Source organism: Paenibacillus liaoningensis (assembly GCF_059609455.1).
On the sequence record NZ_JCAALU010000001.1, the window covers coordinates 230687 to 346029 of the forward strand.

A 115343-nucleotide genomic window follows, 5' to 3' on the forward strand; every position below is an offset into this window, starting at 1 on the left:
TCGGCTGGCGTTATGAACAATACGTAGAGAAGCTGAAAATCGTCGATGATCAGGCGATAAATATGAGAGATTATGAACCTTTCCGAGAGGGAACGAAGGCGGTATCGCTGCCAGAGCCGGCAACGCTCAAAATCCGCAGCAAGCTGCCGCATCTGGATGGCTCAACCGCCCTATATCCGATGTATGCGGCATTCGTTCAGGCGGTATATAAGCAAAAGGAGTATTCCTACTATGAGCAAGACAGCGAGGTTCAGGTGAACGGCACGGAGGATGCGTATAATCGTCTAATTGAAGGTGATGTCGATCTTATTTTTGCACCTGCACCGTCTAAGGATCAGGAAGCGCAGGCGAAAGCGGCGGGTGTGGAGCTTAAGCTGACGCCTATTGGCTATGAGGCATTTATCTTTTTCGTAAACAGCCGCAATGAGGTGCAGGACTTGACGCTGGAGCAGATTCAAGGCATTTACGCCGGAGAACTGACAAACTGGAAGCAGGTCGGGGGAGCGAATGAGAAAATTCGACCGTTCCAGCGCTCAGAGAACAGCGGCAGCCAGACGATGCTGCAAAAAATCATGAAGGATAAGCAGCTGATGGAGCCTGCGAAAGAGGATATAAATTCCGGAATGGGTGATATCATTAAACAAACCGCAAACTACCGCAATTATAAAAATGCGATCGGCTTTTCGTTCCTTTTCTACGCCACCGAAATGGTGCAGGAGCAGCAAATCCATTTGTTGAAAATAAACGGCGTGGAAGCGAACCGCGAGAATATTAGAAACGGTACATATCCGCTTACGGCGCCATTTTATGCGATTACCGCAGGCACTGACAACCCTAAAGTACAGCCGCTTGTTGACTGGATTTTATCGCCGCAGGGGCAATATTTGATTGAGAAAACGGGGTATACGCCGCTGAAGCCGTAATATGTATTTTGTAACGAACGGTCATTGCAAGGGCGTGTATGCGATCAAGAGCGAGCCAGATCCTGATCGGAATTAGCGTCAAACGCATTCCCACAACAACCAGGAATGAAACCCCTTATGGATGTGATCCTACGTGCCAAAAGGCAGCTTCATATTTTTGTTTCAGTGGCTTCCGCCCTGCGGAAGATAGACTTTGGTGGACACAGCAGCCGCTAATTCAACAGAATCGCGGGTTTAGGATATTACGCGGACACAGGAGCCGCTAATGCGCTGTCCATCACCATTTTGATGGGATTTTTAGAGCGATAACGGATTTCCTGTCCGCCTACTGCCTGAAATCGAATAAAAAGCCATAATAGCGGAATCTCTGTCCTTCAACAATAAAAGTGTGCGCCCCAAGCCCCGAGCCCAGCTATCAGCACGTCATTCAAAATGAAACCTGCTTAATCTTTAATGAAATTAACCTTCTAACCATCATGCTTTTTTATCCTTCATTCAGCCCTTCTTTACAGGAACATGCATCGAGGATTCCCGGACGATCAACCGATGCGGAATAATGGTGCTGGACTGGTGAATCGGCTCGTCTTGGATGAGGCGGACAAGCTTCTGCGAGGCGGTGTAGCCAAGCTGATAAGTGCCGATATCGGTGGAGCTGATCGGAGGCGTGGCAAGCTCTGAGAGGGCGATATTGTTAAAGCTTACGATGCAGATATCGTCTGGAACGGAATAGCCAAGCTCCGTTAATCCACGCAGAACACCGAAGGCGACTACATCATCAATGACGATGAGCGCGGTAGGGCGATCAGGCATTTCCATCAGAAAAGACATCGCTCGAAAACCGCTTTCCTGCAAAAACTCCCCCTCAACGACCCATTCCGAGTTCAGCTTCAGCCCAGCGTTAGCTAAAGCTTGGCGATACCCCTCCATTCGGTCGTAAGAAACGGTCAAATTCCGCGGTCCACTGACAAAGCCGATACGCTCATGGCCCTGCAAAATCAAATGCTGGGCCGCATCATAAGCCGCCTGCACATTATTGTTGTTGACCGTTAAAATATGCGGATTCGAATCGTCTGTACGCCCAATTAGCACGCTCGGAAATCGCTGCTCATTCAAATATTGAATAAGCGGATCTTTCACGCGGGCGGATAAAAGAATGACGCCATCAACCCGGCGCCCTAGGACGAGCCGGGATACGGTTTCAATTTCATCATGCTCGCCTGTGGCGGTGGTAAGCAGCATGTCATAGCCGGCTCTGGTGGAATGGGTCAGTATGCCCCGCAGTAGCTCCCCGAAGAAAAAGTCCTGGAACAGCTCCTCCGCAGGCCTTGGCAGCATAATAGCCAGTGTATTGGTTGTCTTGGAGACGAGGCTTTTAGCCATTGCATTCGGATGATAGCCCATTTCCGCCATAATGCGTTTTACTTTATCTGCGGTTTCTTTACTGATGCGAGGGTGCTTGGAGACGACTCTTGAAACGGTCGAAGGAGACACTCCTGCCGCTTTTGCAATATCTTTTATCGTTACCATCGTTTAATCGGGCTCCTGTCACTTGAACTATGCAATCGTTTGAACACTACAGTTACATGTTAATGCAAGCGCTATCGAAAAGTAAATACGCCTGCATCACAAAAGTGGAAAAATGATGAAATTATAAGCAAATGGAAGGAAAATGCAGTGAACAAGCGAAACAAATGGATAATTCCAGCAATTTGAGCTGTGCAAACGTTTTAACAAACCTTTGTCCATATTGTATGATGAATTCATTAATCAAGCGCTTACATCGCAATTATCGAATAGACTCAAGCTATTTTATTGATTTCAAGCTGCTTGAATACTTTTCGCACGATCATTTGTACAAACGTTTGCACAAAACAGAGGGAAACGTTTGAAGCATCGGTATCGGTAGGCGTGCAACAGAGGCAACACATTATGGAGGGGGATTTTTAATGATGAAAAAGTGGTTGGGAGTATTAATCGTCTGTGTGCTCGTATTTACTTTGGCGGCATGCGGCAATACGGGAAAAGGCAGCAATAATGCGATTACGCCGGAAGCTTCTTCGCCGCCTGCAGAGTCTGGTGGAAATAATGCGGTGACTGAGGAAGAAGGCGAGCTGCTGCCGGAGGATGGAGCAAGTCTCATCATCTGGGAAGGCAAATCCCAGCGCAATTTTGTAGAAGCGTTAGCGCAAGAGTTTACGGAGCAATACGGCGTTCCAGTCAAGCTGGAGGAGGTCGAAAATCCCGATCAGGTGACGAAGCTGACGACGGATGGGCCGGCAGGGCTGGGAGCGGACATCGTTGTATTCCCGCATGATCAGATCGGGCGCGCCGCTTCTGCGGGTCTCGTGCTGCCGAATGATTGGTTCGGAGAAGAAACGGCAAGCGAAAATGATCCCAATGCAGTAAGCGCGGTAACTTTTGAGGACATCCTATATGGCTATCCCCGTTCCGTTGAAACGTATGCGCTGCTTTACAACAAAAAGCTCGTTTCAACCCCTCCGAAAACGTTTGACGAGGTCATCGCTTTCAGCAAAACGTTTAATGATCCGAAAAAAAATAAATATACGATTATGTGGGAGCTTCAGCAATTTTATTATGATTATGCTTTCCTTGCTACTACGGGGGGATATATGTTCGGCAGTAATAATACAGATAAAGAGGACATTGGCCTAAACAATGAGGCGGCTGTCGAGGGCGCCAAGTTCCTTGCTTCGTTGAAAGAAAGCCTGCTGCCGCTCAATACAGGAGATATTACTTTTGATATAAAAAAGGGACTGTTCATCGAAGGCTCCTTGGCGATGGATATTAATGGACCATGGTCACTCGCGGATTACAAGGCGGCCGGAATGGATCTTGGCGTAGCGCCGCTGCCATCGATTGGCGGGAAGCCGATGAGCTCTTTCTCTGGCGTTCAAGGCTATTATGTAAACGCGTTTACGAAATATCCGAATGCGTCGAAGCTGTTTGCACGATTCCTGTCTACGAAAGAGTCGCAGCTTCGCAACTTTGAAATGAACGGCACGATTCCGGCAAATTTAGAAGCTGTTCAGGATCCTAAAATTCAAAACGATGAAATTACGAAAGCCTTCTATGAGCAATTTTCGCATTCTACGCCAATGCCAGCTATCCCGCAAATGGCAAGTGTATGGGGGCCGATTACAGCAGGCATCGCTGATATTTGGGACGGGGGAAAAGATGTGAAAGCGACTCTCGACAACTCGGTAGCGCAAATTAAAGATGCTATTGCCAATCAATAGAACGATAGCGACAGCTTGTTTTCACCCGCCGGAGGAGCAGCGGCGGGTGATTTTTAGTCGGAGGGAGGCCGGAGCGCAATGAAGCAGCATCGCACAATTGCTGTACTATTATCGATCGTGCTGCAAGGTTTAGGACAAATTTATAACCGGCAGTGGTTAAAGGGCATTCTTTTTATGCTGATAGAAGTGGCGGGCTTCATCTATATTGCTCCACGACTTGGTGGGGCGATCTGGGGCCTTGTTACATTAGGAGAGAAGACGCAGAAATTCGTAAAGGTTGGCAAAGTGGCGCAAATGGTCAAGGGCGACCACTCGATTTTTTTAATATTGGACGGGTTGATTATTTTATTTCTCGTATTTGTGCTGCTGGGCGTGTACGTGTGGAATATCGCGGATGCTTATCGCAATGGCAAGCTGCGGGATGAGAAGAAGGCTGTAAACACGTTCAGGCAATCGTATGAGCATGCTACGACCTTTTATTTTCCTTATTTTATGCTGGCGCTTCCGGCGCTGGGCGTCCTTTTTTTCACGATTATGCCTATCGTATTTACGGTCATGCTCGCTTTTACAAACTATTCTGCTCCTGATCATATTCCGCCGGCGAAGCTTGTCGATTGGGTAGGGTTCAAGACGTTTGTCGATCTTGTGAAAATGAAGTCATGGAGCCACACATTTGTTGGCGTGCTAATCTGGACGATTATTTGGGCCGTGCTGGCGACGGTTACGACTTATTTTGGCGGAATTCTCGTTGCTCTGTTAATCGAGCAGAAAGGTATTCGCTTCAGGAAGCTGTGGCGCACGATTTTTATTATTCCGTATGCGATTCCGCAGCTCATTTCCTTATTGGTGATGAAAAATTTGTTTAATGGCCAATTCGGGCCGATTAATCAATATTTAGGCTACTTTGGGCTTGGCGGACTGCCGTGGCTGACCGATCCTTTCTGGGCCAAGGTGACGGTCATTACCGTCAATATGTGGATTGGCATACCTGTCAGCATGGTGCTTATTCTGGGCATTTTGACTTCAATTCCGCGTGATTTATACGAGGCTGCTGATGTGGATGGGGCGTCGACGCTGCAAAAATTCCGCATTATTACGATGCCGTTTATTTTGTTTTCAACGATGCCGATTTTGATCATGCAGTTTGCAGGCAATATTAATAACTTTAATGTGATTTTCCTCCTGACGGGAGGCAATCCAGCGAAGGGTGATTATCAGTTTGCCGGGGCGACCGATCTGCTGATTACTTGGCTGTATAAGCTGACGCTCGATAACAATAAATATAATGTGGCTTCCGCCGTTGGCATTATTATCTTTTTAATCGTAGCTATTTTCTCGATCTGGAATTTCCGACGCTCGAAATCGTTCAAAGAGGAGGATATGATCCAATGAGAAAATGGAAAAATAACGTCCGTCTAACCTTGAGCTATGCGCTGCTGCTGTTGATCTCGGCAGTCGCAATTTATCCGGCGCTATGGGTCGTGTTGTCTTCGCTGCGTCCGGGGGGCTCGCTGTACAGTGAGCATTTTTGGCCCAGACAATTTACGCTTGTCCATTATGCGGAGCTGTTTACGAGCAAGGCTTATCTATATGGCACATGGTATTTGAATACGCTGAAAATTGCCGTCGTCACGATGATTTTATCGACGATACTCGTTACGCTCAGCATGTACGCCTTATCGCGCTTCCGCTTTCGCGGACGCAAGACAGCATTGACAGTTATGCTGGTGCTCGGGATGTTTCCGAGCTTTATGAGTCTCATTGCGATCTACATTATATTGCTGCAATTAAATTTGCTTGATACGCATATGGCGCTTATTCTCGTCTATTCGGCTGGGGCCGCGCTAGGCGGATTTATTGTAAAGGGCTTCTTTGATACGATTCCCCGCAGCTTGGATGAAGCGGCCAGAATCGATGGAGCATCGCATTTGCAGGTATTTGCGAAAATCATGCTGCCGCTGTCAAAGCCAATGCTCACCTACGTGGCGCTGACCTCGTTTACTGGCGTATGGGGCGACTTTATTTTCGCAAGGCTGGTGCTGCGTACGAAGGAAAACTGGACAGTGGCAGTGGGAATGTGGGATTTGGTCAATTCGCTGCAAAATAGCAATTTCACGATGTTCGCTGCTGGCTCCGTGCTGATTGCGATACCGATTACGCTGCTCTTCATCTTTCTCCAGCGGTTTCTCGTGCAGGGACTCACATCTGGCGCTTCGAAGGGGTAAGGCGATGGGGATTAAAGCCGATGATGGAAAGTACGCCAGCGTTAAAGAGGCATGTCTAGCTGCTCTTATTCTGTTGCCGCTGCTGTTGCTCGTTGCCGCTTGCAGCTCCGACTCTGGCTTCAGCTCCAGCCCCAGTTCTAGTTCTAGTTCTAGTGACAGCGACAGCCCCAGCCCCACGCCCAGCTCAGAAGTAGGCAGCTATGAAGTGGATGAACAGCCCTCCACTGTGTATTATGAAATATTCGTGCGGTCGTTCTATGATACGAATGGCGACGGCATTGGCGATCTGAACGGTGTAACCGCAAAGCTGGATTATTTGAAGCAGCTTGGCATAGGGGGGATTTGGCTTATGCCCATTCAGCCCTCGCCAAGCTATCATGGCTATGATGTGACAGACTATTATGCGATAAATCCCGATTATGGGACGATGGAGGATTTGCACAAGCTTCTGGAAGAGGCACATGAGCGAAATATTAAGGTCATTATGGATTTGGTCGTAAATCATACAAGCACGGAGCATCCGTGGTTTAAGGAAGCAGTGGCAGATGCTGCAAGCCCTTATCGCAGCTGGTATCATTTTGCTGAACAGGATGAGCGGGTGCAGTTGGACGGGGCCGTTGGGAGCAATCCTTGGCACGCTGCCGGGAGCGGCCGTTATTTGGGTGTTTTTTGGGAAGGGATGCCGGATTTGAATTTTGATGAGCCTGCCGTAAGGGACGAGATGATCCAGATTGGGCAGTTTTGGCTCGAGCAGGGCCTTGATGGCTTTCGGCTTGACGCAGCCAAACATATTTATGGCGATTTTGCTTCGACGGTTAACCGTGATGCTGTGAAAAATAACAACCAGCGCTGGTGGCAGCAATTTCGCAGCGGACTTGCGAAGGTGAACCCAGGCGTCTTTCTCATTGGCGAGGTATGGGATTCAGTGACGATTGTTGCGCCCTATTTGGATCGGGCATTTGATTCGGCTTTTAACTTTGACTTGGCGGGGAGCTTGCTGCGCGCAGCGAGTTATGAGAGTGACCCGGATGCTGCTTTTTCCCTGAATCGGGCCTATAAGCTGTATGGAGATGCCTCTGGAGGGGCGTTTGCTGATGCTCCTTTTCTGAGCAACCATGATCAAAATCGTGTGATGTCACTGTTGAACGGAAATGCAGCGCATGCCAAAACGGCGGCCGCTTTACTGCTGACACTGCCCGGCAATCCCTTCATTTATTATGGGGAAGAAATCGGCATGAAGGGCATGAAGCCAGATGAGCATATTCGCGAGCCGATGCTTTGGTACTCCGCATTAAGTGGCGGTGAAGGGCAAACGACATGGGAACGTTCCAGCTCAAATGCCAACCCGAATGCAATATCTGTGGAAGCGCAGCTCAACGACGAACAATCGCTGCTGGCGCATTATCAAATGCTGATTGGCTGGCGCAATGAGCTGCCGGCTCTGCGGGACGGCGGCATAGAGGAATATCGTCTTGATCCGCCATTGAGGCAGGTTAGCTCGTATATAAGGGCAACTGCTAAGGAACGGGTGCTCGTGCTTATTAACTTGTCCAATGAGCAGCAGATTGCCGAGCTGCATGAGCAGGAGCCGTTCGGCTTATTCGATAAGGTGATGCGCGCGAGCCATAAAGAGGTGGAGATTCAAGAAGGGCTCATAAGCTTGCCGCCATACAGTGTGATTATTGTAAAATGAGGCGACTGGAGTGGGGCTGAGTTTAAGGCAGCCTTGCTTGAAACGTAACCGCGCTTGAAGCGAAACTGTGAAAAAGGAGAAAGACAGGCGAGTTTGCTGCCTGTCTTTCTCCTTTTTAAGGTTAAAAATAAAGCTTACGCCTGCTGCTATTCGCCTGCTGCTATTACAGCTTTTGTTGCAGCAGCACCTCATAGCCATAAGCTGGCAGCTGCAGTGTGATACTGCTGGACTCTGCATATCGGGTTTGTTCGGTATGACGAAGCAGAGACACCCACTCATAACGCCCGCTTAGCGCTTGGGCGGCTTCTGTTGCTGTTGCTGTTGCTGCTTCTGCTGAGGCTCCTGCTGCAGGTAAATCGCCAATTATGCTCGTTATTCCGTTCACTGATGTGCTTTCTAACGTGCTGCTGGCCTTACTGCTCCTCGTGCTTTCCACTCTCAGATCTACGCTGCTTTCGTCTGCACTTGCGGCGACCTCCCGCGAAGCTTCCTCGACCGCATTATCGTCTAAGCGAATGATAACCTCAGCCGGTTCGGCTCCGGCATTCATCGCGATAACGATTCGCTCGTCGCCTGAACGGCGCTCATAAACGATGATGCGCCCTGTTTCATCGGCTTGGATGAAGCGAATGTCCGCACCGCGAAGAGCGGCATGGCTGCGCCGCAGAGCGATCGCTTGCTTAAAGAAATCAAGCAGCGCAGCGTTCTGTCCCTCTGATTCCCACACCATGCATTTGCGGCATTCGGGATCGCCGCCGCCATTTAAGCCGATTTCATCGCCATAATAAATGCACGGGACGCCGGGATAGGTCAGCTTGAACAGGGTGGCCAGCTTCATCGCGCCAAGCTCATCTCCGCAAACTGTCAATAGTCGTGGCGTATCGTGGCTGCCTAGCAAATTGAAAGCCGTCTCGGTTACCTGCTGCGGATAAGCGGCGAGCTGAGCGCCAAGCGCATTAGCGAAGGTGGAAGCATCCATTGTCTGATAAGCGAAAAAGTCGAGTACAGCATTCGTGAACGGGTAATTCATGACGGCGTCGAATTGATCGCCCTGCAGCCACATAATCGAATCATGCCAAATTTCACCGAGGATGTAGGCTTCGGGATTCGCTTTTTTCACAACGGCTCGGAACTCGCGCCAAAACTGATGATCCACTTCATTGGCGACATCGAGCCGCCAGCCGTCGATTCCGATTTCTTCAATCCAGTAGCGGGCGGCCTTAAACAAGTATTCCTTAACATCGGGATGCTCGGTATTGAGCTTTGGCATCAGCGGCTCGAAGGCGAACGTCTCGTAGGTCGGTATGCGGTCAACTACACGCAAAGGCCATTCCCGCACATGAAACCAATCGGCGTAAGGTGATTCCGCACCGCGCTCAAGCGCATCCACGAACGGTGGAAATGTTCTTCCGGAATGATTGAAGACCGCATCAAGCAGCACGCGTATGCCCCGCTGATGGCAGGCGTCCACCAGCTCCTTGAGCTTCTCATTCGTACCGAAATGCGCATCTACCTTCATATAATCCGCGGTATCGTATTTATGGTTAGTCGTAGCTTCAAATAAAGGATTGAAATAAATAGCGTTTATGCCAAGCTCGCCGAGGTAGTCCAGATGGTCAATGACCCCCTGAAGATCGCCTCCAAAAAAATTGCGTGGCGTCGGATCGCCGCCCCAAGCCTCGGTCGCTTTAGGATTCAAAGTCGCATCGCCGTTTGCGAACCGCTCGGGAAAAATTTGATAAAATACAGCATCCTTCACCCATGCAGGAGGGGCAAATACATCAATAGGGTTCATATACGGATAGTCAAAAAAGCTGTTCGAGTTTTCCGGCATCTCTCCATGAAAGCCTGTTTCCGTCAAAATAAGCTGCTCCAAGCCGCTAGTCAGCTGGAAGGCGTATCGCAGCCTGCGAAAAGGCGGTATTACCGCAGCTTCCCAATAGTCGAACAAGGCGTCGGAGGATAGCAGCGACATCTCAATCAGTTCCTGGGTTTCCTTCCAGGCATATTTGTCGCCAACGATGGCGTGGACTTGGTCCATATCGCCTTTTTTGGTGCGCAGGCGGATATGCAGCGTTTTTCCGTCGTAGGCATACGCCCAGTTTTGCTTTGGTCGATGATAAATAGCTTCCAATAACATCATTCCACTCTCCTCAAGTTTAATGGCTTAAACGAGCAAGAAGAACGCAAAAAAGGTACAACCCGCACCTTCTTAGCGAGGTTGTACCTTCTTCATAATCGATCCGTATTCGATCGTAATGTGTTGGGTAGCATTGCCTTTATCTTCAGCTTTGATTATACATCTAGAAGGGAAATGATGCCATCATTTGTTTTGGAAAAATGAGCTTAAGCATGGACCGAAGCGGCATGAGCCTGGGCTTCCAGGAAACGCTCGGCGTCGAGCGCCGCCATACAGCCGCTGCCAGCAGCAGTAATCGCTTGGCGATACTGGCGATCCTGTACATCGCCACAGGCGAATACGCCAGGGATGTTCGTCTCGGAAGTTCCGGGCTTCACAATAATGTAGCCTTGCTCATCGGTGTCGATTTGACCGCCAAGGAAGCCTGTGTTCGGCGTATGCCCGATCGTAATGAACACGCCGTCTGCCTCAATCAGCTCTTCTTCGCCTGTTTCATTGTTGCGGACTTTCAGGCCTTGAAGCCCGGTATCTCCGGCTGCCACCTCGAGCGGGGTGCGATCGAGGCTCCAGGAGATTTTGTCATTGTCGCGAGCGCGGTCTTGCATGATTTTCGAAGCGCGCAGCTCGGAGCGGCGGTTAACGACCGTTACTTCCGACGCGAAGCGAGTCAGGAACACCGATTCCTCCATGGCGGAGTCGCCGCCGCCGACAACGAGAATCTTTTTGCCGCGGAAAAAGAAACCATCGCAGGTTGCGCAAGTGCTGACGCCGCGTCCAATGTTCTCCTGCTCGCCGGGAATGCCGAGATATTTCGCCGAAGCGCCGGTTGAAATAATGACCGATTCAGCTTGCAGCTCGCCGATTCCTTCAACATCAAGCGTATAAGGGCGTTTGCTGAAATCAACGCTTTTTACAGAGCCTGTGCGGAACGTAGCGCCGAAGCGCTGCGCTTGCTTGCGCATATTGGACATCAGCTCGCTGCCGAGAATGCCGTCAGGGAAGCCGGGAAAGTTTTCGATTTCGGTCGTTGTCGTCAGTTGGCCGCCTGGCTGCCAGCCTTCAATAACGAGCGGCTCCATGTTGGCGCGAGCCAAATAAATAGCAGCGGTTAGTCCCGCAGGTCCAGTACCGATAATAATTGTTTTATGCATAAATGATTGCCTCCATTCGATAGCTTCTGATCATAAATTCTAGTTTAAAATTATTACAATTAACGGGTACTGTCAAACATGTTCATCTTAAATTCATCTATATGTATTATGGTAAAGGAAAGTCGAACAACAGGGGTGATCCGCATGCCGAAAATATTAGTCGTAGATGACGATCCAAACATTCGTGAGCTAGTCAGCATTTTGCTGCGCCGTGAAGGTTTTCAAATTATAGAAGCACAGGATGGACAAGATGCGCTGGAGCGGCTGGAGACGGTGCTGCCGGATTTGGCTGTTATTGATGTCATGATGCCGCGCATGGACGGCTGGACCTTATGCGAAACGCTGCGCGCCTCGTATGATATGCCGCTGCTGCTGCTGACCGCTAAAGGGGAAACGGCGAATAAGGTAAAAGGCTTCGGCCTCGGAGCCGATGATTATATGGTTAAGCCATTTGAGCCGCTGGAGCTTGCGGTGCGCATTAAGGCTTTGCTCAAGCGCTACCGCATCGCGGCTTCACAGACCGTGGAGCTGGGGCAGCTGATTCTCAATTTGAGTGAATTTCATGTCACGATGGCTGGCAAGCGGATAATGCTGCCGCCTAAAGAGTTTGAGCTGTTGTTCAAGCTGGCAAGCTACCCGGACAAAACGTTTTCAAGGGAACAGTTGATTGAGCAAATATGGGGCATGAACTATGAAGGGGATGAGCGGACGGTGGATGTGCATATCAAACGGCTGCGCGAGCGCTTTACCGAGGAAGAGGCGGGCATTCGGATCGTCACGATTCGCGGACTCGGCTATCGAATGGAGGAGCTTGAATGATTCGCAGCCTGTATGTTCGCGTGACCTGGACGTTTCTGGTCATAGTGGTCATCAGCATGGGCATCGCTTATTGGATGGCGGATCAAATTTTCACAAGGGATTTAAGCGGACAATTTCCGGCTCAGCTGGATCGCTCGATTGTGCGGATTGAGCAGCTGTATGCGGCTTCCTCGCCGAAATCCTTGAGCATATTCATCAAGCAGGTTGCCGATATGCAAAATTTAGCGATTGTAGCCGTTGGCCGTGGTGGCGAAATCATTGAGGCGGGCAAGACCAGTGCGGAAATCACACAGCTTCTAACCCCGGCAATTATCGAAAATGTTTTCGCTGGACAATTGCAAATGCTGTCCAGCGAGGAGGAGGGCGAAACCAGCCGGCCGTCGTCGCCTCCGGCTTTGGGGCGCAAAGCTGTGCTTGGCGAGAGTGATTGGGCGTTCTTCGTTCGGCCCGATCGCGTGCCGGAAATTCGCAGCTTTCAGCGCAACACCTACACCATATTGATCACCCTGCTGGTCGTCGGCTGTATTCTAATTCCGATTGCGGCCCGCTACTTGGTCAAGCCGCTGAAAATGATGACCGAAGCGACGAAGCGCATCGCCACCGGAGATTTTACTGTGCAGCTGCCTGTGCAGCGCCGGGATGAGCTCGGCAATTTGGCCGACAGCATCAATCGCATGACAGTAGGCTTGTCGCAGCTGGAGACGATGCGGCAGGATTTTGTATCCAACGTCTCCCACGAAATTCAATCGCCGCTGACTTCAATCGGCGGGTTCGCCGAGGTGCTGCGCAGCGAGCAGCTGACCGATGAGGAACGCGATCGCTACGTCGGCATTATTAAGCAGGAGAGCAGCCGCTTGTCCCGGCTGAGCGAGAATTTGCTTAAGCTGGCTTCGCTGGACTCGAAGCAGCATCCCTTTGAGCCGCGTGCGATCAGGCTGGACCGCCAGCTGCGCGACGTTGTGCTTTCATGCGAGCCGCAGTGGATGGCGAAGCGGCTCACGGTTGAGCTGCTGATGGAGGAGACGGTCATCGTCGCGGATGAAGATCAGCTGAGCCAGGTTTGGAACAATCTGCTGGCGAACAGCATGAAGTTTACGCCGGATAATGGGCACATCCGCATTACGCTGTCCGAGGAAAACGGCTGCGCAATCGTGCGTATTGCCGATAGCGGCAGCGGCATTTCCCCCGCTGATCAGGAGCGGGTATTCGAACGCTTCTATAAAGCGGATGCGGCGCGGGACCGGATGAAAGGCGGCAGCGGACTGGGGCTGTCGATTGTGAAGAAAATCGTCGATATTCACGAAGGTTTAATTGAAATCGAATCCAGCGTCTTAGCCGGCGGGAGCAAAGGGACACCATCCGGCACAACGATTCGGGTCATGCTGCCGCTTCATTCAGCACTGCTGCAAGCGGCTCCGACCGCCAGCGGTGAAAATGACGTTGGCTAGCTGGAAACAGGAGCCAAGACAAGGTATGATGAGGAGAGCTCTACACGAACAATTAGCGAAAGATGGAGGCGGCGACGTATGGGAAAAAAGGTACGCAAAGCGATTATCCCGGCAGGCGGACTTGGCACAAGGTTTTTGCCAGCAACGAAGGCGCAGCCTAAAGAAATGCTGCCGATAATAGATAAGCCAGCGATTCAATATATTGTAGAAGAAGCGGTGCAGTCGGGCATCGACAGCATCGTCATTGTGAGCGGCCGCCATAAACGGGCGATCGAGGATCATTTTGACAAGTCGGTTGAGCTTGAAGGAGAACTGGAGGAACGCGGCAACGAGGAAATGCTCAAAGTTGTGAAAGAAATTTCGCAGCTGGCTGACATTTATTATGTTCGCCAGAAGGAGCCGCTTGGTCTGGGACACGCGGTGCTGTGCGCGCAGCGTTTTATTGGCGACGAACCATTTGCGGTGCTGCTCGGAGATGACATTTTGACATCTGAGCCGCCGTGCCTGAAGCAAATGATCGATCGTTACGAGCAGTATTCTTCCTCCGTCGTGGCTCTTATGGAAGTGCCATGGAATCAGACGCACAAGTATGGCATTGCCGATATTCGGGACGAGGCGGGACATATCCGTGAGCTGATCGAGAAGCCGCTGCCTGGGCAGGCGCCGTCGAATTGGGCTGTTGTTGGGCGCTATGTGCTGGAGCCGGCTATTTTTGACCTCTTGTCTAAGGCCGAGCCAGGCAAAGGCGGGGAGATTCAATTAACGGACAGCCTGCAACGGCTGAACGAGCTGTCGCCGATTATTGGGCATCGCTTTACGGGCAAGCGCCATGATGTTGGAGATAAGCTGGGCTTTGTCCAGGCGACGATTGATTTTGCGCTGGAGCGCGAAGATTTGCGGGAAGACGTCCGCCGCTATGTGCTGGAGCGTCTGGCTGCCTATACGCATAGCTAGTCTGCATGAGGCGATGATGTATTTTTGTGTCAATTTAGTAAATTAATTTCCTGCTCATCTTTTTTTAAGGTTATTTTCATAAACCGGTTTTATAATAACACTACATTAAGTAGTTATAGCAAGGTGTGAGGCAGTCTTGGGAACAAGTGACATTCAGACAAAAGGGCTGGAGAGGTTTTTTGGCCCGCTGGAGGCAAGGATTATGACCATCCTGTGGTCGCAGCCTGATAGCTACATCAAGGATGTACAGCATAAGCTCGAACAGGACAAGCCATTAAATTTCAACACTGTTATGACCGTCATGAATCGGCTTGTAGACAAGGGGCTGCTCGTGAAATCATCAGGCAAGCCTTCGAAATATACGCCTGTGCATACGCAAGAGCAGTTTCTGAGCATTCAATCCAGGGAGCTTCTTGAAGATCTTGGCCCGCTCGTCGTCAACTATATGTTCGATGCGATGGAAGAGGTTGATGAGGAACTGCTGGATAAGCTGGAGCAAAAAATCAAATCGCTTAAAGAGGGCAGACGCCATGAGCTGGAGTCTTAGGTCGAAATGGATGTTTGGCTTGTGCCTGATGCTGATTGGGTTCACGCTGCTGCAAATGGGCATGTATGCGACGCATACGCTGTTCGGCTGGGAGAAGGCGGCGTTTAATGTATTTGAAATTTGCGAGAGCCTCATTAAGAGGTACAGCCTGCTGCTCCTTAGCTACATTATGAAGCTTGCCGTTTTTGGGACGTTCGTGCATCTGTTGTACGTTACGGTGAAGCATTGTCTCGGCGTACGGGCTGCAAACCGTAAAATGAGCATTTTAGAGCATGGCGGTTTAACGGAGGAACTGAATGCGCGGTATTTTGCAGGCAGCAAAGCGATCATGGTCGTTTCGCATCAAGAACCGATTGCGCTGACGCTTGGTTTTCTTCGTCCCAAAATCATTTTATCTACTGGGCTTCTCGGTCTGCTTGATAAGGAAGAGCTTGAGGCGGTCATCGAGCATGAGCACTTTCATTACCGAAATCGCGATCCGCTGATGATTTTGATTTTGCAGGTAGGCGCAACGGTGCTGTGGTACATGCCGATTCTTCGCTTTGGAGTCGAGCAGTACAAAACGACCCGTGAGCTGTTAGCCGACCAATTCGCATTGCAGCGCCAGGTGAGCGAGCATAGTCTTGGCAGCGCGCTGCTCAAGCTTGTGAAATACAGCCGTGGGGAACGGAGCAGCCGGACCTTTGTCCATGCTTCTTTCGCCGACCATTCGATTAATTATCGGTTAATGAGGCTGCTGAATCCCGAGTCGCAAGAGCTAAGCATGCGTTGTCCAGTGGTGGCATTGGTATTATCCATACTGACCTTCGGATCGATTTCCGTCATGTATCTTCCTATTATGCTGTAGAAGTTCAAGCTTGACGCCATACTAATCTTTCAAAATGCAAGCTTTATGCGAAGCGCATAGCTCCCTTCAGGGGAAGGCGCGCTTCGCCTTTATATAACTTACAACACTACACAATGTAGTTTTAAAAACAAAGGAGGATTTTACAATGAAGAAGAAAAATGTGGTTATTGGTGCTGTCGTTGCGGTTGTTTTGCTAGGTGGAGCAGGTGCATATGCCATGTATGATTCGTTTACGGGCAACAACAAGGAAATCAAAAGTGTTATTGGCACGGAAGCGGCCGCTACAAACAGTGCAGCAGGTACGACTAGCACAGGTTCTGGCTCTACTAATAGTGCAAGTGGTACGCAGACGGCTGCTGTTGGCGCTGTGGCGGATATAAACGGAGCATGGACCATTGATTCCACCTCCAATGTGTATTTCTCGGTTACGACTTCCCGTGAGACAGTTAACTTCGAAGTAAATGGTGTAACAGGCACTTGGAATGTAGATACGGCGGATGCGGCAGCTAATGCGGCGGATGCAAGCCTCGATATGAACGTACTAGATTCGGGCAATAGCCAGCGCGATGGGCATGTGAAGGGAGCGGATTTTCTCGATGTGACCAACTTCCCGAACTCCACGTTCAAGGCGACATCATTTGAGGCGCTGCCAACGGAAGTGAAGGACGGCGAAACGTTCCCGCTCATCATGACTGGCGACTTGACGATTAAAGGGATAACGAAGGAAGTTACTTTTACAGGACAAGCGGCATACAGCGACGGCAAGCTGAATGTGGAGAGCGAGACGGTCGTCACGTTTGAGGACTTCGGCATGCAGAATCCGCATAACGTCGTGATGGATACCGAAAATAACGTTACCGTGCAGCTGCGCCTTACTCTATCGCAAAATGCCTAACACGCGATTGGCGAGCCGCCAAGCGGTATCTTCTTTAAGCAAGAGCAGGGCTTAGGCCTTGCTCTTGCTTTTTTTATGGAGAAGGAAACGTAAACATATATCAATAAGGTAATTATCTTATTTTGGCTAATTCAAAAGGAATGTTATGATAGGCTAAAGCTGATGCGGGTGAAGCGAGCAGGCATGCTCGCCTAATTCAACCATAAGTTTATTAAGCTTATTAAATTTTTTAAATTTCCCATCATTTAAAAATGGAGATCATTTACTATTTCATATAGAATAGAGGGAAGGACGATTAAAGTTTGATTGCGTCAGGAGATGAGCACAGGTGCATTGCCAACATTGCGGAAATAAATACGAGCCTAGTGCCGTTTACTGCAGCAAATGCGGGAAACCGCTGCTTCAGGACGCGCAGGCAAATGAGCAGACGCAGGCCATTGTCATTCAAGAGCATGAATTATTCATTCGGGAGGCTAGCGCCTCATTAGTGCCAGAGCAAGCGCCAGTACGAAACAGAAGAACCCGTGCCGGAGCTGGGCGTAAGTTTATTATTGCGCTTGTGCCTGTTGTTGTGTTCATTTCGACCTCTGCCGGGGTATTTTCTTATTACATATATGAAAGCGATTTGAATGATCATGTCGCCGAATGGCACGAGCAAGCGAAGCAGAAAGCTTGGGGAGGCAAATATCACGAAGCGATGGTCCAGCTTGAGAAGGCAGCGAAGGTGCGTCCAGCCTACGGTGCTCTTCAGGATGATATGGATATTGTCAACGAGGCGGTTGCGATCGAAAATAAAATTAACCTCCTTGCCAGCGAACTGGACAATGGATCTTTGACGGAGGCTGGACCGCTAGTGAAGCAGCTGAATACGCTGCTTGCAGGCCGGGAGGAGCAGATTTTTTCTCCGCTGCGCGAGGCGTTTGCCGATTTAAATGTTAGAATGGTCGTTGTACAGGTGCAAAATGAGCTGGACCAAATAAATTCGCTGGATGCTTTGGCGGTGAAGCTTAATACCGTTAATGGTTTAGGCGGCGAAGAAGCGGTAGCTGTGCGCAAGCAGATTGTGGACAAAATCGCGATTGTATGCCAGCAGCAAACGAAGGAGCTGCTTCAGAAAAAAAGCTTCTCCGAGGCGATCGCCATGGTACAGAAGGGAATGGCCTATGCCCCGGAGGATACGAACTTGACGAAGCTGCTTGAAAGCATTCATGCGGAGAAGCAGGCTTTTGAGCAGGCGGAGCAGGAAAGAATTGAGCGTGCGATGCAGAAAGCGGCGGAAGAGGATTTGCTTAACCAAACGGCGGCCGTTGAAGTGGTGAAGGTGGATACGAGCTTTGATGAAACGGGCATCTTCAAAATCCATGCCTTGCTCAAAAATGCTGCCACTAGGCCGATTTATTCCGTTGAAATCCAATATTCGGTGCGCGGCAAGGATAAACAGATTTTAAAGAAGGGTACGTCTATCGCCATGCCTAACTATATAGAGCCTAACGAATCCTTTACTTTCGACGCAACTGTGGAAGGCATTGAAGAGACCGATGCTACTGTCGTCATCGATCATGTCACATGGTATTTGGACTAGGAGAAGATATTGATGAGAAAAGGAACTTGGCTTAGCCTTATAATGTCCGTTGCTTTTCTGCTTTTTGGAGCTGGAGCGGTCGTATTTATCCGTTCCGAAATTCCCAAGCAGCTCAGTGGCAAGCCGCTGCTTGCCGTGTCAGATACGCGCTCGGAGAAAACAGGCAAGCCGCTTAAAGACGTCATTTATGAAACGCAGAAGCTGGTCGTCATGATTGAAAGCGGCAATGGCAAGCAGGGATCAGGCTTTTTGTACAATAATCAAGGTGATTTGATCACCAATGCGCATGTCGTATCCGGCGTTCATAAGGTGAAAATCCACACGTCTGATGCACGGGAGCTTGATGGCGAAGTAATTGGCATCAGCACGGAGACGGATGTCGCGGTTGTCCGCGTCCCAGGACTGGTTGGCGAGAAGCCGCTTAAGATGGTTCGCAATAAAAAAGCGGAAATCGGCGATGAAGTGATGGCGATCGGCAGTCCGCTTGGTTTTCAAAATACAGTAACGACTGGCATCGTTAGCGGCTTGGGCCGTAATTTTACGATTGAACCGTATTCGTATAAGGATTTGTATCAAATTTCTGCGCCCATTGCGCCAGGAAACAGCGGTGGCCCTCTGGTCAGAAGAGAGACAGGCGAAGTGCTCGGCATTAATTCAGCAGGCATTGAGCAAGGTTCGATCGGGTTCAGCATTCCAATCGTCAATGTGCTGGCAACGGTGGAAGCCTGGTCGACGAAGCCGATGGAGGTGCTGCCTGAGCAGGAGGGCACGAATAGCACGGGCATGGCAAAGCAGGAAGCGACGATGAGTGAATATGCCAGCTACTTGGTTACTCATTTTTACGACAGCTTGAACAATGCCGATTATGTTTATGCCTATTCCTTGCTGGGCGGCAGCTGGAAAGAGGGTACAAGCTATGACGCATTTCGGGAAGGTTATATGCCAACGCGCAATGTCGTCATCGACGATATGCATGTCACGGTCAACAACGATCAGCAAGCGACTGTAACGGCGATTATTTCAGTAGATGAACGAGTAAGCGGCAAAAACAAGCTGAGCAAATATCAGGTGATTTACGAGGTCGGCTATGAGAACGATCAGCTCAAGCTGATAACCGGCAGAGGCAAGGTCATTGAGCAGGCCGCACATGAGAAAGAACAGCATTAACGCTTATTGCAGAGAAAGCCAGCATACCGAATGTGGGATGCTGGCTTTCTTATTTTAAAAGATGATATGTGAAAAATCTATTTGATAATTTGCTGGAGTCTAAATAAATTGAATATTCAGAAATATCTAAAATTAAAATCCGTATTCGACTTAAATTAATTTAAAATGGAATTAAGTAATTGGTATAATTGAAAACATATTTACAAAAAAAGATAAAAATGATAAAATATTAAAAGGATATCCTATAAGGGAAAATATTCAATATTGAATAAATAAAAGAGATAGGTGTGATTTCTGAATGAAACAAAAGTTACTTAGTGCAATGTTTGGTTTGATATTATTATGTGTATTAATTGCTCCTATTGCATCTGCAAACAGTAGTTCTTTTTCTTTTGATTTGACATTCCGAGTAGTAGACGGTGCGGCTAATGGTAAATATCACAAATTAAGTAAAGGTAATTTAAGTATTAGTGGGACAGTAACTCCTTATGATAATCCAAATGGAGCTCCTGCTAAAATAAACCAAATTTCTATTGCAGTATATAAAAAATCAGGTACTTATGTTGGAACTGCAAATGTTACTCCAGTTGCGAAGTTGAATACTTCAACATCTTTTAGTCAAAGTTTAGGTACTCAAAGCGCCGAAACTGAATATTATTTGTATATCTCCAGACTAGAAGATGATGGATGGGATCTTAGCGGACAAGGAACATTAGTGACGAATTAACCTTTTTGAAAATTACTAAAGGTGATGTAGATTCCTTTTAATGAATCTACATCACCTTTAGATTTTCATTTTCAAATTGTATTTTTTTGTATGAATAACCGAAAAGCATTGATATCTTTGGTTGATGTTATTAATTTAAATGTATTTTTAAAATTTTATATGTGGAGGGAAATAATGATTAATGAAAATAATATATATCTTAAAGTGATCGCAATATTGGTGTTAATTATTTCGCTTTTATATTTGAAATTCAATAAAAAATCCTCGTTTACTTATATGACTTTGTTTTTAATTTTCTACGTCTACATGATTAATGTTTTTAAATTGACGCTTCTGCCTATACCTATTGATCCGAGGGCTATTGCGGCAATGAAAGGAGAGACTGTTCAATTTTTTTATAATCTGAACTATATTCCTTTTAGAGCGTTTGATAAAAATATGCTGCTTAATATTATACTTTTAGTTCCCTATGGATTTTTTATTCGGTATTTGACTCGAAAAGGTAACATTTTTATTCACGCTATTTTTTGGGGGTTGTTTTTTGAAGCAGCACAAACATTGATTTCATTAGCAACAAATTTTAACTATAGGACGATAGATATTGATGATGCTATTGCGAACTTCTTAGGTGTTTTATTAGGTTACGCTATTCATCTTATATTTAGTGTAATCTCATATAAGGTTCTGAATAAAATTTCGAATAAAAATAGCTTTTTGGAGCATATTTTTCAGGTATCCAAATTAACATTACGGAAATGACACACTAAAGCTGGTTTTTTCGAAAATGGGAAGGGGTGCAGCCAGTAATCTTCTTGAACTGCTGCACAAAATAATCCGGATCTGGATAGCCGACGCCAGCAGCGATGTCGGCTATTTTGCTGCTTGTTGTGGCGAGCAGCAGCTGCGCCTTATCCACGCGAATTTGATGGACGTAATCGTTGAAATAAATACCGGTTGCCTTGCGGAACAATTGCCCGAGATAGAAGGGATGGAGATACGTTTTGCCGGCAATTTCCTTCATCGTCACCTGCTCCTGATAATGCAAGGCTACATACTCTTTGACAAAAGCGATAGGATCATCCGAAGACATCCCCATCCCCATCTCAATTCCTATCTCCGGTTCCGCAGTGCCGCCTGCGCTGGAGGCTGTGCTGGGCAAAGCCTTGAGCAGCCGTTTTTTCACCCGCAGCAGAGCGCCAATCAGCTGCTCCTCCTCCACTGGCTTCAAAATATAATCAACAGCGCCACAGATAAGCGCCGTCTTCACATACTCAAATTCGTCATAGCCGGATATGACAATAAAGCAGGTATCCATGCGCCCTGTTACTTCCTTCATAAGCTCAAGCCCTGTAATGCCGGGCAGGCGAATGTCGGTAATGACTAGCGCGGGCTGCTCGCGTTCGATTAATTCGAGCGCCTGCCGTCCATTTTCCGCATCCCCGCATACATTAAAGCCGTACTTTTCCCAAAAAATAATTCTTTTTAGCCCTTCACGCATCCGCGGCTCATCTTCAACGATCAACGTTTTCAACATCGACGATTCTCCTTTCACCTATAAATTCATCCTTAGCGAAGGCAGCGGGCATTTGCAGTTCAATCGTTGTGCCTTCCCCATAACGGGAATCGAGGCTAAAGCTGAACTCGCTCCCAAAATGCCACTTGAGCCGGTCATATACATTTTTCAGCCCCACATGCTTGCCCTGCTGATGCTGCACGCCGGATTGCTCCAGTCGGGCAAGCCAGTGTCTGAGCTTCTCCTCTTCCATGCCAATGCCATTGTCCGACACGCGAATGACTACGCGAGTGCTGTGAAGCTTAGCCGATACGGTAATGCTGCCGGGCTGCTCGGAATATTCAATGCCATGAATGCAGGCATTTTCAACGAGCGGAAGGATGCTCATTTTCGGCAGGGGCAGCTCCAGCACCTCCTCATCAATATCGAGCTGATAGGAGAGACGGTGGCCGAAGCGGAAATGCTGAATGTCCAAATAGTCGGTGACGAATGCCATCTCCTCTTGAAGCGGAATCATATCCTCGCCCCAGCTCAGCGATCGGCGAAAGCCGCGGCCGAGCAGCTTAATGACCGATGCCGTTTCCTCTTCACCTTTAATGACGCAATTCATTCGAATGGCATCAAGCGTATTAAACAAATAATGCGGATTAATTTGGCTTAGCAGAGCATTAAACTGCGCCTGCCTCCGGTCCAGCTCCGCCACGTACACATCTTGGATGAGGCCGTTGATCTGCTGCGTCATTCGGTTAAATTCCTCGGTCAGCTGCCCGATTTCATCGGATGCCGGTTTGGCCTTCAGCATTTCAAAGCGCTGGTTTTTCACCCGTTTAATGCCGCCGAGCAGCATGCCCAGCCTAAGATTGAGCGACCGGGCAATGAGCAAAATAATAATGCTCGGAAATAGCAGATTTGCGCACGTCAAATAAATAATAAATTTGCGCGAATCAAGCAGGCTTTGATTGACAACCTCATTAGGGTAGATGCCTACCATCTCCCAGCCTTTCAGATAATCGACGCCTTCAAACGCGCTGGCGATAATGGTTTTGCCCCGTTGAGCTTCTTCATGGATGAAAGCTGGCGGCTCTGCCTCCGACGAATAAATGACATCGCCCTGAGGATTCAGTAAATAAATTTCACCGGGAAACGAATGATCGAACAATGTGTTTTCCAAATAATGCGGCAAAATATCTACTCTGAGAATTTTATGGTAGCTGGAATAGGCTTTGTAAAAATCAAGCTCGCGAATCACGCTCAAATAAGGAGCGCCGCATTCGGCCGACCCTGCTCCCGCGCCTGTCTCCCCGCTGGCTGCTAACGAAGCAGCTGTTGCCCCAGTTTGCCTGCAAGTCGCGGTCGGCGTGTTCGTATAAAGCAGCCATTTTCGGCTTCGCGCCTGATCGGTAGTCGCTTGATACCAGCCCTCCTGCTTCGTCTGCAAGTCGATGAATTGCAGGAGGCCCGAGTGAATCAGACTGTCGTTGTCGGTAAACAAATACGCATTATAAAACTGCTTATTCAGTGGCACGAAGCGGTTAATCGAGTTGTTCAGCACCTCGCCATAGGCTGCAATAACTTCGCTTTCGCTCGCATAAGTGCGATCCAATGCGCTATAGAGGACGCCATCATTATAGATGACCGAGGAGAAGCTGATGACGCCCTCCAGCATTTTGCGAAAGTTATCCTTGTTTCTTTCAAGCGATTGCCGAAGGTCCTGGACCTTCTCCGTTCTGACATTGCCTGCGGTGATCGTATAGAAAAACGTATTCGTCAGCATGACCGGAATAAAAACAGCGGCAAAATATAAAATCATCAGCTTGTTTCGCAGCCGCAAGTCGTTCCAGCGGAAGAGACGGAGGTTTTGCATCATTTTCATCGCGTGCTGCTCCTTTGGCTAAAAACTAACAAAACCATTCTGTTAGTATAATAGTGTCATTTGAAAGCTAATTAAGCGTTTTCATTAGTAAAATTAACACTTATTTGTTGAAATAGCTACCCTAAATTAAGAGAATTTGGTAATTTACCAGCCCATAGCTGAAGCAATAGCTGTCAATCTCATTAGATTTGCGGGGTATGATGTTAAGGTTTTTCGGGTACCTGGGCAGCTTCCTGTTTGATACAGTTAATTTATATTAAAGGGAGGGTGGCAACGATCTTGAGTAAAAAAATAGCGCTTACATGGATCATGGGGGCATCTTTGGCCTTGTCGATGATAGTAGGAGGATGCAGCACGGAGAGTACGAATACGGCTGCTGGCACCAGCAAAAATAACAGCGGCGAGGAACTGACCACATTCAGCTATTTCATCTTTGATCCCGGCGACAATGTTCCCGAGCATACAAAAATTGGCGACATGATTGAACAGAAAACAGGAGTAAAGATCAAATATGAGCGGCTCGTCGGCGAGAAGGAGCAGAAGGTAGGGGTAATGATCGCCGGAGGCGATTACCCTGACCTCATCAATACGGATCAGACGGTTAAATTCGAGGATGCGAATGCGCTTATCCCGCTGGAGGATTTAATTGAGCAGCATGCCCCGAACATTAAGCGCATCTATGGTCCCTATTGGGAACGGCTGAAAACAGCAGATGGACATATTTATGCGCTGCCGCAGGTTGCGCCTACGGGGACGCCGATTAAGGGCATTAGCGCAGCCTTCTGGATACAGAAGGAAGTGCTCAAGGACGCAGGCTATCCGAAAATTACGACGTTTGACCAATACGTCGATGTTTTGCGCGCCTATTATAAAAAATACCCGCAAATCGATGGCGCGGATACGATTCCTTTTGAAATTTTGACCTATGACAACCGCAATTTCACGTTGACGACTGCGATGCAATTTTTGGCCGGCGGCCCTAACGATTCTCGGGCTATTGTTGACCCGGTGGCGAACAAGCTGGCCTTCTATCAGACGGACGAAAACATTACGAAGCGGTATTACGCCAAGCTGCATGAAATGTACCGGGAAGGCATGATCGATAAGGAAGCCTTTGTGATGAACTATGAGCAGTATTTGGCTAAGCTGTCCAGCGGCCGGGTGCTGGGGATGTTTGACCAGAAGTGGCAGTTCCAGACGGCGCTGGACTCCCTGAAGCAGCAGGGCAAGGCGAATCGGATGTTTGTGCCGCTCCAGCTTACCTTCGATGATACCATTCAGCCGGATTATTTGGATGTGCCTTCAATGAATTACAATATGGGCTTCTCGATTACGATAAACGCCAAGGACCCTGTAGCGGCGATCAAATATGCCGATTACATGGCAAGCGAAGAAGGGCAATTGCTGCGCAACTGGGGCGTGGCGGGCGAAGACTATACGGTCAGCGACACCGGGCGGTTTTATCGCAATCAGGAGCAGCGGGACTTTTTTGCCGATCCGAAAAACGGCTTGAAAACAACCGGCAACATCCTCTGGTACTGGCCAGGCTCTTCGGGCACGATGGCTGACGGCAACAGCTACCAGCAGTATCAGCAGCCGGAAGAGATTGCCGCCGGATATGATGAAATGGATAAGGAGCTGCTGAAGGCTTACGGCGCAACGACTTACGAGGAGCTGTTCGACGGCCCGAATCTGAACCGCAAATATTTCCCGCTCTGGAGCATCGAGCTGACGGAGACAAACAAAGTATTCAACCAGAAGCTTAACGATATTAATAAAAAATATCCACCGCAAATGGTCGTTGCCAAAAACGCCGATGACTTCGAAAAATATTGGAATGAATATGTCGCTGCCGTAGAGAAGCTGGACGTTCAAGGCTGGCTCGATGAGCTGACGACGAAGGTGAAGGACCGCCAAGAGAATTGGTAAGGAGCTCGCGGCGAGGAGGGAGAGAGAGCGTGCGATGTCTGTAACGGTTGAGCGAGTGAAAGAGCATGCCGGAATCAAAAAAAGTCGGGGCAAGTGGAGCAAGCTGCGCAGCCAGAAGGCGCTAATGGTCATGTCGATTCCTTTTGTGGTGTACGTCATTATTTTTGCATACTTGCCGCTGTATGGGTGGATGATGGCTTTTCAAAATTATAAGCTTGGCTCGGCGATGCTGGATAACGAATGGGTGGGGCTGGCCAACTTTCGCGAATTGTTTCAAGATGAGAACTTTATCCGCGTCATACGCAATACGCTCGCGATGAGCTTGATTAATCTTGTGTTCGGCTTCGTCAGCTCGATCGGTCTGGCGCTATTGCTCAATGAGGTGCGCAAAATCATGTTCAAGCGTATCGTCCAGACGGTCAGCTACCTGCCGCATTTTTTATCGTGGGTTGTGGCCGCGAACTTGATTATGAACGTGCTTTCCATAGATGGGGCTGTCAACAAACTGCTAGTGAGCCTGCATATTATTAAGGAGCCGATCATGTGGCTTTCCGAGCAGCATTATTTTTGGTGGATTATTGGCGCCTCAAATGTGTGGAAGGAGATCGGCTGGAGTGCCATTATTTATTTGGCAGCGATGACGACGATTGATCCTTCGCTCTATGAGGCGGCAAGCATCGATGGAGCGGGACGGTTTCGAAAAATAAGGCATATTACGCTGCCCGGCATTCGCAGCATCATCGTTATTCTGCTTATTATGAATATTGGGCATATTTTGGATGCGGGCTTTGAACAGCAATATTTGCTGCAAACACCAATGGTGGTGGATTATTCCGAGACGATCGATATATTTGTACTAAAATACGGCATTAATTTGTCGCGGTTCTCGTTTGCAACCGCCGCCGGCATTTTCAAGACGGTTATCAGCGTCGTGCTGCTGCTGGCCGCGAATCGCATGGCGAAGCGGATGGGGCAGGAGAGGCTGTTTTAATCGGAGAAAAAATGAGCTTTTTGCCGCCCGGTCCTGGAGGGCAAAAGCCTGTTTTACACTCATGCTAGGCGATAGGGAACAGGAGGAGACGATGACAACGACGACACTCAGCAGGTCAAAGAGGTCGGCAGCTGACTTGCTTTTTGACCTATGCAATACCGTATTTCTGCTAGCACTGCTCGTGCTTACGCTTTATCCGGTTTTGAACACGCTCGCCGTTTCCTTTAATCAGGCGCAGGATACGGTTCGGGACAGCACCTTTCTGTGGCCGCGAGAGTTCACGACACTTAATTACAGCACGCTGTTTCAGGATGGGCTCATTTATCATGCTTTCTTTATTTCCGTTGCCCGGACGCTGCTCGGTACAGTAAGCAGCGTGTTCTGCACAGCAATGCTGGCCTATACATTAAGCCGCAAGGATTATGTGCTGCGGGGGCCGATTTCCTTCATCTTCATCTTTACGATGTACTTCAGCGGCGGCCTGATTCCAACCTATATGCTCATTAAAAACCTCCATCTGTACGGGACGTTTTGGGTGTATGTCATCCCGGGACTTATTGGCGCGTTCAACCTTATAGTCATGCGATCCTTTATGGAAGGCTTGCCCGAGAGCCTGGTAGAATCTGCGCAAATAGATGGGGCGACGCATTTCTCGATCTTTATGCGGATCATATTGCCGCTCAGCCTGCCCGTCATTGCTACGATTGCGCTGTTCGTCGCGGTGGGGCAATGGAATAGCTGGTTCGATACTTTTTTATATAATTCCTCGAATATTAACTTAAGCACGCTGCAATATGAGCTGATGAAAAAGCTGCAATCCGCCAATATGAGCGTTGGAGGCACAGCAGAGTCGGCCTTCGCCAGCAGCAAAAATATTCAGGCGAACATCGTAACGCCAGCGTCGATCCGGGCTGCTATTACAGTTGTAGCTACCGTGCCGATTATTATCGTATACCCGTTTTTGCAAAAATACTTCGTTACGGGGCTGACGCTCGGCGGCGTCAAGGAATAAAGGAAAGCTTGTCCACTTGTTGCAGCGGGAGCTGAAGCTGGTCAGGAATTGGAAAGAGCGGGCCTACGTTATTCGTAGGCCCGCTCTTTTTTTATCCATTATTTTAGGACTGCTGTGTGACATCGGAAATGTCAGCTAAATCCTCATCGCTCTGGCGGCCAGAAGGGGAGTAAATCAGTTCCAGAGCTACGGCGTCATTGCGCTGAAGCGGGAAGCTCAGCAGCGTGGATGGGATAACTCTGCCATTCAGGCGCAGCAGATAGCTGATATTGCCACCGATCGGAATGCCGCTGATCGAAGTAATTTGTCCGTTGAAGCCAAACCGGACAACTCCGGTTTCCCACAGCGCCTGATAAATCGTCATGCCGATACGGTGGATAACTCGGTACGCCTGAGTAACGTTTGGAAACACCCGTCCTCCGTTAATAACGACCGTTACTCTCCCTTGTGGTCCCGGAGGGAACGGAATAGGAATCGGCAGCGGAATCGGGAATGGGAACGGTGGGAACGGCCCCGGCGGGAACGGCCCTGGTCCCGGAGGGAATGGCCCTGGTCCCGGAGGGAACGGCCCTGGTCCCGGAGGGAATGGCCCTGGTCCCGGAGGGAATGGCCCTGGTCCCGGAGGGAATGGCCCTGGTCCCGGAGGGAATGGCCCTGGTCCCGGAGGGAATGGCCCTGGCCCCGGAGGGAATGGCCCTGGTCCCGGAGGGAACGGCCCTGGTCCCGGAGGGAATGGCCCTGGCCCCGGTCCAGGCGGGAATAGTCCCGGGCCGCCGCCAGGCATTCCGGGCATCAGCATGCGCGGGCCGCCACAGCCGCAGTCTTGCCCTGCGCGGGAAGACGGAGATGGCGGGACATAAATCTGCACTTGCTCATTGGTGAAACCGTAAGTATCGTTCATGCGATAGGTCAGACTCCTTTGCACGTCGAGTTAGGCATTTAACTATCCTACTTCATGTTATGCGGCGAATGCCTATCCTTGTGCATAGTTTTACTGGAAAGCTGGAAAACAACCAAGCGTAAACGGCTGTCACCGTCCTCTGGCGGCAAAGCTGCCGTTTCGCGGGTGAAATATAAGCCCATTATAAGGGGGGGAATTATAATCGGCTTATATAAAAAAAGCGGAGCCTCCAAGTGGAGACTCCGCTTTAAACGGCAAGCTGTATTATTTAACAGCTGCTTCGTAACGTTTGCCAACTTCAGCCCAGTTTACAACGTTCCAGAACGCTGCAATGTAGTCAGGGCGTTTGTTTTGGTAGTTCAGGTAGTAAGCATGCTCCCAAACGTCCAGACCAAGAAGCGGTGTTTCGCCTTCCATGATCGGGCTGTCTTGGTTCGGCAGGCTTGCAACTTTAAGCTTGCCGTCTTTCACGGAAAGCCATGCCCAGCCGCTTCCGAAGCGGGTAGCAGCAGCTTTTGCAAAGTCAGCTTTGAATGTATCGAAGCCGCCCAGCTCGCTATCAATCGCAGCAGCCAGTGCGCCAGTTGGAGCGCCGCCAGCGTCAGGACCGATTGTTTCCCAGAACAGGCTGTGGTTAGCATGTCCACCGCCATTGTTGCGAACCGCTGTACGGATCGCTTCAGGTACGCTAGCCAGATCAGCAATCAAATCCTCAATGGATTTGCCTTGCAGCTCAGGAGCGGACTCCAAAGCAGCGTTCAGGTTTGTTACATAAGCGTTGTGGTGACGGTCGTGATGGATTTCCATCGTCAGAGCGTCGATGTGGGGCTCAAGAGCGTTATTAGCATACGGAAGTGCTGGTAATTGATGTGCCATAATATAAACAGCCTCCTAAAATTAGAATATGTAAATTACTCTTCTTATTATCCCCTATCCAATCACATAAATCAACATTGATGTTTCAAAAGTCGAATTTTAATAGATAAGGTAGACTTAAGTAGCATGTCATATTGTTAAAGTAATTATGCATAAGCGGGAGAAAAACCAATCAAATGCACGAAAATCGGCTAAAACTTTATGTAAGCGCTTAATTTAAAGCGTTTTCAGTCATAATTCGCTAAATTCTTAGATTTTTTTAAACAAATTTTAAAATTTTGTGAAGGAAAACGATAGAAGATGTAGTATAATGATTAAATTGCAGCACAATGACATGGTATAGAGGTGTGTATCGATAATGAATGTTCGTTCCTTCCAATTATCAGATTACAGGTTGCTAACGGCTCTTCTTGCGGATGTATTAACTGAAGAATGTTACGAGCAAACAATGGAAGCTTTTGCGCGTCAATTGTCATGGGATAGCGAGCTTGTTCTCGTCGCTCTCTATGAGTCGGAAGTTGTAGGTGTCATTATCGGTACGATTGATAATAACACGGGCTACTATTATCGTGTTGCGGTTCATGCGGACCATCAGCGTCAAGGAATTGGCAAAGCGCTTATCGAGTCTTTGCGCCTAAGATTCCAACAACGCCAAGTAAAGAAAATTTTAATTACAGCTGATGAGCATAATGAAGCCGTTTTGCCGCTTTATGAATCGCTGGGCTATGTGTCCAAAGATTTTTTCCGCTCTTTCCAACAGCTAAGTATTATAGCAGGTTAGGACAAGCCTCTGGCTGTCCAATAACCGTTTGCAGGGCATATCTGCATCGCCATTGCTTTTGGCGATGGGATATGCTTTTCTATTTTATAAAGAGGGCTATTTAAGCGCTGCGCTTAGCGCCTGCAAGAAGGAGAACAACATGGATCCCTATCAGCATTGCGTCATCAGGAGCTCCAAGCACGATGGCAGCATCCACCGCATTTGGCAGCATAATTGGCTTATTCCGGCACCTCTGCTCATTCCGCAGCATGCCGCACTTGGCTTTAAGGTGACGATCAACTTTGAGACACCCATTGTGGAGGCCAGCGGCAAGGTTTGGATGAGCCAGGTGCCTGCGGTTTCTTTTTTTCTGCCCGGACAGTGGTATAATGTGGTTGCGCTGCTTGAGGAAGGCGGTATTCGCTATTACTGCAATCTCGCTTCACCATTTGCTTGGGATAGTGAGCTGCTCACCTATATCGACTACGATTTGGATGTCATCCGACTGCCAGACGGCAGCCGAGAGGTTGTAGATGAGGATGAGTTCGAGCTTCATAAAGCGAAGTACGACTACCCGCGAGATGTGCAGGAGCATGTGCTGCAAGGGCTGGATGAGCTGCTTTTGCGGATGGACGAGCAAGCTGTTCCTTTTGATGACGAAGTGATTATCGCTTATTATGAAACATGGCGCACAAGCTTATAGGGCGGAGGCGGTTAAGGAATGGATAGATTTTCATTTGACGGCGGCAGCAGCGGCGAAGCTGAAGGACAGGAGCAGCTTGGAGCGCTTAAGCGCCCGGGCTGGTCGAAGGAGCTTTGGGAATGGGTAAAAACCGTTGGCATATCGTTCATTCTCGTTACAGTGCTGCATCTGTTTGTGTTTAATCTTTCGACCGTAGAGGGACATTCCATGGAGCCTACCTTGCAGGAGAAGGAATGGCTGTTTGTAAATAAATTCGTTTATTTGATCGGTACGCCCAAAATCGGCGATGTCGTTATTTTGGAGGACCCCTCTGCGTTTGGCAAAGAGCAGGAGCTGCTGGTAAAACGCGTCGTGGGCTTGCCAGGGGACCGAATTGAAATTTCGGACAAGCATTTGTATCGCAATGGCGAGCTTGTGGACGAACCGTATATTGATACGGACATTGAGGATTTGGACATGATGCCGCTCACCGTTGAGGCAGGCAGTTATTATGTGATGGGCGACAACCGTCATGCGCGGGCGAGCAAGGACAGCCGGATGTTTGGAACGGTTCCGCTTTCAGCGATTGAGGGCAAGGCGCAGTTTATCGTATGGCCATACAAACAAATAAAGTCGTTATAGATTTAATTAAAGCGTTTATAGACCCAGCCATAGTGATTGGAGAACGGCGAATCAAACATCAGGCTTAAGCTTATGGGAGGTGAAGGGATGGAGGAACGGGCGTATTACGCTGCATTGAAAAAAGAAATGAAAGCCGCCGCGCGCAGCCTCGGCATCGACAAAATTGGCGTCGCTTCTGCTGATCCGTTCACCACCTTGAAGCAGCGGCTTATTTCGCACCGTGAGCTTGGCTACGAGTCTGGTTTCGAAGAGCCGGACCTTGACAAGCGTACCAATCCGGCGCTGTTGTTTGACCAGCCGCAATCGATTATCGCCATCGCGATCGCTTATCCCTCCAAGCTCCATCAACCACCTAAATCGGAGCCGGGAGCGAGAAGGGGCATTTTGTCCCGCTCGGCTTGGGGCGAGGATTATCATAAGGTGCTGAGGAACAGGCTTGGGCGGCTTGAAGCTTGGCTCGCAGAGCGCGTACGGGGCTTTCGGGCTGAAAGCATGGTCGATACTGGAGCTTTATCCGATCGGGCCGTTGCCGAGCGCGCTGGACTAGGCTGGAGCGCCAAAAACTGTGCAATATTGTCCGAGGATCTTGGCTCGTGGATCTACCTTGGCGAAATGATTACGAATTTGCCGCTGGAGCCAGATGAGGAAGTGACCGATGGCTGCGGCGAATGCACCAAATGCATTGATGCTTGCCCGACGGATGCGCTCGTGGGCCCAGGCCAGCTTAATTCGAGCCGCTGCATTTCGTTTATTACTCAGACGAAAGGTTTTGTAGAAGACGGCTACATGCGAAAAATCGGCAACCGCCTGTACGGCTGCGACACATGCCAGACAGTATGTCCGGTAAACCGGGGCAAAAACTGGACGCATCAGCCAGAGCTTCAGCCGGATCATGAGCTGGTTAAGCCGCTGCTTACCCCACTGCTGACGATTGGCAATAAAGAATTTCAACGTCTATATGCGAGCAGCTCTTCTGCTTGGAGGGGCAAAAAGCCCATTCAGCGCAATGCCGTTATTGCGCTGGGCAATTTTAAAGATCCCAGTGCAGTTCCGGACCTCATTCAAGTGCTGCGCCAGGATGTCCGCCCGGTTATGCGGGGAACGGCAGCATGGTCGCTGGGCCGCATTGGCGGCGCAGAGGCAGAGGAAGCGATCCGGCAGGCATTGCTGCAGGAGGCGGATGATGACGCGCGGCGCTATATGGAGCAGGCGCTGCATTCGCTAGCAGAAGGAGCCGATACGGTCCCTCGTTGATCCAGCCGCCGCCTGCGTTTGGCGGCTGCTGGAATAGGGTACGCCGTTTGCGCTTCCAACGTTTGCGAATGTCAAGTTTACATGCTATTATAGGGGTCATTATAGACAAGTTTAAGTCGGGAAAGGGTCAGGTGAGTTGCTTTTTATGTGGAGTTACATTATTCCGATTGTGACATTAATCGTGGGGGCAGTCGGTGGGTTTTTCATCGGCGTATTCTACTTGCGCAAACAGCTAGAGAAAATGCAAAGCGATCCAGAAATGATTCAAAAGATGGCGAAGCAAATGGGCTATAATCTGAATAAGCAGCAGATGACGCGTGCCCAGAACATGATGAAAAACCAGAACCAGAATATGAACAAAAATCAGAAGATGCCGCGCAGATAACGGCATCAGCTGTTGATTAGCGAAAAAGAGGGTGGTCCGCATGGCGGGAAAGAAAGATTACGTCAACTCTAAAGTCATTCAGAACCGGGAGCAGATTGAATTTCATGTGAAGGAAATTTTGAAGCTTGTTGGCGAGAATGTGGAAAGGGAAGGGCTGCTGGAGACGCCTGCACGCGTCACCCGCATGTATGAAGAGATTTTCGCAGGTTATGAGGTTGATCCGAGCGAGGTGCTAGGCGTTACGTTCGATGAACAGCATGAAGAGCTGGTTATTGTAAAAGATATTATCTATTACAGCCAGTGCGAGCATCATATGGCGCCATTTTTCGGCAAAGCACATATTGGTTACATTCCAAGCGGCAAGATTGCTGGCCTCAGCAAGCTGGCTCGCCTAGTAGAAGCCGTTACAAGACGCTTGCAAGTACAGGAGCGGATAACGAGCCAAATCGCGGATATTTTAGACAAGGAATTGCAGCCGCATGGCGTTATGGTCGTCGTGGAAGGCGAGCATTTGTGCATGTGCTCCCGCGGGGTGAAGAAGCCTGGCAGCATGACGGTGACGTCTGCGGTGCGCGGAGAGTTCCGTTCCAATCCGGCTCTGCGCTCCGAATTTTTAGCTTTGCTCAAGTCCTAATTTTTTTCGTAGTAGCGATTGGATAACCAAAGACCGCTCCACAGGCCAGTGTGCATCATGCGCCAGCTTGTGGAGCGGTTTTTTTTGATCAAAAAATGTTGGGCTTGCAAAAAATGGGGAACCATTATAAGATTAAGTCACTAACTTGCAATACAAGTTAGTTCTTTTTTTAATCCGCTACCTTGCTTTGCAATATAGTGGGATGGCTGCGAAATGGAGGTTTGATCGTGTCTAGTCAATTGGTTAGAGGGGTACTGGAAGGATGTCTGCTGGCAGTTATAGCTGAGGAGGAGACATATGGGTATGAAATTATGGAGAAGCTCGCCGTAAATGGCTTCGTGTTCGCTAAGGAAGGCAGCATATATCCACTCTTGCTTCGATTGGAGAAAGAGCAGATTATAACGAGTACGCAGCGGCCCTCTGCATCTGGGCCAAACCGCAAATATTATCGTTTGACCCCGGAAGGGGAGCAGCAGCTTGAGCTGTTTCGCGGCAAATGGAAAGAGCTAAGTGTCGCAGTAAACCAAATTTTAGGAAATGAAGGTGTGTAGGATGCTGAATCCACGAAATGAAACGTTATTAAACGAAATGAAGTTTTACGTTCGCAGCAGCTCTGTTTCTGACAAGAAAGCCAGTGAAATACTTATGGAGCTGGAGGACCATTTATTAACGGCCCAACAAGATGGGAAATCGTTCGAGCAGGTTTTTGGGCAAAATCCTAAGTCCTATTGTGATGAAATCATTCGGGAATTGCCTAAGCCAACAAAGCGGGAGCAGCTTGAAACGTATGCCCTCTTGCTTCCTTTATTGCTTTTATGGCGTTTTATAATGGGCTTCACTGGGGAATTGATTATTCCGTTATATGAAACCATCGCTTATATCATTTTATCCTCTGCATTGGCTTGTGGGCTGTTGATCGCGTTAAGAAAGGGAGCTTTCATGCCGAAGCGCCAATCCGTTTGGATTACTTGTGCAATAAGTCTGGTTACTCTGGGAGCGTATTTTGGATTCGTTGTGTTTGCTCATCGTCTTCTGCCCGCTCAGCCGCAGCTCGTGTTTCATGGGGGTTATGCTTATGGGATAGCCTCGGTCAGCTTGATCATTATTTTGATCTCCTTGTTTGGGCCGCTATTGAAAAAGAAAAAATAGAACGTGCTTGCAATAATCCTCAAGTTCTCATATAGATCTGGAAGGACACACTCCATAAGACTTGAATGTTTTCGCTGGCTAGGCGAAAGGCATTCGGGTCTTTTTTGTTTTTTTAGGCATCCCAAGCGGTGGGCTGGAACTGCTCCTAGATGATGGAACAATTTGTACTATTATCCCTAAAAAAGGAAGGTCTTAAGTAGGGGTTGTACGAAAAAAACGTCAAAAAAGTCATTAAAGTGACAGTAAAGAAGTCATTTAAAGGACTAGTGCCACCTGAATTTGATCCTATAAAATGGTATTAGACCCTCGTATTAGTTTATACAGTGGGGAGGGCGACGGAATAGAAGCGGGAGGAGGAGAGAACAGAGACAAGGCCAATACGAAGCAAGTGGCAGTGAAAAAGATGAGAGGAGTTGTTGGTTTTGAGTAAAAACCGCAAAATGCGGATCAAATGGGTGCTCGTTCAGGCGCTTGCAATCGCACTGCTGCTAGGAAGCGTGCCATTGCAGCCAATCTCGAGCGTCCAGGCGGCAGGTAATTATAATTATGCAGAGGCATTGCAGAAAGCGATTTATTTTTATGAGACTCAGCGTTCAGGACCGCTTCCGGACACGAACCGTGTCGAATGGCGTGGCGATTCCGGTTTGCTCGACGGAGCCGATCATGGCGTCGATTTGACAGGCGGCTGGTATGATGCTGGGGATCATGTGAAATTTGGGCTTCCGATGGCTTTTTCAGCTACTATGCTGGCATGGTCGGTTTATGAATATAAGGAAGGCTATGAGCAGGCTGGCCAGTTGAACGAGATTTTGGACAATTTGAAGTGGGCTACCGATTATTTTGTGAGAGCGCATACAGCGCCTAATGAGCTTTGGGGGCAGGTTGGAGCCGGCAATGCCGATCATGCTTGGTGGGGACCAGCAGAAGTGATGCAAATGGCGCGTCCTTCTTTTAAAATCACGGAAACCTGCCGTGGCTCGGACTTGGCAGGAGAGACGGCGGCGGCACTCGCTTCCTCCTCTATCGTGTTTAAGCAATCAGATCCGGCTTATTCTGCGCTTCTGCTCCAGCACGCGAAGGAGCTTTACAGCTTTGCAGACACATACCGGGGCAAATACTCAGATTGTATTACCGATGTTGCTTCTTTCTACAATTCGTGGAGCGGATATAAAGATGAGCTGACTTGGGCAGCAACTTGGCTGTATCTGGCAACAGAGGATAACGCTTATTTGAATAAAGCCATTCAATCCGCTTATGACTGGGATACAGACAGCTCAAGCAACACTTGGGCTTACAAATGGACAATCGGCTGGGATGACAAGCGTTATGGCGCGCAATTGCTGCTCGCCCGGATTACGTCTGAGCTTGGCAGACCAGAGGCGAGTGACTTTATCGCATCGACTGAGCGCAATTTGAACTATTGGACCGTTGGAACAAACGGATCGCGAATTACGTATTCGCCGGGCGGCCTGGCATGGCTGGATTCATGGGGCTCCCTGCGCTATGCGGCGAATGCTTCTTTCCTGGCATTTGTATATTCGGATTTTGTAGCGGACCCAGTCAAAAAAGCGCGCTATAACGATTTTGCCGTTAGCCAGATTAAATATATGCTCGGCGATAATCCGCGTAACAGCAGCTACGTGGTCGGTTATGGCGTAAATGCACCGGAGCACCCGCATCATCGTACTTCACACAGCTCGTGGACGGACAGCCTAAGCAACCCGACCTCGCACCGTCATACGCTTTATGGCGCATTGGTAGGCGGACCGAATGCATCGGATCAATACACCGATTCCATAACCGACTACGTCAGCAATGAGGTAGCGACGGACTACAACGCAGGCTTTACGGCTTCCCTTGCAAAAATGAACCTGCTATACGGCGCAGGCCAGCAGCCGCTTGCAAACTTCCCTCCGGCCGAAACAAAGGCCGATGAAATGTTTGTAGAAGCGCAAGTGAATCAGTCCAGCTCGAATTTTACTGAAATCAAAGCTTTCCTGAATAATCAATCGGCATGGCCCGCCCGTATGGGAGACAAATTGTCCTTCCGCTACTTCATTGATTTAAGTGAGGTATATGCGGCTGGCTACACCGCAGCTAATGTAAGTGTCACTGCCAACTATAATCAAGGCGCAGCCGTTAGCCTGAAGCCATTTGACGAGGCAAATCACATTTATTATGTGCTGGCGGACTTTACAGGCACGAAAATCTACCCTGGCGGCCAACCGCATTTCCGCAAGGAAATCCAGTTCCGTATTTCCGGTCCTCAAGGGGCATGGAACCCAGCGAATGATTATTCGTATGCAGGGCTTACATCAAGCCAGACCGTAAAAACGACTAAAATTCCGGTCTACGATGCTGGAGCACTCGTGTTCGGTCAAACACCTGATGGAGGAGGCGTAACACCAACTCCTACACCATCTGCGACACCAACACCGACACCGACGCCAACGCCGACACCGACGTCGACGCCAACACCGACACCAACACCAACACCAACACCGACACCGTCGTCGACGCCAACACCAACGACGACGCCAAGTCCGACGCCACAGCCGACGCAGACTCCGGCCGATGGCCTGAAGGTACAGTACCGAGCAGCTGATACGAATGCCACGAACAATGCGATGATGCCGCAGTTTGAAATTTTCAACAACGGTTCAAGCGCTGTAGCTATGAATACGCTTAAGCTTCGCTATTACTTCACAGCTGATGGCACGCAGTCTCATCAGTTCTGGAGCGATTATGCACAGATCGGCAGCAGCAATGTGCAGGCCACATTCGTGACGATGAGCACGCCGACTACAACGGCAGATACGTATTTGGAGCTCACCTTTACGACAGCTGCAGGCTCGATCAGCGCAGGCGGCAGCAGCGGTCAAATTCAAGGCCGTATTTCAAAAACAGACTGGTCGAATTTAAACGAAGCGAATGATTATTCCTTCGATGCAACAAAAACATCATTCGTCGATTGGAGCAAGGTGACGCTTTACCAGAACGGAACGCTTGTATGGGGAATCGAACCTTAGTAATAGACGTTAGCTGCTATTCCAAATTAGGGAGGTAAGAAGATATGAAACCGATTTTTACGTTGAAAGCTTCGAAAAAAGTAACGGGACTCGTCCTATCAACAACGCTGCTCGTCACGCTGTCCACCGGACTTTGGGGCTCTACGCCCAAAGTATCCGCGGCTGCTGCTGCGGCAGTCAGCATTGAGCAGTCGCGCTTCCTGCAAATGTACGACCAGATCAAAAATCCGGCGAACGGTTATTTTTCACCGGAAGGCATTCCTTATCACTCCATTGAGACGCTGATTAGTGAAGCGCCGGATTACGGTCATATGAGTACTTCCGAGGCTTACAGCTACTGGCTATGGCTGGAGACGCTGTATGGCCACTATACGCAGGACTGGAGCCATTTGGAAGCAGCCTGGGACAATATGGAGAAGTATATCATTCCAGTCAATGAAGGAGACGGCAAGGAAGAGCAGCCGACGATGAGCTTTTACAATCCGAACAGCCCAGCGACGTATGCAGATGAAAAGCCGTTCCCGGATCAATATCCGGTGCAGCTTTCCGGCAAATATGCCGCGGGCAAAGATCCGCTGGATGCCGAGCTGAAAGCGACGTACGGCAACAACCAAACGTATTTGATGCATTGGTTGATCGACGTTGACAATTGGTACAATTATGGGAATCTTCTAAACCCAACGCATACATCTACTTACGTTAATACGTTCCAGCGCGGCGAGCAGGAGTCGGTGTGGGAGGCAATCCCGCATCCATCTCAGGACAATCAGACCTTCGGCAAAACAGGCGAAGGCTTCATGTCCCTCTTCACGAAGGAAAATCAGGCGCCTGCTAAGCAGTGGCGCTACACGAATGCGACGGATGCGGACGGCCGCGCCGTACAAGTGATGTATTGGGCGAAGGAGCTTGGCTACAACAATACCGCTTACTTGAATAAAGCGAAAAAGATGGGCGATTATCTCCGTTACGGCATGTATGATAAATACTTCCAAAAAATTGGAAGCGCTAGCGGCGGAACGCCAACTCCGGGAACGGGCAAGGATGCCAGCTCGTATTTGATGGCATGGTATACGTCGTGGGGCGGCGGCTTGGAGCAAGGCGCTGGAAACTGGGCTTGGCGTATCGGCGCAAGCCATGCGCACCAGGCTTACCAAAACCCGGTTGCCGCATATGCGCTTTCAACTCAGGATGGCGGACTTATCCCTTCGTCTGCGACGGCACAGACGGACTGGAACGCATCGCTTAAACGCCAGCTGGAATTTTATACGTGGCTGCAATCGTCTGAAGGCGCAATGGGCGGTGGTGCAACGAACAGCTGGAATGGCCAATATTCCGCTTACCCGGCAGGCGTGAGCAAATTCTACGGCATGGCTTATGATGAAGCTCCGGTTTATCATGATCCGGATTCGAACACTTGGTTTGGCTTCCAAGTATGGCCGCTTGAGCGCGTAGCTGAGCTGTATTATATTTTGGCTGAAAATGGCGACCTTAGCTCGGAAAACTTCCAAATGGCGAAAACCGTTATCCAGAAGTGGGTGGACTGGACATTGGATTATGTATTCGTTGATGAGCGTCCGGTTACTGACGCTGACGGCTACTATTTGAATGCGCAAGGCCAGCGTATACTGGGCGGAACCAATGTGAACGTAGCGACTGTAGCTGCGCCAGGCGAGTTCTGGATTCCGGGAGGCCAAGAGTGGAATGGCCAGCCGGATACATGGAATGGCTTTAGCTCCTACACAGGCAATCCGACCTACCATGCGACTACGATTAATCCGAGCCAGGACGTTGGCGCGCTCGGCACTTACGTTAAAGCACTCGCGTTCTTCGCAGCGGGTACGCAGGCAGAGACGGGAAGCCTGACGCCGCTGGCAGCCGAAGCGAAGGAAATGGCTGGGAAGCTCCTTGATACGGCTTGGACTTTCAATGATGGCGTTGGTATCGTCACAGAAGAGCAGCGTGCAGATTACAACCGCTACTTCACGAAGGAAATTTACTTCCCGAGCGGATGGACGGGGACGTTTGGCCAAGGCAACGCGCTTCCGGGCAGCGGTGCAGTAGCCTCCGATCCGGCAAAAGGCGGCAATGGCGTCTATATCGGCTACGCTGATTTGCGTCCACTGATTCAGCAGGATCCGCAATGGTCGTACTTGTCCAATCTATACAACACGTCGTGGAACAATACGACGCAAACATGGGATAACGGCGTACCGACGTTCAAGTACCACCGTTTCTGGTCGCAGGTAGATATTGCAACGGCTTATGCCGAGTATGACCGTTTGCTGGGTACGCCAGCAGCTCCAACCGTTCCTGGCGCTCCGGCGACACTGACAGGAACAGCTGGCAATGCACAGGCGAGCCTGAGCTGGAGCACGACGCCTGGCGCAACGAGCTACAATGTGAAGCGCGCTGCAACAACGGGCGGGCCATACACGACAGTAGCGACTGCGGTTAGCGGCACAAGCTACAGCGATACAAGTGTTACGAATGGCACAACCTATTATTATGTGGTTACTGCCGTAAATGCAGTAGGCGAATCCGTGAACTCGGCACAGGTGGCGGTTACGCCTACTGCACCGGGCGCCGTCGTACCTGGTGCATTCACCGTGACAGGTACTGCAGGCAATGCATCAGCGGCACTGTCTTGGACAGCAGCTTCTGGAGCAGACTTCTATAATGTCGAGCGTTCCTCGGGAGGCAGCGCATTTGCATCTGTAGCTACTGGCCTGACAACGACGGCATACACGGATGCGAGTGCCGTGAATGGCACCAATTATACGTACCGAATTGTTGCTGAAAATGCTGCTGGAACGACGCTGTCCAACACGGTAGCCGTGACGCCTGTCGCACCTCCAGTCGGCGGCAATCTCAAGGTCCAGTATAGAGCGGCTGATACGAATGCTACGAACAATGCGATGATGGCGCACTTTAATATTTTGAACGATGGCACGACTGCAGTAGACTTGAGCACGCTGAAAATCCGCTACTACTTCACGGCGGACGGCACGCAGCAGCATAGCTTCTGGAGCGACTATGCGCAAGTGGGCAGCAGCAATGTGCATGCCTCCTTTGTGACCATGAGTTCGCCGACTGCAACAGCTGATACGTATATGGAAATCAGCTTCACAGCTGCAGCAGGCTCCATTGCAGCTGGTGGTACGAGCGGCCAAATCCAGACGCGTGTCTCCAAAAATGATTGGTCCAATTTGAATGAGGCCAATGACTATTCCTTCGATGCGACCAAAACTTCGCTCGTCGATTGGAATAAAGTGACGCTTTACCAAAACGGCACGCTTGTATGGGGCATTGAGCCTTAGAAAATGCAGCAGCGGCCAAGTAAATAATTTGCAGGAAGGGAAGAGGAGTCGTGCTGGGTGAATATGCCTTGCGCGGCCCTCTTTTCTTTATGGAAAAACCCTCTCAGGCAATCGAGAAAATATTGTGTTAATATCCATAATTTGATAAGATTAAATTGGAAAACTTTTGGAAGGAAGCGATGCATTCAAGCGATAGACGGCTTGTGCGAAGCAGGCCGCTGCAATAAACATTTCAAAGCGCAAAGGAGGGTGCTTATCATGTATCGCCTTCTCGTGGTAGATGATGAAGCTTATGCTTTGAAAAGTATCATGGAGACGGTAAATTGGAGATCGCTCGGAATAAGCGAAGTGTATGGAGCGATGGATGTAGAAGAGGCGCGAATCATCTTTTGCGACCAGCGGATTGATGTTGTTATCTGCGATATCGAAATGCCGGGTGAAAATGGGCTGGAGCTGCTCGAATGGCTGAACCAGGAGCAATTTTCGGCCAGCGTCATTTTTGTTACGGGGCATGACCGCTTCGAATATGTCCAGGCGGCGCTGCGTGCAGGCTGCTTCGATTATATGCTCAAGCCTGTCAGGCATGAGCTGCTGCTGGAAACGGTAGCACGCTCGCTGCGCAAGCTGGAGCAGGATCGGGAGCATAATTTGCTGAAACGGCGGATGGGCAAGTTTGAGAAGGTGCTGCGCCATCACAAGCAGGAACTGGTCGAGCGCTTCTGGAACGATGTGCTTTATCCTGCGGGGAAAACGCCGAATAATGAAGCGCTGCTTAGCCAATTGTCCTTAATGGAGCCGGATGCAGCAGATAGCGGCGAGTTTATGCTGGTGCTCGTCAGCATCTCCGGCTGGAAAGCGCGTTTTGGCATAAAGGATGAAGAAATATTGGAGTACGCGGTCATGAACCGTGCAGAGGAAACCGTGCTGGAAAATTGGCCAGGCGCTGTTCTCAAGAGCCGCAATGGCGAGCTGTTCATCGTCGTCTACCATGCACAGGAGCAGGGGAGAAGCATTGCCGAGCTGCGCAGGCGATGCATGGGGCTGGTCGAAGATTGCGGGGTTTATTTTTACAGCCGGGTAAAATGCTATATCAGCTTGCCAGGTGCACTATGTACGCTCGGTAGCCGCAGCGCCTCCTTGCTTAAACTGGAACGGGAGTGCGCGGGTGACATGAAGGACGTATGGGTTGAGGGCGAGCAAGCGCACCAGATGCCGGAGCAGCTATTTGGCCGTAAAGATTGGCCGGCGGAAATTGCCTTGCTGCTGCAGAAGGGCCGCCATGCGGAGCTTTATCAGGCTGTCGATGAATGGTTCGCATCCTACGACAAGGAAAATCCACTTTCAAAAGAAGATTTGAAAGCGCTCTATTATCATTTACTGTCGTCTCTCTATCAATCCTTCAATCAAAGCGGTATCTCAATTGGTTACGTTATCGATGCGGTCAGCGTTAAGCGGGAAGGAAGTGCGCCATGCACGAAGTCGCTTGCCCATTTGCGCCTGTGGACGAGGCAGGTCATTGAGATGGCCATTGAGCATGCGGCGAATCAGAAGGAGAGCGAGCCGACTATAGTAGAGCAAATCGAGCAATACGTAAAGTCGCGAATGTCCGAGGAGGTCAGCCGGGAGGAAATCGCCTCGCTGCTGCATTTTAACCCTGCGTATTTATCCCGATTGTTCAAAAAGGAGACAGGCTCTTCGCTAACGGATTATATCGTAAGCCAGCGTATGGAATACGCGAAGAAGCTGCTCAGCCAATCGGATCTGAAGGTGAGCGATGTGGCGGAAATTACGGGCTATAGCAATTTTTCTTATTTTTCACGGCTGTTCAAAAAGCAGGAAGGCTATTCGCCGATTGAGTTTCGCAAGCGCTACAAAGGTGAGGCGGGAATTTGAGCTGCGGTAACGGTTCATCGTAAAAGTTATATGCATAGCAAATGCCCCGCTGCTGGAAAAGCTCCAGTGTGCGGGGCATTTGCTTTGCGGCATGCCGCTGGGTTTAGGCGCTGGCTGCTGCCGGATCAGCTTGATCAGCGAGCACCTGCTGGTTGACTTGGCTGAGGAAAAGCGCAGCGCGCTGAATGTATTCGCTCGGATGCTCGCGGAACAGCATTTCATGCTGTCCTTGCTGCACGATCCACGAGCGGGACAATGGATTCGTCTGTTTGTCTGCGATATGCTCAGCCGTCGTGTATGGCGACTTCACATCCTGCGTGCCATGTATAATATAAATCGGAATATCGTAGCTCGTATTCATCATTTGCTCGGCCGGCACGGAATCGATGCCTACCCCTGTCCAGAGCGGGAGCAGTGCCCCGATCAATGCTTCAGACGGAAAACGCGGCAGGCTCACAACCTGACTGACATTGTTGAACAGCGAATCAGCGCTTGGCACGAACAGGCTGTCAAGAATCATGCCGTTTATATCTTTGGATTGCAGCGCAGCTTGCATGGCGGTTCCGGCTCCCATAGAGAAGCCCCAGACGATCACTTCCTTGGAGCCTTGCTCCTTCACATATTGAACGGCGGCGAGCAATTGCTGGGATTCTTCCAAACCGCCAGTTGCTGCCGTTTTATCAGTAGCAGAAGCGTAGCCGTAGTCAAAAAGCATAACATTATAATGAAGGCCATTAAGCAGCTTCGTTAAATCATACATCGGTACCCACGTTTCTTCGCGGTTAGCGCCGTAGCCATGGCTGAACACGATCGTGCGTGCAGCTGGCTCGCTGTTCGAATCATCGCTGTAGGCAGGTACGTACCAGCCGCTGACGTTGGTTTTGCCGCTGATGCTTGGAATGAGCACATCCTCGTAATCAAGCCCGATTGCAGCCTTTGGATTGGAAGTGAGCGGAGCGACGTAGGGATAGGCGAGCATCCAGGCCACATAGGCGTGGAAGATAACGACGATGATCATGCATAAAGCAAGCAGTGAGGCAATAAGGGCAATCAATGCGTGCAACCTCCTGGTTTTTGCGCTCGGGCGCGGCAGTTGGAGCTTATCCAGAGAAGGAAAGGGATGCAGTCCCTGGGGGAAGGTTCCCTCCATTGAAACAGATGTCATCATTGTTGTGCTCATACCCTTCTCCTCCTCCCGAACTATGTAAACGCTTCTCATTTCTAGTACTTTAATCGTATGCGGAGCGGGAGTGCCTGTCAATTGATGTCGACGTATTGTTAAGGTGTTGTAATGCTTTTGTAATCAAAGGATCTTTTCTTTACGATTAAGCCTTCGATGAGTTATACTGTGTGAGAATGAGTTTCACTTAATGAAACGAGGGAGGTGTGGCACATCATGGCGGAGGAAGGGAAATCAACCGTACGCGCAGTCGAACGAGCGCTGGATATTTTGATCTGTTTTACAGCGGGAAAGGATCTGGTTATGACGGAAATCGCCGAGCGGACAGGGCTTCATAAGAGCACAGTCCATCGGATGCTGGCCACCCTTGAAGATAAAGGCTTTATCGAGCGCGACCTGGTAACGGAGCGTTACCGGCTTGGCATGCGAGTATGGGAGCTGTCTGCACATTTATCCCGCACTGATGATCCAGCGGTCATTTGGCAGCCGGAGATGGAGCGTCTGCGCGATAAGCTGGGCGAGACCGTAAGCATTTACGTGCGCGACGGTTCGGAGCGGATTCGCATTCAGGCGGTGCAGAGCAATCAGCCTGTGCGCCGGGTAGCGCCAATCGGAGCGAGGCTCCCGCTTTACGCAGGGGCATCCAGCAAGGTGCTGATCGCTTACGCCGATCCGCTCGTGCGGGAAGAGATTTTTGGCGATCCGTCGTGGCTGTTTACGATTGATCTCGATCAATATAAGATGCAGCTTGAGGACATTACGGAGCAGGGCTATGCGACGAGCTTTGAGGAGCGGGAGCCTGGCGCAGCGGCGTTTTCCGCGCCTATATTTGGACGGGAAGGCAAGCTTGTCGCCGCCTTATCCGTATCCGGTCCGGCAAGCCGCATGACGATGGATAAAATGCGTGATGCCGCTCCTATTTTGCTGGAAGCGTCCAAGCGGATGAGCACGATGATGAAATAGCGTTCAGCAAGGCAGCTGCATGCTTGCATGCTGAACGGATGAATAGAAAAGCAGCGCCCGCTTCACTTGAGGAAAAGTGAAGCGGGCGCTGCTTTTTTTATGCCGTTCGGATGTCGAAAGAAAATACAGTTTTGGACTGATAACGTCCCATTAAGCTAATGGACAGATTAACGCTATAAGCCTCTTAAAAGAAGTATTCTCATGAATTCTCTAATGTGAATAAATACAAATTCCAATTCAGTTAATCCATTTTCTATACATATTTTTAATAGTATATTGAGGTAAATAAAGCGATTATTCACTTTGAGAAATCCGAAATTGCTTTGTCGGTATTATTTTATGGCTTCGTAAGGATTGCAAAACCATCGAAATATGGGAGTTTAAAACAGATGTTGTGCCGTAGTTAGTTTTATGAAAGGAAGGTATAGGGGTGAGTATTTATTACGCTTCAAGCAAAGAGGATATCACTAAGGATGCACTCCAAGAGTTATTTCTTTCGGTAGAATGGGAGTCTGGCAAGCATCCAAACGAGCTTTTACAAGCAATCGGAGGGTCTCATTCAATTGTTACCGCTTGGGAAGGAGGAAAGCTTGTCGGTTTAATAAATGCTTTGTCAGATGGTGTTTTAACGGTATATTTTCATTATATGCTTATTAATCCGAGTTATCAGAGTATAGGTATAGGTAAGGAAATGATGAATATAATGCTGGATAGATATAAAGGGTGTAAAACAAAAGTATTAATTTCTTATCCTCATGCAGTGGATTTCTATAATAAATTTGGCTTTCATACAGAGGATGGAGCTACACCAATGTTTATCTCAGAGTTGATATGATTGAACTCCCTCGGTAAAATGTAGTTTTCTCACGAATGCTCGCTTATTCGCAGGATCTCTCCAATAGATAAATCGCTATTCGGATAGAAGAGGGGTGTACCGTCAAATTCGGCAACGGAAGCGCATGCGGGAACAGAAGGGGCGAGTTTTCGCTCCTTTTTTACTGTTCTGTTGCACGCTTCTCCACGTACTTCCGGAGGCTTTCACTCCCATTTCTCGACGGGTCGATGCCCTTTCATTCCTTCGTTACGCCTATCCGGTTGGTGGAGGCCGGTTATCCTAACGGTACGGGTCTGTGCCCTTTTGCTCAATGCAATCCGGTACTCCGTGCAGTCTTGAGATCCTGCGAATAAGCCAATTTTCGTGCTAACTGAGAAGCGGCTAAGCAGTTTGTTTCATAGGATGAGCTCGATCAGGTTCGTAAGCTTCGCCGCTATGTGCCATAGCAACCAGGAGGCGAGCCAACTTGCCGCAAAGCTTCATCACGGAGCGCATTGGCTTCATGCTTTTCATCTTAACATTCACTTCGTGCTGTCGTTTAAACGATACATCGTTCATGATGAGGGTCATGGTTGCCATGAACAGAGCATGCCGAAGCCTTGGTCGGCCACGTTTGCTGATGGACATCTGGCCCTTCCATTTGCCTGAACTCGCTTCAGCCAGGTTAAGGCCGGCATGCCGTAGCAACGCGTTACCATGTGCATAGCCGCTGAGGTCCCCAGCTTCACCGAGAATACCGGCGACTGACAGGATGCTCATACCCTTAATAGCTAGCAGCGATTCGGCTAGCGGAATCCGGATCAGTGCAGCCGCGACTTCATCCTCGATTACCTGCAGCTGCTCCGTAGCCAGATCGTATTCAGCGAGTAGCTGTTGAAGATGAAGCTTGTAGGCTCTCTCGGCATGCTTGGCGCCGACTGAGCGTGCTGCTAGAGCCAGCAGTTCGCCAGCTCTTCGTTCACCGCTGTGCCGCTTCATAACCGTTTTCCAGCCGTCGATTACCTGGCGAACGGTGAGTTTTTGAAGATCGGCAGGCGTAGGAAAGAGACGCAGTGTAGCAAGCGATCCAGGGCCAATGAGGTGCTTGTATACCAGCCGCAGCTCAGGGAACACAATGTCGACCCAGCGGTGGATCTGGTTCTTGACGCTGACGAGACGATGGACAATTGTCTCCCGGTTCGCCATGAGAACGCGCAGTTCCATAAACACTTCACTGGTTTCTTTGATAAAGGTGTAGTAGCCGTTTTTCACCATGTCGGCGATAACAAAGGCATCTTTGATGTCGCTTTTAGATGGTGTATTGTCGCGGTTTTCCTTGTTCTTTTTGACGAGATGAGGATTCACCAACACAACCTCGAGTTTGCGGTCTTTGAGCCAAGCAGCAAGGCTAAGCCAGTAGTGGCCGGTTGGTTCCATGCTGATGATGGTGTCGTTTAGTTGGTGCGTTTCCTGCAAACCTCTCATCCACTGCAACTATTGGATTGTCCAATAAGATGCTGAAGATTATGGACGAATCAATCTTAGTATCATTTCAGAGGACAAGAAATTAATTTTTCATATCATGTAGCACAAGCTAACCATGATAAGGTACCGCATATTGTAGTAAAGGGTATCGAGTTTGGAGGATTAGGAAATTATTCTCATAAAGGTTGGGTACGTGTGCAAACTCCAATTTGGGATGATCACATTATTACACCAGTCTTGTGAGGACAATTGGATTTTGCTTCAAAATGATCAACTGACTATTGTTGATTATGAAGGCAATATTTTAGCATATTAACTGATTAAGCAAATGTGTACGATAGTTGAATGAACGCAGCGTAAACCAGTCCGTTTCAGGGGCTGGTTTTTTTCTATACGAATCACCCCCTGTCTAAAAAACGATCGTTTTTTAGACTTTGTAAACATGAACTAAAAATGCCCCAAACTGACCATAGTTTTAGTCTATTAATTCGTCTATTATTCAAGGTGCATTAAGTATGTTAATCGAAGGTTTAATAGACAAAGGGGGTTGGGAAATGGCTAAAGTTGGATATGCACGTGTTTCGACTTCCGATCAATCCATGGATTTACAAATCGATTCTTTGAAGGCTTCCGGATGTGAACGTATTTTCGAAGAAAAGGCCTCTGGAAAGAAAAGTGATCGACCTGAGTTAGCCCGTTGCTTGGAGTACTTGCGTTCCGGGGATACATTAGTCATCTGGAAATTAGATCGACTTGGTCGGACGACAAAGCAGTTAATCGAGCTTTCGCATGACCTTAAAGAAAGAGGAGTCAGTCTGGATCATCACCCTAGGAGTAGATACAAGCACACCAACTGGTAAGCTTTTTTTCGCTATTATGGCTGGTTTAGCTGAAATGGAGGCAGAGACAATTCGAGAAAGAACCCAGGCCGGCTTACAAGCTGCTAGGGCTCGAGGTAGAAAAGGAGGAAGACCGCCGTTGGATAAGAGCAAAGTTGAAATGGCGTTGCTTCTGTATGAAAGTCGGAGATATACGACAAAAGAAATAACAGAGCAGACCGGAGTATCTAAAGCAAAGCTATATCAAGTTCTCAAGAACAAAAAAGCTTGAAACTGAAATTTCACTTACAGGTCTATAATTTAAGCGATCGGCTTCATCTGTGCGTCGTTGTTCCGAATCATATTTGTGCTGCTGTTCCAGCAAAAGAATTGGTTTCGTCTGCTCGAAAGCCAACGGGGCACAAATTACCCCGGGAAAAATGCGGTTTATCGCTTTCTCAACCACAGCGGATACGCTTGGCGCTGCGTATGTAAAAACAGTTTTAAATATGCCGCTGTTGTTAGCTTCTTCGCGTATTTATCTTGCTGGGTTTCAGACACTCGATCTGTGAATGTTCTCGTACATATTGGCGCTAACCATTTACCAAACGAAGAAAATAGCTTATGCTTGTCCATGAGATGATCCTTTTCAGTGGATTATGGACAGGGTCACCTACCATATATATTGTAAAGGATTTTTTTATGTGCAAGTTTTGATTAAACAGAAAGTTATGAATATTCAGATAACATTAATGCAACGCTATTGGACATGAATAATACTATTCTGTTAAAAGAGGAAAAAATGAAAAAAAATAATGCACTGTTTTTCGAAGGGCCGACGGAAACGCCTGATTTTCCGGTGCGGATCTCCTACAACGACTCCCGGAATGTGGTGAATGATTCGGACAGGCTTGTGTACTGTCATTACCATTCCGAATATGAATTAATCTATGTGACCGAAGGAAGTATCATGATGGAGATCGATACCAATCTCATCCATGTCCGTGCGGGAGATGCCGTCATAATCAACGGAAATGAGATCCATAGCGGTTATTGCGTGAATCAGGAGAATTGCCAAATGTACGGAATCATCTTCAAACTGGATATGCTGAGCAGTCATGAGCAAGACGCCTGTCAAAGCAAGTATCTCGATCCCTTTCTTTGCGGACAGTATAAATTCCCCTCTTATATTCCAAACGAATCCGGCTGGCAAGCGAAGGTGATATCCGAAATGGTAAGCATCGTCGAGATGTACCGGCAACAGCCCTTCGGTTACGAATGGAAAATCAAATCCTGCTTATTCTCCATCGTAGCGGAAATCATTGCGAACAAAGCATTTCTAGCCCATAACGAGCAGGCAGTCATACCCAGTGCAAAGCTTGAACGGTTTCAAAAATCCATTGCGTATATACAGGAACATTATTATAGCCACATTTCGATAGAAGATCTTGCTGGGGTAGCGGGGATCAGTGTGGATCATTTTTATAAAATTTTCAAGCAGATATCGGGGGAAACCCCGGTGACGTACGTCAACCGACATCGGACGCGGATGGCCGCCAACCTGTTGAAGTATACCGATTTATCCGTTCTAGACATTGCCCTCCAGACCGGCTTCGATAATGTCAGCTATTTTATCAAGACCTTTAAGAAATACACTGGCTTTACGCCAAGTACCTGGAGAAAAATGGACTGAATGGAAACGGAAGGAGCACGACTCGCGTAATTCTGCTTTATGAGTTCGGGGGGGGACCATATCGCGTAAAAATCTAACAGTTCTTTAAGACATTACATGAATAGCAAGTGGCTGTACCGGCGGAAGTACCGTCGGCTTTTTTTGTGCCATAAAACAGAGAGGAAATTAGAATGACAGCAACGAAGGAGAAACAACTTGAGGTAATCGCGACGGGAAAAAACGGCTTTTCAGGTTGAGAAGGATAAACTTCTCGATGCACTATTGCTTTGCGCGAAAGTAGTTCAGAAAACATCGGCGATTCCGTTGTTATCCTGCATCAAATTTGATTTGAAGGGTGTAATGCTATTCATCACCGCGATGGATATTACCCAAGCAGTGCTTCGTATGTTAAAAGTCACCAACGTCAACTTCGTATACCAGTACTTTTTTATATATTCTCCTATTTAACATAATAGTGTGATAAATAACTGTTTTCATGTGAGATATAACAATTCATTAACATTATCATTACACTATACAAGCGGAAGTACTTATGCTCGAGAAGAAGAAAAAAAGGATTAATTAATCGGGAGGTTTGAAGTAATGAGCTATTTGGATATGTATGTGGATAACCGGTTCGTAAAAGAAAATGTCTTTTTGCAGATGGCGGCAGAAAAGGAAGATCTGCCGATTTTCGAAGATGTGAAGGGGTATTTGCCGAGACCGTTTTGGGAAGGTTATGAAGATGCCATTTCTTGCTATTGGAAAGCATGGGAACTGGCTTTTAAAAACCTGAGAAAGCCGACGAGGAAGAACGGTTTCGTTACGAATTACATTGATACCGCCTTTAACGATTGTCTGTTCATGTGGGATTCCTGTTTTATCTTGCTCTTTGCAAGGTATGGAAAGAATGCCTTTGATTTTCAAAAGACCCTGGACAACCTTTATGCCAAGCAGCACGGGGACGGTTTTATCTGCAGGGAGATTAACGAGCTAGACGGCAAGGACCGGTTTCACCGCTTTGACGTGGTCAGCACAGGACCGAACATCCTACCTTTAACGGAGTGGGAATATTATTTGAATTACAAGGACAAGGAACGATTGGAAAAGGTGTTTCCCGTATTGGCCGCTTATCACTTATGGCTGAAGGAATTCAGAACCTGGACTGATGGAAGCTATTGGTCATCTGGCTGGGGATGTGGCATGGACAACACCCCCCGATTGGAAAAGAAATACGACGATTCCTTTTCCCACGGGCACATGGTCTGGGTGGATGCCTGCTTGCAGCAGATTCTAAGCGCTAAATTGCTCGTGAAGATGAGCGACGTTATCGATAGAAGACAGGAAATGCGGGATTTCGAGGAGGAGATCGTTATACTTACGGATTTTGTGAACCGTAAGCTGTGGGATCACGACAGTGCCTTTTACTACGATCTCTGGAAAAGTGGGGAGTTGAACCATGTTAAGACCATCGGGTCTTACTGGGCTTTGCTCGCCGATATCGTCCCGGAGGATCAAAAGGACAGGTTCATCTCCCATTTGGGCAATGAAAACGAGTTTAAACGTCCCCATCCGATTCCAACGCTTTCCGCCGATCATGCGGAGTACGAAGAGGACGGCGACTACTGGAGAGGCGGAGTTTGGGCGCCGACCAACTACATGGTGCTGAAAGGCCTTCATGAAAACGGGTATGACGCCTTGGCTCATGAGATTGCCATGAAGCATTTGGACAATGTCCTGAAGGTTTATGAGAGTACAGAAACCCTCTGGGAAAACTATTCTCCGGAGAAAGCGACTCCCGGCAACCCGGCCAAGTCGGATTTCGTCGGATGGTCAGGGCTTTCGCCAATCGCTATTCTTTTCGAATATGTCTTTGGCCTGAAGCCGGATGTGCCCAGTGCTACCCTAGAATGGGATGTAAGGCTTCTCGATGCCCATGGCATCTCCAGATACCCCTTCGGAAACGACGGTCTCCTGGAGCTCCGCTGTGAGAAGCGATCGTCTTCGAAGGAGAAGCCGGTGATCACTGCGGTATCCAATATTCCTGTTACCCTTGTCATAAAATGGGAAAATGGGGAAGAAACCTTAAAGCTGTAGTAAGATTACCTCTATATAAACGCCGATCAATGTACATTTTATTTGGTGTTCTGGGAGGGATTCGTTCATGAATCAATCTAAACGTGTCGCAGGCACCTTCAAACAGGTGACTATCCTACAAATTAGTACCATTAGATTTTAAAATTTTATCATTCCATCTAAATACTACACAATGATAAATTGAGATTGTAAAATATCTTATTAGTACGGGGGAGATTACATCAATGCAATCTAAGAAAATCAAGCGTTTGATCTTGTTCATGCTTCTCTTTTCATTAACGGCTATTCCGTTATACGGTTGTTCAAGTAATAATAGCGAGCAAGCTGCAGAGAAGTCTGAGTTTAAAGATGGGAAATTTAATCCACCTGTTACTATTAATTATGTTCGTGAAGTTGGCAATGAAATCAAGTTTCGTGATGGGGAAACGATTAACGATAATGTGCACACAAGATGGGCAAAAGATGAATTGGGTATTATAATTAATCATCCATGGACAACTCCTGGTGGATCCGATCAATTTTCCCAGAAGATTAGATTGTCACTTTCCGCGAATGAAGAGCTTCCTGATGTAATGATGGTTAATGGTACACTGTTAACGGATCTTGTTGATTCTGGCAAATTCCTGTCCATCGATGAAGCGATTGATCAGTTTGCATCAGATCGGCTAAAAGCCCTTTATAAACAATTTCCTGAATCGTTTTACTCAGCTATGAAAGATGGTAAAAGATACGGTCTTCCTGTATTCTCTGGCGGTAACGGTTCAGATCCCGTCATGTGGATCAGACAAGATTGGCTTGACAAGCTTCAGATGAAAGCACCAACGACTTTGGCGGAGCTTGAGCAATTAATGGACGCCTTCGTGAATAAAGATCCCGATGGGAATAACAAGAAAGATACGGTTGCACTTGCTATCGGAAGTAGCATAGCATCTTGGATTGCTGATTCAAGCTTTCTCTGGGGCGCTTTAGGTTCTCATGGATTGCCAAACAGATGGTATGAGAATTCGGAAGGCAAATTGCAATATGGGTCCATTGTTCCGGAGACGAAGGCCGCTCTTGGCAAGTTAAAGGAATGGACGGATAAAGGCTATGTGGATAAAGATTTTATGATCAATGATTCAGGCAAAGCTGCTGAGAGGTTTACAGCCGGCAATGAAGGAATCATCTTCGGGCCAGCATGGATGGTTGGTTGGCCGAATCCAGATGTCCTCAAGAATGTACCAAGTGCAGTATTAAAGCCATACCCAATAGTTTCAGGACCTAATGGTGAAATCGGACGTACGGGTGAAGGCTTAACCGTTGGATATTTTGTCTTCAACAAGAATTTCAAACATATGGATGCGTTCTTCCGTTATCTAGATGCGCTTTATGGTTTTCAGTATGGGGATGAGAAGTACTTTAAAAACGGTTGGTATGAAGGATATGACTTTGTTATTAAGCCGGACGGAAGCGTCAGCTATGATGATTCGGATATTCCTGGAGGTAAACTAGATCCTTCGAAGTATACGATGACCAGAAATGCGCCAGATATCCCATTCAAAGCCTACGATACAATGAAGAAATTGTCCGATGGACTTGAACCAATAACGGTTTTTGAGAAACAATTGGCAACCAGTGTTAACATTGATAGGGAAGCAGCGACTATTACGACCGATCAGAATAAGTATCGGATCGCGGATATGTTCACGGGTAGCCCAACAACTACAATGAAGAGCAAGAAACAGTTTCTGGATAAGATGGAGCAGGAGGTAATCGCTAAAATTGTTTTGGGTAAATCCCCATTGGATGACTTCGATAAATTCGTAGAGGAATGGAAGTCCGGCGGTGGAGATGATATCACGAACGAAGTGAATGAATGGTACAAATCTATAAAAAAATAGTATGAAGGGTTTCAAGACCTAATCAGTATCAATCTGATTAGGTCTTTTACTCAGCTAATGTCAAGGATCAGAAGGCTGAAAGTAGGTTGATGGCATATGTTTTTCAAAAAGAAAAGCATTTATACGAAGACGTTATGGAGCATATCGCTGTTGGTTACACTGATTGTCCTCTTATATGCATATTCAAATTACATGAGCTTGACTGTGATCAAGCATGAAATAAAAACATCAAATTTGAATCGATTATCGTTCCTTCGTACTCAAATGGATACAATGATGAAGCAAATAGATCAGTCTGCGTCGATTATAAGTCGGGACTCGGTGGTCAACACCTTCTCTTTGATGGACGATTCTGATTTATATGAATTTCTAATAACCAATCAGGAAATACGCGAGCGATTATTAATAAATAAAGCTGCCAGCAATTGGAGTAATGACTTCACACTATATTTTTCAAATAAACAAATTATTAGTACGATGAGATATGCCCATCAATACAATTTAAAGGATATAGATAAGAATTTATCCTTTTCTTGGACCCCTTACCTATGGGAATACGGGCAAATGAAAGAAAAACGTTTTATAAAGCATTTTGTATTGCCCGATACGAATGGTCTTGTAATCGCGGTTAGTTTTGAGGAAAGCAATATAGTTGAAATGTTGAATAGCTTTAAGAAGGCGAACAATGGAGATCCATTTCTATACACGAATCAGAAGAAGATCATACCGAACCGAACGGCCCAAGGGGCTTTGATCTCATCGGTATTGCGTTTATTTGATGAAAACTCTACTGGTGAATCCGGCTATCGCCAAGTGAACATAGACGGAAAAGCTTATTTATTTCTTTATGTAAAGCTACAGGAAACAGACTGGTATCTCATTGATTACGTGTCTCTGGACACTATCTTCAAGCCGATTGAGAGGAGCAGTTATTTATTTTATGCTTCTATCGGATTCGTTGTTATCACGAGTATCTTTGCATTATTAATGTTATATCGCTACGTTCAAATACCGATAAGGAAACTGGTTTCCGCAGTAGGGAGATTAAAATCGGGAGATTTTTCAACACGCATTCAAACCGGCTCTAATAATGAGTTCGGTTATCTATATATTCGTTTTAATGAAATGGCAGTTCAAATTCAAGAATTAATCGAAAAGGTATATGTTGAACAAATTCAGACGAGAGATGCGAATATGAAGCAACTTCAATCTCAGATCAACCCTCATTTCCTTTATAATTCACTGGAATATATCAACAGTATGATACGTATGAAGCAATTGGATGCTGCGGAAAGAATGACGTATAATCTGGGCGATTACTATCGTTATATGACACGTGTGGAAAATCAAATGGTAACAGTAAGGGAAGAGATGGATCTAGTTGAAAATTATCTAGAGATTCAATCGATGCGTGCTAGTCGAATTTATTATGAGATCGAAATGGATGAAGTTCTTAAGTCTCAAGTCATCCCTCGTTTATGTATTCAGCCTATTGTCGAGAATGCTCTCATTCATGGTCTTGAAGGAAAAGCGGGATACGGCACCATTCATATTAGGGGAATTAAAGAGGAGAATTACTATCGAATAGAAGTGACGGATAACGGTGTCGGAATGGAAGAGAAGGCAATTGGACAACTATTGAAGCAGTTGCAAACACGGGATTTAGACAATATAAGTTGTGGATTGTGGAACGTTCATAATCGTCTGAGATACAAGTTCGGGGAAGACTCCGGTATTTTACTGAGAACCAATAAGGAAAGCGGATTAACCGTTATCTTACAATGGAAAAGTGCTGAATCCGTGTAAGTTAGAGGTTGATGGCGTATATAGAGGAGTTGATCGTTATGTATAGTGTATTGCTAGTTGATGATGAGATCCATCTAATTGAAAGCTTGGAAGAGACTATAGACTGGAAAGCGCTTGAAATATCCAATCTATACTTGGCTTATTCTGTAGATGAAGGCATCGATATACTTTTAAACCACTCCATCGATATTGTAATAACAGATATTCGAATGCCCCAAAAAAATGGGTTGGCATTAATACAAGAAATTTCGATTAAATGGCCAAGGATTAGATGCATTCTGCTATCAGGCTATGCAGAATTCGAATATGCCATCAAAGCTATTGAACTGAAGGTGATCGAATATTTGATGAAGCCAATACGGATCGATCAATTTATTCAAGCCGTTCAAAAGGCGGTTTCCCTTATTAAGGAAGAAGGCGAAAAGATCGTTTCAACCCAACACCTACAGCGTCAAATAAAAGAAAACTTACCAATAATTCGGGCAAGTCTGTTAAAAGAACTGCTCCGAGGTAGGAAATATACACATGAAGAACTTCTGGCGAAGCTGAGTTTTTGTAAATTGTCCTTTGATCCGCTACACGAATGCTCTATGTTCATCATTCGGTTGGAAGAGCCATTCGGCAACTTTCTAGACTCAGATCGAACCATTCTGGAATATGCCGTATTAAACATAGTAGAAGAATTAATAAAACCGGAGTTACTTATGTGGTATTGCAAAGATATTCATGAAAATCTGGTGTTCTTTGTGCAAATGAAAGAGAAAGACCCGTCACCTCGAATCTCTGGACCTGCCAAGATCACCTTACTTGAGAAACTAACGATAGAGATTCAACATAATGTGCAGATTTATTTAAAAGGTCATATCTCTTTGATCGTGGGTGAATGGGTTGAGTTTGCCAATGGAATCGGACCTTTGTATAAGAAGTGTATTGCTCTTCTGAGGCAACATGCATCTGTTCAGGACGAGATCTTCATGACCATATATGATGTGAAAAAAAACTCCTGGGTGAAAGCATTAGACGGCTTATACGAGCCTCCCCTATTATCCCAGCTTCTTGAGGCGGGTAAATGGGATCTCATTGATGAAAAATTAGATCAAGTTTTTAATGAAATTAAGCAATTACAAAATTCTCCAAAAGAACATTTACATGAAGCTGCCCTAGCTATCTCGAGCGCGATTATCCATATGCTTCATAATAATGGTGTAGTCCTTTATGAAGTGTTTGGAAATGAGCAGCAAGGCTTCCATCATGTAAGTAGTTTCAATCAAATATATGATTTGGAGAGATGGACGTCCATTGTCTTTCAGCAAGTTCGAAAGCATTTCGAGGAAAAAACGCAGGAGAATAACGAATCCATCGTGGCTGCCGTTCACCGGATTATTCATGCATTACCCCTGCAGGAGCTGACAGTAGGGTTGATTGCGGATCAGATGTCGCTGCATCCGGCTTATTTATCAAAGATATATAAAACGGAAACAGGCGAGAATATATCAGATCATATTATCCACTTGAAGCTCGAACGTGCTAAACAACTGCTCCTAGGGACCAATGATAAAGTTTATGAGATTACAGATCAGCTAGGTTATCAGAACCCTCAATATATGATTAAGATATTCAAGAGGCATTATGGAGTAACGCCTCAAGAATACCGAGATCAAAAAACAAAATCTTCAGGTCATTAAAATCCTGCCATTTGAGATGAGATTTGTGCCCTATAAACATCTATTTCTCGCTTGTTATAATGTTTGTACAAACAGAGAAAAGGAGTTTTTAAATGGGAAATCGTTCATTGTACAAGAGGAATTATCAGCTTTATCTGATGATCATACCGGGAATAATAAGTGCTTTCATTTTTTACTATCTCCCGATGGCTGGTGCTATCATGGCTTTTCAGGACTTTAAACCTTGGTTGGGTTTTATAGAATCACCATGGGTTGGGTTTAAGCATTTTCATACTATATTCCAATATGATGAATCTAAACAGGTCATCTGGAATACGCTGGTGATTGCAAGTTTGAAGATAGTCTTTGGATTAATTGTTCCTGTTACGTTCGCACTCCTGTTAAATGAAGTTCGAAATACGAAACTTAAAAAAACAGTTCAAACCTTGGTTTATTTTCCGCACTTTCTCTCCTGGGTATTATTGGGGGGGATATTACTAGACATTTTATCTCCCAATGGGGGACTCCTGAACCGATTCATAGAAGGTGTTTTTGGAATTGAACCATTCTTTTTCCTAGGAGATGGCACTTTATTCCGGATTACGGTTATCGTGAGTGATGTATGGAAAGAATTCGGGTTTTCAACAATTGTATTTTTGGCCTCATTAGCAGGTATTAGTCCTACACTGTACGAAGCTTCTGTCATGGACGGGGCTAATCGTTGGAAACAGACCGTTCATGTGACAATCCCCGGCATACTTCCTATCATCATTGTAATGGGGACCCTCGCGCTAGGTAATGTTCTAAATGCAGGGTTCGACCAGATATTTAACTTGTATAATCCGTTAGTATATGACAAGGGCGATATTATCGATACGTATGTATATCGCATGTCTATCATTAATGGTGATTACAGCTTTGGTACAGCGGTTGGATTATTCAAATCTATTGTCGCTATGATTCTCATTATTATTTCGTACAGATTAGCTTATAAATTTGCGAATTACCGGATCTTTTAGCAGGGGGCAACGATATGAATAAGGTAAAGCGTGGATATTCTATATTTACAATCGGAAACAATGTGTTTTTAATTTTAGTCGCATTATTGTGTATCATTCCATTGATCCATATTCTAGCAGTTTCTTTTAGCGGACGCGCCGCAGCAAATGCCAATATTGTCGGCCTATGGCCGGTAGATTTTAATGTAGATGCCTACGTTAAGACGATAGGTAACGAACAATTTGTCAATGCAATATGGACTACGATTAAACGAACAGTGCTGGGCACGGCCATCGGCATGGCTATTACTGTTTTAACCGCTTATCCGCTCTCTAAAGAAAGCAACGTATTTAAAGGTAGAACCGTATTCGCTTGGGCACTAGTGTTTACAATGCTATTTAGCGGTGGTTTAGTGCCAACATACATCCTGGTTCAGAAGTTACATTTGTTTAATACGATATGGGCGTTAATTCTACCCGGAATCGTAGGTGTTTATAATATTATTCTGATGTTGAATTTCTTTCGAATTATACCGAAGGAACTAGAAGAAGCTTCGCTGATCGATGGTGCCAATCACATAACGATCTTGCTACGTGTATACTTGCCTATTTCGTTACCGTCGCTTGCAACTCTCATACTATTCACTATGGTTGGGCATTGGAATTCATGGTTTGATGGATTAATATATATGACCAAACCAGAAAACTATCCACTTGCTACTTATTTACAAACGGTCATTGTCCAGCAAGATTTCAGTAAAATATCAGTGAAAGCTGAGGACTTGGCTAATATATCCCAAAGAACGGTCAAATCAGCGCAAATTTTTATTGGAATGCTACCTATTCTTCTTATTTATCCATTTTTTCAAAGGTTCTTTGTTAAAGGAATTGTTGTTGGGGCTGTAAAAGAATAGTATATAAGTCTTCATATTGAGGGGGATGTAAGGAAGTCTTAGACTAGATGATATTAGTTCCTTATTGACTTACTATAATAAACAAATGGTTGAACCAGTGAACATAATCCCTGAGTTCAATATGAAGTTGCTCTGAATTAAAAAAACAACGACTGACCAATTAACGTACAGAACTTGTTTTCAGCCTCCTGGAGAAACTTTACACCTGAAATTAAATTAACGGGCACTTCGGTCGATTTGTTTGTCCGGGATCGCATATTATTGCATCCAGCTACGGGTCGGCAGCCAGTGTATCTAATGTTGCGTTTCTAAGTTCTTCCGGCAAACAGGTTATTGTAGTCCTATTCAATGAAAACGAAGCGCCGCAGCCATTTACGCTGGTTTGGGATGACAAACAGGCAACAGGCATTTTGCACAAACAAAATGAACGGCGATAATCTCCGTTTCTACCGTTTGTAAATGCAGGCAAGCAAGATCGTACTCATCGAGCAGTTGCTTCAAGTGGAGCTTGTAGGCATGTGTGGCTCGCTCAGAACCCACAGATCTGCTAGCCAATGAGATAAGAGCTCGAGCTTTTCGATCACCAGAATGCCGTTTCATAAGCGATTTCCAGCCCCGTAAGATATCTTGAGGCTGTAATTTACACAATTCTTCGGGCGTTGGGAAAAGACGAAGTGTGGCCAATGAACCGATACACATGATGTTTTTAAAAACTTGTCGTAACTCAGGAAAAACAACGTCGACCCAGCGGTGGATCTGGTTCTTGACGCTGACGAGACGATGGACAATTGTCTCCCGGTTCGCCATGAGAACGCGCAGTTCCATGAACACTTCACTGGTTTCTTTGATGAAGGTGTAGTAGCCGTTTTTCACCATATCGGCGATTACAAAGGCATCTTTGATGTCGCTTTTAGATGGTGTATTGTCGCGGTTTTCCTTGTTCTTTTTGACGAGATGAGGATTCACCAACACAACCTCGAGTTTGCGGTCTTTGAGCCAAGCAGCAAGGCCGAGCCAGTAGTGGCCGGTTGGTTCCATGCTGATGATGGTGTCGTTTAGTTGGTGCGTTTCCTGCAAACCTCTCATCCACTGCAACAATAGGCCGAAGCTGGTGTCGTCGTTGGAGAAGTGAAGCGGAGTGCCTAGCAGAATTCCACGGAAGTTGACGGCGCGCGCAACGTGGGTTTGTTGGGCGATGTCGATACCGACGACAAGGTGCTGAGTTGAAATACGTTCGAGCAGTTGATTTTGTTTGGTTTGAGCTTTAAACTTCAAGATAGAGCGACCTCCTTATGATGGCTAAAGGGCTATGACCCGTGACTACCCCATCTTACTGGAGGCGCTCGTTTTTGTGCAAAGCGCAAAATTAACGCTCTACAGGAATCCTAACGGGTAACGTTAGTTCAGAAACAGCGACAGTCTAGGACTTTATTCGTATTATTAGGTCAATCAGAGATTTCTGGTTGGCCTTTTTTCTCGTCCTTGGCTGTCGCTGTTTTGATTTGTAGGGTTAGTCTAATATGTTATTTTTTTGATGACATAGGAAATAATAGGGGGAGGAGGTTTGTAAATGACGTATGTGGAAATTTTGATCCGGACAATTCTTGCAGTGGGACTGCTGCTGCTCATTCCCCGGATTCTCGGCAAGCAGACTCTTTCGAATATGACGTTTAACGATTTTGTAACGAGCATTACGCTGGGCTCCCTAGCGGCGAACTTGGCGTTTAATGCCACCCTGAAACCCTCCTACATCTTGCTGTCTCTGATTGTGATTACAGCTATGTCTTTCCTGCTTTCTCTGCTCGCTCTCAAAAGCCGAAAAATGCGCAGCTGGATCTCAGGCTCTCCCACCGTGCTGATAGAAAACGGTAAAGTCATGGAAGCCAACATGCAGAAAATTCGCTATACGCTGGATTCGCTGAACCAAGCGCTAAGGGAAAGGGGCGTTTTCAATATCGAAGAGGTGGAGTATGCCTTGCTCGAAGACAATGGAAGAATCTCTATTCTGAAAAAGGATGCGTACCGGCTTGTCACGAAGCGGGATATGGGGCTGCCGCAGCTATCGCAGGCTTTTCCCGTAGAGCTTATTATGGACGGCGCGGTGATGGAGGAAAATCTGCAGCCGCACGGGCTGACCCGAGAGTGGCTGGAGCATGCGCTGAGGCAGAAGCATAAGGGGAAAACGCTGGCCGATGTGTTCTATGCGGTAAGAGGCACGCAGCAGCAGCTCATCTTCGATTTCTATGAGGATGGTATTGAGCAGCCGCTGGATCAGGAGTAGCAAAGAGACTCGGGGGCAGACAGCGAATAGGGAGCGAGCCTTGGCATGTGGCTGGGAAAAGTAAGGCTTGAGGCCGGATAGTTTCCCTTGCCCTAAAACGAAAAGCAGCGATTCTCCCTTTATGGGGGAAATCGCTGCTTTTCTGAGTTTTTGCGAATCAAGGTAAAGCTTAGGCTTCCTACATGTTAGCAATCATTTGACGAAGCACGGTTTGCAAAATACCGCCATTACGGTAGTAGTCTACATCAACCATGGAGTCCAGACGAACGATAGCTTGGAATTCAAATGCTGTGCCGTCTTCACGGGTTGCTGTTACGGTAACCGTCTCGCCCGCTGTCACATCATTGGACAGTCCAGTAATATCGAACGTTTCGCGACCTGTAATACCAAGCGTTTTCCAGCCGTGGCCTTCTTGGAATTGCAGTGGCAGTACGCCCATGCCTACCAGGTTGGAACGGTGAATACGCTCGAAGCTTTCAGCAATAACGGCTTTTACGCCGAGCAGGAATGTACCTTTTGCCGCCCAGTCACGGGAGCTTCCTGTGCCGTATTCTTTACCAGCGATAACGACAAGGTTTTTGCCGGATTTTTGATACTTCATGGAAGCATCGTAGATCGACATGACTTCGTCAGTTGGCAGGTAAGTCGTTACGCCGCCCTCAGTGCCCGGAGCCACTTGGTTACGGATACGGATGTTGGCGAATGTACCGCGCATCATGACTTCGTGGTTACCACGACGCGAGCCGTACGAGTTGAAATCTTCTCTTTTTACGCCATTTTCGATCAAATATTCGCCGCCTGGGCTATCTGCTTTAATGTTGCCGGCAGGGGAGATATGGTCAGTTGTAACTGAGTCGCCCATAAGCGCAAGCACATTTGCAGAATGGATGTCGGCAATGTCGTTAAGCTCCGTACCAAGGTTTTCAAAGAACGGCGGATTTTGAATATAAGTGGATTTTGGATCCCACTCATAGCTTTCGCCTTCTGGTACGTCGATTGCATTCCAACGATCATTTTGCGTAAATACATTTTCATATTTATCACGGAACATTTGCGGATTAAGCGCAGCCGCAGTTGCTTCCTGAATTTCTTTCGAAGTTGGCCAAATATCTTTCAGATAGACCGGGTTGTTGTCTTTGTCATAGCCAATTGCATCCTTGGAAAGGTCGATGTTAACCGTTCCTGCAAGCGCATATGCAACAACAAGCGGAGGAGAAGCCAAATAGTTCGCTTTCACCTGAGCATGAACACGGCCTTCAAAGTTACGGTTACCGGACAATACAGCCGCTACCGTCATGTCGTTGTCAGCAATGGCTTGGCCTACTTCATCAGGAAGCGGACCGGAGTTGCCGATGCAAGTTGCGCAGCCGTAACCTGCAACGTGGAAACCAAGCGCTTCAAGCGGCTCCATCAGGTTCGCTTTCTTCAAGTACTCCGTTACGACGAGCGAGCCCGGCGTCAGGGAGCTTTTCACATATGCTGGCTTGGTTAGTCCGAGAGCTACCGCTTTCTTCGCTACAAGGCCCGCACCTAGCATAACGCTAGGGTTGGAGGTGTTCGTACAGCTTGTGATAGCCGCGATAACAACAGCGCCAGTGCCCATTTTGCTAGCTTGGCCGTTCGGGTGCTTCACGTCAACGAGCTGCTCGATCTTCTCATCTGACATGCCGTATCCGCCTTTATCGATTGGCGTGCGGATGATGTTGTTGAACTCATCTTTCATTGCTGTCAGCTCAACGCGGTCTTGAGGACGCTTAGGACCAGCAAGGGAAGGAACAACAGTCGACATATCAAGCTCAATCACATCGGAGAAGACAGGATCTGGCGTCTCATCTGTGCGGAACATATCTTGTGCTTTGTAATAAGCTTCAACCAGAGCGATTTGCTCTTCTGTACGGCCAGTTGCACGCATGAAGTTAAGCGTCTCGCTGTCGACTGGGAAGAAGCCAACGGTTGCGCCGTACTCAGGAGCCATGTTGGCAACCGTTGCACGGTCAGCAAGGCTGATGTTGGACAGGCCGGGACCGAAATACTCGACGAATTTGCCGACAACGCCTTTTTTACGAAGAATTTGCGTAACAGTCAGCGCAAGGTCAGTCGCCGTAGCGCCTTCTGCCAAGCTGCCAGTCAATTTGAAGCCGATAACTTCAGGTGTTACAAAATAAAGCGGTTGGCCCAGCATGCCTGCCTCAGCCTCGATACCGCCAACGCCCCAGCCGACTACGCCAAGACCGTTGATCATTGTTGTATGGGAATCCGTACCAACGAGGGAATCCGGGAAAACAACCGTTTCGCCATCGATGACTTTTGTAGCAGCTACAGATGCAAGGTACTCCAGGTTAACTTGGTGAACGATACCTGTTCCCGGTGGTACAGCGCGGAAGTTATCGAACGCCGTTTGGGCCCAGCGCAGGAAGCGGTAACGCTCTTCATTGCGCTCAAATTCTACCTTGGTGTTGTATTCAAGCGCGTCCGCGTTGCCGAATGCATCAACCATGATCGAGTGGTCGATTACGAGGTCAACCGGTACGAGCGGATTGATTTTTTTAGGGTCGCTGCCAGCGCGTTTAACCGTATCACGCATAGCTGCCAGATCGACTACGACGGGAACGCCCGTGAAATCCTGCAATACGATACGTGCAGGAATAAACGGAATTTCTTTGTCCTCGCGTCCATCTGCCCATGTTGTCAGCTGCTTCACATGCTCAGGCGTAATGGCGCGGCCGTCGAATTGACGTACAGCAGCCTCGAGCAGGACTTTGATGGAGAAAGGAAGCTTGGAAATCTTTCCAAGGCCTTGCTCTTCCAGGCCGGACAAACGGTAATACGCAAAGGATTTGCCGTTTACGTCAAGCGAGGTGCGAACGGAGTAATGATTTTGTTGAGACATGGTTCAAGTTCCTCCTTAGGTGGCTTTACTTTTGAAAAAGAAAAGGAAATATTCTTCAGTGGGTGTTTCGCTCTGTGAAACACGATTTCAAATTTGCTATGCTTCTAGTATATCGCTAAATAGGGGCTCTCGTAAAGTCCAATTGTACCCGCTTTCTCGAATATTGGCGCCCATTTTAGGCATTTAGGCTGATGGACGAATGTAACCTCCATCCGCAAGGCTTGTTTTAACCTAATAATGGATTATTATGCGAGCTTTTGGCTAGAGCCTCATGTTTGGAGGAATGTGAACATATAAATAAAATGATTAGGCGCTCCGCACCCTTGCCTGGCGTCCGCCGCAGCACGTGCGGATTTAAAGCTTGCTTTTTAGGAGGGAAAGCCGATGTCCTTGCGATCAGACAAACAAACGGCAGGCCGCCGTGCAGGCAAGCAGGAGCGGCAGCCGCTGCTGAACCTGTCCGCCTTTCAGCCGCGCTCCGCCCAGCGGCACGCGCAGCAGCATGCTCAAGAGGGAACGACGAAAGGCGGAGCTCAGCAGGAGAAGCACCAGAATCAGCAGAAGCCAGAGACAGCCGCTGCTGAGCATTCGCGAATGGCTGCTTCTTCCATGACCTCGCTCATGCGCTCAGGCGATTCGCCGCCGCTGCTTGGAGAGGAAGAGCAAGGCTGGAAGCCTGCCGTGCATCAGTATGTAAGCCTGTACAATCAGGCGGAAACCGAGCAGCATGCAGCAGCGGTAGATGGCTTCGTCGCGGATAAGGATCATTGCGGCAGGCTCCGCGGCAGGCTGAACCGGCTGCGCGAGCGGGATTTGCTGCGCGGCGTCCTGCCTTCGCGCAGCGAGACGAAGGCGGAGCTGGTCAGGGTGCAGGAGTCTGGTACAGAAGCGTCCGTGCTCATTCGGCTGCATATTAAGCGGCAGATTGAGCATAGAGGATTGCGTTATATAGAAGAGCGGAAAGAAGTGGAGCGGCTATGGCTGGCTGCTGCTGGCGAACGCTGGCACATCGTTCGCATTGAGCCGATCATTGCGGAACGGCGTCCACGCTTCGAGCATGCTTTTCAGGATCAAAATTCGGTTGGAGAGGAAGAGCAGCAGCAGGAAGAAGAGCATTTCCGTCTTCGCTCGGTGCCCTACTTGAATTATGACCTGTTTGCAGCATTCCAGCCCCAAAGCGCCCGCGCGCTGTATCGGCGCGATTTGGCCGCCGCTTATGCCGACCGTTGGTGGAATGTACCAAACCCTGCATATGAGGAGTTTGAGGTCAATTGTACAAATTACATCTCCCAGTCGGTCTTTGCAGGCAATGCTCCGATGAATTATACTGGTAACAGGGGCAGCGGCTGGTGGTACAAAGGCCGTAACGGAGGCAGGGAATGGTGGAGCTACAGCTGGTCGGTGTCGAATGCGCTGACGAACTACTTATCCACTCCCCGGCAGTCAGGACTTCGAGCCAGAGTCGTTGACTCGGCTGAAGAGCTCCAGCTTGGCGATGTGATCACTTATGACTGGAACGGAGACAACCGTTTTCAGCACAGCACGATTGTAACGGCTTTCGATGCAGCGGGTATGCCGCTTGTTAATGCGAATACTGTACCCAGCCGCCATCGCTACTGGGACTATCGCGATTCTTATGCCTGGACGGAACAGACCAGGTACCGTTTTTTTCATATTGAGGATCAATTATAAGTTATTATTTATTATTTTACCGGAGGATATGCGATGGGGACGAAAGTAAACGTAGCACTTGTTTATGGAGGAAAATCAGGCGAGCATGAAGTTTCGCTGCAGACAGCGTTCGCAGTAATGGGAGAATTTGATTACGATAAATACGCAATTACCCCCTTCTATATTACTAAGCAGGGCGAGTGGAGAGTGGGCGGCAAGCTAGGCAGCAAGCCGCAAACCGTCAGCGAGCTGCGTCTTGCAGCAGCCGCTTCCGGAGAGGGCTTTCCGCTTGCTCCGCTGTTTGCCGGTTTAGATACATCAGGTGCAGCAGCAGCTGGAGCAACGGCAATTGATGTCGTATTTCCGCTGCTGCATGGCACATTTGGCGAGGATGGCACGATTCAAGGCTTGTTCGAAATGGCTAACATTCCGTACGTCGGCGCAGGCGTGCTGGCATCGGCAGTAGGCATGGACAAGGTGACGATGAAGAAGGTATTTGCGCAAGAAGGGCTGCCGCAATGCGTGTTCCGCTACTTCAACCGTACGCAGTGGGAGAAGGACGCTGCCTTTTTTGTAATGGAATGTGAAGTGGCTCTCGGCTACCCATGCTTCGTTAAGCCAGCCAATCTGGGCTCCAGTGTCGGCATTTCCAAGGCGCGCAACCGCGAAGAGCTGATGTCGGCAATCGACTACGCTTTCAAGTATGACCGCAAAGTCATCGTTGAGGAATTTGTCGATGCGCGAGAAATCGAAGTCGCGGTGCTTGGCAATGACGAGCCTAAAGCTTCTGTGCCGGGCGAGGTTATTGCTTCTAATGAATTTTACGACTATAAGGCAAAATATGTGGATGGCAAATCGGTCATGCAAATTCCAGCCGAGCTTTCGGAGGAAATTTCAGAGTCGGTCAGGGAAATGGCGATTCGCGCCTTTTTGTCCATTGATGGATCGGGCCTTTCCCGCGTAGATTTCTTCATGCGCAGGTCGGACGGCCAGCTGTTTATTAACGAGGTTAATACGCTGCCGGGCTTTACGCCTTTCAGCATGTATCCGCTTATGTGGAAAGAAACAGGAATGCCTTACCGCGAGCTGCTGGATAAGCTGATTGAGCTTGCCTTGAGACGGCATGGCGAGAAGCAAAAAATCAATTTCGGCGCTAGCGAAGCGTAATAAAAGCAATGGAAATTCACTCTAGAGAAAGGAGGGAGTTCATGGGATTTTCAACCGAGTTTAATTCTGTATGCAAATTCAAGTCAGAGCAGGAGCTTCATGAATTGCTTGAATACGGCAAGGGCAAGATGGTAAAGAGCGGATTTCGCGTATACCCTACCGGCCAGAAGGTCATTGCGTATACGACGAACAATGAGGCCATTGCCATAGTCCGCATCCTCGCTTCGATCGCTGAAATTAATTTTCAAGGCGAAGAAGTGACTGAAGTGGAGATGGAGCTTGTGAGAAAGCTGACTGAGGAAGAGGCTAAAGTGCAGACTGCACTAGCTTACGAAATGTTTTTTGGCGAGCGTGAATAGCGGATGCTGGTTAGATTCGGGTTCGTAGCCATGAGCATGCTGCTGGAAAATGCTTCGCCATCGCGGACGATGACGTTTGCAAATTTTACGAAGCTTGGTGACCGCGAAGCGGCTCTGCGCAAGCTGGAGCGGATCGCCGAGGACAATTTGCACAGTACGCTGCGGATTTTGAAGCATGCCAAGGCGAGCGATATTCAGATGTATCGCTTTTCCTCAAAGCTGATTCCGCTGGCGACCCATCAGGATGTAGCAGATTGGGATGCGTATCCGGCGCTGCGTGAAGCTTTTCGTGAAATTGGTCTGTTTGTGCAAAATAATCGGCTGAGGGTTTCGTTTCACCCCGACCATTTTTGCGTATTCAGCACGCCAAGGCCCGAGGTGCTGGAAAGCTCCAAACGGGACATGGAATATCATGTCCGCATGCTAGAGGCGATGGGACTGCCGGAGTCAGTCAAGTGCAACATACATATTGGCGGTGCATATGGCGACAAGATGGTCGCAGGTGCACGCTTTATCCGGCAGTTTCATGCGCTCCCAGAGCGCTATCGGCACCGCGTAACGCTGGAGAACGACGATAAGACGTTCAATGCAGTGGAGACGCTGGAGGCGGCTCAGGCCGTGGAAGTGCCGATGGTGCTTGATGTGCATCACCATCAAGTGAATGATGGCGGCGTCTCCTTGGACAAGCTGTGCAGCAGCCTTTGGCCGCAAATTGCTGAAACGTGGCTGCTTGAAGAGCAGCGGCTTAATAGCGAAGCGGCAGAGGCTGCGGACGGTGCGGAAAAAATGAGCCTGCCGCCCAAAATCCATTTTTCCAGTCCGAAGGAAGGTCCGAATCCGCGCAGTCATGCCGACTATTTGAATGCAGGCGAGCTGCTGTTGTTTTTGCGGAAGGTGGCGGCGGTGACGCCGCAGCTTGACTGCATGCTCGAAGCGAAGCTCAAGGATAAAGCGCTGCTGGCGCTTATGGATGATTTCCGCATATTGGCGGCTAGAGGCGAAGGCGTTCGGATTGTGGACGGCGGCAGTATTGAGGTAACCGAGCTATAAGATTTTCAAAAGCATGCAGCACCGTCAGCTATCGTTGACGGTGCTCTTCTACTAGGAATGAAAAGTGATGGTGTAGGGGAACATGTAACGCATCATGATTGAACAGAAGGCGGTGACTCCCTTGTTTGAATGGATTGCACTCGTATTATTAGGGATGGCAGCAGCGATGTTCGGAAGTATTGTCGGCCTGGGCGGCGGCATTATTATAGTGCCCGCGCTTATGTATTTGGGGCCTTCGCTCATGGGCGCTCCAATCGACCATGGCACAGCGGTAGGCACCTCGCTTACGATGCTTATTGTAACGGCGCTTGCCTCGACGCTATCCTATGCGAAGCGCAAAATCGTCGATTACCGCAGCGCCTGGCTGCTGTTTACGACAAGCGGTCCGGCTGCGATGCTGGGTGCGGCTATGACAGGGCTTTTGAAAGGCGCCGCCTTTAATTTGTCCTTTGGCATTTTTATGCTGCTTATATCTGCTTTATTGATTGTGCGAAATTATTTGAAACCGGTTGCGCGGGAGTGGCCGGTGCAGCGGACGATGGTGGATTCAGCTGGCGAGCAGCATACGTATGGCTATGCCATTTGGCCGATGCTTGTAATTGGGTTTGGTGTAGGGATCATTTCCGGTTTGTTTGGCATTGGCGGTGGCTCCTTGTTCGTACCGCTAATGGTGCTGTTATTCCGTTTTCCGCCGCATGCGGCAACTGCTACGTCGATGTTTGTCATTTTTTTATCCTCGATATTGGGCAGTGCCACGCATGTATGGCTGGGGGAAATCAACTGGTGGATTTTGCTGGCGCTTATTCCGGGCGCATGGGTTGGCGGAAAGCTTGGGGCCTATGTTGCAAACAAGATGAGCGGCAATGGGCTGTTATGGCTGCTAAGGGTTACCCTGCTCGTTCTGGCCTGCCAATTGGTCTATGAAGGTATTAGGCAGCTATAGCCATTTTTAGAATCTAGCAAAAAGACAGGAACGCATATTGATTTATAAGCGTAATAATAGATAATGTTAATAGTTAAACTTATTAAAGAGAGTTGGGTGATGCACCGTGAGTGATCAGCGTGAACCTTCAGTTGTAAGCGGCAAAAGCTTCACTGCGGTTGCGATAAATTGCGCGGCCAAAGCGGGCGAATGGATCAAGACGAAACTAGGAAACTATAATAGACTGGATATGAAATATTCTTCTCATGATTTAGTAACGGAAGTAGATAAAGGCTCGGAGCAGCTTATTAAGAAGCTTGTTCTGACTCATTTTCCTCATCACTCGTTTTTGGGTGAGGAAGGGGTTGAGCCCGGGCCTGAGGCTTCAGCACAGGCGCTCGCCGATCAGAGCGAGGCGGAATATTTATGGATTGTCGATCCGATTGATGGGACAACGAACTTCGTCCATGGCTTTCCGTTTTTCGTCGTATCAATTGCGCTCGCTTATAAAGGAGAGGTCATCGTTGGGGTCGTGTATGACCCGATGAAGGACGAGTTGTTCCTTGCCGAGAAAGGCAAAGGAGCCTATGTATCCGGCAAGCGGATGCAGGTGTCGAAGGAAGATACGCTCAGCAGCAGCTTGATCGCGACGGGCTTCCCGGCAGATCATCTGTATGCGCTGCCGCTGAATTTGAAGGGCATTCAGGCGCTTGCGCCGCAGGTGCGCAATCTTCGCTCATCGGGCTCGGCTGCGCTCCATATGGCTTATGTGGCAGCAGGCCGCCTGACTGGCTTCTGGGAAATCGGGCTGAACAGCTGGGATTTGGCGGCAGGCTCCCTGCTTGTACAGGAGTCAGGTGGCATCGTTACAGATACACAGGGCAAAAGCTATCACCTCGGCGTCCGAAATGTGGCGGCTTCAAATGGGCTTATGCATGAGCCGTTTTTGAAGGCGTTGGCGGATGCTGAGGCGACGGAGTAGCAAGGAGCAGAGCAGGCTGAGGATGTGGTCAGTCATCTGTTAAAATAAGTGCGCAGCGAGCTATAGCGCAGCAGCAAAGAAGCAGCCTTCTGAGGGCTGCTTCTTTGCTGCTGCGCTAATGCATTTTTTATGTTGTACCAAAGTTTTATGCGGAGATATGTGGCCGCAGGCAATACCACATCGTGTTTGATACTGAATTACTGTTGTTTCTTAAGCGCATTAATCTCAGCTTCAGACAAACCAGAGGCCTCAGCAATAATCGAAATTTCAATGCCAAGTGCTAAAAGCTTCAGGGCAACTTCGAGTGCTTTTTTTTGCTCGCCTTGAAGGACTCCACGCGCCTCTCCACGTGCCTCACCTTCGGCAAGCGCTCCCTCAATCATAGATGCCTCATCATGAAGGGATTTTTGCCTGTCTTCATATAATCTGCGAGCCTCAGCATCCTGACTAAGAAATTCTAATGTAGTCATAGCCTTCTTTAATACAGGCTCGTTCATAGTAAGCACCTCCCAATTGAATTTATGCGTACCCTTTAGAAAAAGCAGCCAATTGACTAGTCCGCCATGTAGAGCGGGCACTGCACGATCATCCAGCTTCGGCAGCTCTAAGAAATGCAGTTCGATATCCTCAATAAGTGGGATGCCGCTACGCTCTTCCGCAGATGAAATACACTATGATATTGATTATTGGGCAAAAACGAGTAATGCAATATATTAACCTTTAGAGCTCGAACCACTCCAGCCTGCCAGCATATCGCTGAGCTTCTGTTTCCCGCTCCATGTGTTTCAACCAGCCAGCCGCAAGCTCGCCGCGGATATGAAATAGACAGTAAACATAAGCCTCACCATCGGTCATATCTTCGGTTCCAGCTGCTGTTTCTATCGATACCTGCAGTATTTTTGGCCATGAAGAATCATCCTGAAGCAGGGCGAAGCTGTTCTCATAACGCTCAAGCCTGTATGGTTCCGTTACATGAATAGCATCAGCCAGACGTACCACAAGCTCAGGCAGGATCGAAGGGTTTGTGGTCTTTATGCCATATTCCCAGCCCATAACGATGCCTCCTTTATATTCAAAAATAGAAAATAAAGCTGCCCTCTTATCAGGGAGGGCAGCTTTGCTATGTCAGCCATTCATCCAAAAGGGCGCTGGCAGCTGCGCTGAGTTAATTCCGCAGCTGGATTTGCTGAATGCGGTGCTGGGCATCCTTTTCTAAAATCAGCATCGCCCGCCGTTTCGTTGGCAAAATATTGTCGTACAAATTGACGGCATTGATTTCTTTCCAAATCGTTGCTGCCGTCTCAACAGCCTCTTCATCAGTGAGGCTTGCATAGCGATGGAAGTAGGAGTCCTTGTTCTTAAAAGCGGTATGCCGCAGCATCAAAAATCGTTCGACATACCAGCGCTCTATGAACGTTTCGGGCGCATCGACAAAAATCGAGAAGTCGAAAAAATCGCTTACAAAAGAGTGCGCTTCTTTGCTAACCTGCAAAACGTTAATTCCTTCGACAATCAGCACATCCGGCTGTTCGACAAACTGATATTGCCCAGGAATAATGTCATAGGTCAGATGAGAATAGATCGGCGCTTTCACGCGGGGATTTCCCGATTTAATTTGCCCCATAAAGTCCATCAGCGTCTTGACGGCATAGCTTTCAGGAAATCCTTTGCGTTTCATTAGCCCGCGTTCCTCCAGTACCCGTTTGGGGTAGAGGAAGCCGTCTGTCGTAACGAGATCGACCTTGCGGCCATTCCCATGACGGGAAAGCAGCCGCTGCAGCAGCCGCGCCGTCGTGCTTTTGCCTACGGCTACGCTGCCTGCAATGCCGAGCACAAACGGCACTTTAGGCGCCTCCATATGCAAAAATGCAGCCGAAGCCTGCTTTAGCCGCTCAGCGGCTTCGATATGCAGGTTCAGCAGATGGGTAAGCGGCAAATAAATCGCCTCAACCTCTTCAAGTGATACTTGGTCATTGAGGCCCTTCAGCTCATTCAGTTCCTCCTCCGTGAGCGGCAGAGGGGTATGATCACGGAGTGCCGACCAAGCGGCGCGGTCAAATTCCAAATATGGATTCATCAACATGTCCCTTTCTATTACAGAAGGCATCGGGCTGACCTCTCCTAAAGCTTACTGAAAGCGTGCTCCGCCGCTTCAATGGTCGCATTGATATCTTCATCAGTATGGGCGATGGTCAGAAACCACGCTTCATACTTGGATGGGGCCAAATTAATGCCCTGATCGAGCATCAGCTTAAAGAAGCGGCCAAACAGCTCGCCGTCCGTATCCTGCGCTTCATCATAATTCGTAACCGGATGATTGCAAAAATGAGCCGAAAACGATCCGCGAATTTGGTTAATCGTAAGCGCGAAGCCATGTTTGTCTGCTACGGTCTTAAGTCCTCCTGCAAGCTGACCAGCAAGCCGATCCATACGCTCATAAATACCAGGCGTCTTCAAAACTTCGAGACAGGCGATGCCTGCGGAAATAGAGGCAGGATTGCCGGCCATCGTTCCAGCCTGATAAGCAGGGCCGAGCGGCGCGACTTGCTCCATGATGCTGCGGCGTCCGCCGTACGCGCCAATGGGGAGTCCGCCCCCGATAATTTTGCCAAGCGCCGTAAGGTCCGGCTCAATGGCAGCTTGATCAGGGAAGGCAGCAAACGTTTGCGAGGAGCCGTAATGGAAACGGAATGCGCTAATGACCTCATCATAAATGACAAGTGCTCCAGCCTCACGCGTCAAAGCGCACAGCTGCTCTAAATAGCCTTCATGCGGCATCACCATGCCGAAGTTGCCGACAATAGGCTCTACCATAACGGCAGCCGTCTCGTGGCCGAACCGTTCAAGCGCCTGCTTCAAGGCTGGAATATCGTTGAAAGGCACCGTAATGACTTCTTGGGCAATGCTAATCGGAACGCCAGCGCTATCCGGTATGCCAAGCGTGGAAGGACCAGAGCCTGCTGCGACGAGCACCAGATCGGAATGGCCGTGGTAGCAGCCGGCGAATTTAATAATTTTGCTGCGTTTCGTGTAAGCCCGTGCCACGCGAATGGTTGTCATAACCGCCTCGGTGCCGGAATTGACGAATCGCACTTTATCCATAGAGGGAATCGCATCCTTGAGCATGCGTGCCAATTGAACCTCAAGCTCGGTCGGTGTGCCGTACAAAACGCCATTTTGCGCGGCGCGGACGATCGCTTCGGTAATATGCGGATGGGCATGTCCCGTAATAATGGGGCCGTAAGCCGCCAAATAATCGATATAGCGATTGTCGTCGACATCCCAGAAATAAGCGCCCTCGGCACGCTTCATAAAGACGGGTGCGCCGCCGCCAACACCTTTGAACGAACGTGAAGGGCTGTTGACGCCGCCTACAATATGCTCAAGAGCTTCGGCATATAGCGCCTCGGAGCGTGGTCTGTGAATCGTCATAACAATAATTCCCCCTTGAAAAATGGTGCAGCATCCCGCTTATAAAGCGAGATTGCCAGCCTAAATATCTAACATCAAAACGTCCTCATTCCACTCGGAATGAGGACGACAAACATCAATCTGCTGCTTATTCAAGCAGCGAACTTCCAGTTTCAGCAATAATACATGCTACTGACTCTATTCAATTGTCGGTTGCTGCGAAGCGCTTGGTTTGGCTTACGGTGACGGTGTAGCCGATGCTTCAGGATTGCTGCTGGCATCAGCGCCATCAGCGCCAGGTGAACCCTCAGGCGAAGCAAGCGTATCGTCGCTTTCCAGCAGCGTGTCCACATAGGACTTAAGCTCGTCCTCATTGCGTACGCCAAGTACAGAAGCGCCGCCAACATCTTCATCCGTAATCATATCCATCGGCGGAACCTGAGCGGTGCCAGCGACATGGGAGTCAACGCCAAGCTGTCCGAGCTTGAGCATATCGGTGACGGTCAAATTCGTCTCAATATAAGGAGAGACGTTCTCCAATATTTCCTTCATTTTGAGAATATTCCAGCCCGATTGCATCTCCTTGGCAAGAGCCTGCAAAAACTTGCGCTGGCGCTCCGTACGTGTAAAGTCGCTCATCGCATCGTGGCGGAAGCGTACATATTGCAGCGCTTTATCGCCATCCAGCAGCTGGACGCCCTTTTTCAAATCAATATCGTAACGGTTGCCGTCGGCATTGTCGGTATAACGCATATCCTTCTCGACATCGATCGTGATGCCGCCCAATGTATCAATTAATTGCTTAAAGCCTTCGAAGTCGGTATAAACATAATACTGAATGTTCAGTCCCAGCAAATCGCTGACCGTCTTCATTGCCAGCTCGGGCTTGCCTAGTGTAATAGCTGTATTAATTCTTCCCCGTCCATGTCCTTCAATTGGGACATAAGTATCGCGGAGTATCGACAAGAGATGTGCCTTCTTAGTAGTCGGATCTATGGAAAGAACAAGCATAGAGTCTGAACGCGGAATTTGTCCTTCATCCATACCGCGAGCATCACCGCCCAGCAGCAAAATGTTGACGCGCTCCGTTCCTTCCCATTTAGGTGCTTCGAGTCCAGTGTCCTCAAAATTGGAAAATCTTGATTCCTCTTTAGGTTTATTGAAATCCGACGTAGCATTATAAACGCCATAAATCCAGTAACCTGCATAAGCAATACCGATTCCCAGCAGAATAAGGACAATTGTCAGAATCCATTTCCACGTTTTTGATAGCTTAGCTTTCTTCGGCCGTTTTTCCATTATGCTAGTAATGCCCCTTTCAAAATTTCACAGTACCCCGTCTTCCATTCATTCCCCTTGACTGCCATTGTAAAACGTTTCTCTAATAGCATTTACGTGCCCTGCCATCTGCTGTATGATTACATATTGTAAAATTATAATTCGGAAGGACATACGGAAGCAAGTTTTATCAGAATATAGGATAATGAAGTGTGATGACCGTGAATCATCGCTCTTTTTGCAAACGGGGGATTAGCATAATTTCCCGGGGAATGTCGACCGTATTAACGGAGAGGAGCTAGACGAACAAATGCTGGCAATAGATGTTAAGGATCTGCGCAAGCAGTTTAATGTACAGAAAAACCGGGAAGGGCTGTCCGGGGCGCTGAAAGACCTGTTCAAACGCGAGTATACGGAGGTTACAGCCGTAAAGGATATTTCCTTTCAAATCCCGCAAGGCGAAATCTGCGGCTATATCGGTGAAAATGGCGCAGGCAAATCGACAACCATTAAAATGCTGACCGGCATTTTAGTGCCAACCTCCGGCGATTTGCGTGTCAATGGTTATGTTCCCTACAAGGACCGCGAAAAGTTTGTCGCTGAAATCGGAGTTGTGTTCGGACAGCGTTCGCAGCTATGGTGGGATATCGGGGTTATTGAGTCGTTCCAGCTGCTGCGTAAAGTGTACCGTGTATCGGAGGCCGATTTCCGCAAGCGGCTGAACAATTTGATTGAGCGGCTTGATCTTGGCGATTTGCTCAACCGTCCTGTCCGCAAGCTGAGCCTCGGCCAGCGGATGCGCTGCGAGCTCGTCGCTTCGCTGCTGCATAATCCGTCGATTTTATTTTTGGATGAGCCGACGATCGGGCTGGATATTATTGTGAAAACAGAAATTCGCGAATTTCTGAAGGATTTGAACCGTGAGGAAGGCACGACGATTTTGCTCACGACCCATGATTTGCAAGATATCGAAGCGCTGTGCTCGCGTGTCATTATGCTCGATGATGGGCGCATTATCTATGATGGCGGTCTGGAGGACTTGAAAAACCGCTGGAGCAAGGGACGCGAAATTCACTTTGAGTTCAGTTCGCAGACGAAGCTGGCGACGCTTCAAGCGCTTACTGGCGATCTTGATGTGACGTGGAAAATGGACAATGATTTGACGGCAACAATGTGGCTGCCGCATGCGATCAATGTATCTGATGCCTTGTCCAAAGTCGTAGGCGGTGCTGCGATTCAGGACATTAAAATTGTGGAGACGAACACGGATGAAATCGTTCGTGAAATTTACCGCTCCGGCTCGGCTAGCACAGAATCAGAGCAGCAGGCAGCGCTTAAGGAGACGACGGTCTCATGATGGGCGCTTATCTGGATTTTATTCGCATCCGTTTTATTACGATGCTGGCATACCGCGTTAATTATTACAGTGGTATCGTTATTTATGCGATTAACATCGGGGCGTATTATTTTTTGTGGAAAGCGATTTTCGGAGAGCAGCAGGAGCTGGCGGGCTTTACCGTCGCCCAGATGACGACGTATGTCGCGGTATCGTGGATGGCTAGAGCGTTTTATTTTAACAATCTCGACCGTGAAATCGCGAATGACATTAGGGACGGCAGCGTTGCTACCCAAATGACCAGACCGTATTCCTATTTGCTCGTAAAAATGATGCAGGGCTTCGGCGAAGGCTTATTCCGCCTGCTTCTGTTCATGATTCCGGGCATGATAATCGTTTGCCTGATTTTTCCGGTGACGCTGCCGACCGATCCGATGACATGGATGATTTATTTAGTTATGCTGCTGTTCAGCTTTCTCATTAATTCACAAATTAACATTTTAACGGGGCTGTTTGCCTTCTTCGTTGAAAATAACGAGGGCATGATGCGGATGAAACGCGTAATGGTCGATTTATTTTCCGGCGTCGTCGTGCCGATTGCTTTTTTCCCGGGCTGGCTCGCAGCCATTATGAAATGGCTGCCGTTTCAGGCCATCACGTATTTGCCGAGCTCTGTATTCACAGGCAGGACGCCGGGCAGCGAAATTGCTGGCGTGTTTGGCCTGCAAGTAGTATGGTTCGCCGTGCTGCTTGTGCCAATCTGGTTCACATGGCGGGCGGCGCGCAAGCGTCTGTTCGTGCAAGGAGGTTAAGGCAGGCATGCTGTACGCACAATTATTTTGGGAATATATTAAAAACTACGCGAAGACGCGGCTTACCTACCGGATGGATTTCTGGATCGAGATTTTGTCCGATATGATGTTCCAGTTCATGAACCTGATCTTCATTTTAATTGTCTTTCGCCATACGCCATCGCTTGGCGGCTGGTCAGAGGCTGAGGTCGTGTTCGTCTACGGCTTCTTCATGATTCCATATGGCATTTTCAGCACCTTTTTCAGCATCTGGAATTTCAGCGAGCGGTATATTGTCAAAGGGGAAATGGACCGGATTTTGACGCGTCCGGCACATAATTTGTTTCAGGTGCTGCTCGAAAATGTCGATCCGCCTTCCCTAATCGGCTCTGTTGTCGGCGCGATTATTATGTTTGTATGCTGGGGAGAGCTGGGCTTGCCTTTCCATGTTATGGATATTGTGCTGCTGGCAGTCTTCGTTATTGGCGCAGTGCTCGTGTATGCGGGTATTTATACGGCCTTGTCGGCGATATCCTTCTACTCGGATGCTCCGACTGGCATTGTACCGCTCATGTACAATATTCAAAACTACGGGCGTTACCCGGTTAACATTTACAATAAAATGATTCGTTTCGTGCTGACCTGGCTGCTGCCTTTCGCCTTTGTTGGCGTCATCCCTGCTTCGTATTTCCTCGAAAAGAAAGCAGATGACCTGTCGCAGCTCGCGCTGCTGACCCCGGTCGTGGGCCTTGTGTTCTTCACGCTCGGTCTGCTGCTGTGGAACCATGGTGTGAAGCGTTATCGCGGGGCGGGCTCGTAACGAATAGTTGGAAACACGCGGCGGGGAACTATTCCTCGCCGTTTCAATGTAAGCCGAGAGCGTCCTACACGAGGTAATGTTTAAAGTTTTACATACATAGGTGAATGGGAACGGGAGGTCGAACAAATGTCTACGATAGAGGTGGGACAAGCTGTGCCGGATTTTAAGCTTCCGGCATCGGATGGGACGCAGGTGAGCCTGAGCGATTACTTGGGCAAAAAGGTTGTGCTTTATTTTTACCCGAAGGATAATACGCCGACCTGTACGGATCAGGCTTGCGATTTTCGCGATGCCTATCCAGGGATGGTTGACCGCGACGCCGTTGTCATCGGGATTAGCCCTGACAGCGTGAAGTCGCATGAGAAGTTTATTGCGAAGAAGGAGCTGCCGTTTCTGCTGCTCGCGGATGAGGAGCATGAAGTATGCGAGCTGTTCGGCGTATGGCAGCTTAAGAAGCTGTACGGCAGGGAGTATATGGGCGTCGTACGCTCGACCTTTCTAATCGACGCCGAAGGCAAGCTTGCCCGCGAATGGCGCAAGGTAAAGGTTAAGGGGCATGTGGAGCAGGTTGTGGAGGCTCTGAAGGAGCTTTAATAAAATCGGCCTATTATTATATATATCATATAGCGCTAGAGTAAGTGGCGCGCAGCAGGAGCTTAAACCTGCCTGCGCGCCTTTGTTCATTTATGGCGCCGCTACATTTTCCCATTTGCTGCGTCTATAATAGAGGAAGGATTGTTGAACGGATTGCAGGCTTGGCTAACGAATAGGTTTAGCTGTAAGCGTAAGTGAATGAGAAGAAGGAGTTGGCATGAAATGACAGGCATAAGAGGAAAGAAGATAGCAGGATGGTTTAACGGGCACACAGTGGCGCGTAGTGCACTGATCGGAATGGCTGCCGTAACAGCGTTTGCTGGTGCTGGCAGTGCAGCGGCGGCCGCACAACCAAGCAGCCAGGTAGAGGCAGTGCAACCGGCTAGCAGCAAGGCGATCGCAGTCGAGGTGAATGGCAAGGCGGTGGTATGGAATGTACAGCCGCTTATTAAGGACGGCACTACATTCGTGCCGCTTCGTGAAGCAGGCAAAGCAGCTGCTGGCAATATCGAATGGGATGGGAAGACGCAAACCGCAACGATTAAAGTAAACGGAGACGTCATCGTCCATCAGGCGGGAACAGCCGTAGTAACGGTGGACGGGCTGGTCATGAACATGTCCGCGCCTTCTCTAAACATAAAAGGCACACTCATGCTTCCGCTGCGTTCAGTAACGGATGCGCTCAAAGCATCGCTGCAGCTTTCACAGACGAAGGAGCTTCTGACGATCCGGATTCAGACGGATGCAGTAACGAAGTATGGAAAAGAAGATGCAGCCATTGACGCTTATTTGAAGGAAGCAGCCTTCTCGGGCATAGCGCTTGTAGCGAAGGACGGGGCGGTGCTGCTTCGTAAAGGCTACGGCTTTTCTGGAACGAATACATTGAATCGTCCGGACGCCAAGTCGCGTATCGCTTCCCTTACAAAATCATTCACAGCGGCATCGATCATGCAATTGGTCGAGCAAGGGAAGCTGAGCCTAACCGATCCGGTGTCCAAATTCGTAACGGGCATTCCCCGCGGCGATGATATAACTATTCATATGCTGCTGTCGCATACGTCAGGGCTTCCATCTGAATTTACACGAAGCGGCGACGTTACCATCGAGCAGACGATTGCGGAGCTTCGGACGAAGCAGCTGAAATACGAGCCAGGCACGACTTATTTATACAGCAATAACGGGTATGTACTGCTGGCCTATGTATTGGAGCAATTGTCTGGCGAAAGCTACGCCGACTATGTGAACGAGCATTTTCTAACTCCGCTGGGCATGAAAAATTCAGGGACGGCTACGTCTGAAAGCCCGACCATTCAGGGCTATATTTTGCAAAAAAATAACGAGTGGGCCGCAGCGCCGTATTATGTATCGCAGTCGGGAACGGGAACGCTGTATTCGACCGTCGATGATTTGCTCAAATGGGATGCGGGGCTTCGGGCGGGCAAGGTCGTAAGCAAGCAGTCGCTTGAAGCGATGTATACGCCGCATTCGGATAAAAATTACGGCTACGGCTGGATCGCAATCAACTTGAACGGCGAGAAGGGTGTCTTCCATAATGGCAGCGGTAGTGGCTATGCAACAGGAATGCTGCGTAATTTGGATAGCGGGATGACGGTTATTTTGCTCGGCAACCACGCCGGCATGGATATGACAAAGCTGCTGCAGCAGGTGCATAAGCTGGCGGCAGAACAGTAATTTTGAAGTTTGGGATGGCCGCCGCTCGCTTGAGCGTTTCCGGCAGGGCGAGGGCGGTCATTCCATTTTGCCGAATCAAACAAGCTTTCAACCACGTTAATTCCCCATAGACAAATAAATGAAATGATCATAAGCTACAGCCCCTCCCAACTACAAATACATATAATCCCAAAATATTATCAAAGATGAGACCTATTTTATAGCGGAAAATGTAGACCGATGGTGCTAAATGAATGGTTCGAAACAACCATTTTTGTCCAATATTTTGAAAGAACGGCGTGTGCTATGGTATTATAAAAAAAATAAGAACATATGATCTGTTTTTGCGAAAGGGAGATCACAATGATGGATATGATCAAGCCGCCGGCTGAGATGTTATTTGAAGCAGAGCTGCGGGCGCTGCGTGAAGAGGATACCGGAAAGCGTCCGCCCGAGTGGCTGCTGTCTCCGGCATATGTGCGTGACTTTATAATTGGCAGAGACAAGCCGGCTGTCGTGGACGGCAAAGAAGTCGCCATTACCCGCAAATTTTACGGAAATGATGTGCTGATCGAACGGGCCGTTGTCACTTTGGCAGGCAACCGGGGCTTAATGCTCGTTGGAGATCCAGGCACAGCGAAGACGATGCTCAGTGAGCTGTTGTCGGCGGCCATATCGGGGACGAGCCTGAATACGATTCAGGGCACAGCCGGGACGACGGAGGATATGATCAAATACTCGTGGAATTATGCGATGCTGCTGGACAAAGGCCCATCTGAGGCCGCGCTTGTGCCAGCGCCTTTATATAATGGAATGAAGCAGGGCATTATGACCCGCTTTGAAGAGATTACGCGCTGCCCAGCGGAAGCGCAGGACAGTTTAATTAGCATTTTGAGCGACAAGGTGATGAATATTCCTGAGCTGGACGGCGGCGTATTATTTGCGAAGCCGGGTTTTAACGTTATAGCAACGGCGAATATTCGCGACAAAGGCGTCAACGAAATGAGCGGTGCCTTGAAGCGCCGATTCAATTTCGAGACGATTAAGCCTGTCAGCAGCATGAAGATGGAAGCGGAAATTATTAAAAATCAAGCCCGAAGCCTGCTTATGCATAGTGGCGTTGACGCGGAAATTGACCTGAATGTGGTCGAGCTGCTGGCGACGACATTTATGGAGCTCCGCTCCGGCATTACGCGCGAAGGCTACAAAATCGACATCCCCGCAGCCTCCATGAGCACGGCAGAAGCTGTTTCTGTCTATGTTCAAAGCGCGATGACCTCCTATTATTATGAAAATAAATCGATTTCGCTTGATCGGCTCGTGCAAAATATGCTCGGAACGATTGCCAAGGAAAATGAGAAGGATTTGTCCATCCTGAAAACCTACTTCTCCAAGGTCGTCAAAGAACGCTCCAAGGAAGATGTGATATGGAAGGACTATTACGAGGAAAGAAAATGGATTGGTTAACGGGCGAGGCTGACAAGGAGCTGCCGTCCATATTTGATCAGCAGGTGTTTAACCTGAGCAGCGGCACCGTTTATTTTCCCATTCGCCACCATAGTCCAGCTTGTTCCTTTCATCTGTTGAAGGTGATGAAGCAATATAAGCCGGACATTGTTTTGATCGAAGGGCCAACGAGCGGCACTCCGCTCATTCCGGTGCTTGCGGATGAGGCGACGGAGACGCCCGTCAGTTTGTATTGCACTTACGAGGATGAACAGGGCGGAAGATCGGCTTGCTATTATCCTCTGTTAAGTTATTCTCCGGAGTATGTGGCCATGAAGGAAGCGGCGCATCTTGGCATACCGGCGGCGTTTATTGATCTGGATTTTAGTCATGAATCGAGAACCAAAGCTGAAAAACAGGAGACGTCCATCCAGGATGAAACCTTGCTTGCCAGCTCCGATTTTATTAATCGTTTATGCCGTAAAATGAACTGCCGCAGCTTTGATGAGCTGTGGGAAAAGCTGTTCGAAATCGAGGGGCAAGCAGCTACGACGGAAGCTTTTGTACGGAATGTATTTACTTACTGTGCGTTATCTCGTATGTGCTATTCGGAGGAACAGCTTCATGCCTCCGGAGATATGGCGAGAGAGGCGTATATGAGAGAGTGCATCAAGCAAGCTGTGTCTAAGCATAAGCGTGTTCTAGTGATTACTGGCGGCTTTCATACGTACGGCCTGCTGGAAGCTGCCCAAGCAGACAAGCCTGCGAGGGAAGAACAGCATAAGGAGCAGCAGGGGAAAAAAGGTGGAACCGTCCAACAGCAGCTGTATCCAATGGTCTACACGTTCGAAGAAGCGGATCGCTTGAATGGATATGCGAGCGGGATGCCTTATGTGAACTATTATGAGCTTATTTGGAATAAGCTTCTGCAGCATAAAACAGAGCCCTATAACCAGACAGCGCTCGCCTTGTTATCCGAGCTGATGCGCAAGCTGCGCAAAGGCCAAGAGGAGGTTTCGACGAGCGATGCGATTGAGGCATACAGCATGATTCAAGGGCTTGCGGTGCTTCGGGGCAAAAGGGAAGGCGGGGTGTACGAGCTTCTGGACGCCGTGCTCTCCTCCTTCGTGAAGGGGGAGCGGACGCTTGCAACGGACAAGCCGCTTGAGGAGCTGCGCTTGCTTCTGACAGGGGATAAAATCGGCATTGTCGCTCCCAATCCGTTTACGGTGCCGATTGTGGAAGATTTTAAGAATCGCTGCTCTGCGTCAGGGCTTCAGATTAAGACGACCGGCAAGCACAAGAAGGTGCTTGATCTGTACGCCAAGGCGGAGCATCGTCTGCTTAGCCAACTGCTGCAATGCGCGAGCTTCCTCGTTCCAGATTTTGCAGTCCGGGAGTCTGGACCAGATTGGGTCGCCTATCGGCATATGAATCTCGTTCGTGAAACTTGGGTCTACGCGTATTCGTCCCGCATTGAGGCGAGATTAATCGAAAACTCGCTGTATGGAGGAACGCTCAAGGAGGCGGCAGCACGCAAAATCGGGGAACGGATACAGGAGCTTCCCGATCATCATAGCGGCGAAATCGCGAATGCGCTGCTGCAGGCTCTTCTTATGGGCTTGCAGGATACAGCGAGGCGGTTATATGAGCAGGTGCAGGCCGCTTTGCGCAAGGATGGAAATTTTCTGTCGCTGTGCCAAACGCTTACGGTATTAAATCGTTTGCGCCAGCATGGCAGACTGCTGGGACTTGCGGCAGACGAACAATTGCCGCTGCTCGTAGCGGAAGCTTATAACAATGCGGTAGATAAGCTGCTGGGGCTTGCAGCCATCCATTCGGATGAGCATCCAGCGATTATACAAGGGCTTAAGCTGCTGGCGATGCTGGCGGAGTCGTCTGAATCGCATTTTCAGAATGATACGTTCAGGGGGCATTTGAGCGAGCTGCTGTCGGACCCTAAGCTCTCCCCGCAATTGGAGGGAGTGGCGATGGCTATATTAGCGGGGCTTGGAGACCGAACGCGTGAAGAGATGGTGGAGCGCGCCAGAAGCTACATTCGCGGAACGCCGGAGCAGGCCAAGCAGACGGCGAAATATTTGCAAGGGATGTTTGAAATCGCGCGCGATGCTTTTTTGTACGATGATCTGCTGCTGGGCGAATTGAATTATTTAATCGAGGAGCTTCCTCCGGATGATTTTATTGCGATGGTGCCGGAGCTGCGGCTCGCGTTCACCTATTTTACGCCAATGGAGACGTCGTTAATTGCAGGGCGGGTCGCTAAACGGCATCAAGCAGAGCCGGAAGAGCTGGATCGTCCGCCCATCGACGAGCAGACGCTTATACAAGCCAAGGCGCTGGATGAAGCCATTCGGAAGGAGTTTGCCGCATGGAAGCTGATTTGAACAGGCAGAATGAGCGAAGTGAGCATGAGCATGGTGAGATGGGACAAGCCCCGATTGCTCCCCCTGCTACAGGCAGCCGTACATCGGCCGAGGCCTTGAATCGCTGGCGGCTCATCCTTGGGGAGGCCGCCGAGGAAGGCTTAAGCGAAGCCGAAGGCTATTCGCCCGAACATTTTTCATATACGGAAATGGATGAGCTGCTTGGCTTTTTGTATGATCGCGAATATGGCGAGGAGCAGGGCTACAGAAGATCAGCAGGGCGGGGAGCCTCAGAGCTTACCGTTCCCAAGTGGCTGCATAAAGTGCGGGAGCTGTTTCCGAAGCAGACGGTGGAAATATTGGAGAAGCAGGCGCTGGACCGTTATGGGCTGACCGAGCTTCTGACGGATAAGAAGCTGCTTCAATCGCTTGAGCCTAACATGAATCTGCTCAAGAACATCCTGCAATTCAAAGGTCGGATGAAGGGCGATGTGCTAAGAAGCGCGAAGGAAATTGTTCGTGCAGTAGTGGAGGATTTGCGGCAGAAGCTCGAATCGCAGGCGAAAGCGAGCATACTCGGCAAACGCAGCCGCTACACCAGCAGCTCTGTGAAGTCGCTGCGCAATTTAAATTTTAAGAAAACCATTTCTCGAAATTTAAAAAACTATGATCGCACAAAAGGCAGATTTGTGATCGACCGTCTTTACTTTGACGGCAATGTGCAGCCGCATAACAAATGGAACATTATTATTGGCGTGGATGAGAGCGGGAGCATGCTGGACTCGGTCATTTACAGCGCGGTGATGGCGAGCATTTTTTACAAGCTGAATGCGCTGCGCACGCACTTGTTTATTTTTGATACCCAGGTTGTTGATTTGACGAGCAGGCTGGAGGACCCCGTGGATCTGCTCATGAACGTTCAGCTAGGCGGCGGTACGCATATTGCCAAAGCGCTGCGCTATGGCGAGACGCTGATTGAAAACCCTGGCAAAACGATTTACATTTTGGTCAGCGATCTGGAGGAAGGCTACCCGATTCAGCATATGTATAAGGCTTGCAAAGATATTTTGGACGCAGGCTGCAAGCTGCTAGTGCTGACCGCACTCGATTTTAACGGGGACTCTGTTTATAACAAACATGCGGCGCAGACGCTCACCAATATGGGGGCTCATGTTGCGGCGATTACACCAAATGAGCTAGCCGACTGGATCGGCGATATTATAACTTAATTTTTGGGAGGACTCGGAAAATGATAACGGAAAACCGCGAAGTTGAAGCCTTGGTTGAAAAGTTTGGAGAAGCACTCTCTCAGGAGTATTCGAAGAATACGGACCGCAGCGCAATCATTATCGATTATGTGATGGGCAGAACAGAGCAATTCCCGGATTTGCTGCCTGATTCCATGCAATATGCCTACCGTTCGATGGATCTATTTGAGAAGCTTGCGAAGAAGGATGACAGCGATGTGTTTTTTCGTGCGGGTGCACTCATGCTGCGAATGGGACTCAATGCTAGCCGAAGCTATTATTGGCAGGGATACAGCCTCGCGATCTGCTTGGGCGACGGGCATTATGCTTTAGGGCTGGCAGGAAAAAGCAAAGCGGGAAGCCAGCGCTTGCAGTCACTGCTGCCACGAATGGAGAAAATACATAAATTTGCCGGAGATAAGGCGATTATGGATGAGCTGAAAAGCAGGGTTAGCAAATGCAATTTTGGCAAAAAGGATGCTGGAGATACAGGCGTTATTATTAATACGCTGCTGCTTCTAAAGCTGTATTCCCTGCTTGATCCTACATCGCCCCATCAATTTAACAGCCAAAGACTCGCGAGCGAGTTTCCGGAAATATTGCAAGCGGTATTGGCCGAAAATACGGAGCAGCTTCGCGAGCTGCTGAATGCTGCGGTGAAGCCGATCATCGCGTACCCGTTCAAAGCAAAGGAAAATTATTCTGTTCGGGAGCTGAACGCGGATTTTATAACGAGCCAACGCGAAAAAACGATTGCGGCACATTATCCTGATCTCCAAGCACAGGAGACCGGAGAAGTTTCCCGCATCGAATTTAATCGGACATTGACCCAGATTCATAGCGCTTTGTTATATGTCATTAACGTTAAAGGCGGCAAGCAGCTGTTTCTGGACGAGCCGGGGGATGTAGGCTTAGCGCTGCTTGATGCAGTCAGAACGCTGCATGAAGTATATCCGCTTGAGGTCCGCCAGCATTTGCTTGCCCTCGACAGACGCGCCAAAAAGCCGGACGAGCTGCTGGAGGGCATCGTTCCTTTCCAGGAGCCTTATGAGTTAATTGAACGGCTAAGCGGAGAGCTGAATAGCTATATGGTGCCGTGGAGCGCGCTGCAAAGCTATGTGCTTAGTGTGCCGGATCAAGCTTTGCGTGCTTATGAAATTTTACGTTCGGCGTATTACAAAGCTTATTTGCATAAGGTGCTCACAGATGGCGGGATTGCATTGTCAGATGAAGCCGGCACGCTTACGCAAGCGGTATTCGCTGTATTAAGGGGACAATCGGAGGGAGGACGTCATGGTCTGTTTCTCGCCCGTTATTTGGAAGGGGAAACTTCCTTCGAGGATTACTGGAAGGATGAAACGAATCGCTCGTTGTTTGACCCAAGGAACCGGGACAGCAAACGCAAAAGCCTGCTTGTAGCTGTAAGCTTCTTGCCTCCCGATTCGCCTTATATAAGGCGGCTGGCCATTTTGATTACACGACCGGAATGCGATGCACTGACTCTCGTGTCGGAAATGTACCATTCCTATTCGTTTAGCGGACAAAAGCTGCTGGAGCTTTATGGTGAAGATCCTGAGGTGAGCCGTGAGCGTCTGCTTTCGGGCTTGCTGATGCTTAATGGCATGAGAGATTATTACTACCGTTCGATGCCGCAAAGCGAATATCGATCCATTATTAGAAATAATTTAACGGATTCATTGAAGCAATATAAGAATTTACCTACGGATTCTCGGCTGACGGTGCTTGAAATTGCCTTTGAGGATCGCGATGCTTTGACCCTTGAACAGCTGACGGAAGCAATCCGTGCGGGGCTGCTGGATTCATCGAAAAAGGCAAGCGGAGCTGCGCTGGCTGAATTCAGCCGAGTGCCTGACGAAACATTATATTTAACCCTTTATCGCACCGAGAAAAAAGCAGCGATTAAAGAGCTGGTACTAAACTCCCTGCGCAGCGTAACAGGCAGCAAGGCGGCATACCAGCAATTGCTGGAAACGGAAAAATCGGAGGACTGGCGCACGCTTATTCAAATTTTGCTGGATACGGCTGATTTAAGCCCAGTTCATGCGCACGCAGCGCTTGCAGATCAAGCGGATGCCAAAAAAACGGCCCGCCTCAGCTGGCTGTCCGTAAATGATTTGCCAGCCTTGCTGGATTTGGAGGGGCAGCAAATAGATGACCGAATCAAGTCGTATTTGATGCTTCAATCGATGGATCATACGACGGCTCCGAATGAGCGCTTGAACGAGCTGCGTTCTTATGTAAACAGCGATTCGCTTTCAAATTTCGCAGCGGAGCTCATTCAGCTGTGGATTCAAAGCGAAGCGCCTGCGAAGGAAAAATGGGTGCTGTATGTAGGCGCATTGTTCGGTGATCGCAGGCTGATACAAATTTTAGCTCCGCAAATTAAGGAATGGACGGAAAATAGCCGCGGCGCAATGGCGGCGGAAGCGGTCAAGGCTTTATCTTATTTAAGCGAGCCTGCCGCATTAATGGCCATTGACAAAATCAAGCGAACCGTCAAAAACCGCCAGGTAAAGGGCGCGGCTGAGGAGGCGCTGCAGCTGGCAGCGGAAAATCAAGGACTTACGCCAGAGCAGCTCGAAGACCGCCTGGTCACGTCGCTTGGCTTTGATGATAAGGGTGCTCAGCAATTCAGCTATGGCGAGCGCACCTTCCAGGTGAAGGTGAACCGGAGTCTGGAGGTTATCGTCATCAATGAAGAAACAGGCAAACCGCTCAAAAGCTTGCCTGCGCCGGGGCAAAAGGATGATGCGGAGCTGGCTGCGAAAGCGAAGGCTGATTTCAATTTGCTCAAAAAAGATTTGAAAACGATGGTCGGTATCCAAGCGCAGCGACTGGAAGAATCGTTGTCTAAACAGCGGCTATGGTCCGCCGAAGAATGGACGGCGCTGTTCGTGGGCAATATCGTCATGCAGAAGTTTGCTGTGGGCCTCATCTGGGGCGTGTATGAACAAGGCAGTCTTACAGACACGTTCCGTTATATGGAGGATGGCACCTTTAATACGGTAGATGAAGATGAATACGAGCTTGCTGATGGAGCCAAGGTCGGCTTGGTTCATCCGCTTGAGCTGGATCAGGAAGCGCTTGAGGGCTGGAAATCACAGCTGGACGATTATGAAATCAAGCAGCCATTTGAGCAGTTGAATCGTCAAATCCATCTCGTGGAAGAAGAAAATCAGCAAAGCACAGTATATGAGGATTTGCCGAGATCAGAGCTTTCGCCTACAGCGTTCCCTAAGGCGCTTGAGAAATATGGCTGGTACAAAGGGTCAGCCCAGGATGGCGGCTGGTATAGCGAGCTGTATAAGGACTACGGGGATTGGCTTGCCGAGCTGCGCTTTAGCGGGACTAGCATCACCTATTACGAAGGCTTGGAGGACATTACGCTGGAGCTGCTGCAATTCCATGCGAATGAAAAAGGCCAATACAGCTACTACAGTGATATTCCGGCTCTAGCTTTAGGCAAAATTCCAGGTCGTGTATTCAGTGAGACGATCTATGATATTTTGCGGGCATCAGGGCGCTAGCATGTCAGCTGCCGCATTTGAGACGAGCTTTGGGCAGTTTGCCAAGCTATGCACCGAGGATTATTTGGTTCGGCATTCGAACAAGGGCTTATATAATCGGGCGTTAAAAGATATCAGCAAAGGCCTCAATGTCAAATATGCTTGGGGAGAATCATCCGTCAGCTGCGAGTTGAACGACGGGACGGTCTGCACGCTGGAAAATACACTTGCTCACTGGAAGTGTACGTGTCCGTCGGACAGCTTATGCAAGCATGTGCTGATAGCCATTTTGTTTTACGCACAGCAGCTGCCTACTACTACTTCTTCTGCACACGAGGAAGGAGAGTTAGAAGGCAGCATGCAACAGCTAGGCAGCACTGCGGAACGCTTTAATTGGCTGCTGGCTGCCGAGCTTTCACCGCTGATCAAGCCGTTTAATGTATCCCTTGTGGAAGAAGTGCTGTTTCGGCTGCGCTACCCGGAAGAGCTGGAAGTGACACAAAATGCGCTTCTTACGGTCTGTCTCAAGCTCCAAGGTGCTGAGGTTTCGTTCACTGAGGAAGCAAACCCGGCTAAGGCGCTTTGCAAAATAAAGGAGAGGGCCGGAGAGCTGTTAAAGCTGGAAGCCCTCTTGCGTTACCGAGCTTCAAAGGGACTGGATGATCTGGAAGCGCTGCGCGGCAAAGTGTATAAGGTCGCTTTTTCGCCCGATACCGTAAGGGAATGCAAAGAGCTGCTTACTGCGATGCTGCGGACGGGACTTGCCCGTCTACCCCAGTCGTATATGGCACAACTGGAAACGCTCGCTGTCACAGCACGCAGTGGCCAACTGCCGGACGTGGAGCGCGGCTTGCGCGGCATTCAGGGCGAGCTCGAGCTGTTTTTCAACCGGCATGTCCGATTTTCGATGATAGAGCTGCTGGATCGCGTCACCAAGCTGTATCTTGCTCTGGAGCTGCTCGAACGGGAGACGCTTCCTGCTGCTCAGAAGGAGCAGCTTATCGGGACTTTTCGCAGCAAATATTATGAGCTGCCGAAGCTGCGCCTATACGGTCTTGGCGCCGAGCCGTGGGAGACACGTTCAGGCTTTAGGGGCATCACTTATTATATGTACGGGCTCGATGATGGGCAGATGTACACCTATAGTGACGCGCGCGCTGTGTATTATGAAGGCAATGATTTTTCATTTGCCAAGCATTATGCCAGCTATTCGCCTTGGCTTGCGAGCTTGACGATGCGCCAGTTTGCAGGAGAAGAGCTGGTGTTCGAGCACATTAAAGTGAACGAGGAGCGCAGATTATCCTCAGGCGAAGGGGCTAACCTTACTCTCGTTGCCCGTCGATCCATTAACGAGCTTAATGTGGGGCAGCTCGCCTCGGATTTGCCCGCCTTACGGCGTGTTGGAGCGGGGGAACCAGCATTATTTTCAGACGCAAAGGAACGGCTTGTTTTAATTAAGCTGGCGCGGATCATAGGGAATCGGTTCGATAAAAGCTCGCAGAGCCTCTTACTCGAAGTAGAGGATGAAACAGGCGAACAGTTGGAGCTGATCCTTCCTTATCAAGCGGACTGGGAAAAGACCGTCAAACGTCTGGAAGCCGGATACGGCGCTGCGTCGCTTGAACAGTTTTATGCATTTGTGCGAATAGAGGGCGGCCAGGCTTATCCGATCAGCTTTTTGCACAATACGAAGTTGATTAGCTTAAAGCTGGATATGTAGGGCCAATAAGCAGGTGGAAAAAGGAGCAGTGGAATGGCTTTGGAGCAGGTTTACGATGGATTGCAGCGGCTGCGCAGCTGGTTTGAGGAGCTGCTGCTTCGTGGGACCGCGCAGCTTGCCTTGAAGGATATCGAATGGCTGGAGCGCGAAGCGGAGGAAGCTGCCCGATTGCAGATGGACTTTCTGTCTACGCTGTTGAAGCAAGTGGCCAGCGAAGGGCGCAAAATGGTGCTGGGAGGCGGTGAGGAGCAGCAATTGCTCCTTCATAGCTCCCGTCTTTATCAATATGTTCAGCTTGCTGAACAGAAGTAACAAGCCTCCTTGCTATAGGGAGGATATCAGCTTTCTAGCTCGAGCGGGAGCCTCTTCCAGCGTACAAAGAGAAGGAACCGGACACTGTGGCGCTGCGCAGGTCGGTTCCTTCTCTTTTTTTCTAGGAATATGGATGAATGATAGCTTATTCTGCAAGCGGGATGAGGATGGTGAATTCCGGGTTCGGTGCATAAGGGTCACGGCTCATTGGATAAAATTCCAAATGCGTCAAGCCATCCGAAAGTGGCCTATGTCCGTTTTGTCTGATCCAGTTATATACGTATTCGTAGGAAGCCTCTATGTTTTCGTTCGCCTGATGATCGTATGTGGCATAGGTCAGACTGGGAATAGAGAGACTGTACATGCCTTCGGGCACACAGCCTACTGCTTCTGCCTGAACCGCCGCATAATGAGTAAAGCCTGTGCTTGTCGTGTGAAAAGAAAGCCCGAGCAGCTTATTGCGCTCCCGCACATGGTTGATTTCCGTCACACGCTGTTGGAATTGCTTCTGAATTTCCTTAATTCCGCCTGCTGCTGCTTCGGCAGAGGTGCCTTCCCATTGTAGTCCTACGACGTGAAAAGCTTCCCGCTCTGTAAGGACTACCTCCTTCAAAACGTTCATTCTAATCCCTCCTGTGCTGGACTATTTTCCATTCGAGCGTAAACGGCTGTCGCCACCCTTTGGCGGCAAAGCTTCCGTTTCGCGTAGAAATATAGAGAAAGTATGAACAAATCATATACTTTCCTATATTTCAATCAATATCCGTACGTGAAACGCTTACACTTCCTAAACCGCCGCCCATTCACTGCCGTCTTGTTACCTTGTTCAGCCGTTTAGAGCCTGCTTTACTATTTCTCTATAAACGGGATATTTCCTTTTGCATTTATGGGAAAATTTAATAGGTTTTGTGTCGTCCAAATGACAGCTGATAATGCTAGAATCGCTGCCGTGCAAGGGATGGTCAGCGGAAAAGTCAATCTATCTGCCTTGAAACAGGTCTAAATCGAGAGAAGCATGGCGAGAATAAATGCTAGAGAAGATTTTATTTTTAAAAATAAAAGCATTTATAAGTTACACACTTATAAATGGCTTATATTTCACCCGCGAAACGGTAGCTTAGCCGCCAGAGGAGGGCATCAGCCGTTTACGCTTGAGAGGAAGGCAGGTTGTCTAATGATGATTCATTCAAAATACCAATCTACCGCTCGGCAAGAGGAGACGGATGTATGGCAGGAGCTGCCGCAGATGCTTATTCATCGCATGCTCCAGCGTGTGGAAGGCGTTCTGCTAGGCAAGCGGGAGCTGGTAAAGCAAACGTTCACCGCGCTGCTGGCGGGTGGGCATGTGCTGCTGGAGGATAAGCCGGGAGTCGGCAAAACCGTGCTTGCAGAAGCGTGCGCCCGCGTCATTGGCGGGGAGTTCAAGCGCATTCAGTTTACGTCGGACATGCTGCCGTCGGATGTGCTGGGCGGAGCGGTGTGGGATGCGGCTCGAGGCGAGCTAAAGTATGTAACAGGCCCGATTATGGGCAATGTCGTGCTGGCGGATGAAATCAACCGCGCCTCCGCCCGCACCCAGTCCGCATTGCTTGAAGCGATGGAGGAGCGGCGTATTACGGTGGATGGGGAGACGAGGCCGCTCCCGTCGCCGTTTATGCTGATTGCTACGCAAAATCCGCTGCGTTTTGAAGGGACGAGCAGGCTGCCGGAAGCGCAGCTGGACCGTTTTATGATGCGGCTGTCCATTGGATATCCCGAGCCGCAGTTTGAGAAGCAGTTGCTGGAGCAGTATGCCGATGGGCAGCGGCAGGAGCCTCATAAAATCAGGCCAGTGGTCATGCCGGAGGAATGGCTGCGGATGCAGCGGGAAGTGCGGCTGGCTCATGTGCATCCTGGCCTGATTGAATATATGGTTCAAGTGGCAGACGCTTCGCGGAAAATGCCAGAGCTGTCGCTGGCGATGAGCCCGCGTGCCGGCAGGGATTGGCTGCGAGCGGCACAGGCCTCTGCATATTTGGAAGGCAGAGGTTATGTGCTGCCGGATGATTTGCTGGCGACAGGCGAAGCCGTGCTTGCACATCGGCTGGAGGTATATCCGGGGGCACCTCTTCGGATGACAGCAGCACAGCTCGTAGAGCAGCTGCTGCGCACTACACCGCTTCCTGCAGCCGTGCTGCCGCAAGCGGCGGGAGGGCGGCGCTAATGGCGGTTTCCAGTGCGGATAACGAGGCAGTGAAACTAGGGCAAGTGGATGCTGGAGAAGGGCAAGCGAAAGCGGCGGGTACTGAGCGTGAGGCAGAAGCGGAGCAGGAGTTGGGACAGCAGAGGCTGGGCCGGATAAGGTGGGGAGGCTGGCTGCTCCTGCTATCGGGATGGTGCGCTGCTCTTGCTGCTGTCATTCAGCGGGGAATGGCGGTGGAGTGGTTTATGTTCGCAGTGCTTGGCTGCATCATGCTGCTAAGTGCCGGATTGCCTTGGCTTGCTATGCGAGGCATGGAGGTGCGCCGCCAGCTTGACGAAGGCACAATTCGCGATGGGGGAGAGGTTGAGGTGCAGCTGATGCTGGGCCGCGCTTTCCCTATTCCGTTCATTTGGCTGGCGCTTGAAGATACGATGGTCAATGGGAGTACGGCAAAGCAGGAGCGAGTTTCTTATCGCTATGCGGCACAGCTTCATTTCGCAACGAGACTCGCGCTTAGCTATCGGGCGCAGCTTATTCGGCGCGGGGAACATAGCTTTGAGGCGGTTACCGTTACGGTAAGCGATTATTTAGGATTAACGGCTGTTAGCCGAACCTTTGCTTGCCGCAGCGGGCTGCTTGCGGTTCCCGCATTGCCGGAGGCTGTAGCAGCTCCGGGTGCGGCGGCGCTTCGGGGAAGCGGCTTAGCGACTATCATTAGGCTGCATCCGGGCAAGATGGATGCTCAGGAGGCGGGATCAGGGCGTGAGCCGTCTGAAGGCCAGCATTCCGGCAGACAGGGAGGAATTGGTCCTGAGATGCGGCCGTACCGGGATGGGGATTCGCTGCGCCATGTCAATTGGAAGGCCGCCGCGCGCGGGCGGGGGCTGCACACGAAGGAGCATGGCACAGCGCTTCATCGCCCATTGGTGCTTTTGGCCATTGATAACACGGTGAGCGCTTATGATGGTGACGAAAGGTTTTTTGATGCCTGCGCCGGGTGGGCTGCCGGCGTGCTGGAACAGGATTATTTAGCGGGAAATCGGGTGCAGCTCATTGCTGGCCAGGCGGTTCTAGACGATGGTGCCACCGATGCGTGTGTGAAGACGGAATCCATACAGCCTTCGTTGTCAGCACAGCAAGCTGGCGGCTCAGGAAAGCTTTTGGGAGCGGAAGCGAATGAGCAGCAGTCTAGCGAAGCGGGAAGCTCGGCTAACACGGAGGGAAATGTATGGATGGAACCGGGTGCATACGAGGACAACAGCGCAGCCGCAAGTATGCAAGAGCTGCTGGAACAGCTCGCACGGCTGAAGCTGGTACAGCATGGCCGATTTGTTGCAAGGGTAATTGGCGAGCTTGACCAGATGCCTAGAGGAGGCATATTGCGCTGTTTTACCGCCGATTGGCGCAATAGCGCAAGCTGGGGGCAGCTGGCCTCGCGGGCGGCGGAGCAGGGCTACCAAGTGCTGCTGTATATGCTGATCAAGCAAAGCACGCCTTCTTTTGCGATGCGCGAGCAGCAGAAATGGCTGGAGAGCTTCGGTGTCCGCACATATTGGCTGACGTATCCGGAGCGGATGAATGAACAGCCGCAATTAACGAAGGGAAGGATTCGTTATGGCGATATTTAATGCGCAAGGGGAGCCGGCATTCGGCTACCGCCTATGGACGAGCTTGCTGCTGCTTGGCTTGCTTGCCGAGTGGATGCTTCCATGGTCGGAGGCTGGCAGCCGTTATTATATTGATGTGGCTCAGCCTCTAATTGTATTTGTAGGCTGTATTGCTATAGCGGGCTTACTGCGAGCACCTTGGTATATCATGCTTGTCGTTTATTCCGCCATCGGCATTACAGGCTTGATGCGTCTTTACAGAGGCCCAGATGTGGGACCGCTGGAATGGGCAGCTGGTTTTGCCAGCCGCTTTGCCGAGGAAGCTGGCGGGCTGTTCAGCATAGGAGCAGTAGCGTGGGGGATGTCAACAGAGCTGCAGGCGCTGCTTCTGTTTACCGGCTTTGCGCTGCTTGTGCCTGCGCTGCAGGCTTTAATTTGGCTGCGCCAGCTGGGGCTGGCTTTGGCCGGCATAACGGAAGGGTATTTGATTTTACTGCATGCATGGCTTGGCATGGATGTGCTGAATGCGCTGCTGCGTGTGACGGCGGAAGGCCTGCTGCTTGGGGCGATTGTCATGTTTGCACGCATGAGAACGCTGCAGGGAGAAGAAAGCAAGGAGGAAGCGCAGACGGCTTCTTATCGCTGGTCGGCTTCTACTTTCATCGTTGTGGGGCTGTGCCTGGGCGCCGGACTTCTATTCTCTGGAGGAAAATCCGCCGCAAATAGCCCCGCAGCTTGGACAAAGCCGCTAACTGCAAGTCTGGAGCAGTATGTGCTTGGTTTGGAGCACGGCAATCCGAAGGCTGCGCTGGCCTCGGCTGGCGCGAGCGGAAGCTACGCTTCCACAGGCTATGGATTTGATGACAGCACATTAGGCGCTCCCCTAAAGCAGGATGAACGGCTTGTTTTTACGGGTCTGTCTCCTGTTCGCACGTATTGGCGCGGGGAGACGAAAGCTTTTTATACCGGTAAAGGCTGGCAGGAAACGGAGCAGCGTACGACGCTGCTGCCCATTACAAATGGCGGGGAACGGATTGCGTCCGCTAGTGGAGAGGGAAGTGTGGAGGTAGAGGCGGTAGAAGCTCTTGCAGAGGTAGAATCGGAGACAGGTACAGAGATAGTGAAAGAGACAGAGAAAGAAACAAATACAGATACAGATACAGATACAGATACAGATACAGAGACTGGCCAAGAGACTGGCAAAGAGAGGGAAATAAAAAGTCAAGGGACAGGTGCGGAGACAACCGTCAGCCCGGATCGAATCGTCGTTCAGACGGTGCTGCTTGAACAGGCGGAGCGCGGCTTCCCTCTTTTTATGGGCGGAACCTCCGGTACTTTGCTGGATTTAACCTCTTCGCAGCCAAGAAGCAAGCTGAACACTTATTTGAAAAATGAAGCGACGGGCACGCTGTACGCTCCTTCGGATAAGGTACTTATAGACCAGTACACTGTCCAGACGCTGCTTCCCGTGATGGATGAAGCTGCCTTGCGCAGTGGCGGTATTCAAGCGGGAGAGAAGGAAGCGCTGGCCGAATATTTGCAGCTGCCGGAATCGCTGCCGAGCCGTGTTGCTGCACTGGCAGCAGAGGTATCGGGAGGCGGAGTAACAAGCCGCTATGATCAGGTGAAGGCGGTTGAAGCTTATTTGCGAAGCAGCTACACTTATTCTGCTGAAAATAGTGCGGTTCCTGAGGCAGGAGCAGATTTCGTGGACGATTTTTTGTTTAAGCAGCATGAAGGGTATTGCGTGCATTTCTCCAGTGCAATGGTCATTATGCTTCGTACACAAGGCATTCCGGCTAGATGGGTGAAAGGCTTTGCGCCCGGAGCCGTGTCCGCGGAGCAGCCGGATGCACGAAATGATGCCGCACATGCAGGCTTGAAGCTGACCGGCTATGAAGTAAAGGGCAAGGATGCCCATGCCTGGGTGGAGGTGTACTTCCCAGGCGCTGGGTGGGTGCCCTTTGATCCGACGCCGGGGTATGGCGGCGAAGGGACAGCCGCGGGAGCAGCGCTCGCGGGCTTGGCCGGCACAGCCGGCAGTGCGGCGGCAGGCGGCGAAGGGGCCGCCGGTGCGTTTGCCAGCGCCGCTGCGCGCCCGATGGGGCAGCGCGCGCAAGCGCTGGCTGTGGCGGCGGCTGAGCAGGCCGCCACAGCTCTCGCGCAAGGGGCGGATGCTCTTGCGCGTGCGGCGCTTGGCGCCGCCGAGGCAGCGGCGGGGGCGACGCCCGCCGCTAAAGGCGCCGCAGGCGCGGCTGCGCTGGCGCTGGCAGCCGTGCTCTGCGCTGCGGCGCAGCACAGGCGGCTGCGCCTGTGGCTGGCGCTGCGCCGCTACAGCGCCGCCTCCCGCGGCGGGACGCCGGCCCGGGGCAGCGGCGGCGTCCAAAAGCAGTTTGCCGCAGTATCGGCGGCAATCTGGCCACAGCTGGACCGCTGCGTAGCCAAAAGGCAGCCGCAGCAAACAGCAAGGCAATACGCAGCAGCGCAAGCCGCTCTGCTGCCTGCCTCCCAGGCCGAAGCCTTGCAGCGCTTCGTCACATGGGATGACGCCGCCCGCTATGAGCAGCGGCGTGCCTGGCAAGCGCCGCTGCCGGAGGAGCTGTCGGCAGCGGCCGCCCTATTATGTGTCCGCAGGCATTCCGCGCGGCGCACATAACCATCCAGGGGCAAGCTAAGCTTCACCAGCTTGCTCCGCATCCCAAAGAAGCAAGCAGTCCACTAACCATGCGGCTGCTTGCTTCTTTTTTTCCTATCCAATCCTGCCAGTCCCTACCAATCCCATGCATCCCGCGCGCTCCTTAAGCTCAAACGACGCACAGACAAAAAAGCTAGTGATGAGAACCATTTTCAAATATAATAAAATGGTGTTTGATAGGACAGATAACGTTTATCTGTAACGGGATGTGAATCGAATGAGTCGTATAAATTGGAATGACCAACTGCTGCTGTGGCATGAAGCGACGGTTAAAGTGCTTGATATCCGGCATATAGCTCTGGGGAAAAATGAAGAGCTGCGCGGCTATCTACTGCCATCCAGCGGTTTCATATGGGTAACACGCGGACAAGCGCAGGTGACGCTGGATGGGAAGAATTATGCTGCCCAGCGCTTTCATCTCCTGCATGGCGGCAAGGGGATGTGCTTAAACATTATTCCTTCGGCGGATGTACTTGAATACGATATGATCTTTTATAAAGGGAATCTGGCGGGGCAAGGCAATCGAAAGCTTCAGCAGCTCATGGAGCATAGCAACCCGTTTCAAATCCAATATGGCTTTGCTCCTCAAAACCCGCTTGCGATACATGCGATTGTACGGAAAATGGAAGAAAGCTGGGGCAAGCTAAGCATGCTGGACAGGCTGGGTGCTAAGGGTCAGCTTTATCAGTTTGTGCATGAGCTGATGGGCCAGCTTTCAGATCAGGAAATTGCTCCAATTGTGCCGGATCTGGTGCGGCAAGCCATGCGCTATATTGAAAACAACTACCCGGAGCCGATATCGGTTGAAGGTTTGGCCGGACTGCTAGGATGCAGCGCCAGCTATTTGTCGCGTTTATTCAAAAAACAGTTGGCAACGACGCCGAACGACTATTTGATTAAAGTCCGCATGGATCATGCCAGCCACCTGCTTTCGGAGACGCAAGCTACGCTGCAGGAAATTGCGGCGAGCATCGGGTATCCGGATGTGTATTATTTTAGCCGAGTGTTCAAAAAGCATACCGGACTGCCGCCGCTTCGCTTCCGCTCCCGAGCCGCAAGCGGCAAATCAGTTCAGAATAATCCATTCCATCGTTCAGGGCAAGCCATTGTCCCCCATCCAACGCAAAGCTACAATTACAGTGATAATAGTTATCAACTAGTTGGAGAGGGAGATTTAACGATGTATAAGGAATTAAAGTTGTCGGTGGCTGCTGTTATGCTGCTCTGCATGGCTCTATTGTTCAGCGGCTGTGCAGGCTCCGCAGCGGTAAATGATCGCTCCATAACGGCAGAAGCGGCGGCAACAGGGGAAAACAGCGCGGTTCAGCAGGCACTGCAAACCAAGGTTGTGCAGCATATGTTGGGCGAGACGGAAATTCCGGTTAACCCGCAGCGAATTGCGGTAAGCGGCCTAGAGGATATTTTGTTGGCTTTGGATGCACCTATTGTGCAGGCCCAGGCGATGAAGGGCCAATATTTATATGAAACGCTGCAAGAGAGAAATATTCCGGCCATCTACACGCCAGACAGCTTGAACTACGAAGCTATTTTGGATGCGAAGCCAGATCTAATTATGGCGCATTTGCTGCCGACCGATAAAGAAAGCTATGAAAAATTGAGCAAAATTGCTCCAACGATCGTTTACGATCGCGGTGACTGGAAAACCTCCATAGCAGCTATCGGCAAAGCCATTGATCGGGAGGAGCAAGCCCAGGCGGTCATTAAAGCGTACAATGAGAAGCTGGAGCAAACGAAAGAAGCCGTTGCGAAGGCTGTAGGCGCCAACCATTCCGTCGCGTTTATTCGCCCGTCCCAAAGCGATGTGCAAGTCTTTTTCCCAGCGTTCGTCTATACTAGCCTTGTCTACAAGGATGTTGGTTTGGCTATGGATGCATCTGTCGCGGAATTGGAGCAGAAGGAAGAAGAGGGCATTTGGGGAGTAGGTGAGTCGCTGGAGAAGCTGCCCGAATTAACGGCTGACCATTTATTTGTGACGGTTGGCGGATCGTTTGATTCGGAGGAGGAAGCCCAGATGGCTCTGGCTGAATTGGATGAAATCGAGAAAATGAAAGTGTGGCAGGAAATTCCTGCGGTTAAAAAAGGGAATGTGCACAAAGTATCAGCGAGACATTGGATGCTGAATGGTCCAACAGCTGATAGCATGAAGCTGGACGATGTGCTCAAGGCGCTCGTTAAATCTTAAAGCAACGCAAAATGTTTAAAGGGTGGCCTTCCGGCATGGAAGGTCCTTTTTAATGGCATTTAAATTCCTATTTTATCCATATGAGGCGTATCTCCTTTAAAAAAAGTGGATTATCGTCACTCAGCCTTGACTCGCTCAAAGCGCCTTATATATAATTACTACATTAATTGAGGGAGGCTCGGTAATGAACAAGCCAAATGAAATCATCATTGTTCTGGACTTCGGAGGACAATACAACCAGCTAATCGCACGCCGCATTCGTGATTTGGGCGTATACAGCGAGTTGCTGCCATTTAATACATCGGTTGAGCGCATTCGTGAAATTCAGCCGAAAGGGATTGTATTCTCAGGAGGTCCAGCTAGCGTATACGAAACGAACTCGCCGCTTGTTGACCCGGCAATCTACGATCTGGGAGTTCCGATCTTTGGCATTTGCTACGGCATGCAGCTGATGTCGCATCAATTGCAAGGCAAAGTAGAGCGCGCAGGCAAACGGGAATACGGTAAAGCAGAGGTTGATTTTACGCCGGACAGCCGTTTGACGCAAGGCCTCGACGCTCGCCAGACCGTATGGATGAGCCACAGCGACCTCGTAGTAGAGCCGCCAGCAGGCTTCAATGTTGACGCAAGCACGGAGCATGCTCCAATTGCGGCAATGAGCAACCCGGACAAGCACTTCTATGCGGTGCAATTCCATCCGGAAGTTCGTCACTCTGTATTCGGCAATGAAATGATTCGCAACTTCCTCTATAACATTTGCGATTGTGACGGCAATTGGTCGATGGAGACATTTATTGAGGATACAATCCGCGATATTCGCGACCAGGTTGGCGACAAGAAGGTGCTATGCGCCCTTTCCGGCGGTGTAGATTCCTCTGTTGTTGCGATTTTGCTGCACAAGGCGATCGGCGATCAGCTTACTTGTATGTTTATTGACCACGGCTTGCTCCGCAAGGGCGAAGCAGAAGGCGTTATGGAAACGTTCGTGGGCAAATTCGATATGAAAGTGGTCAAAATCGATGCACAAGAGCGTTTCATGAGCAAGCTTGCGGGCGTTGACGATCCGGAGCAAAAACGTAAAATTATCGGCAACGAATTCATTTACGTTTTCCAAGAAGAGTCGGATAAATTCGATGACTTTGAATTTTTGGCGCAAGGCACGCTGTATACGGATATCGTTGAGAGCGGTACAGCTACAGCCCAAACAATCAAGTCCCACCACAATGTCGGCGGCCTGCCGGACGACATTAAGTTCAAGCTTGTAGAGCCGCTTAAAGCGCTATTCAAGGATGAGGTTCGTAAAGTCGGTTCCGAGTGCGGCTTGCCAGATGCCATCGTATGGCGTCAGCCATTCCCAGGTCCAGGTCTTGCGATTCGCGTGCTTGGCGAAGTAACCGAAGAGAAGCTGACGATCGTACGCGAGTCAGATGCGATTCTCCGCGATGAAATTGCCAAGGCTGGCCTTGACCGTGAAATTTGGCAATACTTCACTGCGCTTCCGAACATGAAGAGCGTAGGCGTTATGGGCGATGCCCGCACGTATTCCTACACCGTAGGTATCCGCGCCGTTACGTCAATTGACGGAATGACAGCGGACTGGGCTCGTATTCCTTGGGATGTGCTTGAGAAAATTTCGGTACGTATCGTAAACGAAGTGGACAACGTTAACCGTATCGTCTATGACGTTACGTCGAAACCGCCAGCTACGATCGAATGGGAATAATGAAAAGAAACTCCGAAATCCCTCTACATTTGAGGGTTTTCGGAGTTCTTTTTTTATAATCGCTAGATATAGTGTTCGAATAGCTTACTCATATAAGGACGAGGATAAAGTCACCCCTGTGCAGAAATGGTTTTTATTTCATAGATTTTTTGGAGCGTATGGAGAAGCTGCGTCTTCTTGTCATCGTCCTCTGCGTGGAGATACCACTCCACAAGCCTGTACCCGAATACGAGAAGGATCAGCTCGTAGACGCAATTAACGGCGATAGGAGATACATCTCCATATTCCGAAAATCCTTTGTAATACGCGGGGACACATCGCTGGTAGTATTCGACCATATGATCAATATCCGCCTCATCCGCAATCAGGCTTGCAAGATCCTCGCCCAGGTAGCCCCATCCGCTAGTATCCCAGTCTAGGAGAATTATTTTTCCTTCTGCGCAGATCAGGTTGGTTACCCAGAAGTCCCGGTGGCATAGCACGAGGGGCAATTTTTCAATGCGGGTGAATATCTCATCTGCGTTCTCATCAATGTCAATGAGCATTTCCCGCACGTGCATCGGAAATTCGCAGTCCTCCGAGCGTATATAATTGTAGACGACAGGCCATGACCTGTAATGCAGATACGTATTTTTCATCAAATCAGCATGGCTCAGGTTGGTCAGACTCTGAAGCACGGCTGGCTGCTCCGCATAAAGCTTGCCTTGATAGCGTCCTAATTCCAGCGCGGCCTGTTCATACATATCACCGGTCAAGTCTAGGCCGGACACGCCGTCTACATATTCCAACCACAGTTGGAATTCATTTTCATCGTCATTGATTTCGGCGTGATAACATATCGGCCAGCGAAAGGAATCCGAGAACGTCGCTCCCAAATCAGAAGCATAGAGATCAAATTCCCGACGCCATGAACTAGGATCGCCGTAACGCTCCCATTTCTTCTGAATTTTTAGAACAATACGGTACGGCAATTTCTTTCCATCAGCAGTTACGGCTATCCCTGTTACCTGGTACACAGCTCCCACAGTCCCGCCATGTAACGGCACGGTTTGGCATTCGGCGGAGATGATATTCGTTTTGAACAATTGGCTTAAAGCATAGTTCAGCGTTTCGAGTTTGATATTCATTTCTTCACGCTCCCGTTTTTTTCGTTTGCTTGCTCCACATGGCGATCGATTTGTTTTGAGCCCTCTTGTCGATAGCTCGTTTTGTCTTGGACAAACTTGTTCTCATGCTGCTGGGCAACATAACTCTCCCGCCTGGAATTTCTTCTATTTTTGTATATCCATAGGTTTCTAAATCAATCATGTTTTTTTGTTAGCTCCTCATAATGTTGTTTTTTTGGACGCAAAATGCCGCGGACAAGCAGCCTCTAAAGAAGCTGCTGTCGCGCGGCATCAGGACATAGAAAAGATACGACCTTCATCGTATCCCGCAAACAGCAATATTCACGAAAGGTTACTTTAGATGGCATACCAAATAATACGGGCATTCTTCCCGCTTTTTTCATGTATGCCTTCTATTCTGTTTTAGGACGAAACCACCATATAAGTCGTCGCCATTAAAATCATCTCCCTTCGTGTAAGGAACTTGCTTATCAATAAGCTACTATAGGATAGCATGTTATGGGAGAAACATCCATATCGGGTTTTATTTGAACGCACTGCAAATACGCTATCAACCTATCTATGCCATGTCGTCAACGCTTTCCATCCGACCAGAATATGGCCAGATGGAGAACAGCGCTTTGAACCGTTCCTTGAAAATCTGTTGCTTCGCTTGCATCAACGCCTTCCAGGGCGCGTATCTCTGTGCTGCATCAATAAAAAACTCTCATTCATTTGCTTTTAATAGCAATTGAAAGAGAGTTTTTTTTAATCATAACTAAAACCAATTAAACGCTTGTCACATGCTCCTCGCATTCCATAGAACAGAAGCCGTGATGGGTTTCCTCGCAGTCCGGGCATACAATATGCTGACGGTGGCAGGTATCATCCGCGCAGTTGATGTAGGTTTCCGCTGGCGCTTCACAGTGATAGCATTTTCCGACGACGACAGCTTCATCCGTGCGGTTAATGGTCACCGAAATCCGCTCATCGAATACATAACATTTGCCGTCGAAAAGCTTTCCTTGAACTTCCTCGTCTTTGCCATAGGTGACAATGCCGCCATCGAGCTGATAGACATCCTTGAAGCCTTCGCTTAGCATGACGCCAGTCAGCTTCTCGCAGCGGATACCGCCAGTACAGTAAGTAATGATCGGCTTGTCTTTCATATCCGCCATATTTTCACGAAGCCATTCTGGAAATTCCTTGAAGGTTTTAAGATCAGGCCTGATCGCATTGCGGAAATGTCCAAGATCGTATTCGTAATCGCTTCGGCCATCAAGCACAATAACGTCTTCCCTTTGCAAATAGTCGTGGAACTCTTTAGGAGACAGATGCGTGCCGGTTAGCGTATTGGGATCAAGCGGTTTGTCGTAGCGGAGAGTAACGAGCTCCTTTTTGTAACGGACGAACATTTTTGGAAAAGCATGCTGATCGGCTTCATCGATCTTAAATACGATATCGGCAAATAACGGATTGGAGCGCAGGTCACGCATATATTGCTCCGTTTGCTCAATCGTTCCGGAAACTGTGCCATTGATGCCCTCGTCCGCAATAAGAATGCGGCCTCGCACGTTTAACTCCTTGCAGTAAGCCAAATGTTCGGCTGCGAATAGCTCCGCATCGGGAATCGCAACAAATTTATAATACAATAAGACCTGATAGTTGGAAGGGTTGTTCATTGCCAAATTCCTTTCTGTAACTAAGTTGAGAACATATTAGAGAACATATTATATTGTAATAGACATAGGACATGTTCACAACACCAACTGTGCTTATAATTTCTTTAGGATGACATCAATTTTCAAAATATAGGAAAGGATATGATTTTCCCATCCTTTCTCTATATTTCTCGGAATGAAACGTGCCGCGCCGCCAGAGGACGGCGAAAGCCGTTTCACCTTGACCCAATCGAGTCATTTTCTGCTATTTGATACCAAAGGGAGTGCATTTAAAATGAGCGTTGTTTGGACCAAAGACAACATTACAGATGTGTCAGATCAAGTAGTCATTATTACAGGCGCGAATAGCGGGCTGGGTTTTGAAACAGCAGCAGCACTAGCTGAAAGAAAGGCAAAGGTTATACTAGCTGTTCGGAACATGGAGAAGGGAAGCGCGGCTGCCGGCAAAATAAAGTCGGTCTATCCGGGTGCACATGTGACACCGATGCAGCTTGACCTTGGTGATTTGAATAGCATCAGGGCATTCGCATCCGATTTTATGAATCAATACGACTCCTTATCTATTCTTATCAATAATGCTGGAATTATGATTCCCCCGCATCGTTTGACCAAGGATGGCTTTGAATCACAGTTTGGCGGAAACCATTTGGGCCATTTTGCCCTGACGGGCTTACTTTTGCCAAAGCTTATTTCTACCCCAAATTCGAGAGTAGTTACCGTAAGCAGTATAGCTGCTCATAACGCTGCTATCCATTTTGACAATTTAGACGGTTCCAAGGGATATAGCGCTATAAAATTTTATGGACAAAGCAAGCTGGCCAATCTCATGTTCGCCAAAGAGCTTCAAAACAAGTTTCTTTCCAATCACGTAGATGCCGTAAGCGTAGCCTGCCATCCTGGAATATCGAATACCAACTTATTTTCCTTCGATTCAGGAAAACAGGCCAATACATTCATGCGTATGCTTACAGGATTATTAAGTCAGCCAGCCCATATGGGGGCTCTGCCTACCTTGTATGCTGCTACAGAACCGTCAATCAAGGGCGGGGAGTATATTGGTCCAGATGGGAGAGGCGGCAGGAGAGGCTACCCTAAGAGTGACGAGATCATTAATAAATTATACGCTGCTGATATTTCAAACCGGCTATGGAATATTTCAGAAAGCTTAACGGGTGTTTCTTACAAGTTCAACTAGGATTTGAATGCAAATCGGTATCGTGCTGCTACCTCATTTTTTGACGGACTGAGGTTCCGCTATTGTGGCATTTGAAGGGATTTTAGGCCGCAAGCGGACAGGAAAGCCGTTATAGCTCACATTATCCCATCAAACTAACGAATTGCAGCGCATTAGCGTCTTCTGAGTCCGCAACCTATGCCGTTTCCTCTGTTCTGGTTGAAATAGCTGCGGCTGTGTCCGCCAAGTCATTGCACGAAGACGCCTTTCGTTATGTGCGTTCAAATTCATATTCGAGGAATTCATAAGCGAGGACATTTTAAGGTAGGAGCGGTAGCACGTTTGACGTGAAATTCGATCTGCATCCAGCTTACTCACGTTTGCATACACGTCCTAAGTAATAAACCATCTGTAACAAAAAACTCCCTTCGTATGAGCTATACAGCAAACTGAAGGGAGTTTATTATTATTTTTTTGCTCTATGATGAGCTTACTTAGGTAATTGCAAAGGGATAAAATGGTTGAATATTCCCGCTGCTTTGATTTTTTCGGGTCCGCTAATTTTGGTAGTGCACACACTTAAAACGACATAGCTTTGGCAAGTCGTTACTTTCTCAATAATCGTTGTGCCAAGCAGGTTCACGCCCAAATCGATAATTAAACTGTTGCTTTCCTCTTTAATGTGCCCTTTCAGCCATTCAGCGTATTGCTGCTTGCTAGGTACTGTTAAAGCAGCTGCTACAAGTAGGAATAGAATGATGATAACCGTATATTTTTTCACACCCAACCATCCTTTTAGAGCATAGTCATATTTCGAATCAGTCTCGATTTCCCTAGCAGCCTCGAGCCATTACGATGTCTATATTGTATTGGATTATGTTAGCATGTCTACAAGCATTATAGCTATTATAGCTAGTAAGCAACTTAAGAGGAATACATTTTTGGAATTTATTTGATGAGAGAGAAAGGGTGGTAAAGATGAACAAGTATGGAGTTGTGGCTGTTCATGCTGCGCGGCTTATTTTAGATGACAATAATGTGAAGCCCGTAACAGCCTGGAATTCAGCTGCTACCAATGTATTTGGCGAAGGTACTTCTCAACAGAAAAAAGGATGTCCTAAAAATTCCTTTCTTGGCTTGTGTGAGGAGGGGCTAGTGAATGGTATTCATAAAGGTAAATATACGTTTACTGATGGGCCGCAGTTAAATAAGCAATATGCTGTTCGTGCTGTTCAAATATTAAGGAGCAAGCCTGAACTGATTGAGGATAAGTCTGCATTATGGCGGGAAGTTTTGAATGGTGTTCAGAAACAGCACAATTCACAAATGGATGTTGTACTCGCATTATGGAACAGCAAGTTAATCGTAGAGGAGTAAAGGGGTATGCAGATTTTCCTAGGTGCGAATACATAACGTCATAAAATCCTTAACGCATTCGCACCTTAAGAAACTGTCTAACTATAATTTAACCACCATCATTTTGATTGCTTTGCCAGCCATTCCATAAGGGTGACGGCTTTGCCTTCAACCTTTACAGGTTTGCCATTATAGTCGTTTGACACTTCATTGTTCAGGACATAAATCCATGACCAGTGCCCATTATATTCATAAGGACTGTTATTTCCTTTGCCTTTGACATACTGGCCGCTCAAATCGAGCACAGTGTCAAAATAAGAATAATGGACATTAGGTGCACCAGCAGCAATGAGCCTCTTATAAGTTGGCGTTGTGTTTTTTGCAGTTTCCACGGTTTGATCCGCTCCGGCGGCCGTAAACCAGATAGGGATATTTTTAAGCTTGGCGATATCTTTATTGGTTAACCAAGTGTCCAAATAGGCCTCTGCCGACGGATAAGCTGCTGCAAAATAATTAGGATTCTCAAGAAGCATTTTAAGGGACATAAAGCCGCCGTTTGAACAGCCGCCAATATATATTCGCTTCGGATCAATATTCGCTTTATTGTCTTTGACATATTGTTTGATTAAAGCCGTCAAGGCGTTCGTATACATGCTGCTGCCATCTTGCGTATATTGCCCCGTGCCGTTATTCATCCAGAAGGTAGGGGTTTGTGGTACGAGAACAGCCGCATCGCCAAAAAATTTCTGTACAGCGTCTTCAGCTAACGCCGTTACCCGGTTGCCCAAAAGAGCAATTCGGGGATCGGTTCCCCCTTCTCCAGCCCCGTGCAGCCAGATGATCAGCGGGAGCTTCTTCCCGTCGGTGTCAGGCAAATAAGACGCATAGGTAAGCGCAATGTCGCCATATTTAGCGTCTTTATAATCAAATTTTCCTGTTAGATCAAATTTGTCGACGAATTGCTCGATGACCGTATACGGGGTCTCCTGCGTTGTCGTCAAATCGTTGATTACATTACCAGCGGCGTCCTTGAGCGCCTTCTGCTGAATAATCGTATATTGAAGGTCTACATATTGATTCGTAAAGGTCTGCAGATCAAAGTTAAACGTGCTTGCAGTAGCCAGATCAGGGTGGACGCTCATCTCAATCGTAATGTATTGGCCTGTTTGCTGGTCTAGCTTGTTGCCTTCCTCGTCTGAAAGGTAGGTGTTATTTATGCTTCTGCTGCCGCTATCGAAGCCTTCATAGGAGCTTTGGGTATCGAAGTTAAACATGGGATAATTTCGCTCTACTAAAATTTTGAAGCTGTCTTTAGCCAGCGAATTTCCTTGAATGGTGCTTCCTGTGCTCAAGACGATTTTATGCACGCTGGGACCCCAGTCAAAGCCTTTCACAACTAAGGAGTACGAGGGCTGCTTAGATTCGGAGCTTGAATTGTTTGCGCTTACATTTGTAAATGCAAAATGGGTTGAAGTAACCGCCAAAACAAGAAGGCTGGAAAATAACCCTTTATTCATCTTCATCATCATTCTCCTCCAGTTCAATAGCCTGCTGTAAGTAAGCGTATCACCTCAACCATAAAATGACAATATGATTTAAGGACTAAGCGCGACCCATTCTTTTACGAGCCAGCCTATTTGAAAGGATTCATAAAAATTGTCCGAAAATTCATATCCATTTAAGGTTGTATGTCTATAATTAATATTGTTCACATCCATATGGGACAGAAATGAGAGGCTACCACTATGAAAAAGACATTAGCAGCAAGCATGCTGATGATCAGTATTATGTTCAGCAGCACATTGGCGTCAAACGCAGCAGCAGCGGACAACTTGAATCGACTACAAGGCAACCAAAGTTCAATCGCGAGCGCACAACCAGATGGAGCGGACAACCCTGCTTCCAAATAGTCGAGCATACCTTAACGATTGCAAAATAGCCAAAAAAGACTGATGAACACTCATCAGTCTTTTTTGTACGTGTTTCCAGATGGAGCGGGGCGGAGCAACAACTTGCTGCTAACCCCGATAAATCCGCTCAAGATAGATGAACATAAAAGCTTGTAGACTCGCCTACTGTGCTTTTCGCGTAAATTTTCCCTTTATGCTGGTCGATAATGGACTTCGCAATCGCCAGGCCAAGGCCGTAACCGCCTTGCTTGCGCGCCCGGGAGGAATCGGTACGGTAAAACCGGTCAAAAATGCGGGTCAGATGCTCGGCGGCAATTCCTTCACCGGTGTTGGTGACCGCCAGCACAATATCGTTCTGCTGCTTCTGGAGCGACATGGTGACCGTTCCTTTGGCACTCGTATATTTGACAGCATTGTCCAGCAAAATCATCACGACTTGCTTAATCTGCTCACTGCTGCCCTGCACCATTAAATCGGGTTCAATGTCGTAGTCCAGAGACACATTTTTCTCAAAGATAACAGCTTCCATCGTTAAAATAATATTTTCAACCGCATCACTCATATTGAACTTGCTGTGGACCATGCTTGTTCGGGCATCATCCATTTCCGTTAAATACAGCAGGTCATTGGTCAGCTTCGTCATTCTTTCCGTTTCTGATTTGATGTAGTGCAGCCACTTCGCTTGGTTGTGAATGGTATCTTCACTGTTGGAGAGCAGCACATCCGTATTGGTGTTAATGATCGTAAGCGGTGTTTTCATTTCATGCGAAGCATCGGCAATAAATTGCTTTTGTTTATCGAACGCTTCTCTCACGGGTCTGATCGACTGATTGGCGAAGAAACGGCTGGTGAAAAACAAGATGATCAGCATCGCGAGCCCAACGACAGAAAACGTATAAATTAAATTGGTCAAAATATCTTGCTGGGCAGTGACGTCAAGGAAAACCAGATTATAGCCTTCATTCGTCTGCTGCTTGAGAAAAGCCCAGTGGCCCCCATCCAAGCTGAACTGTCCGGTATTTTTAGTGACCGTCGAAGCCTCCTGCACCGCAGCTGCATAAAATTCACTGTCCATTTCGAATGGAGAAGTCGTGCTTGTAATGTTCCACTCAGCATCTGTTTTAAGCGAAAAAGCAACTGAACGCTCTGGACGTGAATCCCCATTATCCATAGGCCCGCTATCCATAGAACCTTTATCTATTGCCCCGTTATCTAGAGGTGCAGAAGGAGATTCGCCCTTGTGTCTGCCGGAGGGGGAAGCATCAGAACCGCCTGAGGGCTTCTGATAAAAATCGGCTACCCGGTGAATCTCATCATTAATATCTGCCTGCACATTCCGGTACGTAATGACGTAAATGGAAGCGAAGGCGATCAACATGACTACCGAAATGATGACCAAATTCACGATCAGGAACCGATTTCTGAGCTTCGTGAACATTAGGCAGTCACCTCTAATACATACCCTACGTTTCGAATCGTGTTAATGCGTACGGACGAATGCAGGAATGTAAACTTTTTCCGTAAAAAAGAGATATAAACCTCCACATTGTTGTGCTCCGCTTCTGAATCAAAGCCCCAAAGCTTCTCAATAATCAACTCCTTGGAGGTAATCGCCTGCTTCCTGACGATCAGCAGCTCGAGTAGAGCACTTTCCTTTAAATTGAGCTTTATTTCTTTATCTTTAACGGAAAGCTTCAAATTCGACGTGTTTAATTCGATATCCCCGAACTTTAAGGCATCCTCCGGCAGCACCTCGCCTTTGCGTCTTAGTGCAGCCCGTATTCGGGCAAGCAGCTCCTCGGATGAAAAAGGCTTGGCGATATAGTCATCCGCCCCATGATCAAGTCCAGCCACCATATCGGTAATTTCTCCTTTTGCGGTCAGCAGAATGACGGGGGTGGATACGCCCTCTTTACGGAGCTGCGTCAATACGCTGATTCCGTCCATTTCAGGCATCATAATATCAAGCAGCAGCAAATCATAAATGCCGCTCCGCGCATAATCGAGCCCAGAAACGCCATCATGGACCGCATCAACGGAGTAATTATGCTTCTTTAATATTTGGCTTAAAGCTTCAGCTAAATGAAGCTCATCTTCTACAATTAAAATTCTCATGGCCAGTCATCCTTTATATATAGGTTGTGTATGAAGGTGAAACGGCTGTCGCCGTCCTTGGCGGCTCGGCGCATTTCATTCTGAGAAATATAGAGAAAGGATAACGAAATGATATCCTTTCCTATATTTTTAATAAGGCCATTATATCAGGATTACCTTTAGTCAACCTTAATGTTTGCAGCGGAAAGGGGAATGGCGATCGGAAGCCGATCTTTTCATGAAGTGAAGCCCCATTCGCACCACTTTTTTTAAAATTAAAATTTTGTAAATTCATTTAAGTTTCGTTAAAGGTTTGGGGACTAAGATACGAATATAGCAAGCGAGAACAGGGCGCAAACAACGAACCAGATCGCCAAGCGAATAACATGCGAGACCAAATAGAGAGGATTTGAACGATATGGCCATTGAGGTTTTCAATCGATACGAGAACAAATATTTGCTCGATAGTGTTGCCTACCGCAATTTTTACCTTCAACTGCTGGAATACATGGAACTGGATGATTACAACAAGCAGCATGAATTTTACTCCATCACCAACTTGTATTATGACACTGAGCATGATGCCTTGATTCGCAACAGCCTGTCCAAGCCGAAGTATAAGGAAAAGCTTCGCCTGAGAGCTTACGGCACTCCTAAGGAGGATGCGAAGGTTTATCTGGAAATTAAGAAAAAGGTGTTCGGGCTCGTTAACAAAAGAAGAACGGGACTGAAGCTGAACGAAGCCTATGAATTTGTCCGTACGGGACTTCAGCCAGAGCTGCAGGGGTACATGAACAAGCAGGTGCTGCAGGAAATTACATATTTTCTTCAGCAATATGAATTGCAGCCTAAAGTGTATCTGGGCTATGACCGCAAGGCGCTGTTCAGCAAAGAGAATCGCGACCTCCGCATTACCTTCGATACGAATATTAATTGCCGGCGATATGATCTGAGGCTTGAGAGCGGCAATTATGGCGAACCGCTGCTGGAGCCTGGACAATGGCTCATGGAAGTGAAGGCAGAGAAGACGATCCCAATGTGGCTGTCGAGAATGCTGTCCGAGCATCAGATGTATCGCACAAGCTTTTCGAAATACGGCAATGAATACAAAAAAATGCTGAAAAACAGCAAGCTAGAAATGGAGAGTGTCCTTTATGCTTGATTCTCTTTTTTCCACAACGCTCACGACAACGGATTTGACCTTTAGCTCAGCCGTTATCACGATTTTGTTATCCCTTGTTCTTGGCGGAATGATCAGCTACACCTATATGAAAACGAATCCGAATGGCTACTCGCAAAGCTTTACACTAACAATGGTGCTGCTGCCCGTCATCGTGGCCATTATCATTTTGCTTATCGGCAGCAATATCGCTAGAGCGTTCAGCCTTGCAGGAGCGTTCTCGATTATCCGGTTTAGAAGCGCGCCGGGCGATCCTAAAGATATCACCTTTGTATTGTTCACCATGGCAGCAGGGCTTGCCTGCGGAGTTGGCTCGTTCGGTTACGCGATATTGTTCACGATTATCCTCTGTGTACTCATGGTTATCCTTAACCGCGTTAAGTTTGGAGTAAGAAAGACGCTGCAAAAAGTGCTGAAAGTAACAATCCCGGAAAATCTGGGGTATGAAGAAGCATTTGCTGAAGTTTTTGCCCAATTCAAAGTAGGTTACGCGCTTAGCAAGATTCGAACGACTGAGCTAGGCAGCTTATACGAGCTGGTTTACACCGTGACCATTGATGAGCAGACGAATCAAAAGGAATTCCTCGATGCGATTCGCTGCAGAAACGGCAATCTGGACATTTCATTAACGATGAGCCCTACCACGTATGATTTTTAAGCAAACCAAACCCGAGAGGATGATTCATATGAAAAAGAATAAATTTCGCGAGATGCTAGGTGTTTTGCTCATTTGCTCGGTCGTATTATCGGCCTGTAGTACTTCATCGCAAGCAGCAACAACATCAGCGGTTACTGCAACAGCCACTACCGCAGCAGCTGCGGCGAGTTCACAAAGCGGCGAGACCACTGCTGCCGCGCCAGCAAGCGTTGCCGTATCGGATGTAGTAACGTTCGATGAGGCGGACAAGGCGGTGGATTGGAGTGCCGAGACGTCGACGGCCATTAAGCTGAACGGAACAAGCGCAGCGGTTACCGGCTCAGGTGCAAAAGCTTCGGGCAGCACCGTAACGATTTCGGCAGCCGGCACCTACGTTCTAAGCGGAACGCTGAGCGACGGGCAAGTTGTCGTGGATGTACAGGATGATGGGGACGTTCATCTCGTGCTTAATGGAGCTAACATTCATGATAACGACAGCGCTGGAATCTACATCAAGGAAGCGGGTAATGTAGTCATTACGCTGCAAGAAGGTACGGAAAACACGATCTCCGATGGTGAAACCTACGTATTCGCGGATGCTGCTACGGATGAGCCAAGCGCAGCTATTTTCAGCAAAGCGGATCTGACGATTAATGGCACAGGCAAGCTGACGGTAGTCGCAAGCTACAATGATGGAATTACAAGCAAAGACGATTTGAAAATCGTATCTGGAACCATCGATATCACGGCTGCGGATGACGGTATTGTCGGTAAGGATATGGTTGCTATTGAGGAGGGCACGGTAACGATTAAAGCCGAAGGAGACGGCATTAAATCGACCAATGACACCGATGAGGGCCGTGGATTTATCGCCATTGCAGGTGGAACGTTCACCATTGAAGCGGGCAATGACGGCATTCAAGCTGAAACGGCGCTGATTGTGGATGGCGGCACCTTCAATCTCGTAACAGGGGGAGGCAGCGTGAACGGTGAAGTGAAGCAGGAGGAAGGACCAGGCGGCATGGGCATGCAAAGAGGCGGTATGAATGCCACTTCGGCAACCGGCACATCCCAAGGCGCAGCGGCGACAGCAACTACGGAAACGACAGAAACCGAATCAACGAGTGCTAAAGGGCTGAAGGCAGGCGGAGATATGACGGTCAACGGCGGTACCTTTACGGTTGATTCCGCAGATGATGCCTTGCACAGCAACAGCAATGTGACGGTAACAGGCGGCGAAATGGAAATCGCGACTGGTGATGACGGCATCCATGCTGACGCACTGACAACGATTGCCGGAGGCAGCATTAACATCACGAAAAGTTACGAAGGCATTGAAGGAGCAAACATTACGATCTCCGGCGGCGAGACGCATGTCGTTGCTTCCGATGACGGCATCAATGTAGCGGGCGGCAGTGATGAAACGAGCGAGGCGGCAGGAGGCCGGGCAGATCAGTTCAGCGCATCCTCCAGCAACATGCTTACCATTAGCGGCGGATATGTGACTGTGGATGCTGCAGGCGATGGACTTGACTCCAACGGCTCGATTACGATGACGGGCGGTACGGTTATTGTGAATGGACCAACGGGCAACGGCAATGGTTCATTGGATTACGACGGCAGCTTTGACATTAGCGGAGGAACGCTTGTGGCAGCAGGAAGCTCAGGCATGCTTCAGGCCACAGCTGATGATTCCAGTCAAGCCACAATCGCTATGACGTTCTCCCAAGCTCAGCAGGCAGGTACGCTAGTCCATCTTCAAGATAGCGAAGGCAACACGATTATGACCTTTGCCCCATCGAAAAACTATCAAGCTGTAGTCATTAGCTCACCGGAGCTTGCGCAAGGCGGTTCCTACACTCTCTACACAGGTGGAAGCTCGACCGGCAGTAATACAGATGGCATGTATACGGATGGTGCCTATACAGGCGGAACGAAAGTGACCGATTTCGAAGTCTCAAGCAGTGTAACTTGGCTGAATGAATCCGGAGTAACGACTGCCAGCAGCGGAGGCGGCTTCGGCGGCGGCGGTGGAGGCGGAAGACCTCAAGGCGGAGGCCGATAATAACGGAAATAGATAAAAAAATGCCCTTTCGGACATCTTATCCGAAGGGGCATTTTTTGCCGTTAGCCGCATTTTCTTCAAACGCTTTCATTTTCGGAAGGTTGCGATTAAAGGGACGGAATTAAGGTCGTTATCAGAAAATTCGCAATGAAACCCGAATGATTAAAGAGCGCTTATTGTAAATGTTCGTTTTAAATCATTGACAAACAAGGAAGCAATTGATTAAAATGAGTTTCTAAAAATAGATGCATCAGTGCGCAGTATAATTTGACTTGGGGAGGCTAGTGAATAGCGATGGAACGATTTTTTCGCTTGAAAGAGCATGGTACGAACATTCGTACAGAGATTATGGCAGGACTGACGA

General features: G+C 48.8%; 90 protein-coding genes and 6 pseudogenes (2 of these 96 running past the window's edge). 72 read left to right on the forward strand and 24 right to left on the reverse strand.

Annotated elements, in window-relative coordinates:
* A protein-coding gene (locus tag AC6B99_RS00945; protein WP_496662688.1) for a PstS family phosphate ABC transporter substrate-binding protein crosses the window boundary here: on the forward strand, window positions 1–923 show its 3' portion. 247 nt of this gene lie to the left of the window's left edge; only the last 923 of its 1170 coding nucleotides appear in the window; the start codon falls outside the window, past its left edge; it ends in the stop codon at window positions 921–923.
* A gap of 495 nt (window positions 924–1418) precedes the next feature.
* Here the strand turns inward: AC6B99_RS00945 and AC6B99_RS00950 are convergent, their stop codons facing one another.
* Window positions 1419–2450 (reverse strand): LacI family DNA-binding transcriptional regulator, encoded by a 1032-nt coding sequence (locus AC6B99_RS00950; protein ID WP_056030954.1) that lies wholly within the window; start codon window positions 2448–2450, stop codon window positions 1419–1421.
* Between the two features lie 419 nt (window positions 2451–2869).
* On the opposite strand from AC6B99_RS00950, the gene AC6B99_RS00955 reads away from it, so the two are divergent.
* The 4 genes from AC6B99_RS00955 (at window position 2870) to AC6B99_RS00970 (ending at window position 8098) form a co-directional block, all read left to right on the forward strand.
* Window positions 2870–4180, forward strand: coding sequence for a sugar ABC transporter substrate-binding protein (locus tag AC6B99_RS00955; protein ID WP_496662541.1), 1311 nt, complete (start codon window positions 2870–2872; stop codon window positions 4178–4180).
* Between the two features lie 78 nt (window positions 4181–4258).
* Window positions 4259–5572, forward strand: coding sequence for a carbohydrate ABC transporter permease (locus AC6B99_RS00960; RefSeq protein WP_496662542.1), 1314 nt, complete (start codon window positions 4259–4261; stop codon window positions 5570–5572).
* Window positions 5569–6405, forward strand: a complete 837-nt coding sequence (locus AC6B99_RS00965; RefSeq protein WP_494864851.1) for an ABC transporter permease subunit — start codon at window positions 5569–5571, stop codon at window positions 6403–6405. Before AC6B99_RS00960 ends, AC6B99_RS00965 begins: the two co-directional genes overlap by 4 nt.
* 4 nt (window positions 6406–6409) lie before the next feature.
* Window positions 6410–8098: an alpha-amylase family glycosyl hydrolase gene (locus AC6B99_RS00970; RefSeq protein WP_494864853.1), complete on the forward strand. Its 1689-nt coding sequence runs from the start codon at window positions 6410–6412 to the stop codon at window positions 8096–8098.
* Window positions 8099–8261: 163 nt separating this feature from the next.
* On the opposite strand, the gene AC6B99_RS00975 is transcribed toward AC6B99_RS00970, so the two are convergent.
* Window positions 8262–10238, reverse strand: a complete 1977-nt coding sequence (locus AC6B99_RS00975) for an alpha amylase N-terminal ig-like domain-containing protein (RefSeq protein ID WP_494864889.1) — start codon at window positions 10236–10238, stop codon at window positions 8262–8264.
* A 206-nt stretch (window positions 10239–10444) separates the two neighbouring features.
* Window positions 10445–11389, reverse strand: coding sequence for a thioredoxin-disulfide reductase (trxB, locus tag AC6B99_RS00980; protein ID WP_056030942.1), 945 nt, complete (start codon window positions 11387–11389; stop codon window positions 10445–10447).
* Window positions 11390–11533: 144 nt separating this feature from the next.
* Between trxB and AC6B99_RS00985 the strand changes: the two genes are divergently transcribed.
* From AC6B99_RS00985 to AC6B99_RS01030, 10 genes are all read left to right on the forward strand, one after another.
* Window positions 11534–12208, forward strand: a complete 675-nt coding sequence (locus tag AC6B99_RS00985) for a response regulator transcription factor (protein WP_056030939.1) — start codon at window positions 11534–11536, stop codon at window positions 12206–12208.
* Entirely contained in the window at window positions 12205–13656 is a 1452-nt protein-coding gene (locus AC6B99_RS00990; protein ID WP_056030936.1) for a sensor histidine kinase, read from the forward strand. Before AC6B99_RS00985 ends, AC6B99_RS00990 begins: the two co-directional genes overlap by 4 nt.
* Before the next feature lie 78 nt (window positions 13657–13734).
* Window positions 13735–14610, forward strand: coding sequence for a UTP--glucose-1-phosphate uridylyltransferase GalU (gene galU / locus AC6B99_RS00995; RefSeq protein WP_056030933.1), 876 nt, complete (start codon window positions 13735–13737; stop codon window positions 14608–14610).
* A gap of 136 nt (window positions 14611–14746) precedes the next feature.
* Entirely contained in the window at window positions 14747–15157 is a 411-nt protein-coding gene (locus AC6B99_RS01000) for a BlaI/MecI/CopY family transcriptional regulator (protein ID WP_056030930.1), read from the forward strand.
* Window positions 15141–16004: a M56 family metallopeptidase gene (locus tag AC6B99_RS01005; RefSeq protein WP_056030928.1), complete on the forward strand. Its 864-nt coding sequence runs from the start codon at window positions 15141–15143 to the stop codon at window positions 16002–16004. Before AC6B99_RS01000 ends, AC6B99_RS01005 begins: the two co-directional genes overlap by 17 nt.
* Before the next feature lie 145 nt (window positions 16005–16149).
* Entirely contained in the window at window positions 16150–16899 is a 750-nt protein-coding gene (locus tag AC6B99_RS01010) for a YceI family protein (protein ID WP_056030926.1), read from the forward strand.
* A 328-nt stretch (window positions 16900–17227) separates the two neighbouring features.
* Window positions 17228–18481 carry a zinc ribbon domain-containing protein gene (locus AC6B99_RS01015; RefSeq protein WP_056030923.1) on the forward strand — a complete coding sequence of 418 codons (1254 nt, stop codon included), beginning with the start codon at window positions 17228–17230 and terminating at the stop codon, window positions 18479–18481.
* A 12-nt stretch (window positions 18482–18493) separates the two neighbouring features.
* A complete protein-coding gene (locus AC6B99_RS01020; RefSeq protein ID WP_056030920.1) occupies window positions 18494–19648 on the forward strand; it encodes a S1C family serine protease in 1155 nt (384 codons plus the stop codon).
* Between the two features lie 298 nt (window positions 19649–19946).
* Window positions 19947–20375, forward strand: a complete 429-nt coding sequence (locus AC6B99_RS01025; RefSeq protein ID WP_494878768.1) for a hypothetical protein — start codon at window positions 19947–19949, stop codon at window positions 20373–20375.
* 174 nt (window positions 20376–20549) lie between these two features.
* A complete protein-coding gene (locus AC6B99_RS01030) occupies window positions 20550–21134 on the forward strand; it encodes a VanZ family protein (protein WP_494878766.1) in 585 nt (194 codons plus the stop codon).
* A 4-nt stretch (window positions 21135–21138) separates the two neighbouring features.
* Here AC6B99_RS01030 and AC6B99_RS01035 read toward each other — a convergent pair whose 3' ends face one another.
* Together AC6B99_RS01035 and AC6B99_RS01040 are read right to left on the reverse strand one after the other, a co-directional pair.
* Complete coding sequence (locus AC6B99_RS01035; RefSeq protein WP_056030912.1) at window positions 21139–21909, reverse strand: response regulator transcription factor; 771 nt, start codon at window positions 21907–21909, stop codon at window positions 21139–21141.
* Entirely contained in the window at window positions 21887–23761 is a 1875-nt protein-coding gene (locus AC6B99_RS01040) for a sensor histidine kinase (protein WP_496662543.1), read from the reverse strand. Before AC6B99_RS01040 ends, AC6B99_RS01035 begins: the two co-directional genes overlap by 23 nt.
* A gap of 279 nt (window positions 23762–24040) precedes the next feature.
* On the opposite strand from AC6B99_RS01040, the gene AC6B99_RS01045 reads away from it, so the two are divergent.
* The 3 genes from AC6B99_RS01045 to AC6B99_RS01055 all read left to right on the forward strand — a co-directional run bounded on the left by AC6B99_RS01045 (window position 24041) and on the right by AC6B99_RS01055 (window position 27693).
* Window positions 24041–25690 carry a type 2 periplasmic-binding domain-containing protein gene (locus AC6B99_RS01045; protein ID WP_056030906.1) on the forward strand — a complete coding sequence of 550 codons (1650 nt, stop codon included), beginning with the start codon at window positions 24041–24043 and terminating at the stop codon, window positions 25688–25690.
* A 34-nt stretch (window positions 25691–25724) separates the two neighbouring features.
* A complete protein-coding gene (locus AC6B99_RS01050; RefSeq protein WP_056030903.1) occupies window positions 25725–26681 on the forward strand; it encodes an ABC transporter permease in 957 nt (318 codons plus the stop codon).
* 91 nt (window positions 26682–26772) lie between these two features.
* Entirely contained in the window at window positions 26773–27693 is a 921-nt protein-coding gene (locus AC6B99_RS01055; protein WP_056030900.1) for a carbohydrate ABC transporter permease, read from the forward strand.
* Window positions 27694–27796: 103 nt separating this feature from the next.
* On the opposite strand, the gene AC6B99_RS01060 is transcribed toward AC6B99_RS01055, so the two are convergent.
* Together AC6B99_RS01060 and AC6B99_RS01065 are read right to left on the reverse strand one after the other, a co-directional pair.
* Complete coding sequence (locus AC6B99_RS01060) at window positions 27797–28594, reverse strand: hypothetical protein (RefSeq protein ID WP_200931586.1); 798 nt, start codon at window positions 28592–28594, stop codon at window positions 27797–27799.
* Window positions 28595–28858: 264 nt separating this feature from the next.
* A complete protein-coding gene (locus tag AC6B99_RS01065) occupies window positions 28859–29470 on the reverse strand; it encodes a superoxide dismutase (protein WP_056030892.1) in 612 nt (203 codons plus the stop codon).
* Between the two features lie 358 nt (window positions 29471–29828).
* Between AC6B99_RS01065 and AC6B99_RS01070 the strand changes: the two genes are divergently transcribed.
* From AC6B99_RS01070 to AC6B99_RS01120, 11 genes are all read left to right on the forward strand, one after another.
* Entirely contained in the window at window positions 29829–30251 is a 423-nt protein-coding gene (locus tag AC6B99_RS01070) for a GNAT family N-acetyltransferase (protein ID WP_046232160.1), read from the forward strand.
* Between the two features lie 139 nt (window positions 30252–30390).
* A complete protein-coding gene (locus tag AC6B99_RS01075; RefSeq protein WP_056032884.1) occupies window positions 30391–30933 on the forward strand; it encodes a DUF402 domain-containing protein in 543 nt (180 codons plus the stop codon).
* 18 nt (window positions 30934–30951) lie between these two features.
* Window positions 30952–31554 carry a signal peptidase I gene (gene lepB, locus AC6B99_RS01080; RefSeq protein WP_496662544.1) on the forward strand — a complete coding sequence of 201 codons (603 nt, stop codon included), beginning with the start codon at window positions 30952–30954 and terminating at the stop codon, window positions 31552–31554.
* A gap of 87 nt (window positions 31555–31641) precedes the next feature.
* A complete protein-coding gene (queG, locus tag AC6B99_RS01085) occupies window positions 31642–32808 on the forward strand; it encodes a tRNA epoxyqueuosine(34) reductase QueG (RefSeq protein ID WP_496662545.1) in 1167 nt (388 codons plus the stop codon).
* Between the two features lie 145 nt (window positions 32809–32953).
* A complete protein-coding gene (locus tag AC6B99_RS01090) occupies window positions 32954–33193 on the forward strand; it encodes a YneF family protein (RefSeq protein WP_046232156.1) in 240 nt (79 codons plus the stop codon).
* A 40-nt stretch (window positions 33194–33233) separates the two neighbouring features.
* The gene (folE, locus tag AC6B99_RS01095) at window positions 33234–33827 is read left to right on the forward strand and encodes a GTP cyclohydrolase I FolE (protein WP_056030885.1); all 594 of its coding nucleotides are present in this window, start codon (window positions 33234–33236) and stop codon (window positions 33825–33827) included.
* A gap of 224 nt (window positions 33828–34051) precedes the next feature.
* Window positions 34052–34378 carry a PadR family transcriptional regulator gene (locus tag AC6B99_RS01100; RefSeq protein WP_056032881.1) on the forward strand — a complete coding sequence of 109 codons (327 nt, stop codon included), beginning with the start codon at window positions 34052–34054 and terminating at the stop codon, window positions 34376–34378.
* 1 nt (window position 34379) lies between these two features.
* A complete protein-coding gene (locus AC6B99_RS01105) occupies window positions 34380–34976 on the forward strand; it encodes a DUF1129 family protein (RefSeq protein WP_056030884.1) in 597 nt (198 codons plus the stop codon).
* 440 nt (window positions 34977–35416) lie between these two features.
* Window positions 35417–38005, forward strand: coding sequence for a glycoside hydrolase family 9 protein (locus tag AC6B99_RS01110; RefSeq protein ID WP_496662689.1), 2589 nt, complete (start codon window positions 35417–35419; stop codon window positions 38003–38005).
* A gap of 44 nt (window positions 38006–38049) precedes the next feature.
* Entirely contained in the window at window positions 38050–41322 is a 3273-nt protein-coding gene (locus AC6B99_RS01115; RefSeq protein WP_496662546.1) for a glycoside hydrolase family 48 protein, read from the forward strand.
* A gap of 258 nt (window positions 41323–41580) precedes the next feature.
* The gene (locus AC6B99_RS01120; RefSeq protein WP_494878745.1) at window positions 41581–43215 is read left to right on the forward strand and encodes a response regulator; all 1635 of its coding nucleotides are present in this window, start codon (window positions 41581–41583) and stop codon (window positions 43213–43215) included.
* A gap of 103 nt (window positions 43216–43318) precedes the next feature.
* On the opposite strand, the gene AC6B99_RS01125 is transcribed toward AC6B99_RS01120, so the two are convergent.
* Window positions 43319–44269, reverse strand: a complete 951-nt coding sequence (locus AC6B99_RS01125) for an alpha/beta hydrolase (RefSeq protein ID WP_496662547.1) — start codon at window positions 44267–44269, stop codon at window positions 43319–43321.
* A 342-nt stretch (window positions 44270–44611) separates the two neighbouring features.
* Here AC6B99_RS01125 and AC6B99_RS01130 point away from each other — a divergent pair, with 342 nt between their 5' ends.
* Together AC6B99_RS01130 and AC6B99_RS01135 are read left to right on the forward strand one after the other, a co-directional pair.
* On the forward strand, window positions 44612–45358 hold the full coding sequence (locus AC6B99_RS01130) for an IclR family transcriptional regulator (protein WP_496662548.1): 747 nt from the start codon (window positions 44612–44614) through the stop codon (window positions 45356–45358).
* Between the two features lie 430 nt (window positions 45359–45788).
* Window positions 45789–46193, forward strand: a complete 405-nt coding sequence (locus AC6B99_RS01135; protein ID WP_496662549.1) for a GNAT family N-acetyltransferase — start codon at window positions 45789–45791, stop codon at window positions 46191–46193.
* A gap of 381 nt (window positions 46194–46574) precedes the next feature.
* Here AC6B99_RS01135 and AC6B99_RS01140 read toward each other — a convergent pair.
* Window positions 46575–47666: pseudogene (locus AC6B99_RS01140) on the reverse strand (IS110 family RNA-guided transposase); the annotation flags it as partial.
* A gap of 545 nt (window positions 47667–48211) precedes the next feature.
* Here AC6B99_RS01140 and AC6B99_RS01145 point away from each other — a divergent pair.
* From AC6B99_RS01145 to AC6B99_RS01195, 11 genes and pseudogenes are all read left to right on the forward strand, one after another.
* Window positions 48212–48767 (forward strand): annotated as a pseudogene (locus AC6B99_RS01145) (recombinase family protein).
* A 39-nt stretch (window positions 48768–48806) separates the two neighbouring features.
* Window positions 48807–48959: pseudogene (locus AC6B99_RS01150) on the forward strand (IS4 family transposase); the annotation flags it as partial.
* A gap of 318 nt (window positions 48960–49277) precedes the next feature.
* Window positions 49278–50168, forward strand: a complete 891-nt coding sequence (locus AC6B99_RS01155; protein ID WP_496662550.1) for an AraC family transcriptional regulator — start codon at window positions 49278–49280, stop codon at window positions 50166–50168.
* A gap of 234 nt (window positions 50169–50402) precedes the next feature.
* A pseudogene (locus AC6B99_RS01160) lies at window positions 50403–50615 on the forward strand (hypothetical protein); the annotation flags it as partial.
* 135 nt (window positions 50616–50750) lie between these two features.
* The gene (locus tag AC6B99_RS01165) at window positions 50751–52244 is read left to right on the forward strand and encodes an MGH1-like glycoside hydrolase domain-containing protein (protein ID WP_496662551.1); all 1494 of its coding nucleotides are present in this window, start codon (window positions 50751–50753) and stop codon (window positions 52242–52244) included.
* A gap of 224 nt (window positions 52245–52468) precedes the next feature.
* On the forward strand, window positions 52469–54124 hold the full coding sequence (locus tag AC6B99_RS01170) for an extracellular solute-binding protein (protein ID WP_496662552.1): 1656 nt from the start codon (window positions 52469–52471) through the stop codon (window positions 54122–54124).
* A 204-nt stretch (window positions 54125–54328) separates the two neighbouring features.
* On the forward strand, window positions 54329–55930 hold the full coding sequence (locus AC6B99_RS01175) for a sensor histidine kinase (RefSeq protein WP_496662553.1): 1602 nt from the start codon (window positions 54329–54331) through the stop codon (window positions 55928–55930).
* Window positions 55931–55968: 38 nt separating this feature from the next.
* Complete coding sequence (locus AC6B99_RS01180; protein ID WP_496662554.1) at window positions 55969–57615, forward strand: response regulator; 1647 nt, start codon at window positions 55969–55971, stop codon at window positions 57613–57615.
* A gap of 92 nt (window positions 57616–57707) precedes the next feature.
* A complete protein-coding gene (locus AC6B99_RS01185; RefSeq protein ID WP_496662555.1) occupies window positions 57708–58613 on the forward strand; it encodes an ABC transporter permease in 906 nt (301 codons plus the stop codon).
* A gap of 14 nt (window positions 58614–58627) precedes the next feature.
* Entirely contained in the window at window positions 58628–59506 is an 879-nt protein-coding gene (locus AC6B99_RS01190) for a carbohydrate ABC transporter permease (RefSeq protein ID WP_496662556.1), read from the forward strand.
* A gap of 260 nt (window positions 59507–59766) precedes the next feature.
* Entirely contained in the window at window positions 59767–59943 is a 177-nt protein-coding gene (locus AC6B99_RS01195) for a glycoside hydrolase family 30 beta sandwich domain-containing protein (protein ID WP_496662690.1), read from the forward strand.
* On the opposite strand, the pseudogene AC6B99_RS01200 reads toward AC6B99_RS01195, so the two are convergent.
* Window positions 59933–60781: pseudogene (locus tag AC6B99_RS01200) on the reverse strand (IS110 family transposase); the annotation flags it as partial. The gene AC6B99_RS01195 and the pseudogene AC6B99_RS01200 overlap by 11 nt on opposite strands.
* 295 nt (window positions 60782–61076) lie before the next feature.
* On the opposite strand from AC6B99_RS01200, the gene AC6B99_RS01205 reads away from it, so the two are divergent.
* Complete coding sequence (locus AC6B99_RS01205; RefSeq protein WP_496662557.1) at window positions 61077–61787, forward strand: DUF421 domain-containing protein; 711 nt, start codon at window positions 61077–61079, stop codon at window positions 61785–61787.
* Window positions 61788–61965: 178 nt separating this feature from the next.
* Here AC6B99_RS01205 and acnA read toward each other — a convergent pair whose 3' ends face one another.
* On the reverse strand, window positions 61966–64677 hold the full coding sequence (gene acnA / locus AC6B99_RS01210) for an aconitate hydratase AcnA (RefSeq protein WP_496662558.1): 2712 nt from the start codon (window positions 64675–64677) through the stop codon (window positions 61966–61968).
* A 384-nt stretch (window positions 64678–65061) separates the two neighbouring features.
* Here acnA and AC6B99_RS01215 point away from each other — a divergent pair, with 384 nt between their 5' ends.
* The 6 genes from AC6B99_RS01215 to AC6B99_RS01240 all read left to right on the forward strand — a co-directional run bounded on the left by AC6B99_RS01215 (window position 65062) and on the right by AC6B99_RS01240 (window position 70828).
* Window positions 65062–66369, forward strand: a complete 1308-nt coding sequence (locus AC6B99_RS01215; protein WP_327204897.1) for an amidase domain-containing protein — start codon at window positions 65062–65064, stop codon at window positions 66367–66369.
* Between the two features lie 33 nt (window positions 66370–66402).
* On the forward strand, window positions 66403–67515 hold the full coding sequence (locus AC6B99_RS01220) for a D-alanine--D-alanine ligase (RefSeq protein WP_494858840.1): 1113 nt from the start codon (window positions 66403–66405) through the stop codon (window positions 67513–67515).
* 41 nt (window positions 67516–67556) lie between these two features.
* On the forward strand, window positions 67557–67874 hold the full coding sequence (locus AC6B99_RS01225) for a hypothetical protein (protein WP_046232147.1): 318 nt from the start codon (window positions 67557–67559) through the stop codon (window positions 67872–67874).
* Window positions 67875–67877: 3 nt separating this feature from the next.
* Window positions 67878–68924, forward strand: a complete 1047-nt coding sequence (gene uvsE, locus AC6B99_RS01230; RefSeq protein WP_056030859.1) for a UV DNA damage repair endonuclease UvsE — start codon at window positions 67878–67880, stop codon at window positions 68922–68924.
* A gap of 94 nt (window positions 68925–69018) precedes the next feature.
* Window positions 69019–69867: a sulfite exporter TauE/SafE family protein gene (locus AC6B99_RS01235; protein WP_056030857.1), complete on the forward strand. Its 849-nt coding sequence runs from the start codon at window positions 69019–69021 to the stop codon at window positions 69865–69867.
* Between the two features lie 106 nt (window positions 69868–69973).
* Window positions 69974–70828, forward strand: coding sequence for an inositol monophosphatase family protein (locus AC6B99_RS01240; protein ID WP_496662559.1), 855 nt, complete (start codon window positions 69974–69976; stop codon window positions 70826–70828).
* Between the two features lie 197 nt (window positions 70829–71025).
* On the opposite strand, the pseudogene AC6B99_RS01245 reads toward AC6B99_RS01240, so the two are convergent.
* From AC6B99_RS01245 to AC6B99_RS01265, 5 genes and pseudogenes are all read right to left on the reverse strand, one after another.
* Window positions 71026–71558: pseudogene (locus AC6B99_RS01245) on the reverse strand (Rpn family recombination-promoting nuclease/putative transposase); the annotation flags it as partial.
* On the reverse strand, window positions 71549–71881 hold the full coding sequence (locus AC6B99_RS01250; protein WP_056030852.1) for a hypothetical protein: 333 nt from the start codon (window positions 71879–71881) through the stop codon (window positions 71549–71551). The pseudogene AC6B99_RS01245 and the gene AC6B99_RS01250, both read right to left, overlap by 10 nt.
* Window positions 71882–71993: 112 nt before the next feature.
* Window positions 71994–72935 (reverse strand): type I pantothenate kinase, encoded by a 942-nt coding sequence (gene coaA, locus AC6B99_RS01255; RefSeq protein ID WP_494858850.1) that lies wholly within the window; start codon window positions 72933–72935, stop codon window positions 71994–71996.
* Between the two features lie 14 nt (window positions 72936–72949).
* Window positions 72950–74260, reverse strand: coding sequence for a glutamate-1-semialdehyde 2,1-aminomutase (locus AC6B99_RS01260; RefSeq protein ID WP_496662560.1), 1311 nt, complete (start codon window positions 74258–74260; stop codon window positions 72950–72952).
* Between the two features lie 216 nt (window positions 74261–74476).
* Window positions 74477–75538 carry an LCP family glycopolymer transferase gene (locus tag AC6B99_RS01265; RefSeq protein WP_494878733.1) on the reverse strand — a complete coding sequence of 354 codons (1062 nt, stop codon included), beginning with the start codon at window positions 75536–75538 and terminating at the stop codon, window positions 74477–74479.
* Window positions 75539–75827: 289 nt separating this feature from the next.
* Here AC6B99_RS01265 and AC6B99_RS01270 point away from each other — a divergent pair, with 289 nt between their 5' ends.
* The 11 genes from AC6B99_RS01270 to AC6B99_RS01320 all read left to right on the forward strand — a co-directional run bounded on the left by AC6B99_RS01270 (window position 75828) and on the right by AC6B99_RS01320 (window position 91365).
* Entirely contained in the window at window positions 75828–76874 is a 1047-nt protein-coding gene (locus AC6B99_RS01270; RefSeq protein ID WP_056030842.1) for an ABC transporter ATP-binding protein, read from the forward strand.
* Window positions 76871–77665: an ABC transporter permease gene (locus AC6B99_RS01275; protein WP_496662561.1), complete on the forward strand. Its 795-nt coding sequence runs from the start codon at window positions 76871–76873 to the stop codon at window positions 77663–77665. Before AC6B99_RS01270 ends, AC6B99_RS01275 begins: the two co-directional genes overlap by 4 nt.
* Before the next feature lie 7 nt (window positions 77666–77672).
* A complete protein-coding gene (locus AC6B99_RS01280) occupies window positions 77673–78464 on the forward strand; it encodes an ABC transporter permease (RefSeq protein WP_046232135.1) in 792 nt (263 codons plus the stop codon).
* 126 nt (window positions 78465–78590) lie between these two features.
* A complete protein-coding gene (gene bcp / locus AC6B99_RS01285) occupies window positions 78591–79058 on the forward strand; it encodes a thioredoxin-dependent thiol peroxidase (protein WP_496662562.1) in 468 nt (155 codons plus the stop codon).
* Between the two features lie 222 nt (window positions 79059–79280).
* Complete coding sequence (locus AC6B99_RS01290; protein ID WP_496662563.1) at window positions 79281–80750, forward strand: serine hydrolase domain-containing protein; 1470 nt, start codon at window positions 79281–79283, stop codon at window positions 80748–80750.
* 345 nt (window positions 80751–81095) lie between these two features.
* Window positions 81096–82196: an ATP-binding protein gene (locus tag AC6B99_RS01295; protein WP_081418625.1), complete on the forward strand. Its 1101-nt coding sequence runs from the start codon at window positions 81096–81098 to the stop codon at window positions 82194–82196.
* Window positions 82184–84580, forward strand: coding sequence for a DUF5682 family protein (locus AC6B99_RS01300; protein ID WP_496662564.1), 2397 nt, complete (start codon window positions 82184–82186; stop codon window positions 84578–84580). Before AC6B99_RS01295 ends, AC6B99_RS01300 begins: the two co-directional genes overlap by 13 nt.
* 38 nt (window positions 84581–84618) lie before the next feature.
* The gene (locus AC6B99_RS01305) at window positions 84619–85788 is read left to right on the forward strand and encodes a VWA domain-containing protein (RefSeq protein WP_494859695.1); all 1170 of its coding nucleotides are present in this window, start codon (window positions 84619–84621) and stop codon (window positions 85786–85788) included.
* A 20-nt stretch (window positions 85789–85808) separates the two neighbouring features.
* Window positions 85809–89354 (forward strand): DUF4132 domain-containing protein, encoded by a 3546-nt coding sequence (locus AC6B99_RS01310; protein WP_494878724.1) that lies wholly within the window; start codon window positions 85809–85811, stop codon window positions 89352–89354.
* 1 nt (window position 89355) lies between these two features.
* A complete protein-coding gene (locus tag AC6B99_RS01315) occupies window positions 89356–91053 on the forward strand; it encodes a hypothetical protein (RefSeq protein ID WP_496662565.1) in 1698 nt (565 codons plus the stop codon).
* Window positions 91054–91086: 33 nt separating this feature from the next.
* Window positions 91087–91365: a hypothetical protein gene (locus AC6B99_RS01320; RefSeq protein WP_341281016.1), complete on the forward strand. Its 279-nt coding sequence runs from the start codon at window positions 91087–91089 to the stop codon at window positions 91363–91365.
* A gap of 145 nt (window positions 91366–91510) precedes the next feature.
* Here AC6B99_RS01320 and AC6B99_RS01325 read toward each other — a convergent pair whose 3' ends face one another.
* On the reverse strand, window positions 91511–91987 hold the full coding sequence (locus AC6B99_RS01325) for a GyrI-like domain-containing protein (protein ID WP_496662566.1): 477 nt from the start codon (window positions 91985–91987) through the stop codon (window positions 91511–91513).
* A 552-nt stretch (window positions 91988–92539) separates the two neighbouring features.
* Here AC6B99_RS01325 and AC6B99_RS01330 point away from each other — a divergent pair.
* The 5 genes from AC6B99_RS01330 to guaA all read left to right on the forward strand — a co-directional run bounded on the left by AC6B99_RS01330 (window position 92540) and on the right by guaA (window position 101775).
* Window positions 92540–93568, forward strand: coding sequence for an AAA family ATPase (locus AC6B99_RS01330; RefSeq protein WP_496662567.1), 1029 nt, complete (start codon window positions 92540–92542; stop codon window positions 93566–93568).
* The gene (locus tag AC6B99_RS01335; protein WP_496662568.1) at window positions 93568–95175 is read left to right on the forward strand and encodes a DUF58 domain-containing protein; all 1608 of its coding nucleotides are present in this window, start codon (window positions 93568–93570) and stop codon (window positions 95173–95175) included. The genes AC6B99_RS01330 and AC6B99_RS01335 overlap by 1 nt, the downstream gene beginning before the upstream one ends.
* On the forward strand, window positions 95162–97810 hold the full coding sequence (locus AC6B99_RS01340; protein ID WP_496662569.1) for a transglutaminase-like domain-containing protein: 2649 nt from the start codon (window positions 95162–95164) through the stop codon (window positions 97808–97810). Before AC6B99_RS01335 ends, AC6B99_RS01340 begins: the two co-directional genes overlap by 14 nt.
* Before the next feature lie 256 nt (window positions 97811–98066).
* Window positions 98067–100052: a helix-turn-helix domain-containing protein gene (locus tag AC6B99_RS01345; protein ID WP_496662570.1), complete on the forward strand. Its 1986-nt coding sequence runs from the start codon at window positions 98067–98069 to the stop codon at window positions 100050–100052.
* 184 nt (window positions 100053–100236) lie between these two features.
* Window positions 100237–101775 carry a glutamine-hydrolyzing GMP synthase gene (gene guaA / locus AC6B99_RS01350; protein ID WP_056030800.1) on the forward strand — a complete coding sequence of 513 codons (1539 nt, stop codon included), beginning with the start codon at window positions 100237–100239 and terminating at the stop codon, window positions 101773–101775.
* Window positions 101776–101885: 110 nt separating this feature from the next.
* Here the strand turns inward: guaA and AC6B99_RS01355 are convergent, their stop codons facing one another.
* From AC6B99_RS01355 to trhO, 3 genes are all read right to left on the reverse strand, one after another.
* The gene (locus AC6B99_RS01355; protein ID WP_496662571.1) at window positions 101886–102902 is read right to left on the reverse strand and encodes a phosphotransferase; all 1017 of its coding nucleotides are present in this window, start codon (window positions 102900–102902) and stop codon (window positions 101886–101888) included.
* 4 nt (window positions 102903–102906) lie between these two features.
* Entirely contained in the window at window positions 102907–103083 is a 177-nt protein-coding gene (locus tag AC6B99_RS01360; protein ID WP_235533050.1) for a hypothetical protein, read from the reverse strand.
* Window positions 103084–103669: 586 nt separating this feature from the next.
* Window positions 103670–104563, reverse strand: a complete 894-nt coding sequence (gene trhO, locus AC6B99_RS01365) for an oxygen-dependent tRNA uridine(34) hydroxylase TrhO (protein WP_056030795.1) — start codon at window positions 104561–104563, stop codon at window positions 103670–103672.
* A gap of 274 nt (window positions 104564–104837) precedes the next feature.
* On the opposite strand from trhO, the gene AC6B99_RS01370 reads away from it, so the two are divergent.
* Window positions 104838–105758, forward strand: coding sequence for an oxidoreductase (locus AC6B99_RS01370; RefSeq protein ID WP_056030791.1), 921 nt, complete (start codon window positions 104838–104840; stop codon window positions 105756–105758).
* Between the two features lie 469 nt (window positions 105759–106227).
* On the opposite strand, the gene AC6B99_RS01375 is transcribed toward AC6B99_RS01370, so the two are convergent.
* A complete protein-coding gene (locus AC6B99_RS01375) occupies window positions 106228–106518 on the reverse strand; it encodes a hypothetical protein (protein ID WP_494858889.1) in 291 nt (96 codons plus the stop codon).
* A gap of 197 nt (window positions 106519–106715) precedes the next feature.
* On the opposite strand from AC6B99_RS01375, the gene AC6B99_RS01380 reads away from it, so the two are divergent.
* The gene (locus AC6B99_RS01380; protein WP_056030786.1) at window positions 106716–107114 is read left to right on the forward strand and encodes a DUF6979 family protein; all 399 of its coding nucleotides are present in this window, start codon (window positions 106716–106718) and stop codon (window positions 107112–107114) included.
* Between the two features lie 98 nt (window positions 107115–107212).
* Here AC6B99_RS01380 and AC6B99_RS01385 read toward each other — a convergent pair whose 3' ends face one another.
* Window positions 107213–108610 (reverse strand): prolyl oligopeptidase family serine peptidase, encoded by a 1398-nt coding sequence (locus AC6B99_RS01385; protein WP_496662572.1) that lies wholly within the window; start codon window positions 108608–108610, stop codon window positions 107213–107215.
* A gap of 228 nt (window positions 108611–108838) precedes the next feature.
* Between AC6B99_RS01385 and AC6B99_RS01390 the strand changes: the two genes are divergently transcribed.
* Window positions 108839–109003 carry a hypothetical protein gene (locus AC6B99_RS01390; protein ID WP_155972812.1) on the forward strand — a complete coding sequence of 55 codons (165 nt, stop codon included), beginning with the start codon at window positions 108839–108841 and terminating at the stop codon, window positions 109001–109003.
* A 127-nt stretch (window positions 109004–109130) separates the two neighbouring features.
* Here the strand turns inward: AC6B99_RS01390 and AC6B99_RS01395 are convergent, their stop codons facing one another.
* Window positions 109131–110441, reverse strand: coding sequence for a sensor histidine kinase (locus tag AC6B99_RS01395; protein WP_496662573.1), 1311 nt, complete (start codon window positions 110439–110441; stop codon window positions 109131–109133).
* On the reverse strand, window positions 110441–111118 hold the full coding sequence (locus tag AC6B99_RS01400) for a response regulator transcription factor (RefSeq protein ID WP_056030776.1): 678 nt from the start codon (window positions 111116–111118) through the stop codon (window positions 110441–110443). The genes AC6B99_RS01395 and AC6B99_RS01400 overlap by 1 nt, the downstream gene beginning before the upstream one ends.
* Window positions 111119–111515: 397 nt before the next feature.
* Here AC6B99_RS01400 and AC6B99_RS01405 point away from each other — a divergent pair, with 397 nt between their 5' ends.
* The 4 genes from AC6B99_RS01405 to AC6B99_RS01420 all read left to right on the forward strand — a co-directional run.
* A complete protein-coding gene (locus AC6B99_RS01405; RefSeq protein ID WP_494880006.1) occupies window positions 111516–112259 on the forward strand; it encodes a VTC domain-containing protein in 744 nt (247 codons plus the stop codon).
* Window positions 112252–112935 (forward strand): DUF4956 domain-containing protein, encoded by a 684-nt coding sequence (locus AC6B99_RS01410; protein WP_494858898.1) that lies wholly within the window; start codon window positions 112252–112254, stop codon window positions 112933–112935. Before AC6B99_RS01405 ends, AC6B99_RS01410 begins: the two co-directional genes overlap by 8 nt.
* Window positions 112936–112963: 28 nt before the next feature.
* Entirely contained in the window at window positions 112964–114979 is a 2016-nt protein-coding gene (locus tag AC6B99_RS01415; protein ID WP_496662574.1) for a carbohydrate-binding domain-containing protein, read from the forward strand.
* A gap of 294 nt (window positions 114980–115273) precedes the next feature.
* A protein-coding gene (locus AC6B99_RS01420; RefSeq protein WP_494858902.1) for a solute carrier family 23 protein crosses the window boundary here: on the forward strand, window positions 115274–115343 show its 5' end (the start). 1322 nt of this gene lie beyond the right edge of the window; only the first 70 of its 1392 coding nucleotides appear in the window; it begins with the start codon at window positions 115274–115276; its stop codon lies off the right edge, out of view.

Coding starts and splice junctions, on each gene's coding strand:
- AC6B99_RS00950 (WP_056030954.1), bottom strand. CDS start 2,450: ATGGTAACGATAAAAGATATTGCAAAAGCGGCAGGAGTGTCTCCTTCG.
- AC6B99_RS00955 (WP_496662541.1), top strand. CDS start 2,870: ATGATGAAAAAGTGGTTGGGAGTATTAATCGTCTGTGTGCTCGTATTT.
- AC6B99_RS00960 (WP_496662542.1), top strand. CDS start 4,259: ATGAAGCAGCATCGCACAATTGCTGTACTATTATCGATCGTGCTGCAA.
- AC6B99_RS00965 (WP_494864851.1), top strand. CDS start 5,569: ATGAGAAAATGGAAAAATAACGTCCGTCTAACCTTGAGCTATGCGCTG.
- AC6B99_RS00970 (WP_494864853.1), top strand. CDS start 6,410: ATGGGGATTAAAGCCGATGATGGAAAGTACGCCAGCGTTAAAGAGGCA.
- AC6B99_RS00975 (WP_494864889.1), bottom strand. CDS start 10,238: ATGTTATTGGAAGCTATTTATCATCGACCAAAGCAAAACTGGGCGTAT.
- trxB (WP_056030942.1), bottom strand. CDS start 11,389: ATGCATAAAACAATTATTATCGGTACTGGACCTGCGGGACTAACCGCT.
- AC6B99_RS00985 (WP_056030939.1), top strand. CDS start 11,534: ATGCCGAAAATATTAGTCGTAGATGACGATCCAAACATTCGTGAGCTA.
- AC6B99_RS00990 (WP_056030936.1), top strand. CDS start 12,205: ATGATTCGCAGCCTGTATGTTCGCGTGACCTGGACGTTTCTGGTCATA.
- galU (WP_056030933.1), top strand. CDS start 13,735: ATGGGAAAAAAGGTACGCAAAGCGATTATCCCGGCAGGCGGACTTGGC.
- AC6B99_RS01005 (WP_056030928.1), top strand. CDS start 15,141: ATGAGCTGGAGTCTTAGGTCGAAATGGATGTTTGGCTTGTGCCTGATG.
- AC6B99_RS01010 (WP_056030926.1), top strand. CDS start 16,150: ATGAAGAAGAAAAATGTGGTTATTGGTGCTGTCGTTGCGGTTGTTTTG.
- AC6B99_RS01020 (WP_056030920.1), top strand. CDS start 18,494: ATGAGAAAAGGAACTTGGCTTAGCCTTATAATGTCCGTTGCTTTTCTG.
- AC6B99_RS01025 (WP_494878768.1), top strand. CDS start 19,947: ATGAAACAAAAGTTACTTAGTGCAATGTTTGGTTTGATATTATTATGT.
- AC6B99_RS01030 (WP_494878766.1), top strand. CDS start 20,550: ATGATTAATGAAAATAATATATATCTTAAAGTGATCGCAATATTGGTG.
- AC6B99_RS01035 (WP_056030912.1), bottom strand. CDS start 21,909: ATGTTGAAAACGTTGATCGTTGAAGATGAGCCGCGGATGCGTGAAGGG.
- AC6B99_RS01040 (WP_496662543.1), bottom strand. CDS start 23,761: ATGAAAATGATGCAAAACCTCCGTCTCTTCCGCTGGAACGACTTGCGG.
- AC6B99_RS01050 (WP_056030903.1), top strand. CDS start 25,725: ATGTCTGTAACGGTTGAGCGAGTGAAAGAGCATGCCGGAATCAAAAAA.
- AC6B99_RS01055 (WP_056030900.1), top strand. CDS start 26,773: ATGACAACGACGACACTCAGCAGGTCAAAGAGGTCGGCAGCTGACTTG.
- AC6B99_RS01060 (WP_200931586.1), bottom strand. CDS start 28,594: ATGAACGATACTTACGGTTTCACCAATGAGCAAGTGCAGATTTATGTC.
- AC6B99_RS01065 (WP_056030892.1), bottom strand. CDS start 29,470: ATGGCACATCAATTACCAGCACTTCCGTATGCTAATAACGCTCTTGAG.
- AC6B99_RS01070 (WP_046232160.1), top strand. CDS start 29,829: ATGAATGTTCGTTCCTTCCAATTATCAGATTACAGGTTGCTAACGGCT.
- AC6B99_RS01075 (WP_056032884.1), top strand. CDS start 30,391: ATGGATCCCTATCAGCATTGCGTCATCAGGAGCTCCAAGCACGATGGC.
- lepB (WP_496662544.1), top strand. CDS start 30,952: ATGGATAGATTTTCATTTGACGGCGGCAGCAGCGGCGAAGCTGAAGGA.
- queG (WP_496662545.1), top strand. CDS start 31,642: ATGGAGGAACGGGCGTATTACGCTGCATTGAAAAAAGAAATGAAAGCC.
- AC6B99_RS01090 (WP_046232156.1), top strand. CDS start 32,954: ATGTGGAGTTACATTATTCCGATTGTGACATTAATCGTGGGGGCAGTC.
- folE (WP_056030885.1), top strand. CDS start 33,234: ATGGCGGGAAAGAAAGATTACGTCAACTCTAAAGTCATTCAGAACCGG.
- AC6B99_RS01105 (WP_056030884.1), top strand. CDS start 34,380: ATGCTGAATCCACGAAATGAAACGTTATTAAACGAAATGAAGTTTTAC.
- AC6B99_RS01110 (WP_496662689.1), top strand. CDS start 35,417: ATGCGGATCAAATGGGTGCTCGTTCAGGCGCTTGCAATCGCACTGCTG.
- AC6B99_RS01115 (WP_496662546.1), top strand. CDS start 38,050: ATGAAACCGATTTTTACGTTGAAAGCTTCGAAAAAAGTAACGGGACTC.
- AC6B99_RS01120 (WP_494878745.1), top strand. CDS start 41,581: ATGTATCGCCTTCTCGTGGTAGATGATGAAGCTTATGCTTTGAAAAGT.
- AC6B99_RS01130 (WP_496662548.1), top strand. CDS start 44,612: ATGGCGGAGGAAGGGAAATCAACCGTACGCGCAGTCGAACGAGCGCTG.
- AC6B99_RS01155 (WP_496662550.1), top strand. CDS start 49,278: ATGAAAAAAAATAATGCACTGTTTTTCGAAGGGCCGACGGAAACGCCT.
- AC6B99_RS01165 (WP_496662551.1), top strand. CDS start 50,751: ATGAGCTATTTGGATATGTATGTGGATAACCGGTTCGTAAAAGAAAAT.
- AC6B99_RS01170 (WP_496662552.1), top strand. CDS start 52,469: ATGCAATCTAAGAAAATCAAGCGTTTGATCTTGTTCATGCTTCTCTTT.
- AC6B99_RS01180 (WP_496662554.1), top strand. CDS start 55,969: ATGTATAGTGTATTGCTAGTTGATGATGAGATCCATCTAATTGAAAGC.
- AC6B99_RS01185 (WP_496662555.1), top strand. CDS start 57,708: ATGGGAAATCGTTCATTGTACAAGAGGAATTATCAGCTTTATCTGATG.
- AC6B99_RS01190 (WP_496662556.1), top strand. CDS start 58,628: ATGAATAAGGTAAAGCGTGGATATTCTATATTTACAATCGGAAACAAT.
- AC6B99_RS01205 (WP_496662557.1), top strand. CDS start 61,077: ATGACGTATGTGGAAATTTTGATCCGGACAATTCTTGCAGTGGGACTG.
- acnA (WP_496662558.1), bottom strand. CDS start 64,677: ATGTCTCAACAAAATCATTACTCCGTTCGCACCTCGCTTGACGTAAAC.
- AC6B99_RS01215 (WP_327204897.1), top strand. CDS start 65,062: ATGTCCTTGCGATCAGACAAACAAACGGCAGGCCGCCGTGCAGGCAAG.
- AC6B99_RS01220 (WP_494858840.1), top strand. CDS start 66,403: ATGGGGACGAAAGTAAACGTAGCACTTGTTTATGGAGGAAAATCAGGC.
- AC6B99_RS01225 (WP_046232147.1), top strand. CDS start 67,557: ATGGGATTTTCAACCGAGTTTAATTCTGTATGCAAATTCAAGTCAGAG.
- uvsE (WP_056030859.1), top strand. CDS start 67,878: ATGCTGGTTAGATTCGGGTTCGTAGCCATGAGCATGCTGCTGGAAAAT.
- AC6B99_RS01235 (WP_056030857.1), top strand. CDS start 69,019: ATGATTGAACAGAAGGCGGTGACTCCCTTGTTTGAATGGATTGCACTC.
- AC6B99_RS01250 (WP_056030852.1), bottom strand. CDS start 71,881: ATGGGCTGGGAATATGGCATAAAGACCACAAACCCTTCGATCCTGCCT.
- coaA (WP_494858850.1), bottom strand. CDS start 72,935: ATGCCTTCTGTAATAGAAAGGGACATGTTGATGAATCCATATTTGGAA.
- AC6B99_RS01260 (WP_496662560.1), bottom strand. CDS start 74,260: ATGACGATTCACAGACCACGCTCCGAGGCGCTATATGCCGAAGCTCTT.
- AC6B99_RS01265 (WP_494878733.1), bottom strand. CDS start 75,538: ATGGAAAAACGGCCGAAGAAAGCTAAGCTATCAAAAACGTGGAAATGG.
- AC6B99_RS01270 (WP_056030842.1), top strand. CDS start 75,828: ATGCTGGCAATAGATGTTAAGGATCTGCGCAAGCAGTTTAATGTACAG.
- AC6B99_RS01275 (WP_496662561.1), top strand. CDS start 76,871: ATGATGGGCGCTTATCTGGATTTTATTCGCATCCGTTTTATTACGATG.
- AC6B99_RS01280 (WP_046232135.1), top strand. CDS start 77,673: ATGCTGTACGCACAATTATTTTGGGAATATATTAAAAACTACGCGAAG.
- bcp (WP_496662562.1), top strand. CDS start 78,591: ATGTCTACGATAGAGGTGGGACAAGCTGTGCCGGATTTTAAGCTTCCG.
- AC6B99_RS01290 (WP_496662563.1), top strand. CDS start 79,281: ATGACAGGCATAAGAGGAAAGAAGATAGCAGGATGGTTTAACGGGCAC.
- AC6B99_RS01295 (WP_081418625.1), top strand. CDS start 81,096: ATGGATATGATCAAGCCGCCGGCTGAGATGTTATTTGAAGCAGAGCTG.
- AC6B99_RS01300 (WP_496662564.1), top strand. CDS start 82,184: ATGGATTGGTTAACGGGCGAGGCTGACAAGGAGCTGCCGTCCATATTT.
- AC6B99_RS01305 (WP_494859695.1), top strand. CDS start 84,619: ATGGGACAAGCCCCGATTGCTCCCCCTGCTACAGGCAGCCGTACATCG.
- AC6B99_RS01310 (WP_494878724.1), top strand. CDS start 85,809: ATGATAACGGAAAACCGCGAAGTTGAAGCCTTGGTTGAAAAGTTTGGA.
- AC6B99_RS01315 (WP_496662565.1), top strand. CDS start 89,356: ATGTCAGCTGCCGCATTTGAGACGAGCTTTGGGCAGTTTGCCAAGCTA.
- AC6B99_RS01320 (WP_341281016.1), top strand. CDS start 91,087: ATGGCTTTGGAGCAGGTTTACGATGGATTGCAGCGGCTGCGCAGCTGG.
- AC6B99_RS01325 (WP_496662566.1), bottom strand. CDS start 91,987: ATGAACGTTTTGAAGGAGGTAGTCCTTACAGAGCGGGAAGCTTTTCAC.
- AC6B99_RS01330 (WP_496662567.1), top strand. CDS start 92,540: ATGATGATTCATTCAAAATACCAATCTACCGCTCGGCAAGAGGAGACG.
- AC6B99_RS01335 (WP_496662568.1), top strand. CDS start 93,568: ATGGCGGTTTCCAGTGCGGATAACGAGGCAGTGAAACTAGGGCAAGTG.
- AC6B99_RS01340 (WP_496662569.1), top strand. CDS start 95,162: ATGGCGATATTTAATGCGCAAGGGGAGCCGGCATTCGGCTACCGCCTA.
- AC6B99_RS01345 (WP_496662570.1), top strand. CDS start 98,067: ATGAGTCGTATAAATTGGAATGACCAACTGCTGCTGTGGCATGAAGCG.
- guaA (WP_056030800.1), top strand. CDS start 100,237: ATGAACAAGCCAAATGAAATCATCATTGTTCTGGACTTCGGAGGACAA.
- AC6B99_RS01355 (WP_496662571.1), bottom strand. CDS start 102,902: ATGAATATCAAACTCGAAACGCTGAACTATGCTTTAAGCCAATTGTTC.
- AC6B99_RS01360 (WP_235533050.1), bottom strand. CDS start 103,083: ATGATTGATTTAGAAACCTATGGATATACAAAAATAGAAGAAATTCCA.
- trhO (WP_056030795.1), bottom strand. CDS start 104,563: ATGAACAACCCTTCCAACTATCAGGTCTTATTGTATTATAAATTTGTT.
- AC6B99_RS01370 (WP_056030791.1), top strand. CDS start 104,838: ATGAGCGTTGTTTGGACCAAAGACAACATTACAGATGTGTCAGATCAA.
- AC6B99_RS01380 (WP_056030786.1), top strand. CDS start 106,716: ATGAACAAGTATGGAGTTGTGGCTGTTCATGCTGCGCGGCTTATTTTA.
- AC6B99_RS01385 (WP_496662572.1), bottom strand. CDS start 108,610: ATGAATAAAGGGTTATTTTCCAGCCTTCTTGTTTTGGCGGTTACTTCA.
- AC6B99_RS01390 (WP_155972812.1), top strand. CDS start 108,839: ATGAAAAAGACATTAGCAGCAAGCATGCTGATGATCAGTATTATGTTC.
- AC6B99_RS01395 (WP_496662573.1), bottom strand. CDS start 110,441: ATGTTCACGAAGCTCAGAAATCGGTTCCTGATCGTGAATTTGGTCATC.
- AC6B99_RS01400 (WP_056030776.1), bottom strand. CDS start 111,118: ATGAGAATTTTAATTGTAGAAGATGAGCTTCATTTAGCTGAAGCTTTA.
- AC6B99_RS01405 (WP_494880006.1), top strand. CDS start 111,516: ATGGCCATTGAGGTTTTCAATCGATACGAGAACAAATATTTGCTCGAT.
- AC6B99_RS01410 (WP_494858898.1), top strand. CDS start 112,252: ATGCTTGATTCTCTTTTTTCCACAACGCTCACGACAACGGATTTGACC.
- AC6B99_RS01415 (WP_496662574.1), top strand. CDS start 112,964: ATGAAAAAGAATAAATTTCGCGAGATGCTAGGTGTTTTGCTCATTTGC.